At 71.8% G+C, this 114,424-nt stretch carries 102 protein-coding genes, 1 pseudogene and 1 riboswitch (1 of these 104 cut by a window edge); of the genes and pseudogenes, 48 read left to right on the forward strand and 55 right to left on the reverse strand.

Annotation, left to right across the window (positions count from 1 at the left end):
- The 4 genes and pseudogenes from ACVDFE_RS32325 to ACVDFE_RS32340 form a co-directional block, all read left to right on the forward strand.
- A pseudogene (locus tag ACVDFE_RS32325) lies at positions 1–653 on the forward strand (PepSY-associated TM helix domain-containing protein) (its annotated part extends 58 nt beyond the left edge of the window); the annotation flags it as partial.
- Positions 654–678: 25 nt separating this feature from the next.
- Positions 679–1,257, forward strand: coding sequence for a PepSY domain-containing protein (locus ACVDFE_RS32330; RefSeq protein ID WP_458434433.1), 579 nt, complete (start codon positions 679–681; stop codon positions 1,255–1,257).
- A 163-nt stretch (positions 1,258–1,420) separates the two neighbouring features.
- Positions 1,421–2,407 (forward strand): YbaB/EbfC family nucleoid-associated protein, encoded by a 987-nt coding sequence (locus ACVDFE_RS32335; RefSeq protein WP_458433172.1) that lies wholly within the window; start codon positions 1,421–1,423, stop codon positions 2,405–2,407.
- Between the two features lie 78 nt (positions 2,408–2,485).
- Positions 2,486–3,814, forward strand: a complete 1,329-nt coding sequence (locus tag ACVDFE_RS32340) for a M28 family peptidase (protein WP_458433173.1) — start codon at positions 2,486–2,488, stop codon at positions 3,812–3,814.
- A gap of 61 nt (positions 3,815–3,875) precedes the next feature.
- Here ACVDFE_RS32340 and ACVDFE_RS32345 read toward each other — a convergent pair whose 3' ends face one another.
- Positions 3,876–5,840 (reverse strand): putative bifunctional diguanylate cyclase/phosphodiesterase, encoded by a 1,965-nt coding sequence (locus ACVDFE_RS32345; RefSeq protein WP_360388371.1) that lies wholly within the window; start codon positions 5,838–5,840, stop codon positions 3,876–3,878.
- Positions 5,841–6,049: 209 nt separating this feature from the next.
- Here ACVDFE_RS32345 and ACVDFE_RS32350 point away from each other — a divergent pair, with 209 nt between their 5' ends.
- Entirely contained in the window at positions 6,050–7,054 is a 1,005-nt protein-coding gene (locus tag ACVDFE_RS32350; protein WP_458433174.1) for a sugar ABC transporter substrate-binding protein, read from the forward strand.
- A 132-nt stretch (positions 7,055–7,186) separates the two neighbouring features.
- Positions 7,187–8,638, forward strand: coding sequence for an amidohydrolase family protein (locus ACVDFE_RS32355; protein WP_458433175.1), 1,452 nt, complete (start codon positions 7,187–7,189; stop codon positions 8,636–8,638).
- 191 nt (positions 8,639–8,829) lie between these two features.
- Here the strand turns inward: ACVDFE_RS32355 and ACVDFE_RS32360 are convergent, their stop codons facing one another.
- Positions 8,830–10,353: a non-reducing end alpha-L-arabinofuranosidase family hydrolase gene (locus tag ACVDFE_RS32360; RefSeq protein ID WP_458433176.1), complete on the reverse strand. Its 1,524-nt coding sequence runs from the start codon at positions 10,351–10,353 to the stop codon at positions 8,830–8,832.
- Between the two features lie 344 nt (positions 10,354–10,697).
- A complete protein-coding gene (locus ACVDFE_RS32365) occupies positions 10,698–11,477 on the reverse strand; it encodes an SDR family NAD(P)-dependent oxidoreductase (RefSeq protein WP_360387709.1) in 780 nt (259 codons plus the stop codon).
- A gap of 85 nt (positions 11,478–11,562) precedes the next feature.
- On the opposite strand from ACVDFE_RS32365, the gene ACVDFE_RS32370 reads away from it, so the two are divergent.
- Positions 11,563–12,411, forward strand: coding sequence for a helix-turn-helix transcriptional regulator (locus tag ACVDFE_RS32370; RefSeq protein ID WP_458433177.1), 849 nt, complete (start codon positions 11,563–11,565; stop codon positions 12,409–12,411).
- A gap of 4 nt (positions 12,412–12,415) precedes the next feature.
- On the opposite strand, the gene ACVDFE_RS32375 is transcribed toward ACVDFE_RS32370, so the two are convergent.
- Positions 12,416–13,108, reverse strand: a complete 693-nt coding sequence (locus ACVDFE_RS32375; RefSeq protein ID WP_458433178.1) for a class I SAM-dependent methyltransferase — start codon at positions 13,106–13,108, stop codon at positions 12,416–12,418.
- An 85-nt stretch (positions 13,109–13,193) separates the two neighbouring features.
- Positions 13,194–14,798, reverse strand: a complete 1,605-nt coding sequence (locus ACVDFE_RS32380) for an FAD-dependent monooxygenase (RefSeq protein WP_360387702.1) — start codon at positions 14,796–14,798, stop codon at positions 13,194–13,196.
- Between the two features lie 203 nt (positions 14,799–15,001).
- On the opposite strand from ACVDFE_RS32380, the gene ACVDFE_RS32385 reads away from it, so the two are divergent.
- Genes ACVDFE_RS32385 through ACVDFE_RS32415 form a run of 7 tightly spaced genes read left to right on the forward strand, consistent with a single transcriptional unit; the run spans position 15,002 to position 24,276 of the window.
- Positions 15,002–15,694: a class I SAM-dependent methyltransferase gene (locus ACVDFE_RS32385; RefSeq protein ID WP_360387699.1), complete on the forward strand. Its 693-nt coding sequence runs from the start codon at positions 15,002–15,004 to the stop codon at positions 15,692–15,694.
- On the forward strand, positions 15,691–18,738 hold the full coding sequence (locus tag ACVDFE_RS32390; protein ID WP_458433180.1) for a ferritin-like domain-containing protein: 3,048 nt from the start codon (positions 15,691–15,693) through the stop codon (positions 18,736–18,738). Before ACVDFE_RS32385 ends, ACVDFE_RS32390 begins: the two co-directional genes overlap by 4 nt.
- Positions 18,738–19,976, forward strand: coding sequence for an FAD-dependent oxidoreductase (locus ACVDFE_RS32395; protein WP_360387693.1), 1,239 nt, complete (start codon positions 18,738–18,740; stop codon positions 19,974–19,976). Before ACVDFE_RS32390 ends, ACVDFE_RS32395 begins: the two co-directional genes overlap by 1 nt.
- On the forward strand, positions 19,973–20,983 hold the full coding sequence (locus ACVDFE_RS32400; protein ID WP_458433181.1) for a methyltransferase: 1,011 nt from the start codon (positions 19,973–19,975) through the stop codon (positions 20,981–20,983). Before ACVDFE_RS32395 ends, ACVDFE_RS32400 begins: the two co-directional genes overlap by 4 nt.
- Before the next feature lie 25 nt (positions 20,984–21,008).
- Positions 21,009–22,556, forward strand: a complete 1,548-nt coding sequence (locus ACVDFE_RS32405) for a tryptophan halogenase family protein (protein ID WP_360387689.1) — start codon at positions 21,009–21,011, stop codon at positions 22,554–22,556.
- Positions 22,557–22,561: 5 nt separating this feature from the next.
- A complete protein-coding gene (locus tag ACVDFE_RS32410; protein ID WP_458433183.1) occupies positions 22,562–23,797 on the forward strand; it encodes a cation:proton antiporter in 1,236 nt (411 codons plus the stop codon).
- Positions 23,794–24,276 (forward strand): flavin reductase family protein, encoded by a 483-nt coding sequence (locus ACVDFE_RS32415; protein WP_360387684.1) that lies wholly within the window; start codon positions 23,794–23,796, stop codon positions 24,274–24,276. Before ACVDFE_RS32410 ends, ACVDFE_RS32415 begins: the two co-directional genes overlap by 4 nt.
- Before the next feature lie 42 nt (positions 24,277–24,318).
- On the opposite strand, the gene ACVDFE_RS32420 is transcribed toward ACVDFE_RS32415, so the two are convergent.
- Entirely contained in the window at positions 24,319–25,113 is a 795-nt protein-coding gene (locus ACVDFE_RS32420) for an alpha/beta hydrolase (protein ID WP_458433184.1), read from the reverse strand.
- A 166-nt stretch (positions 25,114–25,279) separates the two neighbouring features.
- Between ACVDFE_RS32420 and ACVDFE_RS32425 the strand changes: the two genes are divergently transcribed.
- The 3 genes from ACVDFE_RS32425 to ACVDFE_RS32435 are packed head-to-tail and all read left to right on the forward strand — an operon-like array spanning position 25,280 to position 29,669.
- On the forward strand, positions 25,280–26,776 hold the full coding sequence (locus ACVDFE_RS32425) for a flavin monoamine oxidase family protein (RefSeq protein ID WP_360387679.1): 1,497 nt from the start codon (positions 25,280–25,282) through the stop codon (positions 26,774–26,776).
- Positions 26,773–28,494, forward strand: coding sequence for an FAD-dependent monooxygenase (locus ACVDFE_RS32430; RefSeq protein ID WP_458433185.1), 1,722 nt, complete (start codon positions 26,773–26,775; stop codon positions 28,492–28,494). Before ACVDFE_RS32425 ends, ACVDFE_RS32430 begins: the two co-directional genes overlap by 4 nt.
- The gene (locus tag ACVDFE_RS32435; protein ID WP_458433186.1) at positions 28,491–29,669 is read left to right on the forward strand and encodes a cytochrome P450; all 1,179 of its coding nucleotides are present in this window, start codon (positions 28,491–28,493) and stop codon (positions 29,667–29,669) included. The genes ACVDFE_RS32430 and ACVDFE_RS32435 overlap by 4 nt, the downstream gene beginning before the upstream one ends.
- On the opposite strand, the gene ACVDFE_RS32440 is transcribed toward ACVDFE_RS32435, so the two are convergent.
- The 3 genes from ACVDFE_RS32440 to ACVDFE_RS32450 form a co-directional block, all read right to left on the reverse strand.
- The gene (locus ACVDFE_RS32440; protein ID WP_360387671.1) at positions 29,670–29,849 is read right to left on the reverse strand and encodes a hypothetical protein; all 180 of its coding nucleotides are present in this window, start codon (positions 29,847–29,849) and stop codon (positions 29,670–29,672) included.
- 76 nt (positions 29,850–29,925) lie between these two features.
- Entirely contained in the window at positions 29,926–30,561 is a 636-nt protein-coding gene (locus ACVDFE_RS32445) for a TVP38/TMEM64 family protein (protein WP_458433187.1), read from the reverse strand.
- A gap of 110 nt (positions 30,562–30,671) precedes the next feature.
- A complete protein-coding gene (locus tag ACVDFE_RS32450) occupies positions 30,672–31,532 on the reverse strand; it encodes a DUF5829 family protein (RefSeq protein ID WP_458433188.1) in 861 nt (286 codons plus the stop codon).
- Between the two features lie 82 nt (positions 31,533–31,614).
- Between ACVDFE_RS32450 and ACVDFE_RS32455 the strand changes: the two genes are divergently transcribed.
- On the forward strand, positions 31,615–32,682 hold the full coding sequence (locus tag ACVDFE_RS32455; protein WP_458433189.1) for a class I SAM-dependent methyltransferase: 1,068 nt from the start codon (positions 31,615–31,617) through the stop codon (positions 32,680–32,682).
- Positions 32,683–33,035: 353 nt separating this feature from the next.
- On the opposite strand, the gene ACVDFE_RS32460 is transcribed toward ACVDFE_RS32455, so the two are convergent.
- Both ACVDFE_RS32460 and ACVDFE_RS32465 read right to left on the reverse strand, forming a co-directional pair.
- The gene (locus tag ACVDFE_RS32460) at positions 33,036–34,730 is read right to left on the reverse strand and encodes a glycosyl hydrolase family 8 (protein ID WP_458433190.1); all 1,695 of its coding nucleotides are present in this window, start codon (positions 34,728–34,730) and stop codon (positions 33,036–33,038) included.
- 229 nt (positions 34,731–34,959) lie between these two features.
- Entirely contained in the window at positions 34,960–35,793 is an 834-nt protein-coding gene (locus tag ACVDFE_RS32465; protein ID WP_458433192.1) for a patatin-like phospholipase family protein, read from the reverse strand.
- 62 nt (positions 35,794–35,855) lie between these two features.
- Positions 35,856–35,937: riboswitch (S-adenosyl-L-homocysteine riboswitch) on the forward strand.
- Between the two features lie 13 nt (positions 35,938–35,950).
- On the opposite strand from ACVDFE_RS32465, the gene metH reads away from it, so the two are divergent.
- From metH to ACVDFE_RS32480, 3 genes are all read left to right on the forward strand, one after another.
- On the forward strand, positions 35,951–39,532 hold the full coding sequence (metH, locus tag ACVDFE_RS32470; RefSeq protein ID WP_360387653.1) for a methionine synthase: 3,582 nt from the start codon (positions 35,951–35,953) through the stop codon (positions 39,530–39,532).
- A gap of 133 nt (positions 39,533–39,665) precedes the next feature.
- Complete coding sequence (locus tag ACVDFE_RS32475; RefSeq protein WP_360387651.1) at positions 39,666–40,724, forward strand: sugar ABC transporter substrate-binding protein; 1,059 nt, start codon at positions 39,666–39,668, stop codon at positions 40,722–40,724.
- Positions 40,721–42,646 carry a putative bifunctional diguanylate cyclase/phosphodiesterase gene (locus ACVDFE_RS32480; protein ID WP_458433193.1) on the forward strand — a complete coding sequence of 642 codons (1,926 nt, stop codon included), beginning with the start codon at positions 40,721–40,723 and terminating at the stop codon, positions 42,644–42,646. The genes ACVDFE_RS32475 and ACVDFE_RS32480 overlap by 4 nt, the downstream gene beginning before the upstream one ends.
- Before the next feature lie 78 nt (positions 42,647–42,724).
- On the opposite strand, the gene ACVDFE_RS32485 is transcribed toward ACVDFE_RS32480, so the two are convergent.
- Positions 42,725–43,207 (reverse strand): phosphotransferase, encoded by a 483-nt coding sequence (locus tag ACVDFE_RS32485; RefSeq protein ID WP_458434434.1) that lies wholly within the window; start codon positions 43,205–43,207, stop codon positions 42,725–42,727.
- On the reverse strand, positions 43,107–43,655 hold the full coding sequence (locus ACVDFE_RS32490; protein ID WP_458433194.1) for a hypothetical protein: 549 nt from the start codon (positions 43,653–43,655) through the stop codon (positions 43,107–43,109). Before ACVDFE_RS32490 ends, ACVDFE_RS32485 begins: the two co-directional genes overlap by 101 nt.
- A 64-nt stretch (positions 43,656–43,719) precedes the next feature.
- On the opposite strand from ACVDFE_RS32490, the gene ACVDFE_RS32495 reads away from it, so the two are divergent.
- Positions 43,720–44,160, forward strand: a complete 441-nt coding sequence (locus tag ACVDFE_RS32495; protein WP_458433195.1) for an NUDIX hydrolase — start codon at positions 43,720–43,722, stop codon at positions 44,158–44,160.
- Here the strand turns inward: ACVDFE_RS32495 and ACVDFE_RS32500 are convergent.
- The 7 genes from ACVDFE_RS32500 to ACVDFE_RS32530 all read right to left on the reverse strand — a co-directional run bounded on the left by ACVDFE_RS32500 (position 44,154) and on the right by ACVDFE_RS32530 (position 50,990).
- Positions 44,154–47,153, reverse strand: coding sequence for a DPP IV N-terminal domain-containing protein (locus tag ACVDFE_RS32500; RefSeq protein WP_458433196.1), 3,000 nt, complete (start codon positions 47,151–47,153; stop codon positions 44,154–44,156). The genes ACVDFE_RS32495 and ACVDFE_RS32500 overlap by 7 nt on opposite strands.
- Before the next feature lie 81 nt (positions 47,154–47,234).
- On the reverse strand, positions 47,235–47,399 hold the full coding sequence (locus tag ACVDFE_RS32505; protein ID WP_360387640.1) for a hypothetical protein: 165 nt from the start codon (positions 47,397–47,399) through the stop codon (positions 47,235–47,237).
- Positions 47,400–47,429: 30 nt separating this feature from the next.
- Positions 47,430–47,723, reverse strand: a complete 294-nt coding sequence (locus tag ACVDFE_RS32510) for a hypothetical protein (RefSeq protein WP_458433197.1) — start codon at positions 47,721–47,723, stop codon at positions 47,430–47,432.
- A complete protein-coding gene (locus ACVDFE_RS32515) occupies positions 47,720–48,901 on the reverse strand; it encodes a cation:proton antiporter (protein ID WP_360387635.1) in 1,182 nt (393 codons plus the stop codon). Before ACVDFE_RS32515 ends, ACVDFE_RS32510 begins: the two co-directional genes overlap by 4 nt.
- 5 nt (positions 48,902–48,906) lie before the next feature.
- Entirely contained in the window at positions 48,907–49,380 is a 474-nt protein-coding gene (locus ACVDFE_RS32520; protein ID WP_360387633.1) for a cation:proton antiporter regulatory subunit, read from the reverse strand.
- A 33-nt stretch (positions 49,381–49,413) separates the two neighbouring features.
- Positions 49,414–50,061 (reverse strand): response regulator transcription factor, encoded by a 648-nt coding sequence (locus tag ACVDFE_RS32525; protein WP_360387631.1) that lies wholly within the window; start codon positions 50,059–50,061, stop codon positions 49,414–49,416.
- Positions 50,058–50,990, reverse strand: coding sequence for a HAMP domain-containing sensor histidine kinase (locus tag ACVDFE_RS32530; RefSeq protein WP_458433198.1), 933 nt, complete (start codon positions 50,988–50,990; stop codon positions 50,058–50,060). Before ACVDFE_RS32530 ends, ACVDFE_RS32525 begins: the two co-directional genes overlap by 4 nt.
- A 204-nt stretch (positions 50,991–51,194) precedes the next feature.
- Between ACVDFE_RS32530 and ACVDFE_RS32535 the strand changes: the two genes are divergently transcribed.
- Positions 51,195–51,356: a hypothetical protein gene (locus ACVDFE_RS32535; protein WP_458433199.1), complete on the forward strand. Its 162-nt coding sequence runs from the start codon at positions 51,195–51,197 to the stop codon at positions 51,354–51,356.
- Positions 51,357–51,492: 136 nt separating this feature from the next.
- Here ACVDFE_RS32535 and ACVDFE_RS32540 read toward each other — a convergent pair whose 3' ends face one another.
- The gene (locus ACVDFE_RS32540) at positions 51,493–51,882 is read right to left on the reverse strand and encodes a hypothetical protein (RefSeq protein ID WP_458433200.1); all 390 of its coding nucleotides are present in this window, start codon (positions 51,880–51,882) and stop codon (positions 51,493–51,495) included.
- 208 nt (positions 51,883–52,090) lie between these two features.
- Between ACVDFE_RS32540 and ACVDFE_RS32545 the strand changes: the two genes are divergently transcribed.
- Positions 52,091–53,245, forward strand: coding sequence for a metallophosphoesterase (locus ACVDFE_RS32545; protein ID WP_458433201.1), 1,155 nt, complete (start codon positions 52,091–52,093; stop codon positions 53,243–53,245).
- Here ACVDFE_RS32545 and ACVDFE_RS32550 read toward each other — a convergent pair.
- From ACVDFE_RS32550 to ACVDFE_RS32565, 4 genes are all read right to left on the reverse strand, one after another.
- Positions 53,232–53,762 carry a histidine phosphatase family protein gene (locus ACVDFE_RS32550; RefSeq protein WP_360387618.1) on the reverse strand — a complete coding sequence of 177 codons (531 nt, stop codon included), beginning with the start codon at positions 53,760–53,762 and terminating at the stop codon, positions 53,232–53,234. The two genes, ACVDFE_RS32545 and ACVDFE_RS32550, sit on opposite strands and share 14 nt — an antisense overlap.
- On the reverse strand, positions 53,759–54,649 hold the full coding sequence (locus ACVDFE_RS32555) for a hypothetical protein (RefSeq protein ID WP_458433202.1): 891 nt from the start codon (positions 54,647–54,649) through the stop codon (positions 53,759–53,761). The genes ACVDFE_RS32550 and ACVDFE_RS32555 overlap by 4 nt, the downstream gene beginning before the upstream one ends.
- A gap of 284 nt (positions 54,650–54,933) precedes the next feature.
- Positions 54,934–56,103 carry a sugar efflux transporter gene (locus ACVDFE_RS32560; RefSeq protein WP_458433203.1) on the reverse strand — a complete coding sequence of 390 codons (1,170 nt, stop codon included), beginning with the start codon at positions 56,101–56,103 and terminating at the stop codon, positions 54,934–54,936.
- 64 nt (positions 56,104–56,167) lie between these two features.
- On the reverse strand, positions 56,168–57,520 hold the full coding sequence (locus ACVDFE_RS32565; protein ID WP_458433204.1) for a gamma-glutamyltransferase: 1,353 nt from the start codon (positions 57,518–57,520) through the stop codon (positions 56,168–56,170).
- Positions 57,521–57,655: 135 nt separating this feature from the next.
- Between ACVDFE_RS32565 and ACVDFE_RS32570 the strand changes: the two genes are divergently transcribed.
- Positions 57,656–58,249: a DedA family protein gene (locus tag ACVDFE_RS32570; RefSeq protein ID WP_360387598.1), complete on the forward strand. Its 594-nt coding sequence runs from the start codon at positions 57,656–57,658 to the stop codon at positions 58,247–58,249.
- On the opposite strand, the gene ACVDFE_RS32575 is transcribed toward ACVDFE_RS32570, so the two are convergent.
- From ACVDFE_RS32575 to wecB, 7 genes are all read right to left on the reverse strand, one after another.
- On the reverse strand, positions 58,156–59,382 hold the full coding sequence (locus ACVDFE_RS32575; protein WP_458433205.1) for an MFS transporter: 1,227 nt from the start codon (positions 59,380–59,382) through the stop codon (positions 58,156–58,158). The genes ACVDFE_RS32570 and ACVDFE_RS32575 overlap by 94 nt on opposite strands.
- Before the next feature lie 211 nt (positions 59,383–59,593).
- Complete coding sequence (locus tag ACVDFE_RS32580; protein ID WP_360387592.1) at positions 59,594–60,784, reverse strand: MFS transporter; 1,191 nt, start codon at positions 60,782–60,784, stop codon at positions 59,594–59,596.
- A 144-nt stretch (positions 60,785–60,928) separates the two neighbouring features.
- A complete protein-coding gene (locus ACVDFE_RS32585) occupies positions 60,929–61,663 on the reverse strand; it encodes a carbonic anhydrase family protein (RefSeq protein ID WP_458433207.1) in 735 nt (244 codons plus the stop codon).
- Between the two features lie 443 nt (positions 61,664–62,106).
- Positions 62,107–62,265 carry a hypothetical protein gene (locus ACVDFE_RS32590; protein WP_458433208.1) on the reverse strand — a complete coding sequence of 53 codons (159 nt, stop codon included), beginning with the start codon at positions 62,263–62,265 and terminating at the stop codon, positions 62,107–62,109.
- Positions 62,266–62,479: 214 nt separating this feature from the next.
- A complete protein-coding gene (locus ACVDFE_RS32595) occupies positions 62,480–63,970 on the reverse strand; it encodes a hypothetical protein (protein WP_458433209.1) in 1,491 nt (496 codons plus the stop codon).
- Between the two features lie 100 nt (positions 63,971–64,070).
- Positions 64,071–64,391: a hypothetical protein gene (locus ACVDFE_RS32600; protein WP_360387580.1), complete on the reverse strand. Its 321-nt coding sequence runs from the start codon at positions 64,389–64,391 to the stop codon at positions 64,071–64,073.
- A 158-nt stretch (positions 64,392–64,549) separates the two neighbouring features.
- Positions 64,550–65,680 carry a non-hydrolyzing UDP-N-acetylglucosamine 2-epimerase gene (wecB, locus tag ACVDFE_RS32605; RefSeq protein ID WP_458433210.1) on the reverse strand — a complete coding sequence of 377 codons (1,131 nt, stop codon included), beginning with the start codon at positions 65,678–65,680 and terminating at the stop codon, positions 64,550–64,552.
- Between the two features lie 158 nt (positions 65,681–65,838).
- Here wecB and ACVDFE_RS32610 point away from each other — a divergent pair, with 158 nt between their 5' ends.
- The 10 genes from ACVDFE_RS32610 to ACVDFE_RS32655 are packed head-to-tail and all read left to right on the forward strand — an operon-like array spanning position 65,839 to position 75,618.
- Positions 65,839–66,660: a hypothetical protein gene (locus ACVDFE_RS32610; RefSeq protein WP_458433211.1), complete on the forward strand. Its 822-nt coding sequence runs from the start codon at positions 65,839–65,841 to the stop codon at positions 66,658–66,660.
- Positions 66,657–67,595, forward strand: coding sequence for a polysaccharide deacetylase family protein (locus ACVDFE_RS32615; protein ID WP_458433213.1), 939 nt, complete (start codon positions 66,657–66,659; stop codon positions 67,593–67,595). Before ACVDFE_RS32610 ends, ACVDFE_RS32615 begins: the two co-directional genes overlap by 4 nt.
- Entirely contained in the window at positions 67,589–68,755 is a 1,167-nt protein-coding gene (locus ACVDFE_RS32620) for an O-antigen ligase family protein (RefSeq protein WP_458433214.1), read from the forward strand. Before ACVDFE_RS32615 ends, ACVDFE_RS32620 begins: the two co-directional genes overlap by 7 nt.
- Positions 68,737–69,783, forward strand: coding sequence for a glycosyltransferase (locus ACVDFE_RS32625; RefSeq protein WP_458433216.1), 1,047 nt, complete (start codon positions 68,737–68,739; stop codon positions 69,781–69,783). Before ACVDFE_RS32620 ends, ACVDFE_RS32625 begins: the two co-directional genes overlap by 19 nt.
- Positions 69,784–69,809: 26 nt before the next feature.
- Positions 69,810–70,640 carry a hypothetical protein gene (locus ACVDFE_RS32630; RefSeq protein ID WP_458433218.1) on the forward strand — a complete coding sequence of 277 codons (831 nt, stop codon included), beginning with the start codon at positions 69,810–69,812 and terminating at the stop codon, positions 70,638–70,640.
- Entirely contained in the window at positions 70,640–70,810 is a 171-nt protein-coding gene (locus ACVDFE_RS32635) for a hypothetical protein (RefSeq protein WP_360387559.1), read from the forward strand. Before ACVDFE_RS32630 ends, ACVDFE_RS32635 begins: the two co-directional genes overlap by 1 nt.
- Positions 70,807–72,054: a glycosyltransferase family 87 protein gene (locus tag ACVDFE_RS32640; protein WP_458433219.1), complete on the forward strand. Its 1,248-nt coding sequence runs from the start codon at positions 70,807–70,809 to the stop codon at positions 72,052–72,054. The genes ACVDFE_RS32635 and ACVDFE_RS32640 overlap by 4 nt, the downstream gene beginning before the upstream one ends.
- The gene (locus ACVDFE_RS32645; protein WP_458433220.1) at positions 72,003–73,457 is read left to right on the forward strand and encodes an oligosaccharide flippase family protein; all 1,455 of its coding nucleotides are present in this window, start codon (positions 72,003–72,005) and stop codon (positions 73,455–73,457) included. The genes ACVDFE_RS32640 and ACVDFE_RS32645 overlap by 52 nt, the downstream gene beginning before the upstream one ends.
- The gene (locus ACVDFE_RS32650; protein ID WP_360387550.1) at positions 73,454–74,524 is read left to right on the forward strand and encodes a glycosyltransferase; all 1,071 of its coding nucleotides are present in this window, start codon (positions 73,454–73,456) and stop codon (positions 74,522–74,524) included. The genes ACVDFE_RS32645 and ACVDFE_RS32650 overlap by 4 nt, the downstream gene beginning before the upstream one ends.
- Positions 74,521–75,618, forward strand: coding sequence for a glycosyltransferase family 4 protein (locus tag ACVDFE_RS32655; RefSeq protein WP_360387547.1), 1,098 nt, complete (start codon positions 74,521–74,523; stop codon positions 75,616–75,618). Before ACVDFE_RS32650 ends, ACVDFE_RS32655 begins: the two co-directional genes overlap by 4 nt.
- Here the strand turns inward: ACVDFE_RS32655 and ACVDFE_RS32660 are convergent.
- Positions 75,599–76,813 (reverse strand): putative glycoside hydrolase family 15 protein, encoded by a 1,215-nt coding sequence (locus ACVDFE_RS32660; RefSeq protein WP_360387545.1) that lies wholly within the window; start codon positions 76,811–76,813, stop codon positions 75,599–75,601. The genes ACVDFE_RS32655 and ACVDFE_RS32660 overlap by 20 nt on opposite strands.
- Positions 76,813–78,267 carry a sugar transferase gene (locus tag ACVDFE_RS32665; RefSeq protein WP_360387542.1) on the reverse strand — a complete coding sequence of 485 codons (1,455 nt, stop codon included), beginning with the start codon at positions 78,265–78,267 and terminating at the stop codon, positions 76,813–76,815. Before ACVDFE_RS32665 ends, ACVDFE_RS32660 begins: the two co-directional genes overlap by 1 nt.
- 237 nt (positions 78,268–78,504) lie before the next feature.
- On the opposite strand from ACVDFE_RS32665, the gene ACVDFE_RS32670 reads away from it, so the two are divergent.
- The 5 genes from ACVDFE_RS32670 (at position 78,505) to ACVDFE_RS32690 (ending at position 84,503) form a co-directional block, all read left to right on the forward strand.
- Positions 78,505–79,380, forward strand: a complete 876-nt coding sequence (locus ACVDFE_RS32670) for a glycosyltransferase (RefSeq protein WP_360387539.1) — start codon at positions 78,505–78,507, stop codon at positions 79,378–79,380.
- On the forward strand, positions 79,380–80,723 hold the full coding sequence (locus tag ACVDFE_RS32675; RefSeq protein WP_458433222.1) for an FAD-dependent oxidoreductase: 1,344 nt from the start codon (positions 79,380–79,382) through the stop codon (positions 80,721–80,723). Before ACVDFE_RS32670 ends, ACVDFE_RS32675 begins: the two co-directional genes overlap by 1 nt.
- The gene (locus ACVDFE_RS32680; RefSeq protein ID WP_360387534.1) at positions 80,699–81,652 is read left to right on the forward strand and encodes a lysyl oxidase family protein; all 954 of its coding nucleotides are present in this window, start codon (positions 80,699–80,701) and stop codon (positions 81,650–81,652) included. The genes ACVDFE_RS32675 and ACVDFE_RS32680 overlap by 25 nt, the downstream gene beginning before the upstream one ends.
- Positions 81,653–82,136: 484 nt before the next feature.
- A complete protein-coding gene (locus ACVDFE_RS32685) occupies positions 82,137–83,114 on the forward strand; it encodes a tryptophan dimethylallyltransferase family protein (RefSeq protein WP_458434435.1) in 978 nt (325 codons plus the stop codon).
- A 30-nt stretch (positions 83,115–83,144) separates the two neighbouring features.
- On the forward strand, positions 83,145–84,503 hold the full coding sequence (locus tag ACVDFE_RS32690; protein WP_360387528.1) for a tryptophanase: 1,359 nt from the start codon (positions 83,145–83,147) through the stop codon (positions 84,501–84,503).
- Between the two features lie 54 nt (positions 84,504–84,557).
- Here ACVDFE_RS32690 and ACVDFE_RS32695 read toward each other — a convergent pair whose 3' ends face one another.
- The 5 genes from ACVDFE_RS32695 to ACVDFE_RS32715 all read right to left on the reverse strand — a co-directional run bounded on the left by ACVDFE_RS32695 (position 84,558) and on the right by ACVDFE_RS32715 (position 89,463).
- Positions 84,558–85,151 carry a GTP-binding protein gene (locus ACVDFE_RS32695; protein ID WP_360387526.1) on the reverse strand — a complete coding sequence of 198 codons (594 nt, stop codon included), beginning with the start codon at positions 85,149–85,151 and terminating at the stop codon, positions 84,558–84,560.
- Positions 85,132–85,506, reverse strand: a complete 375-nt coding sequence (locus ACVDFE_RS32700; RefSeq protein WP_360387523.1) for a DUF742 domain-containing protein — start codon at positions 85,504–85,506, stop codon at positions 85,132–85,134. The genes ACVDFE_RS32695 and ACVDFE_RS32700 overlap by 20 nt, the downstream gene beginning before the upstream one ends.
- The gene (locus tag ACVDFE_RS32705) at positions 85,503–85,928 is read right to left on the reverse strand and encodes a roadblock/LC7 domain-containing protein (protein WP_360387520.1); all 426 of its coding nucleotides are present in this window, start codon (positions 85,926–85,928) and stop codon (positions 85,503–85,505) included. The genes ACVDFE_RS32700 and ACVDFE_RS32705 overlap by 4 nt, the downstream gene beginning before the upstream one ends.
- Positions 85,929–85,966: 38 nt before the next feature.
- The gene (locus ACVDFE_RS32710) at positions 85,967–88,276 is read right to left on the reverse strand and encodes a sensor histidine kinase (protein WP_360388365.1); all 2,310 of its coding nucleotides are present in this window, start codon (positions 88,274–88,276) and stop codon (positions 85,967–85,969) included.
- Between the two features lie 650 nt (positions 88,277–88,926).
- On the reverse strand, positions 88,927–89,463 hold the full coding sequence (locus ACVDFE_RS32715) for a class I SAM-dependent DNA methyltransferase (protein WP_458433223.1): 537 nt from the start codon (positions 89,461–89,463) through the stop codon (positions 88,927–88,929).
- A gap of 66 nt (positions 89,464–89,529) precedes the next feature.
- On the opposite strand from ACVDFE_RS32715, the gene ACVDFE_RS32720 reads away from it, so the two are divergent.
- Entirely contained in the window at positions 89,530–90,705 is a 1,176-nt protein-coding gene (locus tag ACVDFE_RS32720) for an SGNH/GDSL hydrolase family protein (protein ID WP_458433224.1), read from the forward strand.
- Positions 90,706–90,769: 64 nt separating this feature from the next.
- The gene (locus ACVDFE_RS32725) at positions 90,770–92,839 is read left to right on the forward strand and encodes a hypothetical protein (protein ID WP_458433225.1); all 2,070 of its coding nucleotides are present in this window, start codon (positions 90,770–90,772) and stop codon (positions 92,837–92,839) included.
- Positions 92,840–92,889: 50 nt separating this feature from the next.
- On the opposite strand, the gene ACVDFE_RS32730 is transcribed toward ACVDFE_RS32725, so the two are convergent.
- The 5 genes from ACVDFE_RS32730 to ACVDFE_RS32750 form a co-directional block, all read right to left on the reverse strand.
- Complete coding sequence (locus tag ACVDFE_RS32730; RefSeq protein WP_458433226.1) at positions 92,890–93,816, reverse strand: LamG-like jellyroll fold domain-containing protein; 927 nt, start codon at positions 93,814–93,816, stop codon at positions 92,890–92,892.
- Positions 93,816–95,870, reverse strand: a complete 2,055-nt coding sequence (locus tag ACVDFE_RS32735; protein ID WP_458433227.1) for a PQQ-dependent sugar dehydrogenase — start codon at positions 95,868–95,870, stop codon at positions 93,816–93,818. The genes ACVDFE_RS32730 and ACVDFE_RS32735 overlap by 1 nt, the downstream gene beginning before the upstream one ends.
- A gap of 119 nt (positions 95,871–95,989) precedes the next feature.
- Positions 95,990–96,781 carry an ABC transporter ATP-binding protein gene (locus ACVDFE_RS32740; protein WP_458433228.1) on the reverse strand — a complete coding sequence of 264 codons (792 nt, stop codon included), beginning with the start codon at positions 96,779–96,781 and terminating at the stop codon, positions 95,990–95,992.
- A complete protein-coding gene (locus ACVDFE_RS32745; protein ID WP_458433229.1) occupies positions 96,778–97,779 on the reverse strand; it encodes an ABC transporter substrate-binding protein in 1,002 nt (333 codons plus the stop codon). The genes ACVDFE_RS32740 and ACVDFE_RS32745 overlap by 4 nt, the downstream gene beginning before the upstream one ends.
- 3 nt (positions 97,780–97,782) lie before the next feature.
- Complete coding sequence (locus ACVDFE_RS32750) at positions 97,783–98,604, reverse strand: ABC transporter permease (RefSeq protein ID WP_458433230.1); 822 nt, start codon at positions 98,602–98,604, stop codon at positions 97,783–97,785.
- 462 nt (positions 98,605–99,066) lie between these two features.
- On the opposite strand from ACVDFE_RS32750, the gene ACVDFE_RS32755 reads away from it, so the two are divergent.
- The 3 genes from ACVDFE_RS32755 to ACVDFE_RS32765 are packed head-to-tail and all read left to right on the forward strand — an operon-like array spanning position 99,067 to position 104,430.
- The gene (locus tag ACVDFE_RS32755) at positions 99,067–100,179 is read left to right on the forward strand and encodes an alpha/beta hydrolase family protein (RefSeq protein WP_360387496.1); all 1,113 of its coding nucleotides are present in this window, start codon (positions 99,067–99,069) and stop codon (positions 100,177–100,179) included.
- 23 nt (positions 100,180–100,202) lie between these two features.
- Positions 100,203–103,715 (forward strand): BTAD domain-containing putative transcriptional regulator, encoded by a 3,513-nt coding sequence (locus ACVDFE_RS32760; RefSeq protein ID WP_458433231.1) that lies wholly within the window; start codon positions 100,203–100,205, stop codon positions 103,713–103,715.
- A gap of 34 nt (positions 103,716–103,749) precedes the next feature.
- Entirely contained in the window at positions 103,750–104,430 is a 681-nt protein-coding gene (locus tag ACVDFE_RS32765; protein WP_458433232.1) for a GntR family transcriptional regulator, read from the forward strand.
- A 6-nt stretch (positions 104,431–104,436) separates the two neighbouring features.
- Here ACVDFE_RS32765 and ACVDFE_RS32770 read toward each other — a convergent pair whose 3' ends face one another.
- Both ACVDFE_RS32770 and ACVDFE_RS32775 read right to left on the reverse strand, forming a co-directional pair.
- Complete coding sequence (locus ACVDFE_RS32770; RefSeq protein WP_360387488.1) at positions 104,437–104,838, reverse strand: ATP-binding protein; 402 nt, start codon at positions 104,836–104,838, stop codon at positions 104,437–104,439.
- A gap of 82 nt (positions 104,839–104,920) precedes the next feature.
- Positions 104,921–105,331, reverse strand: coding sequence for an ATP-binding protein (locus ACVDFE_RS32775; RefSeq protein ID WP_360387485.1), 411 nt, complete (start codon positions 105,329–105,331; stop codon positions 104,921–104,923).
- 116 nt (positions 105,332–105,447) lie between these two features.
- Between ACVDFE_RS32775 and ACVDFE_RS32780 the strand changes: the two genes are divergently transcribed.
- Positions 105,448–105,996 (forward strand): copper resistance CopC family protein, encoded by a 549-nt coding sequence (locus ACVDFE_RS32780; RefSeq protein WP_360387482.1) that lies wholly within the window; start codon positions 105,448–105,450, stop codon positions 105,994–105,996.
- Here the strand turns inward: ACVDFE_RS32780 and ACVDFE_RS32785 are convergent.
- From ACVDFE_RS32785 to ACVDFE_RS32795, 3 genes are all read right to left on the reverse strand, one after another.
- On the reverse strand, positions 105,904–107,121 hold the full coding sequence (locus ACVDFE_RS32785) for an RNA polymerase sigma factor (protein WP_458433233.1): 1,218 nt from the start codon (positions 107,119–107,121) through the stop codon (positions 105,904–105,906). The two genes, ACVDFE_RS32780 and ACVDFE_RS32785, sit on opposite strands and share 93 nt — an antisense overlap.
- Positions 107,118–107,468 (reverse strand): YciI family protein, encoded by a 351-nt coding sequence (locus ACVDFE_RS32790; RefSeq protein ID WP_458433235.1) that lies wholly within the window; start codon positions 107,466–107,468, stop codon positions 107,118–107,120. Before ACVDFE_RS32790 ends, ACVDFE_RS32785 begins: the two co-directional genes overlap by 4 nt.
- 91 nt (positions 107,469–107,559) lie before the next feature.
- Entirely contained in the window at positions 107,560–108,027 is a 468-nt protein-coding gene (locus ACVDFE_RS32795) for a redoxin domain-containing protein (protein WP_360387474.1), read from the reverse strand.
- 162 nt (positions 108,028–108,189) lie between these two features.
- On the opposite strand from ACVDFE_RS32795, the gene ACVDFE_RS32800 reads away from it, so the two are divergent.
- A complete protein-coding gene (locus ACVDFE_RS32800; protein ID WP_458433236.1) occupies positions 108,190–108,825 on the forward strand; it encodes a DedA family protein in 636 nt (211 codons plus the stop codon).
- 18 nt (positions 108,826–108,843) lie between these two features.
- Here the strand turns inward: ACVDFE_RS32800 and ACVDFE_RS32805 are convergent, their stop codons facing one another.
- Positions 108,844–109,593: a hypothetical protein gene (locus tag ACVDFE_RS32805; RefSeq protein WP_360387468.1), complete on the reverse strand. Its 750-nt coding sequence runs from the start codon at positions 109,591–109,593 to the stop codon at positions 108,844–108,846.
- A 286-nt stretch (positions 109,594–109,879) separates the two neighbouring features.
- Here ACVDFE_RS32805 and ACVDFE_RS32810 point away from each other — a divergent pair, with 286 nt between their 5' ends.
- Entirely contained in the window at positions 109,880–110,113 is a 234-nt protein-coding gene (locus ACVDFE_RS32810) for a hypothetical protein (protein ID WP_458433237.1), read from the forward strand.
- Between the two features lie 16 nt (positions 110,114–110,129).
- Here ACVDFE_RS32810 and ACVDFE_RS32815 read toward each other — a convergent pair whose 3' ends face one another.
- The 5 genes from ACVDFE_RS32815 to ACVDFE_RS32835 all read right to left on the reverse strand — a co-directional run bounded on the left by ACVDFE_RS32815 (position 110,130) and on the right by ACVDFE_RS32835 (position 113,999).
- Positions 110,130–110,393 carry a hypothetical protein gene (locus ACVDFE_RS32815; protein WP_458433238.1) on the reverse strand — a complete coding sequence of 88 codons (264 nt, stop codon included), beginning with the start codon at positions 110,391–110,393 and terminating at the stop codon, positions 110,130–110,132.
- A gap of 152 nt (positions 110,394–110,545) precedes the next feature.
- Entirely contained in the window at positions 110,546–112,801 is a 2,256-nt protein-coding gene (locus tag ACVDFE_RS32820) for an ATP-binding protein (RefSeq protein WP_458433240.1), read from the reverse strand.
- 229 nt (positions 112,802–113,030) lie between these two features.
- Positions 113,031–113,375, reverse strand: coding sequence for a hypothetical protein (locus tag ACVDFE_RS32825; RefSeq protein WP_458433242.1), 345 nt, complete (start codon positions 113,373–113,375; stop codon positions 113,031–113,033).
- Positions 113,315–113,680, reverse strand: a complete 366-nt coding sequence (locus tag ACVDFE_RS32830; RefSeq protein WP_458433243.1) for a hypothetical protein — start codon at positions 113,678–113,680, stop codon at positions 113,315–113,317. Before ACVDFE_RS32830 ends, ACVDFE_RS32825 begins: the two co-directional genes overlap by 61 nt.
- A gap of 34 nt (positions 113,681–113,714) precedes the next feature.
- On the reverse strand, positions 113,715–113,999 hold the full coding sequence (locus tag ACVDFE_RS32835; protein ID WP_458433244.1) for a hypothetical protein: 285 nt from the start codon (positions 113,997–113,999) through the stop codon (positions 113,715–113,717).
- Positions 114,000–114,424 lie beyond the last annotated feature (425 nt).

Raw genomic sequence — 114,424 nt, forward strand, 5'->3', positions numbered from 1 at the left:
GGCGCGGACTGTTCCTGCGCCTGCACTTCTACGCCGGCGTGCTCGTCGGCCCGTTCATCCTCGTCGCCGCGCTGACCGGTGTCCTCTACGCGCTGACCCCGCAGCTGGAGTCGTGGGTCTACTCGGACCAGCTGCGCGTTCCCGCGTCCGCGCAACAGCTCCCGTTGTCCGAACAGGTCAGCGCGGCGATGGCGACCGCGCCCGCCGGTGACCTCGTCGCGGTACGCCCGGCCGCTGAACCCGGTGACACGACCCGCGTGCTGTTCGCCGAGGAGGGCCTGGGCGAGTCCGAGCGCCGCGCCGTCTTCGTCGACCCCGGCACCGGGAAGGTGACCGGCGACCTCGTCGTCTACGGGTCCAGCGGCGTGCTGCCGTTGCGCACCACGCTCGACCAGCTGCACCGCAACCTGGCGCTCGGCGAGCCCGGCCGCCTCTACAGCGAGCTGGCCGCCTCCTGGCTGTGGGTGATCGCGCTGGGCGGTCTCGTCCTGTGGCTCACGCGGGCCCGCGGCAGCAAGCGCATCCGCAAGCACGGCCTGCTCGGCGTGTGGGTGCTGGCGGGCGCGCTGTTCCTGTCCGCGACCGGTCTCACCTGGTCGGCCTACGCCGGCGAGAACATCGGCACGCTGCGCGAGGCGTTCGGCTGGTCCACCCCGGCGCTGCAGGTCCCCGGCGGTGGTGAGCACTCCGGTCACGGCGAGCACACCGAGGCGCCGGCCGCCGACCCCGCGGACGTCGACGCCGTCCTGGCCACCGCGCGCGGGTGGGGCATCGACGCGGGCCAGGTCGAGATCGGGCTGCCCGCGGAGGGCGTGTGGAAGGTCACCGAGATCGAGAAGGGCCTCGCGAGCCACGGCGACGCGGTGGCCGTGCGGGACGGCTCGGTCGTGCAGCTCGGTGCGGTTCGCCGACTTCCCGTTCATGGCGAAGATGACGCGGTGGGGCATCGACGCGCACATGGGCGTGCTGTTCGGCTGGCCCAACCAGCTGCTCCTGCTGCTGCTCGGCGGCGGGCTCGTCGCGCTGGTCGTCATGGGCTACCGGATGTGGTGGAAGCGCAGGCCGACCCGCGGGTTCGGCCGCCCGACGCCGCGCGGGCAGTGGCGCAAGGCGCCGCCGGTGGCGCTCGTGGCGCTCGGCGTGGGCGCGGTCGTGGTCGGGTGGTTCGCGCCGTTGCTCGGGATCAGCCTCGTGGCGTTCCTCGTGGTGGACGCGCTGCTCGGGTTGCGGGGCGAGGAGAAGACCGCGGCGAGCTGACCCGCGGGACGGTGTGGTGCGCACCGGACCACACCGTCCACAGTGGACAAAGCTTGCTTGATCTGGACATTTGCGGCATATTTGTCCCCAGGTGCGCCGGGAAGCCTGGTCGGCCCGCACGTCACAGCAGGTGGCGGCGGAGAGCTGACGAGGGGTGCGCACGATGACTCTGATCCCGCACGCCGTCCCCCTGAGCAACGACCCGCAGGTCGTGCGCGCGCTGGCCGGGCGCTGGCGGCGGACCCGGACGTTGCTGCTGTTCTCCGCGGGTGTGCTGCCCGCCGCGATCGGTGTCGTGTGCGTCGTGCTGGCCGGGATGACGTCGGCCGGGCAGCGGATCATGCCGTGGTGGTCGGCGATCCCGGCGGTGGCGGCGGCCGCGTGCGCCTGGGCGTTGCTGTCGTGGTTGCGGCGCAACGGGTTGAGCGACCCGCACTCGTGGTTGCCCGCGACCACGCTGATGACCGGGGCGCAGGTGGTGCTCGGCGTGCTGCCGGGATCGGGGATCGCGTTGCGGCTCAGCCCGGGTGCGGCGGTCGCGGTGAAGGCGCTGTGCGCGGCGGGCGTGCTCGGGGCGGGCTCGGCCGGGTGGCTGGCGCGGCTGGCGAAGCGGTCGTTGCTCGCGACACCGGTCGTGGAGCTCGGTGCGACGGCGTTCCCGCTCGTGCTGACCGGCGGCGGGACGCGGGTCGTGATCGGCACCGACCGGCTCGACTGGCGGGCAGCGGGAGTCGACGCCGGCGTGGCGTTCGCCCGGATCGACGAGGTCACCGCGCGGGACGACGCGCTCGTGCTGCGGACGGCGTCCGGGACGTGGACGGTCCCGGTGCCGGACCCGGTGGGCGCGCGGGACCTGCTGCTGCGGCGGATGGCGTGGTGGCGGGAGCAGACCGAGGCGGCCGCGCAGCAGGAACGCGAGCGGTACCACGAGCTGTTGCGCGACCTCGGCGCGGTCGTCGGACGCGCGTCGACCGGACCCGTCAGCGTCACCGTGGACGCGAACGGTGTCACCACCGGCATCGCGCTCGACCCGGCCGCACGCGACCAGGACCCCGACGTGTTGTCGGCGTTGCTGATGGCGTGCATCGGCAAGGCACGCGCGGATGCCCGCAAACGGGTGCAGGACCTCGTGCTCGACCACGCCGCGTGACCCACCGGAAGTCGGTTGTCCTCCACGCCGGCGTCTCCGTACGTTCACGTCGACAACGGGAGATGGGGGCGACGCACCATGCGCAGACGTGACTTCCTCGCAGCGGCGGCCGGTGTTGCGGTCATGGCGGCCAACCCGGCGAGCGCGTGGGCCGCGACGCGGCAGCGGCCGGGCGCCTCGCACCTGCCCGACCTCCACCTCGGCGACTTCCCCGTGGTGGCACAGGTCAAGGCCCGCAAGGCGCTCGAGCACCTGCGGGTGCTGAGCGACCGGATCGGCCCGCGCATCGGCGGCACCGCCTCCGAGCACCAGGCGCGCGACTACCTCGTGAAGGTGCTCAGGCAGCTGCGGTACCAGGTGACCACGCAGCCGTTCACCGTGCCGGACAAGTACCTCGCCGACGTCGTCGTGGACCGCGCGCGCTGGCAGGCGGGCGCGTCCCGGTTCGGCGCGCTCGGCGTCACGGTCACGGCACCGGTCGCCGACGTCGGCGACGGCAGCGCGTTGCCCGACCTGACCGGCAAGATCGCGCTGTTCGTCAACGCCCCCACCGGTTCCGCGCCGACGCTGGCCGCGATCGAGAAGGGCGCGGTCGCCGTCCTGCTCGGCCGCGTCTCGACGACCGCGAGCAAGCTGAGCGCGTTCTCCCCCACCCTCACCCAGAACGTCGCCGTGCCGGTGGTCGGCCTCGCCCAGGTGCACACCGAACGCCTGCGCGGCAGCACGGCCGAGCTGACGATCACCACGACCCACCACGCGAACCTGACGTCCTACAACGTGATCGCCGAACGCCCGGCCACGTTCCCGTGGCGCGACAACGGGGTCGTGATGGTCACCGCGCACTACGACAGCGTTCCGGGCTCGCCGGGCGCCAACGACGACGGCAGCGGCACGGTGCTATGCCTGGAGCTCGCGCGGGTGCTGCGCCACCTGCCGACGAGCAGGACGCTGCGCTTCGCGTTGTGGGGCTCGGAGGAACAGGGCCTGCTCGGCTCCCGCCACTACGTCTCGCAGCTCACGCCGGAGGAGATCGCCCGCATCTCGGGCGTGTTCCAGAACGACATGGTCGCCACCAGCCACGACCCGGCCACGGCGTACTGGCTGCTGTCCGTCGACGGCGCCGACAACAACACCACGCGCGAGGTCCGCGCCGCCGCTCAGCGACTCGGCTACGACCCGCGCGTGCACGGCCCGGTGGCCCGCGGGTCCAGCGACCACGTGCCGTTCCACGAGAAGGGCATGGCGTCGGCGAACTTCAGCTGGCGCGGCGAGGGCGGTCCGCAGCTGCTGGAGCCGATCTACCACACGCCCGAGGACACGATCGCGGCCAACGTGAGCCTCGAACGCCTCCAGGTGTCGATGGAGCTGATCGGCGCGGCGGCGTACCGGCTCGCCACGCAGCGCTGAACGGTCCCGACGCTGAGGCGGCACGGGGGCGCGCACCTCACGCCGGGGTGCGCGCCCGCGGTCATCCGCTCGGAACGGTCAGCCCGGTGGGCGTCCGCTCGCGCAGCCAGGCCGCGAACTCGTCGGCGGGCAGCGGGCGGCTCAGGCAGTAGCCCTGCACGATGTCGCACCCCAGCGCGGCCAGCGCGGACCAGGTCTCCTCGTCCTCCACGCCCTCGGCCACGACCTCGAGCTCCAGGTTGTGCGCGAGGCCGAGCAGCGAGCGGGTGATCGCCCCGCTGCTGGGGTCGGTGCGCATGTTCGTGGTGAACGACCGGTCGATCTTCATCTCGTGCACCGGCATCGTGCGCAGGTAGGCGATCGACGAGTAGCCGGTGCCGAAGTCGTCGATGGACAGCCGCACGCCGAGCTCGCGCAGCCGGCCGAGCACCTCGGTGGCGCGGTGCGGGTCGGCGATGATGGCGCTCTCGGTGATCTCCAGGGTGAGCGCGCCCGGCCGGCGGTCGTGCCGTGCGAGCAGGTCGAGGACCTGGTCGGGGAACGTGAGGTCGTGCAGGCACTGGGCGCCGACGTTGACCGAGACCGGCACCTCCTGCCCGGCCGCGTGCCACCGCCGGCACTGGTCGAGCGCGTGGTCGAGGACGTAGCGGGTGAGCGGTTCGATCAGGCCGGTCTCCTCGGCCGCGGGGATGAACCGGTCGGGGCCGAGCAGGCCCAGCCGCGGGTGCTGCCAGCGGCACAGCACCTCGGCGCCGCAGATCGTGCCGCTGCGCACGTCGGCCTTCGGCTGGTAGTGCAGCACCAGCTCGCGCTGGTCGATCGCCCGGCGCAGGTCGCTGATCACGGTCAGCTGGGCGGCGCTGTGCTCGTCCAGGCCCGGTTCGTAGGCCGTGGTGCCCAGGCGGTTGCGCTTGGCCGCGTACATGGCGATGTCGGCGTGTTTGAGCAGGTCGTGCGCGTCGGTCGAGTCGCTCGGGTACAGGGCGACGCCGATGCTGCAGCCGACCTCCACCGACAGGCCGTCGAGGTCGACGGCCTCCTCCAGGGCCCGGTGCACCTTGCCCGCCACGGCCAGCGCGTTCGCCGTGCTGCCGACGGCGGGCAGCAGCACCGCGAACTCGTCGCCGCCCAGCCGCGCCACGGTGTCGTCCCCGCGCACGGCGCTCGTCAGCCGGGTCGCGACGTGCTGGAGCAACCGGTCGCCGAACGCGTGGCCGAGGGTGTCGTTGATCGGTTTGAAGCGGTTGAGGTCGATCAGGAACAACCCGAGCGGGTCACCGGAGACCGCTGCCCTGCTGATCGCCTGTTCGGTCCGCTGCGTCAGCAACGTGCGGTTGGCGAGGCCGGTCAGCGCGTCGTGCGAGGCCTCGTGCTCGCTCTTCGCGGCCTGGCGCAGGATCTTGCGGCGGTGGCCGAGCAGCACGACCGCGCAGAGCGCGACCAGCCCCAGGTCGACCACGAACGCGACCAGCGCCGCGATCCGCAGCTGCCCGTTGTGGTGTTCGGCGTGCTTGAGGTACTCGGAGGTCTCCAGGCGCTTGAGCTGCACCACGGTCGAGAGCTGTTTGCGCAGCGAGACGACGGTGAGCTCGGCCTGGTCGGCCTTCAGCGCGGCACCGGTCGCGTCACCGCCGTCACCCAGGGCCACGACGTCGCGCAGCAGCGTCGTGTAGTCGCCGTACAGGTCGCCGACGATCCCGGCGGCGCGCACGTCGGCCGCGCCGCCGTTGTCGCCCAGCCACCGCAGGCTCTCCCCCGCCGCACCGGCCGCGCTGACCAGCGGCTGCCGCATCACCGGCGTGCCGGAACGCAGGTAGTCGGACATGGCGTGGTCGGCCACGTCGACGTTCTGCACGACCTGGCCCCAGCGGTCGCTGGTCTCGTTGAGCTCGTGCAGGTGCGCGGCGGCGCGCTGGGCGCTCAGGCTCATCCACAGCGCGATCCCCGCGAGCGTGGCCAGGCCGATCACCAGGCTCACGACCGTCGTGTGCGCGGTCGTGCGGGCCTCGACCCAGGTGGACAGCATCACCGCGCCTCACGATCGGAACTCGTGCGAAGTGCTCATTGGTACGCAGCCAAAGGATGGCACGCAACCCGCGGACGGTGCTTTCCGGACCACTGGCGGTGATCGGCACCGACCCACTACCGTCTGGCGCTCGGCACACCCGACGATGGGGCTCACCAATGCTTTCGCCTGCCCGTGCCCTGCCGGCAGCGGTTCTCACCCTCGCACTGGTGGTGAGCGGGTGCACGACCGGGCAGACGTCCGATGATCCGCCGACCATCGGTTTCCTGTCGCAGAACACCTCGCGCGACTTCTCCCGCGAGATGAGCGACGGGTTCACCGCGGGCGCGCAGCTGGTCGGTGGCGTGCGGACCGAGACCACCGGCCCGGCCACGCACGACGGCCTGCGCCAGGTCGAGCTGCTCAGGGACCTCGCCACGCGGGCCAGGGGCGGCATCGGGGTGTCCGCGGTGGCACCGGAGCTGCTCGCGGGGCCGATGGCGCGGCTGGTCGAGCAGGACATCCCGGTGATCGCGGTCGCCGGCGGCCAGATCGCGCCGGGCGCCGACGTCGAGCTGCTCATCGAGAACGACAGCTACGACATGGGCCAGCTGCTCGCCGACGCCGCCGTGGAGCGGCTCCCGCCCGACGCCGCGGGCACCGTGGTGATCGGCAGCAACTCCCCCGCGATGCCCGCGCTGGACCAGCGGTCGGCCGGCATGCGGGCCCGGCTCACCGAACGGCTGCCGAAGCTGCGGGTGATGGGCCCGCTCGACACCGGCAGGGACGCGCAGGCGAACCTCGCGACCTGGCAGCGGGTCGTGGACGCGAACCCGGACGCGCTCGCGTTCCTCGGCGCCGGCGACGTCGACGCGGTGAACCTCGCCGCCGTGCACGCCGCGAGGGGCGCGCGGTGGCTGGCCGGTGCGTTCAGCGTGGACCCGAAGGCGCTGCAGGGCGTCAAGGACGGGCACCTGTTCGCGTCGGTGTCGGCGGAGCACTTCGTGAAGGGCGCGGTGGCCGGCTGGCTGCTCGCCGCGCACGCGAAGAACGGCCGCCCGCTGCCGGAGGGCTGGTTCGTGGCGCCGGGGCTGCTGGTGACGCGGGCCAACGTGGACCAGGTCATCGCCCGCCAGTCGAGTCCCGAGGCGCGGCTCGACGCGGCACGGCCCCAGGTGGAGGCGTTGACCGCCCACGCCGAACGGCACATCCGGCCGCTGCACGAGGCTCGGTGAGCGGGGCACGCCGGCTGGACCAGGCGCGGTAAGCGCCTTCCACCGCCTGGTCCAGCGGCCGCGGCAGCACGGTGACAGGGGCGGAAGTCCCAGGTGAGCATGACTCGTCCGAGTCCCAGCCCTGGAGGTCCCATGATCAACCGCAGGACGCTCACCAAGTCCCTGGGTGCCGCACTCGCCGTGTCCGCGGCGGGTTCCGCGACGGCAGCGGCCACCGAGCCGGGGACAACACCCGCCGGTCCCGGCCCGCACCGGGGCCGCCTGCTGATCAGGGGCGGCGCGGTGGTCACCGTCGACCCCGCGCTCGGCGTGCTGCCCCGCGGTGACGTGCTCGTCGAGAACGGCCGGATCGCCGCGGTCGGCCTCGGCCTGAAGGCACCGGACGCGCAGGTCGTCGACGCGACCGGCATGATCGTCGCGCCGGGGTTCGTCAACACCCACCACCACATGTGGAGCGCGCTGGGCCGCAACTTCGTGGCCGACGGCTTCCCGTACTTCGCGGCGAAGCGGGCCACGTCGGCGCTGTACGAACCGGCCGACCACTACCGCAGCGTGCTGCTCGGGCTCGCCGAGCTGGCGAACGCGGGCGTCACCACCGTCCACAACTGGTGCAACAACACGCGTTCCCCCGCGCACGCCGACGCCGAGCTGCGGGCGCACCGCGACGGGCTGCTGCGCGCTCGGTTCTCCTACGGCCACGTGGACCAGATGCCGCGGGACGTGCCGGTGGACCTGACCGACGTGGACCGCGTGCGGCAGCAGTACTTCGCGGGTGGCACCGCGTTCGACGGGCGCGTGCACCTCGGGGTCAGCGTGCGCGGACTGTCGCAGAGCGATGAGAGCGCTTTCTTCGCCGACATGGACGCGGTGCTGGGCCGCGGGCTGCCGGTGTCGGTGCACGCGGGCCAGTCGCCGCCGCGGATCGTGGACGCCGCCGACTACGAGCGGCGCGGGTGGCTGGGGCCGAAGACGTTGCTGTGCCACTACGTCACGGCGCTCGACAGCGACATCGAGGTCCTGGTGCGCACCGCCACGCCGCTGAGCTGGGCGCCGCACTCGGAGTTCCGCCTCGGCGCGGCCGGTGACCCGAGGGCGGCGCTGCTGCGCATGAACGCGGCCGGGCTGCCGGTGTCGCTGTCGTCGGACGCCACGTCCATCGCGCCGCCGGACCCGTTCGAGACGATGCGGGTGGCCTGGACGACGGGAATCCCGTGGCAGGGCACGCCCACCGCGGACCTGCCGGAGATCGGGTTCCGCCGGGTGATCGAGATGGCGACGGTCAACGGCGCCCGCGCGCTGGGCCTGGGCGACGTCACCGGGTCGATCACCGTCGGCAAGCGCGCCGACCTCGTCCTGGTGCGCACCACCGACGTCAACATCGCGCCGGGTGGGCTGCCCGAGACCGCGCTCGTGCAGTCGGCCACACCCGCCAACGTGGACACCGTGCTCGTCGACGGGGAGTTCGTGAAGCGCGGCGGCCGGTTGGCCGGCTACGACGTGGACCGGATCGTGCGCGACGCCACGGCCTCGTCGCTGCGGATCCGCGCGGCGGCGGGCGGGGTGCTCACGCCTCCCGCCGGCTGACGCGGGGGCACAGAGGCGTTCACAGGTCGAGCACGGCGCGGGTGAACGCCTCCGGTGCGGACGTACCGAACCGCGGACCGATTCCGGTATGCGAACGGAATGAGCCATGAATAGCGAGAACGGTTTCCCCGCCGGACTCAGGAAGCCCGGCGGAGAAACCGTTCAGGTGTTCAGATTCGTGAAAAGGTCGGTCAGCGCTGCAGCGTCAGCACACCCGGCCGGTACGGCAGCTTGCCGTAGTCGCCACCCGAGCTCGGGTTGCGGCCCTGGTACAGCAGCTGCAGGTTGCAGGGGTCGATCGTCTTGGTCTGGTCGGGGTTGGTGCGGATCAGGTCACCGTGGCTGATGTCGTTGGTCCAGGTGGCACCGCTGTTCGCCTTGCCGGCGAACGGACGGCTCTCGGTGGCCGCCTGCGGCGTCCAGGAACCGCTGAGGCTGCTGGAGGTGAACGACCGGAAGTAGCGGCCGTTGGCACCAATCGCCTCGACGATCATCAGGTACTGGTTCTGGCCCTGGACCTTGTAGACCTCGGGCGCCTCGAACAGGTTGTTCGTCGTGTCGCTCATGACGGTCGTGTAGGAGGAGCCGAAGCTGCCGGGGAAGTTCCCGATGGGCATGACCTGGCGGTAGATCTTGCCGTTGTCGCCGGCGAAGAACAGGTACATGTTCTGGCCGTCACCGATGAGCGTCTGGTCGATGGGTCCCGTGCCGGAGCCGCTGATGCTCGCCGTGGAGAGCACCTGCGGCGACGACCACCCGTTCGGGTTGGTGGGGTCGCTCGACGTCCGGTAGGTGAACGCGGTGCCGCCCCACTGGTAGGCGAGCACCCAGATGTTCTTCGGGGCGAAGTAGATCAGCGTGGGCGCGACGGTGCCGGAGTTCATCGCGTTCTGGCTCGCCGACCCCATGTCCGACCAGTTGGTGAACGGGGTGAAGTTCATCGAGCCCCAGCTGGTCCCGGTGTCGTGCGTGGTGCTGTAGACCAAGTGCTTGCCGTTGATCATGACGTGGGTGAAGTCCTTGAGGGACACCCAGCCCTGCCGCGGCTGCGCCAGCGCGCCGGTCGAGGACCAGCGGTAGGTCGACGGCAGGGAGCACTGGCCGGGGTTGTTGCTCGTCGTGGTGGTGGGGCCGGTGTCGCCACCGACGCGCACGAGCTGCCACTGCTGGTTGGTGCCGCCCCAGTCGCTGTACTGGACGACGTTGCCGCCGTCGGCGGTGGAGGCGCCCTGGACCTCGACGGCCTTGCCGCTGTTGCGGTTGATCAGCCGCACGTGGCCGCCGTCGGAGTCAGCGAGGCGGAACTGCTGGTTGGTGCCGTTGAGGTCCGACCACTGGACGACGTTGCCGCCGTCCGCGGTCGAGAAGTTGTGGACGTCGAGCACCTTGCTCGACAGGCGGGACTTCACCCGGTAGTAGCCGTCGCCGGAGTCGACGAACTGCCACTGCTGCTGGTTGCCGTCGTTGCGGCTCCACTGGGTGATGCGCGCGCCGTCACCGGTGGCGAGGTTGTAGACGTCCAGCGCCTTGCCGCTGTTGCGGTTGACCAGCACGTACCAGGCGGTGGTGTCGACGGTCGCAGCCGACACGGGCGCCGCGTTGACCGCCACCAGCAACCCGCCGAGCAGCACGCCGATCACGGCGGTGACGCCGGCGGCACGGCGCCTGCGGGTCTGGGGAAGTGCGGTGGGCGGGTGATGGTCTGTCCTGACCACGGGCGTGCTCCTCTTCGTCGAGGTGTGGGCGAACTGCGGCACGGGCAACGTCCGAGCGACCTCTTGCGCCGAGTGGTCATCGCGCGCCCTGTGATGAAAGTGCCTCTATGTGAGCGTTCGACAATTCGACGACGACCCCGGAGACCGGGTTGTCTTCACCGCAGATGTCGAACGCACACAGCAAACTCTGAGGCACGATCTGCGACTGGTCAAGAACCAATGTGAACGCTAACACGATCAAGCCCGCTACATCCTGCTGCTTTTAGCGGAAGCTAAAAGAACCCGCATTCCTTTAGCTTCCGCTAAAAGCGCGGAACCGCGAGGTGCGCGCAATTGCGCGGTGGCTACGCGCCCGCACCGCCGTCGACCGGCACCAGCGCACCGGTCACCATCGCGGCCCGGTCGCTCAGCAGCCACGCCGCCACCTCGGCGACCTCGCGGGGCTGCGCCATCCGGCCCACCGGGATCGTGGCGGTGAGCTGCTCGACGACGCCGGGGGTCGCCGCCTCCCACTCGTCGATCATCGCCGTCTCGGTGCCACCGGGCGTGATGCCGTTGACCCGGATGCCCTCCCGGCCCCACGTCACGGCCGCGCTCTCGGTGAGGCTGTTGAGCGCGCGCTTCATGGCGCCGTAGGCGGGCAGCACGGGGTTCGCGCGGCGGCTGCCGATGCTGGAGGTGTTCACGATCGCGCCGCCGCCGTTCTTGCGCATGAGGGCGGCTTCGGCGGTCATCGCGGTCCAGTGGCCGCGGAAGTTGACCACGAACTGCTCGTCGATCGTCTCGTCGCTGGTCGTGTCGAGCGGGCCGGGCTGCTGCACCACCGCACCGTTGTTGAAGGCGCCGTCGAGCCGTCCGTGCAGCTGCTCGACCCGGTCGACGGCGGCGCGGATGCTGTCGCGGTCGGCGAGGTCCACCACGACCGCGTCGGCGACACCGCCCTCGGCGCGGATGCCGGTGACGACGCGGTCCAGGGCGTCGGCTCCGCGGGCGGCCAGCACGACGGCGGCACCCTCACGGGAGAACAGCCGGGCCGCTGCCTCGCCGATGCCGCGGCTGGCGCCGGTGATGAGCACGACCTTGCCGGTGAGCAGCCCGGCCGGAGTGGTGTCGGAGTTCGTCATGGCTCCAGCGTCGAGCCGCCGGCGCACCGGAGGCAGGCACAGGCTGTACCACCCTGGGCCCGTTCGCGGCGCGGATACTCGGGGCATGGACAAGCAGCAGCTCGGCACGTTCCTGCGCAGCCGGCGCGCCCGGCTCCGGCCGCAGGACGTCGGTCTCCCGTCCGGCCCGCGCCGCAGGACCGCGGGCCTGCGGCGCGAGGAGGTGGCGGTGCTCGCGCACATCTCCACCGAGTACTACGTCCGCCTGGAGCAGGGACGGGCCCCGCGCCCGTCGGCCGAGGTGCTCGCCGGGATCGCGGGCGCGCTGCGGCTGACCGGCGCCGAGTCCGACCACCTGCACGTCCTCGCGGGCACCGCGCCCAGCCGCACGGCGGTGCACCGGCGCGACGTCCGGCCGAGCGTCCTCGCGTTGCTCGACCGGCTGCCGCAGACGGCCGGGATGGTGGTCTCGGCGGCGTTCGAGGTGCTCGCGTGCAACGACCTGATGGCCGCGCTGATGGAGGACTTCCGCGTCCTGGCCCCGCGGGACCGCAACCTCGCGCGCCGCGCGTTCCTCACACCGGGGCCCGCGCTGTACGGGGTCTCCGACGCGACGGAGTTCCGCCACCACGTCGTCATGCAGCTGCGCGCCACCCTCGCCCGGTACCCGGCCGACGTGGTGATCTCCGATCTGGTCGGTGAGCTGTGCGAGGGCAGCGCCGAGTTCGCGCGGCGGTGGGAACGCCACGACGTGCAGTCGCCGACCGTGCTCAGCAAGAGCTTCCGGCACCCGCTGGTCGGGAGGATCACCGTCGACTGCGACTCGCTGGCGCTCACCGACAGCGACCAGCACCTCGTGCTCTACAGCGCACCGGCCGGGTCACCCGACGCCGAGGCGCTGGCGCTGCTGAACGTGGTGGCGGCACAGGGTTTCGACACCAGCGACAGGGCCTGACCGGTCACAGCCTGCGGACCCGGCCGAGCCACGCCGCCAGCTCGACGGGCCCGTGCGCGGGCAGGCCGCGCTGCACGGCCACCGCGGAGATCTGCTCGGTGATGAACCCCTGGTAGCTCGCGGCCTCGACGCTCTCGACCACCCAGCCGTCGGTGAACGCCGCGGGGATCACGCCCTCGCCGATGCTGGAGCTCAGCCCCGGCGCGGCGTTGGAGTGGGCGAGGATGTGCACGAGCGCGCCGGGGTTCGTCAGCGAGTGCAGCACCTGTGCGTACGCCTGTGCGTGGTCCGAGTCGCCGTAGGCGCCGAACCCGTGGAACAGCGCCACGTCCACGACCGTGTCGAACCCGCCCGACAGGAACGGGTGGTCCTGCGGCCGCAGCATGTTCGCGACCTCGAACCGCGCCTCGGGCACGCCGCGTTCGGCCGCGGTGCGGCGGGCGTAGGCGATGGCGCTCGGGGACAGGTCGACGCCGAGGGAGTCGTAGCCGAGCTTCGTGAAGAGGGTGGTGTGCTCACCGGAGCCGCAGCCCGGTTCGAGGACGCGGCCGCGGACCAGGCCCTGCCGCTCCAGCTCGACGATCGCGGGCTGCGGCCCGCCGATGAGCCACGGCGCGGTCCCCTCGTCGTACATGAAGTTCCAGTACTCGGGGTCCGTGAAGCCGCGGGACTCGTCGGTCTTCTCGCTCTGTGTCATGGGCACAGTCTGATGAGCAGGACGGACCGGGAACACCAGGTGGAAACGATCCCACGCGGTTGCGCAGCATGGACCCCGCGCGGGGTCAGACCGCGGACCGCACGCGGGTCAGCACGGTGTCGAGGTGGTCCACCACGCCCTGCACCGACGACGGGTCCGCGACCGCGGCGACGTGCCCGTCCGGCCGGACCAGCACCAGCAGCGGGCCGTTCACCTGGTACCCGCGGTGGGCGGCCTCCTCCTCCGGCGGGATGACGTGGGTGGTGATCGCGGCGGTGTACCGGTCGTCGAGCCGTGCGGCCAGCCCGTCGGTGTCGAGGCCCTGCGCGCCGAACAGCAGCACGTGGTACCCGGCGCCGTGGGTCAGGTCCAGCACGCTGCTCGCCCCGTCCGGGGTGGGCCGGATCTCGGCGTACGGCGCGCGGTCGCCCGGCCGCAGCGGCCCGGTGCCGGGGCCGACCGCGGCCGAGCCCCGGTAGCTGATCCACAGCTGCGAGAACATGTGGAAGAACATCCGGCGGATCGGCGCCAGCCGGGACACCACGCCGACCACGCGGGTCGCCACGTGCGTGCGCATCCACACCGCCACCGCGCTGTTCCCGGTCTCCAGCTTGAACCCGAGGTCGGTGCGCTTGAGGACGGTCCGCGCGATGGGGCGGCGTTCCGACTCGTAGGTGTCGAGCAGCGACTCGGGCGCCTCGCCGTTGACGACCTGCGCGAGCTTCCAGGCGAGGTTGACCGCGTCGCCGACACCGAGGTTGAGGCCCTGGCCACCGGCCGGGTTGTGGATGTGCGCGGCGTCGCCCGCGAGGAACACGTTGCCGACGCGGAACTTCGAGGCGATCCGGCTGTGGAACCGGAACATCGACGCCCACACGACGTCCTTGAGCCGGGCGTCGACCTTGAAGTAGTTCTCGAACCACTGCTGCAGGTCCGCGGGCGGCAGCGGCGCGTAGGCCTCGTGCGTGGGGTTCTTCTGCGCAGGCGCCTGGCTCAGCTCCGGCGGCACCACGCCGAAGAGCCGGCAGCGCCCGGACGCCAGCGGCAGGATGCCGACGAAACCGCCGCGGGTCAGGTTGAGCCGCATCCCCCGCACGCCCAGGTCGACGTCGAGCGTGACGTCGGCGAGCATGCCCGCCTGGGCGTAGGTCTCGCCGTCGAACGACTGGCCGACGAGCCCGCGCACCACGCTGCTCGCCCCGTCCGCGCCGACCAGCCAGCGGGCCGTGATCGTGCGCCCCTGCACGGTGGTCACGGCGACCTCGGTGCCGGAGTCGGCCAGGTCCGCCACGGCGGTGTTCCACTCGACCTCGACGTGGTGCTCCTTCAACGCCTCCACGAGCACCCGCTCGGTCTCGAACTGCTCCAGCGCGAGCGCGTAGGGGAACCGGGTCTGGTCCGCGCTGCCCTCACCGGCGAGCGGCATGTCGCCCACGTGCCGGCCGGCCTCGTGGATCGCGACGTCGGTGATCGGCAGGCCGCGGGCGACGGCCGCCTCCGCGACCCCGAGCCGGTCGAAGTGCTCCAGGGTGCGGGCGTGCACGATCGCGGCACGCGCCTGTTCCACCGGGCCCGACCCGGCGTCGACCACCCGCACCCGCACGCCGTGCTGGGCGAGCATGAGGGCGGCGCAGAGACCGGTCGGTCCCGCGCCCGCCACCAGGACGTCGCAGTCGCGTTCGTCGCGCATCGGCTTCCTCGTTCACGTCGGCGAATGTGCGATCGCAGTATTGCGAGCTGCGCGGACGCACCACATCGCCCGCCGTGGAACGGGATCGGGGGGCCACCCTGCGCGAGCGCGCAGGTTCTCCGGCAGGTCCTTATCAGCGGACCGCCCGACGTCCGATGGTGGAGGCCGTCACGTCGTGGACCGCCGGAAGTCGAGGAACCTCAATGAGCGCCCCGGAAGCGTACTTTGATGACCTGGCCGAGCTCTACGAGCGGTTCACGGTGATCCGTGACGCCGCCACGAGCCCGGTGCGGTCGTGGCTCGTCGAGCAGCTGCCGGGAGGTCGCCGCGCGCTCGACGCCGGGTGCGGCAGCGGCAACAACTGCGGCCTGCTCGCGAGCCGGTACGACGAGGTGGTCGGCGTCGACCTGTCGCAGAAGATGCTCGACATCGCCGCCACCAAGCGGACGCGGGTGCCGGTGCGCTACGAGTGCCGCAACGCCGTCGACCTCACGCCTGAGCGCGACGGGCAGTTCGACCTGGTGATGTCGGTCAACGCGGTGTTCCACATGGGACCCGCCGACGAGGTGCTGCCCGTGCTGCGCGCCCTCGTCGCCCCCGGCGGCCGGCTCGTGGTGGTCGACGTGACCCAGCCGGACGGTGCCGCGGCGCCGAGCGAGCAGAGCGCCTACGCGTTCGAGACCGGCAAGATCATCTACGACGTGTCCGGTGACGTCGACGCCGCGTGCGACTCGGTGCGGATGATGCTGCACCCGCGCTGGCTGGAGATGAGCGCCGCCGCGATGCCGCTCACGGACACGGAGTTCCGCCTGCAGTACGAGAAGGCGCTGCCCGGCGTGCGGATCACGAAGGACCTCATCCCGACGATGAGCGCGGTCGTCTGGGACAACGCATGAGCGTCTTCGACCTGCCCCGCCTGCACTTCGCGGGCTCCGCCGTCACCCGCCTGCCCACCGGGCCGCGCGCGGGGTGGCTGGACCTGGAGAGCAACCGGGCCATCGACGCCGACGGCGTGTTCGACACCGACCGCCCGGTGCAGGACTACTACGACTTCCTGGGCGAGTCGAAGGGCCACAACTTCGAGGGCAACGGCCACTTCTGGGTCGACGCGAAGGTCGTCGGCACGGAGCTGGCCGCCGGTGAGGTGGGCGCGGACGACCTCGTCGTCGGCCGGCAGCTCGACTTCTGGGGCCACTTCTGCGACTACACGGCGGGCACGGCGAACCGCTCGCGGGTCTTCGACGTCGACCCCGCCTCCAACTGGACCACCACGCTGATGGTCGGCCAGCTCGCACTCGGCCGGTCGGGGCGCTCGCACGACGTCCCGTACCTGGTGACCGGTGACGTGAACGGCCTGTGCCCGCCGCGCTGGAATCAGTTCCACACCGTGCTGCACCAGTTCGTGGTGGACAAGACCGAGGGCCTGCACTGGCTCGACGGCGCAGCGGACTCCCCCGCGCTCGCCCGGTTGCGCGCGGTGGCCGAGGACGACGCCGACGGCCTCGTGGTGCAGTTCTCGATCACCGACATGAAGCCCACCGGCGTGGGCCAGCCGGACGTCTGGCGGCTGCGCGGGACGATCGCGCCCTGGCGCCGCCACGAGCTGCGCACCTCCCCCGCCGGGCGGCTGCTCACCGCGCGCACCACCGGGTCCGCGCTGCCCAACGCCTCCGTGCACCTCACCGAGTCCCACGTCACCGCGAACCTGGTCACCGCGTGGTCGCGGACCGGCCTGGAGGTGCGCACGGCGTCGGGCACGCTGCTCGCCACGATTCCCCCCGCCGAGGACGCGCGCACGTCCGGCGTGGTCGTCGTGTCCAGGGTGGACGGTGGCACCGGCGACCCGGCCGAGCCGCTGGTGCTCACCGCGTCCGACGGCACCGTCCTGTCCCGCGAGGAGGAGGTCGTCGTCGAGTCCGACGAGGCCGCGCTGTTCCTGGAGCACGAGAACACCGGGACCGGCGAGGACCACGCGGTCGAGATCCCGGTCCGCTCCTACGTGCGCGGCGCACCGGCCCGCGTCGACCGCATCCACGTCGAGCAGCACGTCAACCCGGCCGCGCTGCCGTTGGCGCAGGACCGCGACACCGCGCAGCTCGTCGCGTTCCTGCCGGCCGGCCAGTCCGAGTACCGGCCCGACCTGGTGCTCTCGACCGACGAGCACGGTCGCGGCACCATCACGCTCAAGGGCGTGCGCGGCGGTGCGACGAGGGTGCTGCTGCGCCCGGAGACCACGCCGGAACCGCGCGGCACCACGGCGGCCGAGCGCTACGACAACGACGACGAGCAGGGCTACTGGTCGGCGGTCGGGTCCGTGGCCGTGCGGGTGCTGCCGGACCACTGGCACCTCGACGACCTGCCCGACGAGGAGATCACCTTCCCCACGCTGTACCGGGAGGCGCTCGCCTACTACGAGCTGCAGTACTCGTTCATGCGCTCGGAGGTGCTGAGCCTCGCCGACGAGTTCAAGGTCGAGCCCTACACCCGGCTGATCTGGCACGTGTCCGCGCCCGAGCACAAGGGCAAGACGTTCTACATGCCGCCGACGCGGGACATGAGCGCGCCGCAGATCCGCCTGATGCTGCGCTACCTGCTCGCCGACGACGACCGGCGGCAGACACCGCCGACCTTCGTCCCCCAGCAGCGCAAGCTCGGCACCATCACGACCAAGGACCAGCTGCTGCACGCGCTCCACCAAGCCGCGGCGATCGAGCTGGCCACCATGGTCCAGTACCTCTACGCGGCCTACAGCGTGCCCACGCACGGTGCCGGCCGGAAGCTGGTCGAACGCGGTGAGTGGACCGAGGAGCACCTGCTCACCGCGTGCGGCGAGGGCACCGAGACGTGGAACAACGGCATCCGCGGCAGCCTGATGTCCGTCGCCCGCGAGGAGATGATGCACTTCCTCGCGATCAACAACATCCTGATGGCGATGGGCCGGCCGTTCCACCTGCCCAAGCTCGACTTCGGCACGTTCAACAGCCAGGTGTGCGTGCCGCTGGAGTTCTCGCTGGAGCCGTTGAACCTCGCGAGCGTGCAGCGGTTCGTGGCACTGGAACAGCCGCACGACCTGATCGACGACATCGAGGGCAACGACTCCGCGGTCCTGCGCGCGGACGGCGAGCCCTACCAGTACGGGTCGCTGAGCGAGCTGTACGCGGCGATCCGCGAGGGCGTCCAGGCCGTTCCCGGCGTGTTCCTGGTGAAGAAGGGCCGCGGCGGCGGTGCGCACCACCTGTTCATGCGCGAGTCGGTCAACGCGGTGCACCCGGACTACCAGCTGGAAGTCGACGACGTCGCGAGCGCCGTGTTCGCCATCGACTTCGTCACCGAGCACGGCGAGGGCGGGCACATCCCCTCGACGCTGCCGGAGGAGGAGTCGCACTTCGACACGTTCCTGCGCATCTCGGAGCTGCTCATCGCGGAACGCGCGAAAGGTCCCAACGGCCGCAAGATCCCGTGGAACCCGGCCTACCCGGTGATGCGCAACCCCACGCTGAAGCCCGGCAACCCGGCGATGGACCACATCACCCACGAGCCGGCCCGCATCGCGGTGAAGGCGTTCAACCGGTCGTACTTCCTCGCGATGCAGCTGATGGTGCAGCACTTCGGCTACAGCCCGGACAAGTCGCTGCGCCGCTCGCGGCTGATGAACTGGTCGCTGGACATCATGACCGGTGTGCTGCGGCCGCTGGGCGAGCTGGTCGTCACGCTGCCGTCCGGGCGGCCCGGCCGCACCGCGGGACCGTCGTTCGAGCTCGACTCCACCCCGGAGTACATCTCCCGGCCCGACGTCGCTGTCGAGTGGATGGCCCGCGAGTTCCACGAGGTGGCCGACCTCGCCCGCAAGTGCGTCGGCTTCGGCCTCACCCCGACCGTCGCCGACCTGCTCGCCTTCATCGGCGACTCGTTGCGCACCATGGACCTGAAGGACCTGTGATGGCCGAGACGACGACCGTGTGCATCGCGGGCGGAGGCCCGGCCGGTGCCGTGCTCGGGCTGCTGCTCGCCCGGTCCGGTGTGGACGTCGTGGTGCTGGAGAAGCACGCCGACTTCCACCGCGACTTCCGCGGTGACACCGTGCACCCCGCCACGTTGCAGATCCTCGACGAGCTCGGCTTGATCGAGAGGTTCCACGAGCTGCCGCACCAGAAGGTCAGCACGATCGGCGTGGTGCAGGACGGCAAGCGGATCGACATCGCCGACTTCCGCCGGCTCCGGGTCCCCTACCCGTACATGGCCTTCGTGCCGCAGTGGGACTTCCTCGACCTCATCACCGCCGAGGCCAAGCGGTACCCGGGGTTCCGGTTGCTGATGAAGACCGAGGCGCTGGGCGTGGTGCGGTGCGACGGCCGGGTGGCGGGCCTGCGCGTGCGCGGCCCCGAGGGCGAGCGGGAGATCCGTTCGACGCTCGTGGTCGCGGCCGACGGGCGGCACTCGGTGATCAGGCGGGACGCGGGGTTCGAGCCCACGCTGATCGGCCGCTCGCTCGACGTCATCTTCTTCCGAATCTCCCGCAGGGACACCGATCCGGACGAGGGCATCTGCGTGCGGATCGGCAACGGCAAGATCTTCGGCGCCACCGACCGCCGCACCTACTGGCAGATGTCCTACGAGACGTCCACCGGCGGCATGGACAAGGTGCGCCGCGAAGGCCTCGACAAGTTCCGCGCGGACCTCGCCGAGCTGGTGCCGTTCCTCGCCGACCGGGCGCACGAGGTGTCCTCCCTGGACCAGCTGAGCCCGCTGGAGGCGCGGATCGACCGGCTGGAGCGCTGGCACGAGCCCGGTCTGCTGTTCATCGGCGACGCCGCGCACGCCATGTCCCCGGTCGCGGGCTTCGGCGTGAACCTCGCCGTGCAGGACGCGGTCGCCACCGCCAACATCCTCACGGAGGCGTTGCTGCGCAAGCAGAACGGAGAGCCCTTCGACGACGGGCTGCTCGCGCGGGTGCGCAAACGACGCAAACGCGCCGTCGCGTTGTCGCAGGGACTGCAACGCGCCACCCAGAAGTTCGGCATCGACGAGGCGCTCGACGGGTCGGGCCAGCCGCCCGCCCCGAAGGTCTTCGAGAAGCTCGGCGTCGCCCAATGGCTGATGAGCCGCGTCATCGGGCTCGGATTCCGGCCAGAACACGTTCGCACCCAAGCCGCAGCGCCGGAGGAGACCGCCCGATGACCGCACCGGGAATGCCACCGCAGGCACGGATGATGCAGATGATCACCGGGTACTGGGTCACCCAGATCGTGCACGCCGTCGCCGACCTCAAGCTCGCCGACCACCTCGCCGACGGTCCGCTGACCGGCGCGGAGATCGCGGAGCTGATCGGCGTCGACGCGGGCACGACCACCAGGTTGCTGCGCGCCTGCGCAGCGCAGGGGCTCGTGACCTACGACAACGGCAAGTTCCTCAGCACCCCGTTGCTGGAGACGCTGCGCGAAGGGGCGCCGGGGTCGTTCCGCGACATCGCGATCGTGCACGGCTCACCGGGGCACTGGCTGTCCTGGGGCCGGTTCCCGGACGCCGTGCGCGCCGGCGAGCCGCAGACCGGTGCCGCGCTGGGCAGTGACATCTGGACCTACTTCCAGGCGAACCCGCGGGAGTGGGAACGGTTCTCCAGCTCCATGTCCGAGCTGACCGATGGGCTGTCGCGGGAGATCGGCGACCTGCTCGACACCACCGGTCTCACTACTGCGGTCGACGTCGGCGGCGCGAACGGCGCGTTGCTGCACCCGCTGCTGAGGGCGAACCCGGAGCTGCGGGGCGTCGTCTTCGACCTGCCGACGGTGGAGCCGACCGCGGTGGCCGAGGCGGAGAAGGCCGGTCTCGCCGACCGCTGCACGTTCGCCGGCGGCTCGTTCTTCGACGCCGTCCCGGAGGGCGACCTGTTCCTGCTCAAGGCCGTCCTGCACAACTGGGACGACGACGCGTGCGTCGAGATCCTCACCAACTGCCGCAGGGCGTTGCGCCCCGGCGGCCGGGTGGTCGTCGTCGAGATGCCGCTCGGGCCGATGGGCGAACCGGGCTTCGCCCCGCTGCTCGACCTCGGGATGCTCGCCGTCAACTCCGGCCGCGAGCGCGACCTCGACCACTACGACGCGTTGCTGCGGCGGTCGGGCCTGCGCCGGGTCGAGGTCACGCCGACCTCGTCACCGCAGAGCCTGATCCACGCCGTCGCCGAGTAACCACGAACCGGAGGACTGACCGAAGATGTTGAAGAACGTAGTTGTCGTCGGTGGCGGCACGGCCGGCTGGATGACCGCCTCCTACCTCACGGCCGCCTTCGGCGACCGGGTCGACGTCACGCTCGTCGAGTCCGCCCGCGTCGGCTCGATCGGCGTGGGCGAGGCGACGTTCAGCACGGTCCGGCACTTCTTCGAGTACCTCGGCCTGGAAGAGAAGGAGTGGATGCCCGCGTGCAACGCGACCTACAAGCTCGCCATCCGGTTCGAGAACTGGCGTGAGCCCGGACACCACTTCTACCACCCGTTCGAGCGGCAGCGCGTCGTCGACGGCTTCCCGCTGACGGACTGGTGGCTGCGCGAGCGGAAGTCGGACCGCTTCGACAAGGACTGCTTCCTGGTCGGCACGCTGTGCGACGACCTGAAGTCGCCGCGGCACCTCGACGGCGAGCTGTTCGAGGGCGGCCTGGGCGAGCGCAGCACGTACCGCACGACCCTTGCCGAGCAGACCACGCAGTTCCCGTACGCCTACCACTTCGACGCCACGCTGGTCGCGAACTACCTGCGCGACTACGCGGTCGCGCGGGGTGTGAAGCACGTGCTGGACGACGTGCAGGACGTGGCGCTGGACGACCGCGGCTGGATCAGCCACGTCGTCACCAGGGACAACGGGAACCTCACCGGCGACCTGTTCATCGACTGCACCGGTTTCCGCAGCCTGTTGCTGGGCAAGGCGTTGCAGGAGCCGTTCGAGTCCTACCAGTCCTCGCTGCCCAACGACAGCGCGGTCGCGTTGCGCGTGCCGCAGGACATGGAGAACCGCGGGCTGCGGCCGTGCACGACGGCCACCGCGCAGGAGGCGGGCTGGATCTGGACGATCCCGCTGTTCGACCGCATCGGCACGGGTTACGTCTACGCCAGCGACTACACCACGCCCGAGGAGGCCGAGCGGACGCTGCGCGCGTTCGTCGGCCCGGCCGCGCAGGACGCCGAGGCCAACCACATCAGGATGCGCATCGGCCGCAGCCGCCGCCACTGGGTGAACAACTGCGTCGCGATCGGGCTGTCCAGCGGGTTCGTCGAGCCGCTGGAGTCCACCGGCATCTTCTTCATCCAGCACGGCATCGAGCAGCTGGTGAAGCACTTCCCGGACGCGCGCTGGGACGACGGCCTGCGCACCGCCTACAACAGGCTGGTCAACAACGTGATGGACGGCGTGCGCGAGTTCCTCGTCGTGCACTACTACGCCGCCAAGCGCCAGGACAACCAGTACTGGAAGGACACCAAGACCCGGCCGCTGCCCGACGGGCTGGCCGAGCGGCTGGAGCGCTGGCAGACCCGGTTGCCGGACAACGAGTCCGTGTTCCCGCACTACCACGGGTTCGAGTCCTACTCCTACGTGTGCATGCTGCTCGGCCTGGGCGGGCTTCCGCTGAAGTCCTCCCCCGCGCTGGGCCTGATGGACCCGTCGTCGGCCCAGCACGAGCTCAAGCTCGTCGCGGAACAGGCCGCGGAGCTCGCACGGACGTTGCCCACGCAGTACGAGTACTTCGCGCAGCTGCACCAGGCGAGGTGACGGCGGTGGTGCAGAACGGGATCCACCTGCTCGTGCTGCTGGCCGCGGTGTTCGCGGTCGCGTGGCTGGGCCGGCGCCTCGCGCGGCTGCTGCGGATGCCCACCGTGGTCGGGGAGATCGCGCTGAGCATCCTGCTCGGACCGGTGCTGCTGGCCGCGTTCGGCAGGGGCGTGTTCACCGCCGTGCTGCCCGCGGCCGTCACCGGTCCGCTGAAGCAGGTCGGTGAGGCGGGGCTGGTGCTGTTCCTCGTCGGCGTCGTGCACCACCTCGACCGGGGTGCGGGCGGGTGGCGCGGCCGGGCGCTGGGCCGGATCAGCCTCGGTGCGTTCGCGGTGCCGCTGCTGACCGGTCTCGTCTTCGCCGCCTGGGCGGTCTGGCTGGCACCAGCGGACGTGCGCGGCACCGCACCGGCCACCGCGCTGGTGATCATGCTCGCGGTCGCCATGTCCGTGACCGCGGTGCCGGTGCTGGCGCGCATCCTGGAGGAGCGCTCGGACCTGGGGCGTGCCTCGGCGCTGTCGATGATGGCGTCGGTGCTGATCGACACGCCGGCGTGGTTGCTGCTGACCGTCGCGCTCGGGCTCGCCGCCGGTGGTCTCGGCGGCGTGTGGCTCGCGTTCGCGACCATCGCCGCCGGCGGGCTCGTCGCGTGGGCCGGGCACCGGGCGCTCGGCTCGGCACCGGCCGAGGCGTTCGCCGCCGCACGGCCGCGCACGACCGCGCTCGTCCTCGCCGTCGTGGCGCTCGGTGCGGGAACGGCGGTGCACTCGCTCGGTCTCACGGCCATCTTCGGCGCGTTCCTCGTCGGTCTCACGGTGCCGGGGACCGAGGCGTGGTCGCGGGTCGTCACGCTGGTCAGCGGCGTGGGCCGGGCGTTCGTGCCGGTGTTCTTCGTGGTGGCCGGCGCGACGCTGTCCACCAGCGGGGTCTCCGCGTTCCCGTGGGTCGGCGTGGTGCTGGCGGTCGTGCTCGGCGTCGCGGGCAAGGTCGGCGGCGGGTACGCCGGTGCGCGCTGGGGCGGCGAGGACCGGGTCACCGCTCTGCGGGTGGGCGTGCTGGTGAACACCCGCGGGCTGACCGAGATCGTGGTGCTGCAGGTCGGTTTCACCGCCGGCCTGCTCACGCCCGGCCTGTTCGTCGCCCTGCTGGTGATGGCGCTGGTGACCACCGCGCTCACCGGCCCGCTGCTCGACCTCGTCACCCGGCGGGTCGGCGCGGCCCGAGAGGAGGTCCCGTTGTGAGCACCCAGTTCCGCTCGCTGATGGCGGCGTTCCCGACCGGTGTCGCGGTGGTGACCGCCTTCGACCGGGACGGCACGCCGTGGGGCATGACGGTGTCGTCGTTGTCGAGCGTGTCGCTGGACCCGCCGACGTTGCTGGTGTGTCTGCGGTACCTCAGCCCGACGCTGGACGCGTTGGTGCACAACGGTTCCTTCAGCGTGAACCTGCTGCACGACGGTGCCAGGCCGGCCGCGGAGCTGTTCTCGTCGGGCGACCCGTCGCGGTTCGAGCGGATCTCCTGGGAACGCCCGGAGTCCGTCGGCGGGCCGCACCTGGTCGACGACGCGCACGCCGCGGCGGACTGCGAGGTCGACCACATGCACCGCACCGGCACGCACGTGGTGGTGTTCGGCAGGGTGGCGCGGGTCGTGCACCGGTCGGCCGCGCAGCCGCTGCTCTACGGTCTGCGGCAGTACGCCTCCTGGCCGCAGATGGCGTGAGGAAGGGCCCCTGCCGCGGCAGGGGCCCTTCCTCGTCGTGCGTCAGTGCTGGCCGAGCAGCCACTCCGCGGTCACCCGGATCGCCGGGGCCTGCCAGTGCGCGTCGACCGGCGGGCTGATCTCGACCAGCCGGCTCGGGCAGGTGAGCGCCTCCACCGCGGTGCGCGAGGACGACACCGGCACCGCGGTCGGGCCGGTGCCGTGCACGACGAGGGTCGGGGCGGTGACCACCGGCAGCACGCCGCGCGGCTGCAACCAGAAGACCTCGTTCAGCATCGCCCTGCCGACGACGAACGTGTCGGAGACCCGCAGGTGCCCGTCGGCGAGCAGCGCGCGTGCCGCCTCCTCGCCCAGGAAACCGCGCGACCACGCGGGGTGGGCGTCGGCGAAGTGCTCCTGGTAGTCGATGAGCGGGTTGTACAGCACGACCTTCGCGACCTCGTCACCGCGCCGTGCGGCGTACCCGGCGGCGACACCGCCGGTCAGGCCGGTCGCGACGAGCGCGGCCGGACCCGCACCCACGTGGTCGCGCAGGTGTGCCAGCGCGGCGCTGATGACGTTGAGCAGACCGGACAGGCTGAGCTCCTGCTGGGTGCCCTCGCTGGCGCCGTGGCCGGGCAGGTCGACGCGCAGGGTGGCGACGCCGAGCTGGGCCAGTTCGGTGGCGAGCCGCAGGTAGAACCCGCCCTGGTCGCGGTCGGAGCCCTCGCCGTGCAGCAGCAGGGCCGTGCACCGCAGCTCTCCGGCGGGCAGGACGGTGGTCGCGGCCAACCGCAGGCCGTCGTGTCCGCGCACAGTGGTCGTGCGCTGGTCGAGATCAGCGGTGCGCACTGGCATGCCAGGCCTCCTCACGAGAGTTTGCCCCAGTGTCGGCGGTGGACGGAGCACCGCGCGCCCGTGACCGCGGAAACCGTTGTGTCGTGCGGTATGAACGGGTGAGGCCGGGGTGCGCTGGGGGATGTGGGGCCGTCCGCGGGAGCGCGACGATTCAGCCATGAGTCCGGTGCACACGAACGTACTGTCGGGCGTACCCCACTGGCAGCAGCGGCCCAAGCGCGTCACCGTGCTCGGCGCGGGGGTCGCCGGCCTGGTCGCGGCGCACGAGCTGGAGCGGCTGGGCCACAGCGTCCAGGTCCTGGAGGCGCGGCTCGCGGTCGGCGGCCGGGTGCGCACGCACGGTTTCGTCGGCAGGGGCCCGCTCGCCGAGCTGGGTGCCATGCGCATCCCCGCCTCGCACCACCGGACCATGCAGTGGATCGACCTGCTCGGGCTGAGCGACCGGGTGCGGCAGTTCCGCACGCTGTTCTCCGACGACGCCAGCTACCTGGAGACCCGCTCCGGGCACTTCCGGGTGCGCGAGGCCACGAAGGTGCTGGTCGAGGAGTTCCGCGAGGGCCTGCCGCCCGGCGAGTACCGGGAGGAGTCCGTGCTCGCGGCGGCCTGGCTGACCGCCAGCGTCAACGCCGTCGCGCCCGGCGCGTTCCGCACCACCGTGCACAGCGACCTGAACCTCGAGCTGCTGGACCTGCTCGACGGCATCGACGTGCGGCCGTTCCTCGCGAGCACCGGCGGGGTGGAGCGGGTCGACGTCAACCGGTTCTTCGCGGGCAACCCGAAGTTCGCCGCGCGCAGCCGGCTCGCGCACTTCTTCGACGACATCACCGTCGAGACGTCCTCCGCGCTGTTCCGGCTGGAGGGCGGCATGGACCAGATCCCCGTGCGGCTGGCCGAACGCCTGCGCGGCCCGGTGCACCGCGGCCGCGAGGTGGTCGGCCTGCACGTGCGCCCGGACGGCGTGGTCGTGGAGACCCGGCGCGGCCTCGACGTCGTCGCGAGCCAGTGCGACTACGTGCTGTGCACCGTGCCGTTCTCGGTGGTGCGGCGGATGCGGCTGAGCGGGCTCGACGACGACAAGCTCGCGACCGTGCACGACATGCAGTACTGGCCGGCCACCAAGGTCGCGGTGCACTGCCGGGAACCGTTCTGGGAGAGCGACGGCATCAGCGGCGGCGGCTCGTTCACCGGCGGCCTGGTCCGCCAGACCTACTACCCGCCGGTCGAGAGCGACCCGCGGCTCGGCGCGGCCCTGCTCGCCAGCTACACCATCGGCCCTGACGCGGACGCGCTGGGGCAACTGCCCGCACAGCAACGCGAACGCGTGGTGCTGGACGAGCTGAGCCGCATCCACCCCGAGCTCAAGGCGCCGGGGATGGTGCTCGACGTGGTGACCCAGGCGTGGGGCGAGGACTTCTCCAGCATGGGCGCCGCGTCGGTGCGGTGGAGCAAGGACGTCGCGACCTCCGAGGAGGAACGGGCGCTGGCGGCCGCACCGCAGGGCACGCTGTTCTTCGCCGGTGAGCACTGCTCCACCTACCCGGCCTGGATCGAGGGCGCGATCGAGTCCGGTCTGGCCGCGGCGCAGGAGATCCACGCGGCCACCCCGCTCGAACGCCCGCTGGCGGCGTCCGGCTACCGCCGCATGCGCGGTGGTGCGGCATGAACGACGGCACGAGCCACGACGCGAACCGCGGCATGAACGACGGAACGGACCACGGCGTGAGCCGCGGCATGAACGACGGCACGAACCGCGGCGCGCACCACGGCACGAGTCACAGCACGAACATCGAGGAGAACACCGTGCTCGACACCGAGGTCGTCATCGTCGGCGGCGGTCCGACCGGCATGGCCACCGCGCTGGAGCTGCGGTCCCGCGGCGTGGACTTCGTCCTCGTGGAAGCCGGTGACGGCAGCGTCAGCCACCCCAAGGTCTCCAGCATCGGGCCGCGGTCCATGGAGTTCTTCCGCCGCTGGGGCATCGCCGACGACATCCGCCACTCGGGCTGGCCGGAGGACCACCCGCTGGACTGCGTGTGGACCACCCGCATCGGCGGCCACGAGCTGTTCCGGCTGGACCGCCACACGATGGGCACCCGCCCCGACTTCCGGCACACCCCGGAACCGGACGCGATCTGCCCGCAGCACTGGCTCGGTCCGTTGCTGCGCAAGGCGGTCGGCGTGCACCCGGACGGACCGGTGCGGATGAGCACGCGGCTGGAGTCGTTCACCCAGGACCCGGCCGGTGTGCTCGCGGTGCTGAGCGACGGCACCTCGGTGCGGTCGCGGTACCTGATCGCGTGCGACGGCGCGAGCTCGCCGATCCGCAAGCAGCTCGGGATCGCCGCCCCGCCGGTGCACGACACGCTCGTGTTCCGCAACATCCTGTTCCAGGCGCCGGAACTGCGTGAGCGGCTGGGGTCCGCGGTCGCGAACTTCTACTACCTGATGATCTCCTCGGCGCTGCGGTTCCCGGTCCGCGCGCTGGACGGGCGCGGGCTGTACCGGCTGACCGTCGGCCTGCAGGGGTCGCCGGAGTCGACGCAGGACGCCGAGACGCTGGTGCGCACGGCGATCGCGTTCGACACGCCGGTGGAGGTGTTGTCCGACAACGAATGGCACCTCGTGCACCGGGTTGCGGAGAACTTCCGCTCCGGGCGCGTCTTCCTCGTCGGCGACTCGGCGCACACGCTGTCGCCGTCGGGCGGTTTCGGCATGAACACCGGCATCTGCGGTGCCGCAGACCTCGGCTGGAAGCTCGCAGCGGAACTGCGCGGCTGGGCCGGACCGGGCCTGCTCGACAGCTACGCACTGGAACGTCAGCCCGTGGCGTTCGAGGGCTTGGAGGAGGCCAACCGCAACCTGGAACGGGCGATGCGGCGCGAGGTCCCGCCCTTCCTGAACGACGACACCCCGCAGGGCGCGGCGATGCGGGCGAAGATCAGCGAGGGCCTTCAGCGCGGCGGCGTGGCCCGCGAGTTCGACGCGCCGGAGATCCACCTCGGCTTCACCTACGCCGGGTCACCGCTCGTGATCGACGACCCCACGGCCGAGAACGTCGAGGACCGCAGGCCCAACACCCGGCCGGGTTCCCGCGCGCCGCACGCGTGGGTGAAGGAGTCGATGTCCACATTGGACCTGTTCGGGGACGGGTTCGTGCTCGTGCACTTCGCGGACTCCGACCGGCTCGGCGAGTTCACGGCGGCGTTCGAGTCGCGCGGAATCCCGTTCAGCGCGGTGCGGCTGGACCAGCCGGAGATCGCGCAGGCCTACGAGCGGCCGTTCGTCCTGGTGCGGCCGGACGGGCACGTGGCGTGGCGCGGCACCGAGCTGCCCGCGGACGCCGGTTCCGTGGCGGACGTCGTGCGCGGAGGTGCGCGGTGAAGCCGTTCTCGTTGCGGGACTGGTCGGACGCCGACCTGCGCGACCCGTTCCCGGTGTTCGCGCGGTACCTGGCCGCCGGACCCGTGCACTTCGCGGACGGCACCTGCTACGTGTTCGGCCACGACGCCGCCGTGCAGGTGCTGACCTCCCCCGCGTTCGGCCGCCGGTCCCCCTCGGGCGGTGGCAGTCCGGTGACGCGGTCGTCGGCGTTGCGCACGATGGTCGAGAACTGGCTGGTGTTCCTCGACCCGCCGCGGCACACCGAGCTGAGGTCGGTGCTGACCAAGGAGTTCTCGCCCTCGGTCGTCACGAACCTCCGGCCGCGGATCGCCGCCATCGCCGAAGAGCTCCTGGCCGGCCTGCCGATGACGTTCGACCTGGTGGAGCGGTTCGCAGCCCCGCTGCCGATCCTGGTGATCTCCGAGCTGCTCGGCGTACCGCGCGCGGACTGGGGGTGGCTGCGCGCGATGGCCGTCGACCTCCAGCAGGCCAGCAGCGTCCGCGCGGCGGCCAACCCGGACGCGCACGCCGTCGCCGACCGCGCCGCCCAGGAGCTGCGCGACTACTTCCTGACACTGGTGGAGAAACGCCGGTCCGACCCCGGCGACGACCTGGTGTCGTTGATGGTGTCGGCCCAGACGCGCGGCGAACCGCTGTCCTCGGACGAGATCGTCGGCACCTGCGTGCACCTGATGACCGCCGGGCACGAGACCACGACCAACGTCCTGGCCAAGTCCGTGCTGGCACTGGCCGCCCGCCCGGCCGCGCTGGCCGAGCTGCGCCGCGGCGTGACCCCGGCGGCCGTCGAGGAGCTGGTCCGGTTCGACCCGCCCGTGCAGGCGGTCGGCCGCTGGGCCCACGAGGACGCCGTCGTCGCGGGCTACCCCATCCCCGCCGGCGCCAAGGTGATGGTGGTGCTCGGTGCGGCCAACCGCGACCCCGCACGGTTCACCGCACCCGACTCGCTGCTGTTCGACCGCCCCGGCGGCCGCAACACCGGCTTCGGCCTCGGCATCCACTACTGCCTCGGCGCCACCCTCGCCCGCGCCGAGCTGGAGATCGGCCTCGGCCTGCTCCTGCCCGCGCTGGGCGGCTTCAGCACGGGCGAGGTGGAGTTCCCGCACGACATCGTGTTCCACGGCCCGCACCGCGTGGTCGTGACGCGGCGCGGCTGATCACCTCCTGCGGCCGGCGACCAGGGCGGCGCCGGCCAGCAGGGTCAGCACGCCGAAGGCGATGGTGACGGCGATGCCGAGGCCGAGGACCTGCGAGCCCACGTTGCCGATCAGGAAGAAGACGAGTGCGGTCCAGAGCAGGGCACGGGTCGCGCTGTTGTTCGTTCGGGTGTTCGTCATGCCGGAAACGCTAGTGACCAGGGGGTTCCGCGAGGATCCCGCCAGCTGCCGGGTTCGGGGTGGAGCAGGCTCCACCTCACCCCGGCTGCCGGAGCAACCTGCGCCCCCACACCACCCCGGCCGCCGCCAGCACCAGCCAGGCCGCCCCGGCAGCGACCGACCGCGGTGAGCCGAGGTCGAGCACGGCGTCACCGAGGAACGCGGCCACCAGCGTCGTGGGCACCAGCCCGATCGCGGTGCCCAGCCCGAACGACACCGGCCGCACCGCCGTGACGCCGGCGCCGTAGTTCGACGCGGCGAACGGCACGACGGGCAGCAGCCGCAGCACGACCGTGGCCGCGAGCCCGTTCGTGGCGAACACCTCGTCCAGCACCCGCAACCGCCCGCTGCCCAGCCTGCGCGCCACCGCCTCGCGTCCCAGCAGGCGACCGGCCCAGAAGGAGATCAGGGCACCCGCGGTGAACGCGACGACCGCCAGCGCCGCACCGGTGACGACCCCGAACAGCAGCCCGGACACCGTGGCCAGGACGGGTTTGGGGAAGAACAGCGGCGTGCCGAGTGCCCCGAACGCCAGGAACGCGAGCGGTGCCCACGGGCCCAGTGCCCGCATCGACGTGCGCAGCTCGGCCACGTCGGGCAGGTCGGCCAGCGCGGCGGTGACGACGAGGGCGACGACCAGCGCCGCCAGCACCAGGGCACGCACGTCACGCATGGAGGCTCTTCTCACCCAGTGCTGATCTCCTCGTCGGTCAACCCGGCCACCACGGCCTCGGCCGGCGCGACCAGCTGCTCCTGCCCGACCGGCGACATGGCCCAACTGTGTCAGAACGTCCAGACCGCGTGCCTGCCCGGGCCCACGACCAGCGTGGAGTTGCCGATGCGCTCCTCGTGCCGGGCGACGCCGCGGTTCAGCGCGAACTCGATCCGCTTGAGCCCGGTCTGGCCCATCCGCACCTTGTCGAACCGCATGGTGGTGCCGCCGCGCGACGCCGTGACGCCACCGGCGTCGGCCTTGAGCTTGAACCCCCCTGCCCGCAGCAGCGGCACGGTGCTCGCGAAGTCCCGTTCGGTGACGGCGAGCCGGACGAACGTGATGTCGCGCATCAGGCGGTCGCGGTAGTTGTCCGGCAGGTAGCGCTCGCGGCCGACGTCACCGGGGTAGCGGGCGGGCTGGGTCTGGCCGCGCGGGTCGGCGAAGTACTCGTCGCGGTACTCCATCGCCCACGCGCCGAAGCGGTCGTACTGCTCGAAGCCGAGCACCGCGTCGAACCACGGCACCGGCACGTGGTCGCCGAAGTCGCGGGTCTGCACGAACTCGAACGGCGGCACACCGGAGGCGGCCAGGCGGGAGCGCACGGCCGTGATGTCGCCGTCGTGCTCGGTCGACAGGCCCAGGCCCGCCGAGCCGAGCAGGCCGTCCTGGCCGGGGACGTCGCCGACGCCGAAGATCTCCAGGTAGGTCTCGCGGCCGCGCAGGTAGCGGCCGGTCCACACCTCACCGCCCGCGCCGGTCGTGGTCCGGACCTCGAAGTCGGCGAACGCCCTCAGGTAGGCGGAGTGCTCGACCGCGTCGGCCGTGACGCGGTCGTAGGTGCCCCACGCGTGGTTGTAGAAGAGCAGCTGCCGCTCCCCCGCCTGTGCGGTCCCGCCGGACACCACCGCGAGCAGTGCGGCCAAGATCATGGATACCGTGCGCCGAATCCCCATGGTGGGATCGTAGGAAGACCCGCTCGACCCGGACTCAAGTCAAACCAAGGGGGAACAGTTGCCGGACGCCAGCTGGCCGGTCCTCGCTCCGCTGCTCCAGGCCGCGACCGCGGGACGTGACCTGCTCGACGACACCCTCCGCCGCCTCGGACCGGACGCGGTCACCGCGGCGCTGCTGGCCGAGATCGGCGAGGTGGAGCACGACGTCCGCCTGGACCTGCACTTCGACGGCGTCACGACGAGCCACCTGCGCACCGGCGCCGACCTCGTCGTCTCCCTGGACCTCGCCGACGCCGTCCGCACCCTCTACGGCACCGAGCGGCGGTGGCCGAGCCTCGCGGTCAGCACCCCCTCCGCCGGGCTCGACGAGGGCGGCGTGGGCGCGTGGTTCCGCGGCCGCCGCGACTACCCGGCGGCCGTCGAGGCGGTGCTCACCGCGCTGCGCCCGCCGCAGGAGGACCTCGGCGCGCTGGCCGTGCGGTTCGGCTCGGACAAGTGGGGCGACCTGCACTGGTACACCCAGCACTACGAACGCCACTTCGCCCGCCTGCGCACCGAACCGGTGCGGGTGCTGGAGATCGGCATCGGCGGCTACGACGACCCGGACAGCGGCGGTGCCTCGCTGCGGATGTGGCAGCGCTACTTCCGGCGCGGCCTGGTCCACGGCCTCGACATCACGGCGAAACCCGGTGTGACCGGCCCGCGGATCACGACCGTGCAGGGCGACCAGTCCGACGCGGCGTTCCTCGACGCGCTGGGCACGCGGCTCGGCCCGTTCGACGTGGTGATCGACGACGGCAGCCACCTCAACGACCACGTGCGGACGTCGTTCCACGCCCTGTTCCCGCACGTGCGCGCTGGCGGGCTGTACGTGGTCGAGGACCTGCAGACCGCGTACTGGCCGAGCTGGGGCGGCGCTCCCGACGGCGGCGCCGGCACGTCGATCGGGATGCTGAAGTCCTTCGTGGACGGCCTGAACCTGGCCGAGGTGGCCGACCCGCGGGTGAACGGCGGGTACGTGCAGCGCAACATCAGCGGGATCTCGTTCCACCACAACATCGCGTTCGTCGAGAAAGGACTCAACGCGGAAGAGGGCGGTCCGGAGTTCCTGCGGACGCTCTGCTGACCGACGGCGGGTGCCACGCGCTTCGGCGTGCTCACCGGCGGGTCCCAGCGCCGGTCGGCCCGCAGCACCTCGTGCACCAGCACCGCGTCCGGGAACTGCCGCACCCGCGCGGGCACGGGTGCGGCCCACCGGTGCTCCGGTTGCAGCGCCTCCACCACCCGGAGCACCCGCCAGGACAGGTCCTGGCGGGTGAGGTCCACCCCGGTACCGGGTACGGCGTGCAACCACACCGCCTGCCGGGCCACTCCAGCCGGTCGACGAACAGCCCGCCGCCGTCCGTCAGCTGTCCCCGATGTGCCCTCAGCGCGATCCGGCGCGCCTTAGCGATCCCCACCGGGACAGTGAACCCCGGATCACGGGATCCAGTGGTTGCCGCTCACCGTGATCATCACCTGCAGCTGGATGCTCGCGCCGAAGTAGGTGTCGGTGTTGATCGGCGTGGCGAGCATCTTGGCCCACAGCGCGTCCAGCCACGCCTGGCTGCCGGGGTCCGTGGTGGCAGCGACCGCGAACGGCGCCACGAACGCCGCGTCGCTGCCGCTGTTGATCTGCGTGCCGTTGAGCTGGTAGCCGATCGCGATCCTGCCGGGGTCGCCACCGGTCTTGCTCTTGATCCACGAGTTGAGCTTGCGGGCCGCGGCCAGCGACTTCGCGTCACCGGTCAGCGCCGCGTCCGCGCCGATGCGCCACGGGTCGCGGCACGCGTTGTACCAGTACTTGCCGTCGGTCGCCGCCTCCTCCAGCATCTCGCCGACGGCGGGCTTGGCCGTGGAGTTCGTGTCCTGCACGAAGTCCGGCAGCAGACCGGTGCCCGCCGCGTAGTTGGCCTGCAGGTTCGCGATCAGGTCCTGGTGCTTCGCGCGGATCGTGTCCCACGCCGCGTCACCGGTCGCCTTGCGGAACGCCCGGAAGTGGTCGCTCATCCAGTCCGACGACCGGGAGCCGTAGTACTGCCTGCTGTTGCCCGAGGTGGACCAGTCGCCCATGAGCAGCAGGTTCGTGTTCGGGTTGACCAGGCTCTTCTTGATGGCGCCGATGTTCTTCAGCGCGATCTGCCGGTAGTTGTAGGTGCCCGCGCTGCCCCACTGCCGGTCGGCGAGCAGCAGGCCGTAGGCGGTGTCCATGTCGCCGTCGGTCGCGCTGTCGCTGCCGTTGACGCTGCGGCAGGCGGTGTCCTGTTCGGACGCGAGCAGGTCGGGGTTGTTGGCCGACGGGTGCGCGAGCTTGTACTTCAACAGGCCGTCGAAGATCTTCTTCGCGTCCGGGTCGGCGCCGGCCATGGTCGCGGTGATGACCATGCCGTAGCCCTGGGCCTCGGCCACGTACGGGAACGCCGCGTCCGGCGAGATGACCTGGTACCAGCCGTTGCCGCAGTTCTGCTTCACGAACGCCGACTTCCAGCGCTGGTAGTAGTCGACGATCTTCGCGTCCAGCGTCGACGTGCTGCCGGAGGGCCGCAGCACCCCGGCCGCGTACGGGGTCTGCCTGCTGCCGAACGGGTAGCCGAGCCCGGACGACGGCGGTGACGTCGTGGTGGTGGTCGGCGGGGTCGTCGGCGGGGTGGTGCCGTCCGCGCTGCCGTAGACCTCCAGCTCCCACAACGAGTAGCCGTACGCCGTGCCGCGGGCCGTGCCGTAGACCCGCACGTACCGGCCGGAGCCGGACACGGTCAGGTCGTCGGTGCCGCCGTCACCGGAGCTCGTCGAGTAGACGTCGCTCCACGCCGAGCCGTCCGGTGAGGTCTGCACGCGGTACGCCCTGGCGTACGCGGCCTCCCAGCTCAGCCTGACCCGGCTGATGGCGTGGGTGGAGCCGAGGTCGACCCGCAACCACTCCGGGTCGTGCCCCTCCACCGACGCCCAGCGGGTCGACGTGCTGCCGTCGACCGCCTTCGCCGCCTCGAACCCGGTCCCCTCGGTCGAGGAGGCCAGCACCGCCTTGCCGCGGGAGACCAGCGGGTCCGCCGCCGACGCACTGGTCACCCCCGCGATGAGGAGACCGAGCACGAGCCCGACCGCCCCGACTGCCGTCGTCGTCCTGCCGCCCACGACCGCCTCCAGCAAATGGTTAACAAAGCTGACAATGCGAGTGGTTGGCGACGCTAGGCAGGTCAGCGGCCTCGGACAAGGGTCAGGACCGGTTGTTGCGCGTTCGGACAGTGCTCAGCCTCTGGCGCTCAGCCTCTGGCGCCCAAGTCCCAGACCCGCCACCCTTCGACGCCCGGCCCCAGACGCCCGACCGCCGAGCAGCCGACTCCGAACGTCCGGCCCCGGACGCTCAGCCCGCCCAGACCGCCCGCACGGCTTCGGCGACCGACTCCGCCTGGGCGTACCCCGCCTCGGCCGCGGGTCGCCGCCGGGCCGGGTCCAGCAGGTTCTTCCCGATCGCCGCGAGCGCCGCGGCGTCGGGGCTGAGCACGATCGACGGCATGCCCAGCCGCTCGGCCTGCGCCTGCGGGGTCGCCGCCTTCGACATGGCCCGCGTCAGCGGCGCCACCACGACCACCCGCTCGCACCCGGCGGCGAGGTCCACGTTGGCCACCGACCGCATCCCGCCGTCCATGTACCGGCGGCCACCGATCGTGACCGGCGGCCACACCAGCGGCACCGCGCAGGAGGAGGCCACCGCGTCCACCAGCGGCACCCCGCTGTCCCGGTCGAAGGCGACGAACCGGCCGTCGGCGGTGTCCACGGCGGTCACCTTCAACGCGCGCTCCGGCCACTCCCTGGTGGACAGCCGGCTCTCGAACACCGCGCGCCGCGACTCCTCCGACGGCGTCGACGCGCGCAGCGCCGCCCTGCCCAGCCGGGCGCGTTTGACGGCGCCGGAACCGGGTAGCGCGTGGGAAAGCGCGTACCGCGCGATCATCCAGCCGGTCAGCCTCGCCGGCAGCTCCCCGTCCGGCGGCAGCAGCTGGCTCGCGTACAGCTCGTCCGGCGCGACCCCTCCGGCCAGCTGGGTGGCGACGACCGAACCGGCCGACGTCCCCACGAGCAGGTCCGCCGCCGCCAGGTCGATCCCCCGCTCGGCGAGGCCGTGCAGAAGGCCTGTCTCCCAAGCGATCCCGGTGACACCGCCACCGCCGAGCACCAACGCGCGTCCGCCAGTCATCCGACCATCTTATTTGGTGGGACGGTTTCCTGACCCGTGGTCGGCCACGGTAGACTTCCGGCGATGTCGAGAAGCGCTGCAACGGGCCTCGCGGCCTGCCACGCTCGGCGTCGAGTCACCACGCAACAAGGGCGCTTCCGACTATTCGGGAGCGCGCGTGAGTGATCTCAGGGCCCTGCTGAACCAGCGGATCGCAGTCCTCGACGGGGCCTGGGGCACGATGTTCCAGCAGGCGGGTCTCACGCCGGCGGACTACCGCGGCACCGAGTTCGGCGACCACCACATGGACGTCACCGGCGACCCGGACCTGCTCAACCTCACCCGCCCCGACCTGGTGCTCGACGTGCACCGGCAGTACCTCGCGGCGGGCGCGGACATCACGACGACGAACACGTTCACCGCCACCTCGATCGGCCAGGCCGACTACGGGCTGCAGGACCGGGTGCGCGACATGAACCTCGCCGGCGCCCGGCTCGCGCGGCAGGCGGCGGAGGAGTTCGGCGGGAGGTTCGTGGCCGGCTCGGTCGGCCCGCTCAACGTCACGCTCAGCCTGTCGCCCAAGGTCGAGGACCCCGCCTACCGGGCCGTCAGCTACCAGCAGGTCGAGGACTCCTACGCCGAGCAGATCGCGGCGCTGCGCGACGGCGGCGTCGACCTGCTGCTCATCGAGACGATCTTCGACACGCTCAACTGCAAGGCCGCGATCACCGCCGCCCGCAAGGTCGCCCCCGAGCTGCCGCTGTGGATCTCGGTGACGATCGTCGACCTGAGCGGCCGGACCCTGTCCGGGCAGACCGTCGAGGCGTTCTGGAGCTCGGTCGAGCACGCGGAGCCGCTGGTCGTGGGCGTGAACTGCTCGCTGGGCGCCGCCGAGATGCGCCCGCACGTGGCCGAGCTCGCGCAGAAGGCCGGCACGTTCGTGGCCTCGCACCCCAACGCCGGCCTGCCCAACGCGTTCGGCGGCTACGACGAGACGCCTGAGCAGACCGCGGCCCTGCTCGGCGAGTTCGCGCGGGCGGGCATCGTCAACGTCGTCGGCGGCTGCTGCGGCACCTCCCCCGACCACATCAGGGCCATCGCCGGCGCCGTGCGGGACCAGGCGCCGCGCGCGGTGCCCGAGGCGCGGCACACCACCCGCTTCAGCGGCCTGGAGACGTTCGAGATCGGCGCCGACACCGGGTTCGTCATGATCGGTGAGCGCACGAACGTCACCGGCTCGGCGAAGTTCCGCAGGCTGATCGAGGCCGACGACCACCAGTCGGCCCTCGCGGTGGCGCTGGACCAGGTCCGCGGCGGCGCGAACCTCCTCGACGTGAACATGGACGCCGACCTGCTCGACGGTGAGCAGGCGATGACGACGTTCCTGAACCTCATCGCCACCGAGCCGGAGATCGCGCGGATCCCGGTCATGATCGACAGCTCCCGCTGGGACGTGCTGCAGGCCGGTCTGCGGTGCGTGCAGGGCAAGGGCGTGGTCAACTCGATCAGCCTCAAGGAGGGCGAGGAGCCGTTCCTGGCGCAGGCCCGCGTCATCCGCGACTTCGGCGCCGGCGTCGTGGTCATGGCGTTCGACGAGCAGGGCCAGGCCGACACGACCGAGCGCAAGGTCGAGATCTGCGCCCGCGCCTACGACCTGCTCACCCGCGAGGCCGGTTTCCCGGCGCAGGACATCATCTTCGACCCGAACGTGCTCGCGGTCGCGACCGGCATCGAGGAGCACAACGGCTACGCCAGGGCGTTCATCGACGCCCTGCCGCTGATCAAGGAGCGCTGTCCGGGCGCGCGCACCAGCGGTGGCATCTCGAACCTGTCGTTCTCCTTCCGCGGCAACGACGTCGTCCGCGAGGCGATGCACTCCGCGTTCCTGTTCCACGCCGTCAAGGCGGGCCTGGACATGGGCATCGTCAACGCGGGCCAGCTCGTCGTCTACGAGGACATCCCCGCCGACCTGCTGGAGCTGGTCGAGGACGTCATCTTCAACCGCCGCGAGGACGCCACCGACCGGCTCGTCACGCACGCGGAGACGGTCAAGGGCCCCGGTCAGAAGCGCGTCGTCGACCTGTCGTGGCGCGAGGCACCGGTCGCCAAGCGGCTGGAGCACGCGATCCTGCACGGCGTCGTCGACTTCGTCGAGGAGGACACCGAGGAGGCCCGCCAGGCCCTGCCCCGGCCGCTCGACGTGATCGAGGGCCCGCTGATGGACGGCATGAAGGTCGTCGGCGACCTGTTCGGCGCGGGCAAGATGTTCCTGCCGCAGGTGGTGAAGAGCGCGCGGGTGATGAAGCGCGCGGTCGCCTACCTGGAGCCGTTCATGGAGAACGAGCCGTCGTCGTCCGCGGGTGGCAACGGCAAGGTCGTGCTCGCCACCGTCAAGGGCGACGTGCACGACATCGGCAAGAACATCGTCGGCGTCGTGCTGGGCTGCAACAACTACGACGTCATCGACCTCGGCGTGATGGTGCCGGCCGCCAAGATCCTCGACACCGCGATCAAGGAGCACGCCGACGTCATCGGCCTGTCCGGGCTGATCACGCCGTCGCTGGACGAGATGGTCGCCGTGGCCGAGGAGATGCAGCGGCGCGGCATGAAGCTGCCGCTGCTGATCGGCGGCGCCACGACCTCCCGGCAGCACACCGCCGTGAAGATCGCCCCGGTCTACGACGAGCCGGTCGTGCACGTGCTGGACGCCTCGCGGGTCGTCGGCGTGGTGTCCGACCTGCGCGACGACCGCCGCGGGCACGAGCTGAACCTCGCCAACCGCGCCGAGCAGGCCCGGTTGCGCGAGCAGCACGAGAACCGCAGGCAGGTGCCGCTGCTCGCCATCGCCGACGCGCGCGCCAACGCCGAGCGGGTCGACTTCTCCGAGCTGCCCGCGCCCGCGTTCACCGGCACCCGCGTGCTGACGCCGTCGGTGGCGGAGCTGCGCGAGTACGTCGACTGGACGTTCCTGTTCCTGGCCTGGGAGCTCAAGGGCAAGTTCCCGGCGATCCTGGAGCAGCCGGTCGCCCGCGAGCTCTACGACGACGCCACGGCGCTGCTCGACGAGATCATCGCGAACGACTCGTTCCAGCCGCGCGGTGTGCACGGCTTCTGGCCGGCGCACTCCGAGGGCGACGACATCGTCGTGGAGGCCGGCGCGGAGACCGTGACGTGGCCGATGCTGCGCCAGCAGACGCAGAAGCCGCTCTCCCGCCCGAACCGCTGCCTGGCCGACTACGTGGCGCCTCAGGGCGACCACGTCGGCGGGTTCGCGGTGACCGTGCTCGGCGCGGACGAGCTGGCCGCAACGTACGAGGCGAAGAACGACGACTACCGGGCGATCATGGTCAAGGCGCTGGCCGACCGGCTCGCCGAGGCGTTCGCCGAGTGGATCCACCTGCGGGCGCGCCGCGACTGGTTCGAGCCGGACGCGGCGCCCGAGCTCGCCGACCTGCACGCCGAGCGCTTCCGCGGCATCCGGCCCGCGCTGGGCTACCCGGCCTGCCCTGACCACACCGTCAAGCGCGAGCTGTTCGACCTGCTCGACGCCGGGCGGATCGGCGTGAGCCTCACCGAGTCGTTCGCCATGAACCCCGCCGCCAGCGTGAGCGGGATGATCTTCCAGCACCCGGAGGCGAAGTACTTCACCGTCGGGCGGCTGGGCCGCGACCAGATCGAGGACTACGCGCTGCGGCGCGGCCGGCCGGTGGCCGAGGTGGAGCAGTGGCTGCGCCCGAACCTGGGTTATGACCCGTCCTGACGGAAAGGCGCACCGGTAATGTGAAAGCGCTTCCCGTCCAGGAGTGCGCTGTCCCCATTTCACATCGGTCGAGGTAGCATCGGCCGCTCTGGAGATCAACCGTTCCGTCGGTCGAGCGAGCCCGAGGTCTGCGATGCGTACTGCGGGGCTGGTGGCGGGCCTGCTGGGCCTGGTGGCCGCCGGCACCGTCGCCACCACCGGCTGCGGTGCCGCCGCGAGCTCGTCGGCGTTGCCGCACGTCGGGTTCGTGGTCAAGCGCACGGGCGGGTCGTTCGCACAGGAGATGACCAGCGGGTTCCACGAGGGCGTCGGCCGGGTCGGCGGGGTGAGCGCGACCGTCACGGGACCCTCCGGCCACGACGGGCACAGGGAAGTCGAGTTGTTCCGGGATCTGTCACGGACGGCGAAAGGCGGTGTCGCCGTCGCCACGTCCGAACCCGCGCTGATGGCGCCGTCCATCACCGCGGCCTTGCGCGAACACCTCTCCGTCGTCGGTGTGGACATGCGACTCGGGTCGAGCTCCGGGGTGAGGCTCCACATCGGTAACGACAACTACGAGCTCGGCGAAAAGCTGGCTGACGAGTTGATGCGCCGATTGCCCTCGGACGCGACCGGTTCGGTGGTGCTGGGAAACGCCACTCCGGGACTGGCCGGGTTCGACGACCGGGCCGACGGAATCCGTGGGCGGTTCGCCGAGAAACTACCGGGAGTGCGGGTGCTGGGGCCGTTCGACACGCAGCGCGACGACGAGGCGAACCTCGACGCGTGGCGACGGCTCGCGGCGGCCAACCCCGGCGCACTGGCTTTCGTGGGGACCGGAGACTGCGACGGGTTCAACCTCGCCGCGATCAAGACCGAGAAGTCGGCGAGGTGGCTGGTGGGCGGGTTCGGGGTCGACCCTCGGACGTTGCAGGCGGTGCGGGACGGCGTCGTGGTGGCGTCAGTCTCGCCGGAGCACTACCTCAAGGGCGCGGTCGCCGGGTGGCTGCTCGCCCGGCAGGCCAGAGGCGGCGCGGAGTTACCCGAGGGGTGGGTGTTCACCCCGGGACTGGCGGTCACGACGGCGAACCTCGACGAGGTCCTGCACCGGCAGGAGTCGGAGCAGGCGCGCGAGCAGTGGTTCCGGCCCCAGCTCGACGCCTTCGTCGAGGACCCCGCGAGCTGGTTGCGACCGTTGGAGCAGGCACGGTGAGGCTTTGGGAGAGCCGCGCCACCGCACGGGTGGCGACGGTGGGGCTGACGGCCGGGCTGCTGGCACTGGCCGGGCTGGCGTTGTGGAGCAGCATCAGCGCGCAGATCACGACCGCGCAGGTGCGCCAGTTCAACGAGACCAGCGAGCGCTGGAGCCGGGTGCTCGAACACATCAACATCACCGACAACGCGCTGCGCGACCTGCAGCTCAAGCGCACCGAGCTGACCGTCGAGCCGTTGCGGAACTCGGTCGGCGCCGCCCGTGGCGAGCTGGAGTGGCTGCAGGCCAACGGCACCCCGTCGGACGTCGCGGTGGCCACGCGCCTGCTGCCGCTGTACGACACGACGACGGAGACGCTGCGCAAGGTGCTCGCCGGTGACGACCCCGCGCAGGTCGACCAGGCCGGGTTCGCGCACTCCTCGCTGCGCCGCCAGGTCTCCACGACGATCGGTGCCAAGCAGCTCGACACCACCGACTACCTGCGCGCGGCGGACGAGAAGAACACCCGGCTGCGGGTCGCGCAGATCGCGGCGTTCGCGCTGGACGCGTTCCTGGTGGGCCTGTTCGGCATGGTGCTGCTCGGCCACCGCCGCAAGATCCTGCGCCAGGCCGCGAAGAACGAGCACGAGGCGCACCACGACGCGTTGACCGGTCTCGCGAACCGGACGCTGCTCGCCCGCCGGATGGAGCAGGTCGTCGCCAAGGCGCACAAGAAGAACGAGCCGCTGGCGTTGCTGATCGTGGACCTCGACCGGTTCAAGGAGGTCAACGACTCGCTCGGGCACCACGTCGGTGACCTGCTGCTGCGCCAGGTGGCCAACCGGCTGTCGTGGGCGGTGCGCGACACCGACCTCGTGGCCCGCCTGGGCGGCGACGAGTTCGCGGTGCTGCTGCCCGGCGTCGGCTCGGCGGACAACGCGCGGATGGTCGCGGACAAGATCCTCACGGCGCTGGCGATGCCGGTGATCCTGGAGGGCCTGGAGCTGGAGGTCGCGGGCAGCGTCGGCGTGGCGCTGTGCCCGGACGACTCCCTCGACGGCCACGAGCTGCTGCGGCACGCGGACATCGCGATGTACGCGGCCAAGCGCGACAAGTCCGGTGTGGCCGTGTACGACGCCCGCCTGCACGAACGCGGTGCCTCGCAGCTCACGGCCGTGACGGAGCTGCGGCACGCGATCGACCGCGGCGAGCTGTTCCTGCACTACCAGCCCAAGGCGCTGGCCGACACGGGCGCGGTGTGCGGCGTCGAGGCGCTGGCGCGCTGGCAGCACCCGACCCGCGGCCTGGTGCGCCCGGACGAGTTCATCCCGGTCGCCGAGGAGAACGGCCTGATCGAGCCGCTGACCCGGTACGTGATCGACGCGGCGCTGCGCCAGTGCCGCACCTGGTCGGACGCGGGCTGGGAGGTGCCGGTGTCGGTGAACGTGGGCGCCGCCTGCCTGCTGCACACCGAGTTCCCCGGCGACGTGGCCGACCTGATCAAGCGCCACGGCCTGCCCGCACGGCTGCTGACGCTGGAGATCACCGAGTCCGCGATCATCTCCGACCCGGACCGCGCCGTGGACGTGCTGCGCGGCCTGACCGAGCTGGGCGTGCGGCTGTCGATCGACGACTTCGGCACCGGCTACTCGTCGATCTCCTACCTGCGCAGCATGCGGGTGCACGAGATGAAGCTCGACCGTTCGTTCGTCACGCACATGTGCACCGACGCCGGTGACTCGGCGATCGTGCACGCCCTGGTCGCCCTGGCCCGCAACTTCGGCCTGCAGGCCGTGGCGGAGGGCGTGGAGGACCAGGACACCTGGACGGCGCTGGCCGAGGCCGGCTGCGACGTGGTGCAGGGCTACTTCCTCAGCGAGCCGTTGCCCGCCGAGGACGTGGTGGCCTGGCTGGGCGACCGAGCCGCAGCCGCCCACGCTTAGCCCGCATCTGCGAGTACCACCAACTCAAGATCATCCAGCACGGTTTGCGGGGTGGTTGGCGGTACTTGCAGATGCCGGTCAGGCGCGGGAGCGCCAGGTGTCGACCAACGGCTTCATGAAGTCGACGATCTGCGGCAGCTGTGGCGCGACCACGAGGTAGGCGACGGCGCGCAGAGCGGCGACGGCGTTGACGAACGCCAGCACGTCGGCGTCCAGCTCGCGGAGGCCGTGGGTGCGGGCGCCGCGGTTGTAGGCGGCTTCGAGGTCGGGGCCGAGGGAGGCGAGGTCCCACTCGACCGGCCCGTACGTGACGAGCTCGAAGTCGGAGAACAACGGGCCGGTCGTGCTCGCGAAGATGTTCGCGGGCGGGCAGTCGCCGTGGACCGGCTGCAGGTCGACGCCGGGAAAGCGCTTCTCGAACTCGGCCTGGGAACGCACCACCGGTTCGAGCTCCGCCCATTCACGCCGGGCGCGGTCGAGATCGGCCGCGTCGAGCAGGTCCGGGTGCTTTTCCAGGAGGCGGAGCGCATCGGTGATGAATGCGGGGTCCGTTGTTCCCAGGAATGGGAAGCTCGCCCGGATATCCTTTCAGCGCCGCGTGCAGTTCGGCCGCCTTTTCCGAGTTCGCGACGTAATCCGGTTCGCCGCTCTTGTCCTCCGGGACGAACGGCCAGAACGTGATGGAGAACCCGTCGCGCTGCACGGGTTCGGCCGGCACGTCGGGGCTCGGCGGGATCACCGGGACGTCCTGGTCCGCGAGCCACCGCGCCACGTCCAGCTCGCGCCGCTGGCGGGCGCCGGTGGCGGCGAGGTCCTCGGTGTGCGGCAGGACGACCGGCACGCGGGCCACGACCGGGCTCGGTGCCAGGTGGACGACCACCGAGAACAGCTCGTAGAGCACCGCGGGCTCGGTCACGGTGAGGCCGAGGTCGCGCCCCGCCGCCACGGCCGCGTCCCTGGCCGCGGTGGTGCGCCGGGCGATGTCGTCGGGGGTCGCGAAGGCTGTCATGGCACGATCGTGTCACGACAGCCCGCGCGGCCGCAGATCATTTTCGCGTCCCTGGGAGGACCCGGTGCCCGACCGCCACCTGATCGACGTCCACGTCCTGCTGCTGCGCGCCGGGCAGGTCCTGCTCTCGCTGCGCAGGGACACCGACCCGCGCTTCGACGGGGTGTGGCACCTGCCGTCGGGCAAGCTCGACCGCGGCGAGTCGGTGCCGGCCGCCGCGGTCAGGGAGGCCCGCGAGGAGGTCGGTGTCGAGATCGACCCGGCCGACCTGCGGCACGTGCACACCGCGCACGTCACCGCGGCCGGTGTGGAACCGCGGCTAGGTCTGTTCTTCACGACCACGCGGTGGGCCGGGGAGCCGGTCAACCGCGAGCCCGGCAAGTGCTCGGCGCTGCGCTGGTTCGAACTGGACGCGCTGCCGGAGGAGCTGATCGCCTACTCCGCCGCCGGAATCCGCGGTCACCTCGCCGGCACGCCGTTCAGCGTGCTCGGCTGGGATCAGTGACCGCAGCAGGCGTGGTCGGCCCACTCCGGTTCGTGCCACCAGTGCCTGTTCCGCGCTGACGGCAACGGCGGCAGCGCGTCGTCCGTCGCCGTCCGCTGCTGCGCCCGGTAGGGCTTGAGCAGGTCGGCGACGGTGTGCAGGCGCCCGCCCACCATCACCTGGCGCACGTCGGCCGCCGCCCTGATGTCCGCGAGCGGGTTGCCGGAGACGAACGCGATGTCGGCCGGGGCACCGGGCCGCAGCGACCCGATCGGCAGGCCCAGCCACGTCGCCGGGTTGCGGGTGGCGGTGATCAGCGCCTCCCGCGGTGTGAAGCCGAACTTGACCATGGCGCGCAGGTTCATGTGCGTGGCGGTGGCGGGCGCGTCGAGTGGCGCGTCGGTGCCGCAGATCACGAGGCCACCGCCGCGGTGCACGGCCAGCGCGAACTCGACCCAGCCGCGCAAGATGTGCAACGACGAGGAGGCACCACCGGTGTTCGCCTCGGCGAGGTAGCGCTCGTACTCCCACGGCGGGAACAGCACGCGGGTGCGTTCGTCCAGCACCAGCGACCTGTCCTCGGCGAACAGGGCGCGGTTGTGGAACAGGGTCGGGGTCATGGACATGCCGGTGCGGGTGAACAGCGCGACCACGTCCTGGTAGGCGCGGCCCTGGCGGGAGATCGTGTGCGAGTAGCCCAGGCGGTTGGTGGCGCCGACGTGCTCCATGCCGTTCATGCCGATGTTCGCGGCCGGGTAGAGGTAGTGCGACGACAACGGGACGCGGGACCGCTGCACGGCAGCGCGTTGCAGCTCGACGGGCAGCCGGACGTAGGTCTTGAGCATGTCGTAGTCGAGCTCGTGGGCGCGGCGCAGTTCGAGGTCGAGCTGGGCGCGCGACAGGGTCGGGCGCATGAAGTTGTAGTAGACGCGGGAACCGTCGACGGCCTCGCCGGTCGCGTAGAACCGGGGCCCGGTCAGGGTTCCTGCGGCGAGCGCCTCGCGGGTCTCGACCATCTGGTAGACCGGGTCACCGGGTGAGCGGACGGTGGTGATGCCGTAGGCGAGCCACACGTTGCCCTGGCGCGCTCCCCACGCCCGTCCGCGCAGGTGCCAGTGGTTGTGGGCGTCGATGAGGCCGGGGATGGCGGTCAGCGTGCTCGCGTCCACGTCGGCACGACCGCGGTGCGGGCGGACGTCCGCGATCCGGCCGTGGTCGACCACGAGGTCGACGTTCTCGCGCAGCTCGTGCGCCTCGCCGTCCCAGTAAGCCTTGACGTGCACGACTTCGCGCTCGGGTGAACGCTGCCTGCGCCAGGTGAGGCCGACCCGGACGGTGCTGGCCTTGCCGTCCAATGTGGACTTCCGCAGGCGGCCGTTGTTGAGGTACACCAACGCGTCGTCGCCGTGCCATGCCAGCGAGTCGGTGACCTCGCGGGTGACCTGTCGCGGCGTGCCGAGGAACCGTCCCTTGCCGTCGACGGCCACGACGAAGGCGAGGCTCTCGACGACGAACGCGAGGTGCCGGCCGTCGGGTGACCACACCGGGCCGTCGTCGCCGCGGGTCGCGATCGACCGGAACGGCATCGGCTCGGTGTACCGCAGCTCGCCGCTGACGAGGTCGACGGTGAGGACCTGGCTGGTGCCCTCGCGGAACCGCCGGGAGAACGGCTTCACCGCGGCCAGCGCGACCACCGTGCCGTCGGCGGACCAGGTGGGACGGCCGGGCTGGAACAGCGTCGGGGTGACCTGGCGGCGGCCGGCCGCGTCGACCACCCACACCTGGCCGTCCTGGTCGACGTAGGCGACCTTGGTGCCGTCCGGGGAGAACCGGGGCGTGGTCTGCGCGTGCGGCGCGGGCGCGTGGGCCTCGTCGGCGCCGGTCCGCAGGTCCCGCACGCGCAGCTGGGCGATGCCGGTGCGGTCGCTCGCGTACAGCAGCCGGGTGCCGTCGGGCGAGAAGTCCGGGTCGGAGTCGAAGTACGCGCCGTCGGTCAGCTTCGTGGTGCGGCCGTCGGCCAGCAGGTGCAGCGCGTTCAGCGCCCGGAAGGCGATCTTCGTGCCGTCGCGCGACACGACCGGGCTCGCGATGCCCCTGACCTGACCGCCAGTGGGGGTGCGCGCGCGGTGCTGCCGCGGGGTGCGCACGGGAACCGTTGCGCTGAAGGGGATGTCCTTCGTGGACCTGCCGTCGAACAGCCGGATCTTGCCGTCGGCGGTGTAGAGCACGCTGCCGCCGTCCCACAGCGGCGCGAACCCGAAGACGTCCTGCCCGGTGACGACGGCCCGGTCACCGAGCATCAGGTCGGCCTGGCCCGGTCGCATCAGCGTGTAGCTCGGCTGACCGCCCGGCCCGCAGCTCGCGCCGAACAGCTGCGCGCCCGCCGGTGCGGTGACCAGGCGTTCGCGGGTGCCGTCGAGCGCCACGGCGTCCACGGCCGCGTTGCCGACGGTGAAGACCAGCCGGCGGCCGTCGGGTGACCACTGCGGTGCGGCGGCCTCGTCCGGCAGGCCGGTGAGCTGGGTGACGGCACCGGAGGCGACGTCCAGCACGTGCACGCCGTAGCTGCCGCCCCTGTCGCTGGTGAACGCGATCTTCGTGCCGTCGGGCGAGAACGCGGGCTCGCGGTGGTCGTACTGGCCGCTGGTGAGCTGCCGGGGCGTGCTCCCGGCGAGGTCGGTGACGTAGAGGTGGTAGTTGCCGTCCCGGTAGGACTGGAACGCGATCCGGCCGCCCGGACCGAACGACGGCAGCGACGCGTCCTGCAGCTCGTCGGTCAGCCTGCGGGCGGTGCCACCGGTCGCGGGCAGCACCCAGATGGCGGTGACGAGGTCGATCGCGAGCCACCTGCCGTCCCGTGACCGGGTGACGGAGATGTTGGTGCCCTGGGTGAGCGTGACGACGGTGCCCGGTCCGGCCTGCGCCGCACCGGTGGTGGTGAGCGCGGAGGCGGCCGTGGCCAGGGCGGCGGCCTGGCCGGTGCGGGTCAGCAGCTCACGACGAGACAGGTCCATGCGTGGCACTCCCCCAGCGTTGACGCCCTGGAAGAACCACACTGCCACCGCACCGGGCCGGCACCATCCACCGATCGGCGGTCAGGCCACCGCCGTGTACACCAACGCGAGGATCGCGCTGGGGCAGCAGATCGTGACGAGACCGACCACCCCGTAGAACGGCTCCTTCTTGGTGATCATCGCCGCCAGCGCGGCGACCCCCACCCCGACAGTGATCAACAACAACGCCAGCACCAGGTACGACACGGTCTTCTTCCTTCGCAACGGGAGTTCGGGTCACAGGCACGCGGACGCGCGTGGCGGTGCCCGGCACGAAGGTGTGGCCGGTGTCGTGGACGTCGTGGTGCCGCAGTCGACGTCGTCGCGCTGCGTCGGCGGTTCACCCGTCCCGCTGACGGCGGCGGGCCGCCACGCCCACCCGGTGTCCGGTGCGGCGGGCGTGGCGGCGGCACCGTGCGAGACCGACACCCTGCTGGGCAGGTGCCGGTCCCCCAGGTCCTGGTGCTCCCGCTGGGCGGGCAGCAGCGCCAGCAGCAGGGCGAGCAGCAGCGCCGGCGCGGCGCGGTTCACGGTGCGGTGGCCCCCGCCCGCCTGCGCGCGAAGAACTCCGCGACCGGCTCGACGTAGCGGGCCGCGATCGGGCCGATGACCGCCATCAGCAGCACGTACGCCGTGGACAGCGCCGCGAGCTGTGCGCTGACCATGCCGGAGGCCACCGCGAGACCGGCGATGACGATGGAGAACTCACCGCGGGCCACCAGTGCGGCACCCGCGCGGGCCCGGCCCATCGGTCCGACGCCCTGCCTGCGCGCCGCCCACCAGCCGGTCGCGAGCTTGGTCAGCGTCGTCACCACGGCCAGCGCCACGGCGACGCCGAGCACCGGCGGGATGGAGCGCGGGTCGGTGTTGAGGCCGAACACCACGAAGAACATGGCGGCGAAGAGGTCGCGCAACGGTTCCAGCAGGCGGGTGGCGTTCTCCGCGGTGGAGCCGGAGATCGCGATGCCGAGCAGGAACGCGCCGACCGCGGCCGAGACCTGCAGCTGCGAGGCGACACCGGCGACGAGCAGCGCGGAGCCGAGCAGCTTGAGCAGGAACACCTCGTGGTCGGGGCTGTCGACGACGGCGGAGATGTAGCGCCCGTACTTCAGCGCCACGACGAGCACGACGGTGATGGCGAGCAGCGAGATTCCGACGGAGGTGAGGCCGCCGAGGAAGCTGACACCGGCCAGCAGCGCCGTGAGCACCGGCAGGTAGACCGCCATGGCCAGGTCCTCGAACACCAGCACCGACAGGACCACCGGTGTCTCGCGGTTGCCGAGCCGGCCGAGGTCGCCGAGGACCTTCGCGACGATGCCGGACGAGGAGATGTAGGTGACGCCGGCCATCGCGAGCGCACCGACCGGTCCCCAGCCCAGCAGCAGCGCGACGACGGCGCCGGGGGTCGCGTTGAGGACGATGTCGAGCAGTCCGGCGGTCCAGGACTTCTTCAGCCCGGTCGTGAGCTCGGAGGCCGAGTACTCCAGCCCCAGGAACAACAACAGCAGCACCACGCCGATCTCACTGGCGAGGTGTGCGAACTCCTCGATGCCGTGCAGCGGGACGATGCCGCCCGCGCCGAACGCGAGGCCGCCGATCAGGTAGAGCGGGATGGGCGAGATGCCGAATCTCCAGGCCAGTCGCCCGAGCAGGCCCAGCCCGAAGAAGACCGCACCCAGTTCGATCAGCGCGATCGTGGTGTCGTGCACTGCGCTCAGCCGCCCGTCAGGATCTCGGCGGCGGTGTCGAGGCCGTCCGCGGTGCCCACGACGACAGCGAGGTCGCCGTTGGAGAACAGGAACTCCGGGCCCGGCGAGGGGTGCGCGGTGCCCTCCCGCACGACGGCGACGACCGACGCGCCGGTGCGGGTGCGCAGCGCGGTGTCGCCGAGCGTGCGGTGCGCGAACGCCGTGACCAGCAGCTGGCGCGTGGTGATGCCGGTGATGTCGCGGTGCTGCTTGCTCAGCTGCGTCACCAGCTGCGGCGCGCCGAGCAGCCCGGCGAGCGTGCCCGCCTCCTCCGGCGCGAGCGGGATCGAGGCGGCCGTCGCGTCCGGGTCGTCCTGTTTGGACAATATCAGCTCGAACTTGCCGTCGCGGTAGGAGATCACGCCGATCCGGCGGCCGGAGCGGATGCTGAAGTCCTGCCTGACCCCGATGCCGGGCAGGGGCGTCACTTCGACGTTCACTGGCGTGCTTCCTGACTTGGGTTCTTGGGTTTTCTAGGGTTCGATCAGCCCGGCGCGGATCGCGTACCGGGTGAGTTCGAGGCGGTCCTTGAGACCGAGCTTCTGCAGCAGGTTGGCGCGGTGGCGCTCGACCGTCTTGACGCTGATGAAGAGCAGGTCGCCGATCTCCTTCGACGAGTGGCCCTCCGCGACCAGCTTGAGGATCTCCTCCTCGCGGTCGGTGATCGCCCGTGACGGGATGCCGCCGCCGTCCTTGGCGCGGTCGAGGTAGTTGCGGATCAACGAGTTCACCGCGCCGGGGTAGAGGAACGGCTCGCCGCGCATCGCCGCCCGGCACGCTTCCACGAGGTCGCGGTCGGCCACCGACTTGAGCACGTACCCGGAGGCACCGGACTTGAGCGCCTCGAAGAAGTACTGCTCGTTGTCGTACATGGTGAGGATCAAGATCCGCAGGTCCGGCAGCAGCCGCGACAGCTCACGCGCGGCCTGCAACCCGGTGAGCCGCGGCATGGCGATGTCGAGGATCGCGAGGTCGGGCTTCTCGGCACGGGCCTTGGTGACGGCCTCCGCGCCGTCGCCGGCCTCGGCCACGACGGTCAGGTCGGGTTCGTTGTCCAGGATCAGCCGGACGCCGCGGCGCACCAGCGCGTGGTCGTCGGCCAGCAGGATGCGCGTCTTCACCTGGCCGGCACCACCAGACGCACCTCGGTGCCCCTGGCCAGGGCGGTGATCTCGACCTCGGCGTGCACGAGCAGCGCCCGCTCCCGCATGCCGCGGATGCCGGCGCCCTCCTCGGCGTCGCCGATGCCCCGTCCGTCGTCGCGGATGCGCAGCTCGACCCCGGCGGGGTGGTTCTGCAGCGCGAGCTCGACCGAGGTCGCGCCGGCGTGCCGGACGGTGTTGGTCAGCCCCTCCTGCGCCACCCGGTAGACCACCAGCTCGGTCTCGGCGTCGAGCTCGGGCAGGTCCTTCGCGAACCGCTTGGTGACCGTGAGCCCGGTGGTGATCTCCGCGGTCAACGCCTTGAGCGCGCTGACCAGCCCCAGCTCCTCCAGCACCCCCGGCCGCAGCCGCCGTGCGATGCGCCGGATCTCGTCGAGCGTGCTGCGGGTGGTCTCCTGCACCTGCCGCAGCTCCTCGCGCATGTGCGCGGGCGCCTGGTCGGCCACCCGCTTCAGCTCCAGCAGCACCACGGTCAACGACTGCCCCACCTCGTCGTGCAGCTCCTGCGCCACCCTCCTGCGTTCCGCTTCCTGCGCGCTGAGCGCCCGCGCCGAGCTGAACCCGCGTTCGGCCTCCAGCCGGTCGATCATCGCGTTGAACGTGGTGATCAGCTCCGCGATCTCCCCGTGCCCCTTGGCGGTCAGCCGCGGCCCCGGTTTGAGCAGGTCGATCGTGGTCATGGCCTTGGTGAGCCGGTCCAGCGGCGCGAGCCCGACCCTGATCAGCACCGCGTTGGCGACCAGCATGGCCACGAGCCCGGCCCCGAGCACGACCATCTCCCCGGACACCGCCCGCGTCGACACCGTCACCGGGCTGAACGCCAGCACGGCCGTGGCGATGATCAGGACCAGGGCGTTGAGCAGGAAGATCCGCCCGAACAACGACACGCGCGCCGCCTTTCCGCGATCACTTCCCGCCACGCCTTGCGAGGCTGACGGGCGCACCCACCACGTGTCCATCCGTGGCAACACCCATGTTCGGTCTGCATGGGGGTCAGCGCTGGCCGGATCTGCGTGCCCGCCCGGATCGTTTTCCCCGGCAGCGCGGGAGAAGGTGGAGATGTCTCGACCGCACGGCGACGGGAGGCGGAGATGGAGACCACACGACGACCGCGCAGACCCGCACTGAAACGGGCCCCGAGGTGGACGCTGCTGGCCGTGGCGTTCTCGTCGGTGGCGGCGGGGCTGGTGCTGCCGCACACGCTGCTGATCGCGGCCGGCCTGCTGCTGGCCGGGTGCGTGGCACTGCCCTAGCGGGCGCGCCGACACGAGGACCACGCCGGCGGAGGCCGCCGCTGTCAGGCAGAAGCTGACGGCGGCGGCCTGGTCTTCCCGGTCTTACCGGTTTTCCTGGTCTTGCTGGTCCGGGTCTACCCGGACGTGGGCTTGCTCAGAGCGCCAGCGCGCCTTCGATGCGCGCGAGCATCGCGTCCTCGGCGTCGACGACCACGCCGTCGGCCTCGGCCACCTCGCGCGCGATCGTCAGCACCGCGGCGGGAAACGACCTCGCGTCCTCCGGCGAGCGCGTGGTGAGGATCTTCATCGAGCCGCGCAACGCCTCGAGGACGACCGGCTCGACCTCCTCGTCGGTGCCGGCGGGCACGGACGGGCGGGCGGCGCCCATGACGAGGCGCAGGTCGGGCGACAGGTGCGACAGGGCGCGCAGGCCGGCGAACCGCTCCTCCAGGACGGGGCCGGGGTCGGCGTGGGAGACCAGCAGCATCGCGCCGTACACGGCGGTGCGCAGCGTGCGGCTCTCCTCGTCGGTGAAGAAGATCATGGCGTCCACTCTATGTCTTGTGATCAGGCGGTTTCGGCGGTACTGGTACGAAGACTCGCCACCGCGCCGGTGGTTGCTCCCCGCGGCGAAACTGCGACGTGGCTCATCGGGCAGTTCTGCTCAGCGCGAAACCTTCCGTCGCGCGGCGTACAAATGACACCTCCGGGCGTTGACATGAGTTGTCAGCCCAACCCCTGGAGGATCAGCGATGACGACCACCGTGGCCCGCCCCCGCATCACGGTACGGCGGGTGGTGTTCACGCTCGTCCTCCTCAGCGTCACGACGCTGCTGTTCTGGGTGCCGTTCGAGGGCCTGTTCGCGGCGTCGGCGCAGTGGCCGGGGCCGGTGCGGCCGATCGCGGCCGTCGTGTTCGCCGCGGCGGCGATCAGCATGATCGTGCTGTTCACCCGCAGGAACTCCGACCGCGCCGCGCGGATCTCGCACTTCCTGCTGGGGTTCGTGTGGATCGCGTTCGTCTGGACGCTGCTCACCGACGTGGTGCGGCTGGTGCTGGCGTTGGCCGGTGTGGAGAACCCGTTCCGCGCGCGGTTCATCGCCGTGCTGCTGGCGGTGCTCATCGTCGCCGTGACGGCGTACGGCGTGCACGAGGCCATGCGGGTGCCGCGGGTCAAGCGCCAGGACGTGACGATCCCCCGCCTCGACCCGGCGTTCGACGGGCTGACCGTCGCCGTCGTCACCGACACCCACTACGGCGCGATCGACCGCGCGAAGTGGTCGCGGGGCATGGTCGACGCGGTCAACGAGCTGAACGCCGACGTGGCCGTGCACGTCGGTGACATCGCCGACGGCACCGCCGAGCAGCGCCTGGAGCAGGCGACGCCGCTGGGTGACGTCACGGCGGCGCACCGGTTCTACATCACCGGCAACCACGAGTACTACTCCAACGCCCAGGGCTGGATCGACCTCATGACCCGGCTGGGCTGGAAGGCGCTGCACAACGAGCACGTGGTGCTCGAACGCGGCGGTGCCCGCCTGGTGTTCGCGGGCATCGACGACATCACCGCCGACCACTCCGGCGAGCCAGGCCACGCCGCCGACCTCGCGCTCGCGTTGCGCGGCACCGAGGCCGGCGACCCGGTGGTGCTGCTCGCCCACCAGCCCTCCGAGATCCGCAAGGCCGTCGAGGCCGGCGTGGACCTGCAGCTGTCCGGTCACACCCACGGCGGGCAGATCTGGCCGTTCCACCACCTGGTGCGGTTGCAGCAGCCGGTGGTGGCGGGCCTGAGCCGGCACAGCGACCGCACGCAGCTCTACACCAGCCGCGGTGCCGGTTTCTGGGGCCCGCCGATGCGGGTGTTCGCACCGAGCGAGATCACCCTGCTGACGCTCAGGGCCGCATGAGGTGCCCGGTGTCGTTGAACCTGACCAGCCGCGGTGACCGGCCGGCCGTGTAGCGGATGACGGTGAGGGCGGCGTTGTCGTTGTCCAGCGTCAGCCACTGCTCGGGTGCGGCGTCGAGCGCGTCGCGGACGAGCCAGCTGATCAGGAACGCGTGCGTCACCACCAGCACCGGGCCGTCACCCGGCCGGGCGAAGCGGGTCTCGGCCTCGTGCGCGAGCGCGGGCCCGCGGGTGCGCTCGGACTCGGGGAACCGGTCGAAGAACTCGTCGTGGTCGGGGACGAAGTGCGGCACGAAGTCGTCGGCGGCCGCCTCGGCCCGGCAGGGCACCCCCAGCACCTCGGCGATGATCGACGCGGTTTCGGCTGCCCGCGGCAGTGGACCGTGGTGCACGGCGGCGAACCCGGTGCCCCGCAACCGTTCCGCGAGCAGCTCGGACTGCCTGCGCCCGTGCGCGGTGAGCCGCGTCTCGTCCTTCGTCGCCTCGCCGTGCCGGACCAGGTGGAGATCTCTCGTCACGACGTGCAGTGTGCCTTGACGGCACCGGCGGCGTGATGGGCGTATGTCGGTCCGCGGCGGTTCCAGTCCTGACCTCGGTTGAGGAGCTGCACCGTCAGGGTTCCGCTGCTCCGGAACCTGCCGGCGGTGACCCACTGCCCGCGCCGGTCGACCTGCTTGATCGCGAACGACGCGACCGGCGCGCCCCCGACCCCGTTGCGGTCGTACACGAAGTACACGGTCGGGTTACCGCCGACGGCGGTCAGGTCCCCGTCGGGCACGTGCACCGACACCTCGCACGTGCCGGCGGCGGCGAACGTCCACATCGCGTAGGACGACGAGTCGTCCCGCCGCGCGTCACCCGACATCGGCACCGACATGAACGCCGACCCGCACCTGCCGTCGCCGTGTTCGACCCAGCCCCGCCGCCCGTCCCGGTAGGACCCGACGCTGCGGTAGCCCCCGCACCCCGGCCCCGACGTCACCGTCTTGGCACCGCTGGGCGCGCGCTCGACGGGAGGCGGTGGCGGAGCGGGCGGCGGCGTGGTCGTGGTCGGCACCAGCCCGAGCGCCGAGGAAGCGGACATCGGGTCCGTGCTCGCCGAGGACTCCACCGGCAGGTCCTCCGCGGGCGTGATCGCGCCGGGCAGGTAGCTGTGCGTGGGCATCGCCTCGGTCGGCGCACCGGGCTCGCTCAGCCCCACGACCGCGATGCCGGCCACGACCAGCCCGGCGGCGGCGACGGCGATCACGACGAGCCGCCGCTTCACCGGCGGCGGCTTCTCCTCCGGCGCGGGCGCGGTCTCCTCCGCGAGGGCCCGACGTCCCTGTCCCCTTGCGCGGACAGCGGCGATCAACGCGGGATCGAGCATCACGTCGGTCGGGTCGTCGGGGTAGTCGGTCGGCACGCAGCGCAGTGTGCCAGCCGCACAACACCACCCGAACGCGTGGTTGTTTCACGAACGGGTCATTCGCGTTCAATCCACCGCACGCAGTAGCAGCCGCTCGCCGGTTCGGTCGACACGGTGTGCCGGGAGCGTTCCCGGCCGGTGTGCCGGGATCTCGGTGCGCGGGCCGTCCCACGTGCGGTCATCGGGTCGGCGAATCGCCGGGAAACGGTGATGGGACGGGAGTCCGGTCACGGTCTGGACACACCTGTGGAACTCGCAGATCCCACGGCGTTTCCGGGTGGTTACTTCCTCATCCGCCCGGCCACCAACAACAACACCAGCCCGAGCACGCACATCCCGAGCGTGAACGCGTACACCGACCGGAACCCGATCCCCTGCGCCACCCCGAGCAGCGGCCCCGCGATCATGGTGCCCACGATCTGCGTGTTGCTGAACATCGTCGTGGTGTGACCGGGCCGGCCGGGGTCGAGGCTCTGGAAGTACGTGATCCCCACGCCCATGATCAGCGAGATGACCGTGGCGTGCAGCAGCTGCGCGGCCATCACCTGCCAGACGGAGTCGGCGACGAGCATGACTCCGTGGTAGCCCAACGAGATCGCGGCGCCGATGACGACCATCATGTGCAGCGACTTGCGGTTGGCCAGTGCGCCGAACCAGAGCATCATCGGGATCTCCAGCGCCGCGCACAGGCCCATCACCAGGCCCGCGTCGCCCGCGGTGCCCTCCAGGTTCGTGGTGACGAACAACGGCAGGCCGCTCACCGCCAGCGCGACGGAGCCCTGCAGGAACGTGAACGCCACCGAGACCACCGAGATGCGGCCGCGCGACGGGCCGGCGGGTGCCTCGTCCTCGACCACCTCCTGCGAGGCCTCGGCGGGCACGGGCAGGAACCAGGCGATCACGGCCACGCCGAGCTGCAGCGCGGCGGTCGAGGCGAACAGGCCGAACCAGCCGACCTTCGACACGAGCAGCGCCGCCACCGGCGGGCCGGCCACCCAGGCGACCGACAGCAGGGTGCGCAGGACGCTGACGACCATCGACGGGCCCTGCGAGACCGCGCGGCCGTAGGCGAACAGCTGTGGCAGCAGGGAGGAGGTGATCGCGATGAACAGCACCGAGGTGCCGAGCAGGAACCAGTAGTCGCGCGACACGGCGAACAGGCCGTAGCCGACCGCGCCCGCGACACCGCCCGCCACGAGCATGAACCGGCGCTGCACGCGGCCGTCGGACAGCCTGCCCATGACCGTGCTGGCGACCACCGACGCGATCGGTGAGGCCAGCAGGAAGAAGCCGAGCTGGAAGGGCGTGACCCCGATCTCGGAGGTCAGGAACAGCGAGCCGAACGGCAGCGCGAACGCCATCGACACACCGGTGACGACGCTGATCACCGCGAGCTGGAAGAAGGAACGGGACAGGAGCGGCGAGGGGGTTTTCTCGCTGATTGCCGTCACGAACGGATACTGCCTCCTGGCCGGTGAATCAGGAAACCAAATATCCCATTGTGCGGGCAACATCTCACACGACGACGACCGCGCCGTCGCGACGGTGATCTCCACCACCCCTGAGCAGGCCGGATCCGGTGCGCTGCACGACCTGGCAGCCGCCGAAGAACATGTTCGGCGCGCGGAAGAACGTCACCGGCAGTTCACTTTCCGGTCGAATTCCCGGTTCCACGTGGAGGTGGTCGCCGCTCAGGTGCAGGCGGGGTGCGTCGACCGCTTCCTGCGCGGGCATCCCGCGGTCCAGGACGTTCACGAGCACCTGCAGGATCGCGCCGCTGATGCGGCTGGACCCGGCGCTGCCGAGCACCAGTTCCACACCGTCGCGGCCGGTCACGACGGTCGGCGACATCATCGACGGCAGCCGGTCGCCGGGTGCGTGGCTGAAGAAGCCGTCGGGCGAGAGCTCCTCCTCGCCCATCATGTTGTTGAGGTGCACGCCGGCGATCGCGATGCCGGAGCCGGCGCCGTTCGTGGTCGTGACCGAGCACGCGGTGCCGTCGGCGTCCAGCACCGAGATGTGCGTGGTCGAGCCGAGCCGGTTGAGGGGCACCTTCGGCGTGGCCATCGCGCGGATCAGGTCGGCCTGCGACGGGTTGTCCGGCACCGTCTCCAGCATCTGCGCAAGCAACGCACCACCCGCCGCGGGCGGTGGGTTCGTGTGGACGTCACGGCCGCGGTGCCGCGCGTGCAACGGCTCACGCTCGATGACCTCGTACGCCGCGAGGTCCGCCCTCGTGAGGTCACCGCCCGAGGAGCCGATGCGGTCGGCGATCGTGGCCGCGATGTCGCCGGTGTAGAACGGCTCGGCACCGTCCTGTCCCAGGCGCAGCAGGGACTCGCCGAGCTCGGGCTGCACGAGCAGCTCGCCTTCGGACAGCGCGGTGAGCCCCGCGCTGCGGGCCAGCGGCAACAGGATCGAGGTGACGTAGGCCTGGTAGCGGTTCACGCGGTGGCCCTCCCGCGCGTGCTTCGCCGCCGTGGCCACGAGTTCGCTCAACGACGCCGTGCCGTACCGGGCGGCGGCGGCCGCACCGGCGGGCATCCCGAACGCGGCGACCGACGACGGTCCGACGTGGAACTCCTGCTGGGCGTCGCCGAACCGGACGACGATCGGGTCGAGCGGCGCCCGCTCCGCCGTGGCGCCGCGACCGGGTGCCTGGGCGGAGAAGTCCAGCAGCACAGGGGGTTTCCCGGCCGGCGCGATCATCATGTACCCGGCCGCACCCAGACCCGTGAGCAGCGGCTCGGTCACGCACGACGTGAGCATCGCCGCGACGGCCGCGTCCACGGCGTTCCCACCGGCGCGCAGCAGTGCCGCGCCCGCCTCTGCGGTGAGCGGGTGACCCGCCGCGATCGCTCCACGCACCGTTGTCGACCTCCACTGAAGAGACCGTCAACGGTAGCCCCGGTGGCGATCGCCGAGCCACCCGGCCCGGCAGGGCGGCTCACCGGATCGGTCGACGGGGTTGAAAGGCGGAGCAAAACGGGTAAATCGACAACCATGGACTGGATCACGAAGCTGATGGAGGCACTGGGCTCTCCCGGCGCGGGCCTCGCGGTCGCGCTGGAGAACGTCTTCCCGCCCGTGCCCAGTGAGGTGATCCTGCCGCTGGCCGGGTTCACCGCGGGGCAGGGCAAGATCTCGCTGGTCGCCGCGATCCTGTGGACCACGGCCGGCTCGGTCGTCGGTGCGCTCGTCCTCTACGGCCTGGGCGCGTGGCTCGGGCTGGAGCGGCTGCGCAAGGCGGCCGACAAGATCCCGTTCGTCACGGCGTCCGATGTGGACAAGTCCGACGCGTGGTTCGACAAGCACGGCAACAAGGCCGTGTTCCTCGGGCGCATGGTGCCGGTGGTGCGGAGCCTGGTCTCCATCCCGGCCGGGGTGTCCGGGATGCCGATCGTGAAGTTCACGGTCTACACGGCGGCGGGCAGCCTGCTGTGGAACACCGCCCTGATCCTCGCCGGGTACGCGCTGGGCGAGAACTACCAGCTCGTCGACCGCTACCTGGGGTGGGTGTCCACGGTGGTCATCGCGGCACTGGTCATCGCCATCGTGTGGTTCGTGGTCTCGCGGTCCAAGGCCCGCCGCTCGTAGAGCACCGACGCGACCGCGACCGCGAGGCCCGCCAGCGACAGCCCGACGCCGACCCACGCGGTGGACACGTAGCCCCAGCCCGCCGCGATGGCCAGGCCTCCGAGCCACGCGCCCGCGCCGTTCGCGACGTTGAGCGACGAGTGGTTGGACGACGAGGCCAGCACCGGCGCGTCCGGTGAGGCGTCCATCAGGCGGATCTGCAGGGCAGCGGCCAGGACCTGGATCACGAACCCGAGCAGGAACAGCAGCCCGAACAGGAACACCGGCATCGTCGCGGTGAAGCCGAACAGCACGAGGATCACGCAGACCGCGACCAGACCGCCGAACACCGACCCCATCGCCGAGCGGTCCACGAACCGGCCGCCGAAGGTCGCGCCCAGGGTCATGCCCAGCCCGAACACCGCGAGCATCCACGGCACCACGCCCGCGGGCAGACCCGCGACCTCGGTGGTCAGCGGCGCGACGTAGGAGTAGACGGCGAACATGCCGCCGAAGCCGATCATGCCGGTGAAGATCGCGAACCACACCGTCGGCCGGCGGAACGCCCTGACCTCGCCCTTCATCGACGCGTCCGCGTCCAGCGGCACCCGCGGCACCCACGCGGCGATCGCGAGCGCCGTCACCACGCCGATCACCGAGACCGACAGGTATGCGGTGCGCCAGCCGATCTGCTGGCCCGCCGCGGTGGCGAGCGGGACACCGACCAGGTTCGCCACGGTCAGCCCGACCATCACCCGTGCCACCGCCGTGCCGCGGCGTTCCGGTGCCACGAGCGTCGCGGCGACGACCGCCGCGATGCCGAAGAACGCGCCGTGCGGCAGTCCCGCGACGAAGCGGGAGAGCAGCAGCATGGTCTTGTCCTGCGCGACGACGGACAGGCCGTTGCCCAGCGCCACGGCGAGCATCAGGCCGATCAGCATGCCCTTGCGCGGCAGCTTGGCGCCGAGCACCGCGATCAGCGGTGCGCCGACCACGACACCGGCCGCGTACAGGCTGATGGCGTGCCCGGCCTCGTAGTCGGGGATGTCGAAAGTGGCAGCGATCTGGGGCAGCAGCCCCATGGTCGCGAACTCGGTGGTGCCGATGCCGAACCCGCCGAGCGCGAGCGCGGTCATGGCGCGGGTGGTGTTCACATTCGCTCCTGATCAGGTGTCCGGTCGGCGCTGACGCAGGACGAATTAGTTAGCAGCAGGAACCATCCTACGGTTCTTCTGACGCGCTTCAGAAGCCTCGGGCCGGTGCCTCTGCTCACACGCGGCCCGCCTGCGGCGCGCAACCGAACGCGTCTGCCCGGTGTCCCTGTCCGCAGGGGAGATCACACCCGGGGGAAGACGAGATGAAGGCTCATTCGTGGCTGGACGCCGCGCCGGCGCCGACCAGCGACCGCCCGTTCACGGTGCGGCGCTCCAGCGCCATCGAGGTGACGGCGACCGCGAGACCGGCGACGGCGAGCAGCGCGCCGATCCAGTTCGGGGCGGTGTAGCCGAGCCCGCGTTCGATCGCGAGACCGCCGAGCCACGCACCACCGGCGTTGCCCAGGTTGAAGGCGGCGATGTTGGCCGCCGACGCGAGCGCGGGCGCGCCCCCGGCGGTCTGCATCACCCGCATCTGCAGCGGCGGCACGGTGGCGAACCCGGCGGCACCGAACAGCACGATGGTGACCGCGGCGGCCCACTGCGAGTGCGCGGTGAACACGAACGCCGTCAGCACAGCGGCCAGCGCGACCAGGATGACCACCAGGCTCTTCAGCACCGACCGGTCCGCAGCCCGGCCGCCCAGCAGGTTGCCCGCGAACAGGCCGACGCCGAACAGCACCAGCAGCCACGTCACGGCACCGGAGGAGAACCCGGCCACCGACGTCATCATCGGTGCGATGTAGGTGAACGACGCGAACACGCCCGCGAACCCGAGCGCGGTCATCAGCAGCGCCAGCCAGACCTGCGGGTTGCGGAACACGGCCAGCTCACCGCGCAGGTCACCCGCCCGCGCCTGCTGCCGGGGCACCAGGAACGCGATGCCGAGCAGCCCGACCACGCCCAGCGCGGTGACCGCCCAGAACGTCGAGCGCCAGCCCAGCTCCTGCCCCAGCGCGGTGCCCAGCGGCACCCCCAGCACGTTCGCGACGGTCAGACCGGTGAACATCAACGCGATGGCGCTCGCCCTGCGGTGCGGTGCGACGAGGTCGGCGGCCACCACCGAGCCGACGCCGAAGAACGCGCCGTGCGCCAGCGCCGCCACCACCCGGCCGCTCATCAGCGCGCCGTAGCTCCCGGCCACCGCGGACAGCAGGTTGCCCGCGATGAACAGGACCATCAGCCCCAGCAGCATCTTCTTGCGCGGCAACCGGCCGCCCAGCACGGTCAGCAGCGGGGCGCCGACCACCACGCCGAGCGCGTAGCCGGAGATCAGCAGGCCCGCGGAGGGGATGGAGACGCCCAGGTCACCCGCCACCTCGGGCAGCAGCCCCATGATGACGAACTCGGTGGTGCCGATGGCGAAGGCGCTGATCGCGAGCGCGAGCAGAGCGACAGGCATGTCACACAGTCCTTGAAGTCGTAGGTTGTCCGCGTCAGCAATAGTTGCATACGCGGGCAATTGCAAGCGACTTCTGAACCGGTGAAGCCCATCACGCGACAAGGCCGGCCCTTGCGCGGGGGGCCGGCCTCGTCAGCGATGAGTTCAGATGCGCGGCACCTCGTTGAGCGTCCGGCCGTTCAGCGGCTGCACGGGACGGGCGTCACCCGCCGGGAACAGCGCCTGGAACCGGGCGATCGACGCGGCCGACACGGTCTGCTCGGCCGTGAGGTACCACTCGACACCCTCGGTGAACGGCGCCGTGGTGAGCGAACCGGTGTAGTGCAGCGTGTGGTGGCTCGCGGGGAGCAACCGGTTGAGGTCGATCGGTGCGATGTCCACCGGCTCACCGCACTCCGGCGACAACGCCGACAGGACGGTGTCGACGGCCGAGCGTCCACCGGCCCGCAGCGGGACGCCGACGACGAGCAGCCTGCCCTCGGCGCTGCGGTGCACCAGGTGCATCTCCAGCGGGTAGCGCCGGCCGGAGAACTGGTGCTCCGACGGCGTGTGGAAGTGGAACTGCACGAGGTCGTACCTCGTACCGGCGACGGTGACGTGACCGGCACCCGGCTCGACCCCCGCCTCCTCGGTCTCCTCGTGGTCGCGGACCGCACAGCCGTCCGCCTTGTCCGCGTCCTTGCGGACGTACTTCAACTCCAGCGCGGAGTGCCCGTAGGTCACGTCGAGCTTGAGCGCGTGCGGGTCGAGCCGGATCGCGCCGGGCGTGACGTTGACGGGACTCTGCCTCGGTGTCCCCGACTCGGCCGGGCCCGCCGCGAAGAACGACGTGGCGAGCACCAGCGGCAGGAGAGCCGGAAGGGACCGTTTCAGGTTCATCGCGCCACAATTCACCCGATCGAGTGAAATGAGGAAGTGGAGTGTGTTCGCGCTCTCATTGAGAAGTCTTTCGTTTTGGCACAAAAATCGGACTTAACCCCCAATACGGGAGCATAACCGCAGGTGAACCGCTTCAGAAAGGCGCGGCAAACAATACAAAAGTCGGAATTCAAGAACTTCGGAGTTCCCGTTTACGAACGCCCGTTTCGTTCCGATCGGGAGCAATTACCCAATGATCACTATCGCCTACGACCGAACCAACGTCGACCGACTTTCTTTCAGTCAGCACTGAATCACTGAGCACATCGCTGTGGAGCGAGGCGACCGGCTGGTCCCACCAGTACGCGCGCCGGGTCAGGGTGCGCTCTCGCGGGTGGCCGAGGCGTGCAGCGCGGGCACCACGTGCCGCAGCCGGTGCGGCGTGGCCGCACGCCATCAGTCCATCACCGGAACTCGTGCACCACTTCGATCTCGCCGACGATGTGCTCGTTGAACTCGGCCAGCTCCTCCGCGGGCACCCACAGCTCCAGGATCGTGCGCCCACCGGCCTGCTGCACCGGGTACCGCCGCAGGAAGCCGGTCTCGACGTGAAACCGGGTCACGTACCCGCACGGGGTAGAAGATCGGCTGGTCGGGCAGGCGCGGCGGCCAGGCGCGCCAGCCGGACTCCCGGACGAGCTCCAGCTCCTCGGGTCCGGTCGGCCGCCACAGCGCAGTCGTGTTCTCACCGGTGGACACCACCCACGGCGGCACCGCGCCTCATCGGGTTCTCGGCAGGCGGACAGGTGTCCGCATCGTGCTCACCCCCACCGGGCACTACCCGCCGGCGCGGCAGTCGCCTGCCGGCCCCACCCGCAACCACCACGCGGCCAAGGCGCGCGCCTGTGCGGGAACACGGGTGTCGGCGTGCATCTCGCGGAGCAGGCACCGGTGCGCGTCCGTGCCGATGCTGTACACGAGACCGCGCAGGATGTCGTCGTCGAGCGGGGACGGCCGGTTCCGGAACAGCGCCGTCTGCGTCGCGACGATCGCCCGCCACACACCCTCGTCGAGCCGGCCGGGGCTGTGCGTGGAAGCCCATGCGGCGGCATGCCTGTTGCGGGCCGAGAGCGCGGGGTCGAGCAGCAGGGCGCGCACCAGGACGCGGTGGGTCGGCGCGCCCAGCTTGTTGAGCAGTCCCAAGCCCCGTTCGACCAGCAGCTCGTCGCGCAGGTCCCCTGCGGCGAGCCAGTCGGTGACCGCGGTGGCGAGCGGTTCCCGATAGGGCGTCGCGGTGATCAACGCGGTGGCGTAGAGCCGTGCGTCGGGGTTCTGGCGGAACATGGCCTCACCGACGAGCTCGGCCAGCACCTCGTCCACGCCGGGCTCCGCGGCCGCCGATCGGGCCTGGGCGGTGAGCGCGAGGTGGGCGCTGACCCGGTTGTCCACCACGGGCTCGGGGGTGCCGCGCAGTCGCAGCACGTGGCCGAGCTCCACGGCCATCGGGGTGACCAGCGGGTGGTCGTGCCCCTCGGCCAGCAGTGCGGTGGCCAGGTGCCGGAGCTCTGCGGTCTCGGTCACCGTGAAGTGCCCGCGCCGCACTTTGGCCACGGCCGCGAGCAACGCGCCGTGCAACGCCCGGACGCCGTCCGGGTCGCGCAGCTGGGCGAGCACGTACCGGCTCGCGCTCGGAAGAACGCTGTTGTCCAGCAACGAGATCGGCTCGATGCACACCGGCGTCGCCCGGTCGTCCGCCATGCCGGTGCAGATGTCGAGGGCGTGCGGTGCGCTCGCCCGGTGTTCGAGCAGTCGGCTCATGGCCTCCTGGCGGACGAGCCACTCCGTCTGCTCCGCGATCACCAGTTCTCCCAGCAGGTTCTCGGCGATCGCGGCCCACAGGCGTGGCGGGTGCAGCAGCAGGTCCGGCCGGGCGGCGACCGCGCGGGTCAGGTCCCGCCAGTCCGTTCCCTCCATCGCGCCGGGGACGCACGCCCGGTCGAGGAGCTCGTGCAGTGCCGCGTCCGGCAGGTCACCACCTTCGGTGGTCGGCTGCTCGTCGTTCAGGAACCAGCGCGCTGCCTCGTTCGCCACGGTGAGCATCCGACCGGGAACCTGCAGAAGAGCTTCGTACCGGTGCAGGACCGTGCCGGCGGCGAAGGACTCGCCCTTCTCCCACCGGGTGATCTGCGACGGCGACAGCGCGCTTTTCCCGTCGGCGCGGAAAGCCCTGGCGAAGCTCCTCGCGGATCGGAACTCGTCCCGGCGGCCGAGAATTCTGTTCGTCCGCAGGAGCCACGCCTGTCTTCGTCGCGTGCGCCTACCGATCATTTCCGCAGTGTTGCACGGAAAATGCGTTCCACTCGGGGGAATCCGCCGGAAGACGCCGTGCCACCGGCCGGATCGCACCGGTGGCACGGCAGCGGCGAGATCAGCAGTGGCCCACCGACGGCTGGTGTGACACCACGCCCGAGCTCAGGTAGCCGACGTTCGCGCAGTAGGTCGCCTTGAACCACCGGTTGGACCCGAAACCGTTGGGACCACCGTCGATCCAGCAGTTGATGTCCACCCACTGGTCGTGGATCGTGACGATGAGTGCCGCGCCCAGGTTGGGGTCTTTGCGCAGGTTGCCCTCGTCGACGTACCCGCGCGCGGCGAGCGCCCCCGCGTCCGGGGTCGCCGACGCGACGCCCGCCGTGCCGCCGAGCAGTGCCGTCACCAGCAACGCCGAACCCAGCAGTTTTCCGATCATGTGTCCTCCCTCGTCCGGGCTTTGTCCGCCCGAGAACAAGTTATGAGGACCGCACGCCGGGAATGCCGACCGTTGCACGACAATTTCACCGTGCAACAGCAGCACTGGACAAAATCAAGTCACAAAAGGCAAACAGAGGACAGGTTCAGGACGTCACCTCAGCCGCGCATGCCCGCCGCCACCGGCTCGCCGAGCTCGTGTCCCAGCATCTCCTGCACCGCCACCGCGATCCGCTCCGACGGCGACCCGGTCCCGTACGGTGACGGGATCTCCCGCAGCGCCGCGCGGTGGGCCGGCACGTCGTCGAGCCACCGCAGCACCGACGTGCCGATGCGCGGGCCCGGCGGCACGAGCGTGCCGAACGTGCCCTCGATCTCCGGGCGCTCGGTGCTGCGCCGCACCACGACCACGGGTCGCTTGAGGACGCTGACCTCCTCCTGGATGCCGCCGGAGTCCGACACGACGACCGCGGCGCCCTGGGCGAGGGCGAGGAACGCGCGGTACGGCTGCGGTTCCACGACGCGCAGCGCGGGCAGCAGGCCGTCGAGGCCGAACGCGCCGATGCGCTGCGCGGTGCGCGGGTGCAGGGGCAGGACGACCGGCAGCGGCAGGCGGCCCAGCTCGCGCAGGACGGTCTCCAGGTTCGCGGCGTCGTCGACGTTCTCCGGGCGGTGGACCGTGGCCAGGACGTACCGGTCGCGCGTCACGCCGGCGGTGGCCAGCGCGGTGCGTTCCTCCTCCGGCGACGGGAGTGCGTGGGCGAGGGCCTCGACGACGGTGTTGCCGGTGACGACGACCCGGCTGTCGGCCACGCCCTCGGCCAGCAGGTTGTGGCGGTTCAACGGGGTCGGGGCGCAGCACAGGTCGGAGAGGTGGTCGATGAGCACCCGGTTGTGCTCCTCGGGCATCGCGCGGTCGTAGCTGCGCAGGCCCGCCTCGACGTGCACGAGCGGCACGTCGCAGGCGTTGGCCGCCAACGCACCCGCCAGCGCGGAGGTCGTGTCGCCCTGCACCACCACGGCCGCGGGGCGCTGGCCGGCGAGCACCTCGTCGACGGCGGAGACCGCGCGGCCCAGCTGGTCACCGCGGCGCAGGCCGCCGAGGCACAGCTCGTGGAAGGCGCCCGGCTCCGGCACGTCCCGCCGGATCTGGGAGTACATCGAGCGGTCGTAGTGCTGACCGGTGTAGATCATGGTGCACGCGCTGCCGAGGTGGTCGACCAGTGGTGCCAGTTTGATCAGCTCTGGCCTGGTGCCGCACACGATCGTCACGGTGTTCGTTTCCCGCACGGCGGCAAAGTACTTCATCGATCTTGAAGAACTCGCCTCGTTCACCCGAAAGCGTTGCTTGGCGTATCGCTCGAAAGTGTTGCGGCACAGGGGTGTCTATTGTCGGCCCCCGTTCAGTGGCGTAACGCGTCTTCGCCGAAACCAACGGAGAGTCCTTCGTGTCCGGTCATCTGGCCCTTGCGGTGTCGACTGTGCTGTACGGGCTGGGGATAGTCGCCCAGACCGTCGCGGCGCGCAGGGCGGACCAGCGCGAGGGCACCGGCGTCGGGCTGCTCGCGCGGCTCGCCTCCGACCGCCTGTACCTGCTGGGGTTCACCGGTCAGGTGGGCGGGTTCCTGTTCGCGTTCCTGGCCCGTGCGGAGCTGCCGCTGTACCTGGTGCAGGCCGGGTCGTCGTGCGCGGTGGGGCTCGCGACGGTGATCGGCGTGCTGGCGCTGCGGTGGCGCATCCGGGCCGTGGAGGTCGCGGTGCTGGTGGTCATGGCGTGCGGCCTGCTCCTGCTCACGGGTGCGGCGGCGCCGTCGACGGCCCGCGAGCTCCCCCTGCTGCCCAGCGTCGTCGTGCTCGGCCTGCTCACGGTGGTGGTGCTGCCGCTGGCCCGCACGTGGAAGGCCGCGACGCCGGTGCTGGCCGGGCTCGCGTTCGCCGTGGTGGCGGTGGCGGCGCGGACCGTGGCCGGCAAGCCGGTGCTCGACGTGGTGCTGCACCCGTTGACGTGGGTGATGGTGCTGGCGGCGTTCGTGGGGCAGGCGTGCCTGGCGACGGCGTTGCAACGCGGTTCGGCCACGTCCGCGGTGGCCTCGATGGACGCCACGACCGTGGTGCTCGGCTCCGTCGCCGGGCTCGCGCTCATGGGCGACCGGATCGCGCCGGGCCGGGAGTGGTGGGTCGGGTTCGGCGTGCTGCTGGTCGTCAGCGGTGTGCTGGTGCTCGGGTCCGCGGCCCGTCCGGCGCCCGCGCTGGTCGGGGCCGAGCGGTGAAGCCCGTCGCCAGCGTGTCGCTGGACCTCGACAACCTCTGGGCGTACCTCAAGACCCACGGCGACCCGCGCTGGGAGCAGCGGCCCAGCTTCCTGCCCTCCGCGGTGCCGCGCCTGCTCGACGTCTTCGGTGAGCAACGCCTGACCACCACCGTGTTCGTGGTCGGCGCGGACGCGGAACGCGAGGACGGCGCCGCGGCGGTCGCGGCGATCACGGCGGCGGGACACGAGGTCGCGAACCACTCCTTCCGGCACGAACCCTGGCTGCACCGCTACTCCCCCTCCGAGCTGGAGGCCGAGGTCGTGCGCGCGGAGGACGCGATCACGGCCGCCGGGGCACCGCGCCCGGTCGGCTTCCGCGGCCCCGGCTACAGCGTCACGCCGCAGCTGCTCGACCTGCTCGCCCGCCGCGGCTACCACTACGACGCGAGCGTGCTGCCCACGTGGATCGGGCCGCTGGCGCGGGCGTACCACAACCGCACGGCGGGCTCGACCGACGGCGGCGCCGACCTGTTCGGCGGCTTCGGCCGGGTCAGGGCGCCGAACAAGGCCTACCGGTGGCGCGACGGGCTCGTCGAGCTGCCGGTGACGACGATGCCGTTGCTGCGCGTGCCGATCCACGGCGCGTACCTGTTGCAGCTGCACCAGCTCTCGCCACGGCTGACGCGCGGCTACTTCCGCACCGCGCTGCGGTTGTGCCGTGCCCGCGGTGTGTCCCCGTCGTTGCTGCTGCACCCGACCGACGTGCTGACCGCCGCCGAGGCGCCGGGCATGGAGTTCTTCCCCGGCATGGCGGTGCCCGGCAGCGAGAAGGTCGCCCTGCTCGACTGGGTGCTGGCGTTGCTGCGCGAGCACTTCGACGTGGTGGGCACGGGTGAGCACGTCGCGCGCGTCGCGGCGACCGGGCTGCGGGAACGTGACCCGGTCGCATGCTGACCGTGCTGCTGCGGGTCCTGGCGTGCGGGACGGTGGCGCTCGCGCCGGTGGAGGGCTACCTGCTGCGGGTGCACGACCAGTCGGCCAAGGTGGTGCCCGCCGCGCTGATCGGCGTCTGGCTGGTCTCGCTGGTGCGCGACCGGCGGCTGCCCGCACCGCACCCGCTGCACCTGCTGCTCGCGTTGCTGGCGGTGGTGCTGCTGGCGACGTCGGCGGTGCACGCGGCGGAGCCGTTCACGTTCGAGTACCTGGTGCGGTGGGCGCCTTTCCTGGTGGTCGCGGTGGTGCTCGCGGACGTCGCGGCGCGCGCGGTGCCGGTCAGGGAGCTGCTCGCCGCGGTCGTGGCCGGTGCGGTGGTGGCGGCGGCCGGCGGGCTGCTCAGCGTCGTGGGCGGCGAACTGCGGGCGACCGGGCCGCTGGAGGACCCCAACGACCTCGCGTTCTTCCTCGTGGCGGCGCTGCCGTTGCTGGTGGCGCTGCCGGCGGGGGGCCGGTTCCGGTTCGTGCCGCTCGTGCTGGGCGCGGTGCTCGCGGCCGGTGCGCTGGCGACGTTCTCCCGCGGTGGCGGCATCGCACTGGCCTGCGCGCTGGCGTGGCTGGTGCTGCGGCGGGTGCTGCCGGTGCGCGCGGTCGTGGTCACCGCTGCCGTGACCGGCCTGGCGGCGCTGGTGTTCGCGCAGGTGGCGCACGCCGAGCTGGACCGGGCGTTGCAGGAGAAGAGCCACATCGCGGGCACGAACGCCGACACGCGGGTGCTGCGCTGGCAGGCGGCGGCGCGGATGCTCGCCGACGAGCCGGTGCTCGGCGTCGGACCCGGCGGGTTCCGCCAGCACTACGCGGCCGCGTCGCACAACGCGGAGATCGACGAGCAGACACCGGTGGCGCACAACCTCTTCCTCGAAGTGGCGGCCGAGCTGGGCCTGCCCGGGTTCGCGTTGCTCATCGCGGTGATCGCCGCCGGGTTCGTCGCGGCGGAACGCGCGGTGCGGCTCGGCGCGGACCGGCGGCAGGTCGTGGCGGTGCAGGCGGCGCTGATCGCGGTGCTGGTCGCGTCGGTCTTCCTGTCCGAGCAGTACTACCTGCCGCTGTGGTCGCTGGTGGCGATCGCGGTGGCGCTGCAACAACGGGCTCGGGAGGGTCGATGCGCGTTCTCCACGTGATCAGCGAGATGGGCGCGGGCGGCGCGGAGGCGCTCGTGGCCGGGATGGCGGCGGCCGGACCGGACGTCGGCTGGGAGTCGGCGGTCGCGACCGCGGGCGGGTTCCGGGTGGCGGCGCTGCGCGACGCCGGTGTGCCGGTGTTCGACGTGCCACTGGCACGCCGGTCGGCCCTGGGCGTGGTGCGGGCGGCGTGGGCGGTCTCGGCGGCGGTGCGGCGGTTCCGGCCGGAGGTCGTGCTGGCGCACAACGTGTCCGCGAGCCTGGTGGCCCGGCTCGGTGCGCCGCGGACGCCGGTGGTGACGGTGTTCCACGGCGTGGCCGAGGCGGACGTCGCCGGTGCCGTGCGGGTGCTGCGGCGGGTGTCGGACCGGGTCGTCGCGGTGGCGGCGGCGTCGGCGGACCGGTTGCGCGCGGCCGGACTCGCCTCCGAGGTGGTCCCGAACGCGGTGTTCCCGTCGGCACCGGTCCACGACCGCGCCACCGTGCGTGCCGCGCTGGGCACCGCGCCGGACGTGCCGGTCGCCCTGTGCCCGGCCCGGCTGGAGCCGCAGAAGCGCCACGACGTGCTGCTCGACGCGTGGGCGTCGGTGGGCGGCGCGGCGGAGCTGTGGCTGGCCGGTGACGGCAGCCTGCGCGCCGAGCTGGAGGAGCACGCAGAGCGCGTCGGCGGCCGGGTGCGGTTCCTCGGCACCCGCACCGACGTGCGCGACCTGCTCGAAGCCGCCGACGTCACCGTGCTGACCAGCGACTGGGAGGGCATGCCGATCGCGCTGCTCGAGTCGCTGGCCGCGGGCCGCCCGGTGGTGGCGTCCGATGTGGACGGTGTGCGGGAGGTGCTGTCCGGCGGTGGCGGGGTCCTGGTGCCACGCCGCAGCCCGGCCGCGACCGCGAAGGCGCTGCGCGACCTGCTGCACTCCCCCCTCGCCCGCGAGGTCGCCACCGCGCGCGACGGGTCCGGTGACGCGCACGCGTTGATGAAGTCCTACGACGAGCTGCTTCGCACCGTGCTGGAGGCACGAAGAAGATGAGGGTTCCCCGAGCTGTTGTTGAAGGCGTGCTGGCCGCAGTCGTGGTCGGCGCACTCGTGTTCCTCGCCGTCGCCCTGCGCGACGGCGAGAGCGAGGGCAGGCTCGCCCTGCTCGCCACACCGTCCACTCCGGACAGCGCGCAGTTCGGCGAGGTCACCTCCCTGGCCACCCCCGCCGTCGTCCAGCTGGTCCGCAGCCCCTCCGTGCTGGACGCCGCGGCGCGCACGGCCGGTCTGCCCGCCGACCGCCTGGCCGGCGCGATCGCCGTCGAGCTGGTGCCCGCCTCCGGCGTCGTTCGCGTCTCGGTGCGCGCGGCGTCCCCGGAGCAGGCGGCGAAGGCGGTGTCGGCGGTCGCGCAGGCCGTGGTCGACGCGGACCTGCTGGCCCCCGCCGCCCGCTTCCGGCTGGTGGACCCGCGCCCGGAGACGACGGCGGTCACCCCGGACCTGCGGCTGGCCACGGGCCTGGCGCTGGTCGCCGCGGTGGTCGCGGGTGCCGCCGCGGCCGCGGTGCGGCGGTTGCGCGGAACCGGGAGCGTGGTGCGGCAGGTGCTCAGCACCGCCGGCGTGCGGCACCCGGTGGTGGTCGCGCACGACGGCGAGCCTGGTTTGACCGAACGTCTGACGGCGCTGTGCGTGGCGGCCGCACGGCCGGTGCGGGTGGTGCCGGTGGGCCCTGACCTGACCGCGCGCGCCGAGGAGCTGGCGCGCGCGTTGCCGGACAAGGCCTCCGAGCCCGCCGACGGCACGGCGGTGATCGCGGTGGCGGCGAACGACCGGATGCGCCGCGACGACCTCGCGACGGCGCTGGCGGTGCTGCCGGCGTCGGCCGTGGTGGTGGCGGTGGTGCTGGCGTGATGACGGTTCTGCGTCCGGGCCGCGCACCGGCCGTTCCGGCAGCCGGTGGTCGCGGCGCGGACCCGACGAAGCTGCCCGTGCACGCACCGGAGAACCCGGACGAGCCTCCCGGTCCCGGTGCGCGAGCGGGCCGGTTCGACACCCCTTCCACCACGGCGGTGCCCCAGTGATCACCACCACCAACCGGTCCGGCCTCGCCAGGACCGTCCTCGTCGCCCTGGTCGCACTGGCCGGCACAGCGAGCGCCGTCCGCGCACTCAGGCCCGCCTGGGAGGTCCCGCTCCCCACCGAGGCGAACCTGCCCGAAGAGCGCATGCAGGACTTCCGCGACGCGCTCTACTTCCCGATCCGGGAGTTCCTCGCCGGCGGCAACCCGTACGACCCGGCGGTGATGTTCGCGCACTGGCCGGTGCGGCAGAACTTCAACCTCTACCAGCCGTACCACCTGGTGCTGCACCTGCCGTTCGCGTTGCCGGACTACCGGGTCGGCGCGGTGGCGTTCGCGCTGGCGTGCCTGGTGCTGCTGGTCGGCCTCGCCGTCATGGCCGCCGGTCACGCCAGGCTCCCGCTGGTCGCGGGCACCGCGGTGGTCGCCACGCTGCTGGTCACGAGCCAGGTCGGCAAGGCGCAGATGTACGTCGGGCAGGTCAACCCGCTGATCGCCGTCGGCGCGGCCGGGGTGTTGCTGCTGCGCCGCTCCCACCCGTGCTGGGCCGCGGCGGCGCTCGCGCTGGCCTGGTTGAAGCCGCAGTTCGGGTTGCCGCTGGCACTGCTGGTGTTCGTGCGCGGGGACAGGAGGGTCGCGCTCACCGGTACCGCGGTCGCCGCCGCCGCCAGCCTTCCGGTCGCCACGCTCCTCGTGCTGCGGGACGGGCTCGGCGGGTTCCTCGACATCATCCAGCGCAACCTCGCGTGGGCCGGCAGCACCGGGTACGGCGCCGTCGACTCCGTGACGGCGCAACGGATCGACCTGCCGGCGGTGTTCTTCCGCACCACGGGCTGGCTGCCGCCGGCGGCGGAGCTGGTCGCGCTCTGCGGGGTCCTCGCCGTCACGGCGGTGCTGGCGCGCAGGCTCGACCGGCGCGCGGACGGGGGTGCGGCAGCGGACGTGCTGACGTGCCTGGGGACCGTCGTCGCACTGGTGCACCAGCCCGGTGACGTGCTCATCGCGGTTCCCGCGCTCGTCGCGCTCGCGGTCGTGTGCTGGCGGCGCAGGCAGGAGGCGCACTGGCGGTGGGCAGGGGCGGCGGCGCTGCTGCTCGCCGTGCCGTTCGCGCACCTGCACTTCGTCGACACCGCGGTCAGGGCCGCGCTCGGGGCACGGGCCGCCGTCACGCTCGACGGGGTCGCGGTGGTGGCCGCGTGGCTGGTGCTCGCGGTGTTCGCGGTCAGGCACACCCGGCGCGCGGCATGACCGACGTGGCGGTGCGGGGCTCGCTGTGGCTCTTCGCGGTCAACCTGGTGAGCAAGAGCAGCCAGGTCGTCGTCACGCTGGCGCTGGCACTGTTCTTCAGCGAGGCGGAGCTGGGTGCGGTCGCGCTGGTCGTGTCGGTCGTCAACGTCGGTCAGGTGGTCCAGTCGATGGGCGTCTACGACATCATCAGCCGCACCGGACGCGACCCGCTCCTGACCGCGGGCACGGTGCTGACGATGAGCGTCGCGGCCGGGGCCGTCCTCGCCGTCACCGTCGTCGCCGCGGCCGACCCGATCGCCCGTGCGCTCGGCGCTCCGGAGGCGATCGGGATGCTGCGGCTCGCGGCGCTCACGCTGCCGTTCACGGCTGCGGGCGGTGTGCAGATGGCGTTGATGCACCGCGACCTCGACTTCCGCCGCCGCATGCTGCCGGACGCGGGGAGCATGCTGCTGGGCGCCGCGGTGACGGTCGCGCTGGCGGCACGGGGCACCGGGCCGAGCGCGTTCGTCCTCGGCCTGCTGTGCACCGCCGTCGCGCAACCCGTCCTCGCGGCCGTCGCCGGTGCCCGCATCCGGCCGGTCTGGGACGGCGCGGCGGCACGGGAGGCCGCGGGCTGGCTGGCGGTCGTGGGGCCCGGCGCGCTGATCGCCGTGCTGCTGGTCAACGTCGACTACCTCGCGATCGGGCACGTGCTCGGTCAGGAGGCGGTCGGCGGGTACTCGCTCGCGTTCCGGATCGCCTGGGTGCCCTACATCGTGGTCGCGGTCGTGCTCGGCGGGGTGCTGTTCCCGATCTGCGCCGCGAAGGTCCGGAGTGGACGGTCCGGTGAGCTGCCGGAGGAGCTGCACCGGTTCACGACGGCGACGCTGGTGGTCACCGGTGGCCTCTACGTCGTGGTCGCCCTGAGCGCCGACGCGATCACGCTGCTCGGTGCGCAGTGGGCGGACGCCGCCGCGATCCTCGTCCTGCTCTGCGGCTACGGCCTCGGCCTCGGCCTGCTGCACGTCTGGTACCAGGTGGTCAGGGCCGCCGGGCACGCCCACCAGTACCTCGCCCTCGAAGCCGCCCACCTCGTCACGCTGGTGACCGCGCTGGCCTTCACCACCCCGCACGGCCCGCAGGCCGTCGCCGTCACCCAGGTCGCCACGGTGTGGCTGCTGGTCCCCGCGACGTGGCTGGTGCTGCACCGCAACGGCCTCGCGGCCCCGCTCCCCCGGCTGGCCCGCACGGCCGCCGCGGCCGTCGCCGGCGCGCTCGTGAGCTTCGCGCTCAGCACCGTCCTGCCGGCCCCGGCGAGCGTCGCGGGCCTCGCCGCCACCGCCACCGCGCTGCTCGCCGGCTACTGCGCGGTGGTGCTGCCGTTGACCCGCACCGTCCTCATCGGACTCAAGGAGCGCACGTGAAGGTCGTCCACGTGACGCAGCCGGTCGAGGCCGGGGTCGCCGCCGTGGTGCTGGAGCTCGCCCGCGCCCAGCGCGACCGCGGCTGGGACGTCGGGATCGCCTGTCCCCCAGCCGGTTGGCTGGCCGACCAAGCCCACGCACACGGCATCCCGGTCCACTCGTGGCAGGCGACGCGACTGCCGGGTCCCGGTACCGCGCGGGAGCTGGTGTCCCTGCGCCGCACGCTCGACCGGCTCCGGCCGGACGCCGTCCACCTGCACAGCTCCAAGGCCGGGCTGGCCAGGCTGGTGCTGCGCGGCCGCGTCCCCACGCTGTTCCAGCCGCACCTGTGGTCCTTCCAGGTCGCCGGCGGGCTGCTGCGCACCGCGTGCCGCCGCTGGGAGGGGCTGGCGTCGCGCTGGACGGACCTCCTCGTCTGCGTCAGCGACGACGAGCTCGCCGCCGGTCGTGCCGCCGGGGTCACCGCACCGGCCGAGGTCGTGTGCAACGGCGTCGACACGCGGCGGCTGCACCCGCGCCACCACGACCACGACGTCCCGACCGCCGTGTGCGTCGGGCGCATCGCCCACCAGAAGGGGCAGGACCTGCTGCTGCGGGCCTGGCCGGAGGTGCTGCGGTCCGTTCCGGACGCCCGGTTGCTGCTCGTCGGCGACGGCCCGATGGCCGCCGGTCTGCGGGCCGCGCACCACCACCCGTCGGTGCACTGGCACGGCCACCGCGCCGTGGTCGCCGACTTCTACACCGAGGCCGACGTCGTCGTACTGCCCTCCCGTGCCGAGGGCATGGCCCTGGTGCCGCTGGAGGCCATGGCCTGCGGGCGTTCCGTCGTCGCGTTCGACGTCGAGGGTGTGCGGCAGAGCCTCGGTGACGCCGGGGAGGTCGTGCCCGCCGGGGACGTGGACGCACTGGCGCACGCGATCGCCCTGCGCCTCACCGACCGCGAGCTCGCCGCCGCGGAGGGGAAACGCGGCCGGGTCCGCGCCGAGAACCTGTTCGACCGCGAGCGCATGACCGACCGGATCGTGACGCTCACCGAGAAGCTGCTGTCCGGGAGAGGACGAGGATGACACGGATCGCCTACCTGCTCACACAGGACAGCGGTGGCCCGGTGGACGTGACGGTCCGGCTGGCCGCCGCGCTCGCCGGGTCCGGTGACGCGGAGGTCAGGGTGTTCGGCCCCCGGCCGCGGCGCGGCGCCGAGCTGGTCGACCCGCACTTCGAGGAGATCCTGGTCCCCAGCAAGGGGGACGTGCGCGCCGCACGGCAGGCGCGCGCCGCGATCAAGGCGTGGCGGCCGGACGTGGTGCACGCGCAGGACCGGCGGTCCGGGCTGGTGAGCGCGGGCCTCGCGACGGCGGGCACCAAGATCGTGCACACCTACCACGGGGTGCCCGACGACGTGGACGAGTCGTGGTTCCGGTGCGTGCGGGGCTCGACGCCGCCGTCGCACTACACCCGCGCCGTGCTCGCCGGTGACGCCGCGGTCGCGCGGGTCGTGCACCGGACGGTGGTGCCGGCCAGGGAGATGGGCCGGTTCCTGCGCGAACGCCTGTACGTGCCCCCGCACCGCATGACCCACATCGACAACTGCGTCGACGTCGGTGAGGCGCACCCGCCGACGGCACCGGTGCGCAGGCTGATCTTCGTGGGGCTGCTGGTGGAGCGCAAGGGGCTGCTGACCCTGCTCGACGCGCTGGAGACCACCATGCCCGCCGACGCCACGCTCACGGTCGTCGGCGACGGTCCACAACGGACCCAGGCGGAGGGCCGGGTGACCCGGCGGGGGTTGCAGGACCGGGTGCGGTTCCTCGGTTTCCGCACGGACGTCCCCGACCTGCTGCGCGAGCACGACGCGCTGGTGCTGCCGTCCACGATGGAGCAGCAGCCGCTCGTCGTCGCCGAGGCGATGGCCGCGGGCAAGCCGGTGGTGGCCACGGACACCGGTGGTGTGGCGGACATGCTGGGCATCCCCGCCGTCGAGTGCCCGCGTCCCGGTGACGTGACCGCGTTGCAGCAGCGGCTCACCGAGCTGTTCGCCGACCCGGAGCCCGGCCGCACCGGCCAGGCCCTGGCCGCCAGGGCGCGCGAGCGGTTCACCGCCGAGGTGTGCGCCCGCCGCCACCTGGAGCTCTACCGCGGGCTCACCGCTTCTGCGCGTTGACGTAGACCGCCGCGTCCGCCGGAGGCAGGTCGATCTCCGGCGGCACCGGCTCGCCCCGCAGCGTCGCGAGGCCTTGCGGCGGGGTCATCCGCACCGCGGCCTTGGTCGGGTTCACCGCCACCCAGCCGTTGCTGAACCGGCGGGTCCACGCCCCGCTGGGCAACCGGTTCGCCGCCTCGACCGCCTCCCCCAGCCGCGCGTCCTGGTAGATCGACCAGTACGGGCTCTTGTAGCTGGGATCGGCCTGCGTCCAGCACGTGTGCGGGCTCGCGAGCAACGCGGCCGAGGCGTACCCGACGCGTTCCTCCTGGTCCGACTTCGTGTGCGTGATCAGCAGCAGCCACGACTCGCCGAGCGCGGCCTGGGCGCGCTGTTCCTTGAACTGGTTGCCCTTGAACGTGATCAGCTCGCCGGCGCCGTTGTCGCCGCGCAGGCCGAAGTTCTCCTCCATCGCACCGGCGTACCGGGAGTGCGCCGACCAGCGGCCGGGTGTCAGCTGCGACTCCGAGACGTTGGGCACCAGCATCTTCCCCGACTTCTCCAGCGCGGTGCCGGCGAGGTCGAGCAGACCGTCCAGGCCCTCGCGCAGCAACCGGTCAGTGGCCGCGGTGTCGGCCGTGCCCGCGATCACCGCGGGCGAGTAGTACCGCAGCGAGCTGAAGTCGTTGTCGGCCAGCACGCCGTCCCAGCCTTCGCGGGTCACCTCGGCGACGACCGCGTTCACCCAGGCCTGCTGGTACTCCCTGTTCCACACCGCCATCTGCCAGTGCTTGGGGTACCCGGCCCACTCGATGCGCTTGCCCGCCGTGTCGACCGCGAACCACGCGGGGTGCTGCTGCTGGGCGGCGTAGTACCCGATGCCGGTGGGCAGGTACTTGGAGTCGCGGTCGCCCTCCACCGCGCCGGGGTAGTTGCGGGTGCTGGCGAAGTCCTTGTAGACCAGCACCTTGATCTTCGGGTTGAGGTCGTGGAGGCGGCGCATGGCCGAGGTCTCCCACGCGTTGAGCACCACGACGTCGTAGTGCTTGGCCGCCTCGCGGATCTCCCAGGCGGCCGGCGAGTCGCCGATGCCGTACCACCAGGCGCACGGCGCGACCGGTTTCGGCGGCGGGCCGGTCGTGATCGGGTCGCTCGCCGCGGTCACCGAACAGGCCGTCGAGAACAGCACCAGCACAAGTGCGGTGAATCGGCGCATCAGCGATTTTTCCGGCAACACAACTCACCCGCCGTCATCAGTAGAATCCTCAGGTCGAGCCACAGCGACCAATTCGCGATGTAGTAGTTGTCGTATCGAGACCTGTCGGCGATCGAGGTGTCACCCCTCAACCCGTGAACCTGGGCAAGACCGGTGAGACCGGTCGGGACGCGGTGGCGCGCCCAATATAGCTCGTGAATGGCGGAGAACTCGCGAACGAAACCGGGACGCTCCGGGCGCGGCCCCACGACGCACATGTCGCCGCGCAGGACGTTCCACAGCTGGGGCAGCTCGTCGAGCGAGGTGCGGCGCAGGAACCGGCCGACCGGCCCGACCCGGGAGTCGCCCTCGACGGACCAGCGGACCTGGGAGTCGTCCTCACCGGACTGGCGGACGCTGCGGATCTTGTAGAGGACGAACGTCCGGTCGTCCATCCCCACCCTGACCTGCCGGAAGAACAGCGGGCGACCGCTTTCGACCAGCACGGCGAGCGCGCACAGGCCGATCACCGGGGACAGCACGACGAGCGCCACCGCGGCCAGCACGAGGTCGAGGACGCGCTTGACCCACCAGGTCGGGCGCCTGGTCGGGGACGTGCCCAGCCGCATCAGCGGGTAGCTGCGCAGCCGCTCGATGCCGGGGCCGTCGGGGTGCAGCTCGTACATCCGCGGCACCACGAGCGTGGAGCAGCCCAGCCGGTGGGCGGTGATGGCGGCCTCGACCAGGCGGGACTCGCGGGTGTGCGAGAACGCGAGGACGACCGTGCCCGCCCGCAGCCGCACGACGGCCTCCGCGAGGTCGCCGTCGATCACCTCCAGCGGCGGTCGCTGCTGGTCGGGGTCGGGACCCGCGTCGGCGAACGCGACCGGGCGCAGGCCGAACTGGGGGTGCTCCAGCATGGTCCTGGCGAGGTTCACGCCGACCGAGCCCGCGCCGACGATGATCGTGCGGTCGCAGCGGTCGAACCGCCGCCGGCACCACCGGCCGAACGCGAACACGCACCACCGCACCGGCTCGATGACCAGCGCGTACGTCATCATCGCCCACTGCGCGGCGCTGATGTCGGCCGCCGGTGCGGCACCGAGCAGACCGGCGCAGGTGAGCAGCGCGAAGGCCAGCGCCGTGCTCGCGGCGGAGCGGGGCAGGTCCTGCAGCCACGACAGCCACAGCCGCCTGCGGTAGAGCCGCCAGCCCGCCCTGATGCCCAGCACGGTCGCCGCGATGGCGGCGGTCCAGCGCCAGTCGACGCCGCGGTGCACGCACACCGCCGCCAGTGCCGTGCTGTCGGCCAGCACGAGCAGCACGGCCACCGCGTTCACCCGGCTGAGCAGGTCCCGCGAGCGGCGGCGGGGCGTTGCGGCCCGCCCCAGGGGCGGCCTTCCGCGGTCAGCCGGCCGGACCTCGTCCGCCTGCGGTGGTGCGGCGGGAACGGCCACCGCCGAGAGTCGCCTCATGGAAGATCATCCGATCGATGGAGAGTGGACGGCACAGCGACACGAAAGAGTTAACGAGGGGCTTAAGTTCAGCTCTTCGGGTATCAAATTTCCCTCTTCGGTGTGCTGAGCGAATGCAATTGGTGAGCTTTCGGCGTACTACTGCCCTGGTCTACGCCAGGGGCGTCTCAAAAGCTTTAGCACGTCGTGTCAATAATTCATGGCACCAACCGCGAGCCACCGAAGTGGGGGCATTGAGTGAAAGTCGGCGAAAACGGCGTCCGGCAATCGGCCGGGCACGCGACGACGACCGTGCAGGTCGTGCAGCAGCCCGTCCGGCAGTCCGTGCAGACGGCCCAAGCCGCGCAGAACGACGCCCGGCCGTGCGGCGACGTGCACGTCGTGCTCCCCGCCTACAACGAGGCGGTCGCACTCCCGGCGCTGCTGCGGCGTATCGCCGGCGTCGAGCTGTCCGACCGGATCACGGTGTGGGTGGTCGACGACGGTTCCTCCGACGGCACCGGCGACTGCGTGGCGGGCGTCCGCGGCCTCGACGTCCGGCTGGTGCGCCACCCGGTGAACCTCGGCCTCGGCCAGGCCGTCCAGTCCGGGCTGCGTGCGGTGCTCGACGCGGCCGCGGCGGACGACGTCCTGGTCGTGATGGACGCCGACGACACGCACGACCCGCGACTGATCTCCCCGCTGCTCGGGGAGATCGCGGCCGGCGCGGACGTGGTGATCTGCTCGCGCTTCGTCGACGGCGGCGACGACTCGACCGCACCGCGCTTCCGCCGGTTCCTGTCCCGCGGCGCGCGCGTCGTGTTCGGCCGGGTGCTGCACTTCGACGGCATCCAGGACTTCACCAGCGGCTTCCGCGCCTACCGGGTGAGCCTGCTGCGCCGGGCCGCCGCGCATTGGGGCGAGCGGCTGGTCGAGGAACGCGGGTTCGCCTGCATGGTCGAGCTGCTGCTGAAGCTGCGCCACTGCGGGCCGGTGGTCAGCGAGATCCCGTTCCGGCTGCGCTACGACCGCAAGCCCGGCGCCAGCAAGCTCCGGCTCGGCCGGACGCTGACCCAGTACCTGCTGCTGCTCACGCGTGACCGCCTCGCGCCCGTGCCGTACCGGAAGCTCTGATGGCGACGCCAGTGCGCAACGTCGTCGTGATCGGCGGGGGCATCTGCGGCCTCGCCACCGCACACCGGCTCGTGCGGGCCGGCCTGCCGGTGACGGTGCTCGAGAGCAGCGACCAGCTCGGCGGGCTCGGCACGTTCTTCCCGTCGCGGGGCCGGTGGGTGGAACGCTTCTACCACTGCGTGATGCCGACCGACGACGCGTTGCTCGGCCTGCTGGACGACGTGGGCCTGCGCGAGAGCATCGGCTGGCGGCGCACCACCATGGGCATGGTCGTCGAGGGCGCGCACCACCCGTTCAACTCCGCGCTGGACCTGCTGCGGTTCCGGGCGCTGAGCCTGCCGGACCGGGTGCGCTTCGGCGTGGTCTCGCTGCTGCTGCGGCGGTTGGGCAAGGGCAAGGACCTCGACCGCCTGCGCACCGAGGACTGGCTGCGGGGGTTGTACGGCGACGCCGTGTGGAGCACGCTGCTCGCCCCGCTGTTCGGCGCCAAGTTCGGTTCGGCGTTCGGCGACGTGCCCGCGCTGTACCTGTGGCAGCGCCTGGGCCGGGAGAGCAACGACTCGGTGCGCGGCTACCCGGCCGGTGGCTACAAGAACGTGGTCGACGCGCTGCGCGGGTCCATTGAGGACGGTGGCGGTGTCGTGCGCACCTCGGCTCCCGTGGCCCGCGTGGAGACCAGGGGCGAGCGGGTGGTCGTGACGCTGGCCGACGGCGAGTCGCTGGTGGCGGACCACGCGGTCTCCACGGTCCCGCTGCCCGCGTTGCGCGGCATCGCCGACGAGGAGCTGGCCCGGCGGCTGCCCGACGTGCGGTTGCGCTACCAGGGCGTCGTGAACACGTTGTTCTTCCTGCGCAAGCCGTTGTCGGGGCACTACTGGGCGCCGGTGCTGCGCTCGGGCACCGACTTCGACGGCGTGATCGAGATGTCCGCGCTGGCGGGCACCGAACCCTACGACGGCCGCCACCTCGTGTACGTCATGCGCTACACCGACCGCGACTCCGCGCTGTACCGCGAGGACGAGACCTCGATCGCACGGCGGTGGACGGAGCAGCTGCTGGCCCTGCACCCCGGCCTGTCGCCGGCGGACGTCGACGAGGTGCGCACGTTCAAGGCGCCGTTCGTGGAACCGGTGTACCCGCTGGGCTACCTGACCGACCGGCCGGCCGTCGAGGTGCCCGGCACCCGGCTGCTGCTCGCCACGACCGCCCACGTCTACCCGAACGTCACCAGCTGGAACTCGAGCGTCGAGCTCGCGAACTCGGTGACCGACCGCCTCCTGCGCGCCGCCAGGAGGCCCACGCCCCAGGAGATCGACGCATGGTCAGCAGAATCGGCGCGGTGATCACCGCTCTCACGGTCACCGCAGCCACCCTCGTTTCCTCCCAGCAGGTCCACGCCGACTCCGCGCCGCTGCTGCCCGACCTGCGGCAGGCGCCGATCGGGTGCCCCGGCGGGTTCGCCGGCAACCCGGACACGTGCCGCGACTGGGACGTGTGCCTGGTCGAGGACGCCTCGAAGCCGCGCGGCAAGTGCGCTCGCGAGGGCGGCCGGATCGAGGCGGTGCGCCTGCGGTTCACCACGTCCATCGACAACGTCGGCGACGGTCCCCTGCTGCTGCACGCGCACCGCGACAGCACCGACGTGCCGACGATGAAGGTGCGCCAGTCGATCCAGTCCGGTGTGGACGGTTCGATCGCGCGCACGTACGCCGAGGCGCGGCGCGAGACCACCTCGAGCGCCTACTACGAACCGGCCGAGTCGCACCAGCACTGGCACCTGCTCAACTTCGAGTACTTCCAGCTGCGCAGGCCCGACGGCGGCGTGGTCGTGACCGACCGCAAGAACGGCTTTTGCATCGGCGACCGCTACGACGTCGTGGACGACCTGCCGCGGCGCCCGCTCGACCCGGCCACGCCGGAGGGCCAGCTGGCGGCCCGGCTCAACGGGCACATGTGCGAGCACCACAACCCGGCCGCGCAGGACGTCCTGTTCGGGATCTCCGTCGGCTCCGGCGACGACTACAAGCACCGGGTCGACTTCCAGTGGCTCGACCTCACGCACGTGCCGTCGGGTGTCTACGACGTGGTCAACGCCGCGAACTCCGACCGGGCGTTGCTGGAGAAGGACTACAGCAACAACGCGTCGTCGATCGCGATCTCGCTGCAGTGGCCGCGCGGCGCGGTGCAGCCGCCCGCGACGATCACGTTCGCGCCGTCGGTGAAGCTGCTGCGCAGCTGTCCCGGCCGGGAGCGGTGCGCCGAGTCGAGGTAGTACCGGTTCGAATACCGAAACGGGGTGTCCGCGGTCGCGGGCACCCCGTTTCGCGTTTCTCGCGCGCTTTACCACACAACCAGTTAGCAGCACAAACTACTCACTCTGCGAAACCGCGTTCACCACTAGCACATCGGCACTCCGAACACAATTCGCCAGTTCGCGCAACCGAACACTGTTCGAGAACTGCATTCGCGCTCACGTCAATAGTCCGAGCAGTGCAATTTTGATCACAGTGGAGAGTGCCACACGCAACCCCGTTGGACCTTGACCTGGGCATGTGGTGAGTTGAGAGAATTCACTTCGCATTCCACCCCGACCGGACTGTGCCCTGACCTGATTCCCCAGCCGATCAGGAGACCCTGTCTTGAGCACGGCAGACTTCACCCTGCGCGATTTCGCCGTTGGGCAACTGCAGAGCCTGTTGCGCGCTGTCGGATTAGCGGATTCGGCGCGCAGTTCGACGGCGTTGCTGGGTGACGCATTGGGACCCGGCGCACTGCGCCCGTTGTCCGCTGTTCCGTCGTGGCCGTCATCGGTCGCCGACGACCACACACCTGTTGAATTCTCGGTCGCTTTGGCCAGGAACGAACCGCCCGCGGTGCGGATGATCGTGGAGTCGCTCGCCGAACAGCCGGACAGCCGGGCCAACCTGACCGCGGCGCTGGCCGTGCTTGACCAGCTCGCCGCCCGGTACGACCTCGACCTGCGCCAGCTCGACCAGGTCCGCGACCTCTTCCTGCCGGAGGACCCGCAGGGCGCCTTCTCGTTCTGGTACTCGCTGATCGTCGGGGCCCACGCGGCACCGGCCATCAAGGTCTACCTCAACCCCGACGTGCGCGGCCCCGGACGCGGCACCGAGCTCGTCAGCGCGGCGCTGGACCGGCTCGGCCTCGGCCCCGCCTTCCCCGCCGTCGCCCGGCACGCCCTGCGCCGTGAGGGCCTGGACCGGTTCTCGTTCTTCGCCCTCGACCTGATGGACGACCACCGCGCGCGGGTGAAGACCTACGTCTCGCACGACTCCGCCGAGATCGCCGACGTCACGCACGCGGCGGCCGCGGTGCCCGGGGTGGACCTGGAGCTGCTGGCGGACGTCTGCGCGATCGCCGGTGCCGGCACCGGCCCGTTCACCCGGCGCCCGCTGATGTCGGCCTACAACTTCCTCGCCGGCGACACCGAACGGCCGGGCGGCTACTCGGTCTACATCCCGGTGCGCGACTACGTGCAGGACGACCTGGAGGCGTGCGAGCGGGTCCTCGCGATCATGACCAGGTGCGGCCTCGACCCGACGCCGTTCGTGCTGGCGCTGACGAGCATCGTGCGCAGGCCGTTGGGCGACGGTGTCGGTCTCATCGCCCACGTCTCGCTGCGCCTGGGCCGGCCGCGCCCCGGCGTCACGGTCTACCTGTCCTCCGAGGCGTACGACGTGACCCCTCCCCGAACCACAGCCATGTCGTCGTAGTGCCGCAGTACGAGGAAAGAAGGCAGTGTCGTGGAGCCGTACCGCATCAAGGTCGTCGAGCCCATCCCCATCACCACCCGCGACTACCGCGAGCGCCGCTACGCCGAGGCGGGGTACAACCAGTTCAACCTCACCGCCGACGACGTCACGATCGACCTGCTGAGCGACTCCGGCACCGGTGCGCTCTCGGCCGAGCAGCAGGCCGCGGGCATGCGCGGTGACGAGACCTACGCGGGCGCCCGGTCGTTCTTCCGGTTCCGCGAGGTGGCCGAGGAGCTGACCGGCTTCCCGCACATCTACCCGGTGCACCAGGGCCGTGCCGCCGAGCGGATCCTGTTCTCCGCGCTGCTCAAGCCCGGCCAGCTCTCCGTGGGCAACACCCACTTCGACACCACCCGCGCGAACGTGGAGCTCGTCGGCGGCGTGGTGCGCGACCTGCCCTGCCCGGCGGCGGCCGACCTCGACAGCGACGCGCCGTTCAAGGGCGACATCGACCTCGTCGCGCTGGAGGCGGTGCTGTCCGGGCCGGAGGACGTCGGCCTGGTGCTGATGACGATCACCAACAACGGCGGCGGCGGGCAGCCGGTGTCGATGGCGAACCTGGAGGCCGTCAGCGCGCTGTGCCGCCGGTTCGGGGTGCCGTTCTTCCTCGACGCGGCCCGGTTCGCCGAGAACGCGTGGCTGGTGACGCAGCGGGAGGAGAAGTACCGCGACCACAGCCCGCGCGACGTCGCGAAGCTCGCGTTCCGGCTCGCCGACGGGTGCGTGGTGAGCCTGAAGAAGGACGGCATCGTCCACATCGGAGGGATGCTCGCCCTCACCGACCCCGACCTGGCCGAGCAGTGCGAGCTGCTGCTGATCGCCACCGAGGGTTTCCGCACCTACGGCGGGCTTTCCGGTCGTGACCTGGACATGTGCGCGCAGGGCCTGATGGAGGTCACGCACCCGGCATACCTCAAGGAGCGGGCCGAGGCCACCGCGTACCTGGCCGAGTGCGCGCGCCAGGCCGGTGTGGAGAGCGTGCGTCCCGCCGGTGTGCACGCGGTGTACCTCAACGCGGGCCGGTTGCTGCCGCACATCCCATCGCACCGGTTCACCGGTCACGCGCTGGCCTCGGAGCTGTACCTGGCGGGCGGTGTGCGGTGCGCCGAGCTGGGGTCGCTGTACCTCGGTGAGATCGACGAGTCCGGTGAGCTGCTGACGCCGGCGCCGTTCGAGCTGGTGCGCCTCGCGATCCCGCGCCGCGTCTACACCCGCAGCCACCTGGAGTACGTCGCCGAGACGCTCGCCGGCATCGCCAAGGACCCCGAGTCGGTGCCCGGCTACCGCCTCACCGAGGCACCCGCCGTCCTGCGCCCGTTCCGCGCCCGCCTCGCCCAGGTCCGCTGACGCGAGAAGGCCCCTCGGGTCACCACCGAGGGGCCTTCCGGTCCTGCGCGAAGATCAGGCGGGCACGCCGATGCGGCTCATCGCGTGCTCGATCACCCGCACCAGCACCGCCTTCGACGACTCGCGGTCACGGGCGTCGCACAGCACCAACGGCACCGCGTCACCGACGTCGAGGGCGTGGCGCACCTCGGCCTCGGTGTAGGAGTAGCTGCCGTCGAAGCAGTTCACCGCGACCACGAACGGGATCTGGCGGCGTTCGAAGAAGTCGATCGCCGCGAACCCGGTCTCCAGCCTGCGGGTGTCGACCAGCACCACGGCACCGATCGCGCCGGAGGCCAGCTCGTCCCACATGAACCAGAACCGGTCCTGGCCCGGTGTGCCGAACAGGTACAGCACCAGCTCGGTGTTGATCGTGATGCGGCCGAAGTCCAGCGCGACCGTCGTCGTGTTCTTGCCCTCGACGCCGACGATGTCGTCGATCTCCTCACCCGCGGCGGTGAGGAGCTCCTCGGTGCGCAGCGGGGTGATCTCGCTGACCGACCCGACCAGCGTGGTCTTGCCCGCGCCGAACCCGCCGGCGACGACGATCTTGACGGCGACGGGGACGGCGAGGTCGTCGTCGCGCTGGTCAGATTGCACGGACACCATCCAGCACCTTCTGCAGTAGGTTCATGTCCATCGCGGTCGCCATCCGCGACGGGTCGCGGGTGATGACGTCTCCGCGCTGGATCAGGTCGCTCAGCAGCACCTTCACCACGACCAGCGGTGCGTGCAGGTACGCGGCGACCTCCGCGACGGACAACGGCTTGCGGCACAGCTTCATGATCTCGGTGTGCTCCACCGAGAGCGAGGCGGGGTCGTTCGAGGTGCGGATCGACCGCACCTGGGTCGTGAGGTGCAGATCGCCCCACACCGGCCGGGTGCGGCCGCTGACCAGTGCGTAGGGCCGGACGAGCGGGCCGGCCGCCTCGTCGTACCACCAGTCTCCCGAGTGGACGGTCATGACAACCCGAGTGCGCTGGGCAACGGGGTGCGCGGCGCGGTGGACAGGTAGCCGCCCACGCGCTTCACGAGCATGTTCATCTCGTAGGCGATCATGCCCATGTCCGCGTCCTCGTCACCGACGACGGCGAGGCAGGCGCCCTGCCCGGCCGCGGTGACGAACAGGTACGCGCGCTCCATCTCCACGATGGTCTGGCGCACCTGGCCGCCGCCGAAGTGCCGGCCGGTGCCGCGGGCGAGCGACTGGAACGCCGACGCCATGGCGGAGAGGTGGTCTGAGTCGTCCTTCGACAGCTCGGGCGAACGGGCCAGCAGCAGACCGTCAGCGGAGAGCACCACCGCGTGCCGAGCACCGACCACTCTGCTCACGAGGTCGTCCAGCAGCCAGTTGAGCTTGGCCTGCCCGCCGGTCATCTCTTCCATGGGAAATCGCCTTTCGCTTTCCGGAGTCCCAGTGCGCATCACGGTTCGAGGTCGTGGGGGTCCGCGGTCCTGGCGTCACGAGCGCCGCGCTGGAACGCGGACAGGCCGTCACGGGCGCGTTCGGCCCGTTCCTCGGCGTCGAACTCGGTGAAGTCGGGATCGGGACGCAGGTCGTCGGTCGCCAGCTGGGGCACGAGGTGCTGCTGCCGCTGCCGGCGCGGCAGCTGCGGCCGTTCGTCCTGGCGCACTTCGCCACCTCCCGCGGCGGTGTCGGTGTCGGTGGGCCAGCTCTCCGGCCGGGTGTGCGCGCGGGACAGCTCGGTGCCGTCGGTGCCGGTGACCGGCACGTGGCCCTTGGTCGAGGCGCCCGCCCAGAACTGGTCCAGCTCGGACCCCGACTCCGCCGGCGGGCGTGCCTGCGACGGCACGTGGGTCTCGGGGCGCACCTGCTGCACCTGCTGGCGGTAGGAGGGCCGGGGAAGCTGCGGCACGTCCGTGGTGTCGGCCGCGCCCGCGTCGCCCGCGAGCAGCTCGGCCGGGATGAGCACCAGCGCGATCGTGCCGCCGGAGGAGCACTCGCGCAGCTCGACCCGGATGCCGCGGCGCGCGGCGAGGCGTGCGACGACGAACAGGCCCAGGCGCGACTCGCCGCGCAGGCGCATCGCCTCGAAGTCGGGCGGCGCGGCCAGCATCTGGTTGTGCAGCTCGCGGTCCTCGGCCTTGATGCCCAGGCCCTGGTCCTCGATCTCCACGACGATGCCCTGCGGCACCTCGCTGGTGTGCACCTCGACCTGCGAGCGCGGCGGGGAGAACGAGGTGGCGTTGTCGACGAGCTCGGCGATCAGGTGGATCGTGTCGGCGACGGCGGCACCGGTGAGCGCCACCTCGGGCACCGGGTTCACCTTGACCCGCGCGTACTGCTCGGTCTCCGCGACGGCCGCGCGCACCACGTCGAGCATGCGCACGGGCTTGCGCCACTGCCGGCCCGGCTGCTCGCCGGTGAGGATGATCAGGTTCTCCGCGTTGCGGCGCGCGCGGGTGGCGAGGTGGTCGAGCTGGAAGAACGCGTCGAGCTGCTCGGGGTTCTCCTCCTCGTGCTGCAGCCGGTCCAGGATCTTCAGCTGGCGGTGCACCAGGCCCTGGTTGCGGCGCGCGATGTCGAGGAAGACCCGGTTGACGCCCTCACGGGTCTGGCTCTCCTTGACCGCCGCGGCGACGGCGGTGTACTGCGCGGCGTTGAACGCGTCGGCCACCTGGCCGATCTCGTCGTTGCCGTAGTCGAGCGAGGGGACCTCGGCGGCGACGTCGACGTGCTTGCCCTCGCGCAGCCGCTCGACGATGTCGGGCAGGCGCTCGTGGGCGAGCTTGAGCGAGTCGCTCTTCAGGCTGGTCAGGCGCACGATCAACGCCTTGTTGACCAGCCGGTTGGAGATGCGGACGGCGACGAAGATGCCGGCGATGACCGCGAGCAGGGCGACGAGGCTGCCGATGAGGACGGTGTTGAACTTGTTCTCGCCGTTCTCCAGCGCGACGTTCACGGCGCCGTTGGACTGCTCCTGCACCATCGTGGTGAGCTCGGTGGACACGGCGCGGCTGGCGGTCTCCCAGTCGGAGGCCCCGACGGAGTTGCCGATGGGCCGTTCCGCGTTCTGCAGCAGGCGGTTCTCCAGCGCGCCCAGCTGCTGCCAGGACGGGCTGGTGATCACGCGCTGGTAGTGGTCGCGCACCTCCTTCAGCGCGTTGGGCTCGATCGCGTTGAGCGACGAGCGGTACGCGCCGACGAGGTAGACGAACTCGCGGTGGTCCTCGGGCGTGAACCGGCCGGCGGTGAGCGCACCGGCGGCGACGGACCCGGCGCGCGACATCGAGTCGGCGGCCTGGAAGTACTGCACGGCGGCCAGGGCGCTCTGCACCGTGGGCGCGTCGGGGACGATGCGGGCCTGCGTGTTGTAGAGCGAGGCGCCCGCGTCGAGCACGCTGTTGTAGAAGCGGTAGACCTCGGCCTTGGACGCGGTGCCCGCCTCGATCACGGCCCGCTGCTGCGGCAGCTGGTCCAGCAGCCCGTTGAGCCTGCCGATGCTGTCCACGACCTCCTGCGGCGCCTGGGCGGCGAGATCGGTGAACGCGGTCTTCATCGTGCTGAGGTCGGAGTCGGTTTCCAGCCACTGCTTCTGCAGTGCGGAACTACCCGAACCCGGCCGGCTCAGGTTCGTCATGCTGAGCTCGCGTTCCTTCTGCAGGGACGCGAACGACTGCACCGCCGGAATCGACGCGTCCCGCACACCCGAGGCGACCAGCCGCAGGTAGAGACCGTCGAACACGGTGTACGACGAGAACAGCACCCACATCACCAGAAGCACGATGCTGGGAACAACGACAACACCGGTGAGCCGGGACCGAATTGTCTTGTAATTTGTGTCAGGCACGTTCTTCAGCTTCACAACGCTCCACGACCACCTGAATTGGCGACGGAAAGATAGCACCGCGAGAACAGCACGACCAACCGTAGATGATCATGCATTGCGGTTGCCGAGCAGGGTACTCAGTCAACCGGCCACGGCGACACCCAGGTCCACGTGCGCATCTCAGCATACGGAGCAGCGCAAGGCTGGTCCGTCAGGAGCACGCCAAACACCGTTCGAGCAGAGAGAACGACACGAATTGCCGCGCCGCTTGACAGCGGGTTGACCGATTTGGATTCGCTGACAATGTGAACCGAATCACATGAACGAGCCTTCGGTTGTTTCGGAAATTCACAGCGCACATCTCGACGGCCGCACCGGTTTGTGCTAACCGAAGAACGCACCGCGGCCCGTTCGGGCAGCCCGCTGTCCGGTTGCACCGGGAAACCCGCGCGCACCAGCATCGGGACGCGCGCACACCGAGCAGGCACCGCTCGGCCTCGTCCCCAGGCAGCCGCGCGAGCACCGCGTCGTACAGCTCGGGCAGCACCGGCTCGGCGGCCGCGACCACTTCGCGCCCGAAGTCCCTCCGGCCCTCACCCGGCCCGGCGGTGGACCGAGACCGCGTAGTCGCCGCCGCGGAACTCGGCGCGGTCCCACGTCGCGTAGCGCTCGGCCAACTCCAGGCCCGCGTCCGCGCAGTGCCGGTCGTACTCGTCGGCCGAGTACCCGCGGTCGAGGCCGAACCCCGCGACGAGGACGGTGCCGACGTGCCGCGCGACCCCCGCGACCAGAGCGCCCTGCGTGCCGGGCGGGGTGAACAGCGGCACGTTGCCCGCCATCACCACCACGTCGAAGACCCGGCCGAGGTCCAGTGCGGCCAGATCGGACTCGACCCAGTCGATCTCCGGGGCCTTGGCGCGCGCCGTGGCCAGCATGGACGCGTCCACATCGGCACCGACGACCTCGATGCCGTGCCGGGCCAGCTCTATCCCGACCCGCCCGGTGCCGCACCCGGCGTCCAGCACGGACGTGGGCCCGTACGCCCGCACGAAGGTCGCTTCGCCGTGCACGTCCACTCCCGACGCGGCGAGCTCGTCGAACCTGGCCTGGTACTCCGCTCCGTTCCACACGGACCCGAGCCTAACCCTCGGATCGGCGGATACCGCGCGTGTGGGAGCGCTGCCAAGGTCGAGTGCATGACGCGCTTTCTGCTGGCAGTGGCGTTGGTCGTGGCCGCGGCCTCTCCCGCGCAGGCTGCTCCCGCCCGGTGGTTCGGGACCTGGGCCGCCGCACCGTCCTCCGCGGTCCCCGGCACGGAGAACGGCTACGCGAACCACTCGTTCCGCAACATCGTCCACGTGAGCGCGGGCGGTCGTGAGATCCGCGTGCGGCTGTCCAACGCCTACGGGCGCACACCGGTGCTGTTCGGGCAGGTCACCGTGGCGCTGGCGGCCGGACCGGACACCCCGTCCGCGCTGCCCGGCACCATGCGCACCCTCACGTGGGGCGGCGCGGCGTCCATCACCGCCCCGCCCGGTGCCGACGTGATGAGCGACGGCGTGGCGCTGACCGTGCCCGCCGACTCCGACCTGCTGGTCTCGGTCTTCACGCCGGCGGCGGGCGGCCCGGTCACCCACCACCAGCTCACGATGCAGAACTCGTACCTGACCCGCGAGGGCAACCACACCGCCGCCGAGTCGGGCGCCGCCTACCGCGAGCGCACGACCGCCTGGCACTACGTCTCGGGCGTCGACGTGCGCTCGTCCACGTTGCGCGGCAGCGTGGTCGCACTGGGCGACTCCATCACCGACGGCGCGAACTCCACCTGGGGCGCCAACCTGCGCTGGCCCGACCAGCTCGCCGACCGCGTCAACACCCGCTACGGCATCGTGAACGCGGGCATCAGCGGCAACCGCCTGCTCCTCGACGGCGGCTCGGCCGGACCGAACGCCCTGGCCCGGCTGAACCGCGACGTGCTGACCCAGTCCGGCGTGCGCACGGTGATCGTGTTCGAGGGCATCAACGACATCCAGCAGACCCCGCACGAGACGAACCCGGAGAAGATCATCGCGGCCCTGCGGCAGATCGCCGCCCGCGCCCACGACCGCGGTCTGCGCGTGGTGGGCGCGACGATCACGCCGTTCAAGGGCTGGTACAGCTACACCCCCGAGCTCGAACAGGTGCGGCAGGCGGTCAACGCCCACATCCGCGGCAGCGCCGAGTTCGACGCGGTGGTGGACTTCGACGCGGTGGTCCGCGACCCGGCCGACCCGCAGCGGATCAGGCCGGAGTACGACGAGGGCGACCACCTGCACCCCGGTGACAAGGGGTTCGCGGCGATGGCACGGGCGGTACGGGTGGCGGCGCTCTGAGCCACACGGCCCAGGGCGTGCTGATCTTCGACTGCTCGCGCACGGGGGTGGCTAAGCTCGCGGTGTGATCACTCCAGGGGGCCGTGAGCTGTGGGTGGACCTGAACGAGGTCGTCGCCCGTGACCACGGCGACGAGCGCACGGCGGCGTTGGAGGAGGTCGTGCGGCGCGCGGACGCCGCGGACGCACCGCGCGTGACCTTCCTGGCGCGCAGGGAGTTGGCGGCCGCGCACCAGACGGACGGGCGCTGGGACCTCGTGTACCCGTTGCTGGAGGAGTGCCTGCAGGAGCACGAGCACCGGCCGTGGCGGTTCGAGCGCGACGACGAGGCCGAGCTGCTGGAGTGGTACGCGTGGCTGGTCGAGGCCATGGTGGACTTCCCGGAGCGGGCGCTGTCGGAGATCCACGCGAGCGCGGCGGACCTGGAGCACCGGTTCCGGCAGCGGGACCTGCCGCTGGGCGACGTCTACCGGGCGCACCACGGGATCGCGGTGCACGTCGGCGACCTGGCGTGGGCGCGGGAGGCGTTCGCGCGGCAGGTCGCGGCGACCGCACCGGAGGACCCGTGGCTCGACGCCCACCGGATCGACCACCTGCTGGCGCTGGGTGACGAGGAGCAGGCGCTGCGGCTGGCTGAGCCGTTCCTGCGCGAGCCAGGGGTGTCCGACGAGCTGACGACGCGGGTGCGGCACCTGGTGCTGTTACCGCTGGCCCGTGCGGGCCGGTGGGAGGACGCGGCGCTCACGTTCCGGCGGCTCACGCGCGGGATGTCCGGCGAGTACTCGCGGTTGGAGGACCACGGCGGGATGGCGCAGTTCTGCGCGCTCACCGGCAACCTGAGCGAGGGCACGATCTGGCTCGGACCGGTGGAGGAGCTGGGCGAGCGCAAACGCCCACTGGCCACAATGGAGTACGCCGCCTCCGCCACCCTGCTCACCCGCCAGCTCGGCTGGATGGACACCGAACGCCGGCTGCGCGCGCTCGCGCAGGACCTGGCCGCGCGGTTCGACCGCCGCAACGCCACCACGGCGTGCGGCGACCGCGTCCGGCGCAAGCTCGAAGCAGAGCAGCTCGTCGACTTCCTGCCGCTGTACCCCACCAGCCGCCCGCCGCTCCCCGCGCCACCGCCGCGGCTGAGCGACGCCGAGCTGCTGCGCCGCTCCGAGCTGCACGACCTGCGCTGCGAACCCGACGAGGCGCGCGTGTGCCTGTCCCTGGTGGGCGACGACCTGCCGGAACCGCTGCGCGCCCAGCGCGACGAGCTCACCGCGAAGTTCTTCCAGAGCCCCGAGACCGGCACGGTCCTGCGCCGGGCCGCCCGCACGTACGAGGAGCACGGCGACCACCGGCGCGCGGAGCTCACCCGCTGCTGGATCGGCCTGTGGGTCGTGCACGAGGGCGACGTCGAGGGCGGGGTCGCCGCGGTGAGGGACGCCGTCGGGCGGCTCCACGAGGTGGGCGACGGCCAGGCGTGGGGCGAGTACTGGCTCGCGTACGTGCTGGCGGGCCAGAACGAGCACGAACAGGCGCTGGCCGCCGTCGAGCGGGGCAAGCGCCACGCCCACGACCCGCTCGCCCTGGGCACGCTGCAGGCCCTCGAAGCACAGCTCACCGGCCAGCCGCCGGTGGAGGCCTACGAGACGTTCGTGCGCAACGACGTGCCGGAGAAGGCCCTGGAGGCGCTGTACCTGCTGCCGGAGGACATCACGCGCACAGCACCGGAGCACCCCCGCGTCGCCGGGCACCTGAGCTACCTGCGGGCGCTGCGCACGATCAACGCCGGCATGCCGGAGCTCGCCGTCGACGACCTCAACGAGGCCGTGGGACAGGCCCAGCGCCGCAACAACGCCACCGTCGAGCAGTGGTTCCACCTGACGCACGCGAACTACGCCGCACGCCGCTACGAGGACGCCGTCGACGCCGGGCTCAAGGCCGTGGCGTGGCTCGACCACCTCAAGACCGAGGACGCGAGCTGGGAGCAGGCCGCCGACGAGACCCGGTTCCTGGTCGCGCAGTGCTACCAGCTGCTCGGCGACCAGCCGGCCGCGGTCCGGGAGTACCGCGTGCTCGCGGCCGGTGACGGGCCGATGGCGGCGGCCGCGTTCGTGGCGGCCACCGCCCTGCTGGAGGCTTAAGGCCTGTGTCGAGGTCCGTGTTCGCGACAGCCGGGCGCTCGACACAGGCCCTAGCGCGCCATCCGGCGGTGCTGCAGGGCCACCTCCCCCGGTCGCGCGGCCCGGTCCAGGAACATCAGGCCGTCCATCCGGCAGGTGCAGGCGTTGCCCTCCCGGTCGTTCTGCGGGTAGCTGCCGCCGACCTTGAGGCCGCGCGGGTCGGTGGCCGACGCGACGTCCGGTTCGGGTTCGCCCTCCAGCCGCCACGGGTCGCCGGCCGTCACGTACCGGCCGGCCAGCGGCTTCCCGTTGCGGTACAACGCCATCTCGCCGGTGTCGAAGTCGAACGTCGCCGCCAGGAACACCCATTCGCCCACGGGCAGCAGCTCCCGCCAGTCCGCCGACGCCGCGAACGTCTGCGAGGCACCGCCGTCGAGCCGGCGGGCCAGTGCGACCAGCTTCAGGGAGCCGTCCACGCTGATCAGCTCCAGCAACGCGCGCACCGCGTGGCCGTTCGAGTCACCGGACAGCACACCGGCGAGACCGATGGCGTCGTAGAGGTCGTTCGGGTCGGGGGTGTTCGAGTTCGGGGCCGGGTTCTGGCCCGTCATCTTCACCCAGCCCAGGATCGACGCTTCACGAGCGCCGTTGAACGCCCGCAGCGACGGCACGCCGGACGCGCTGTAGAGGCCTGCCTTCCAGTCGTCGTTGCCGGCGGTCGCGGGGTTGACCTGCTTGAGCTGCACCGAGGTGCGCGAGCCGCGGTACGCCCCGTCGCGCACCCGCATGTCCGCGCCGCCGTTGACCAGCGACAGCGCGGTGCCCGAACGGCCGCGGTCCTGTTCCAGGGCCGCGTTCCCGGGCACCGGGTGCTCGAAGTCGTAGTGCGCCACCAGGTTCGGCGCCAGCGCGGGCAGCACGGACGGCGCAGCGGACGAGGCGGGTGCGGCGAGACCGGCCGCGAACACCGCCACCAGCACCAGGGTGAGCAGCCGCATCACCGCACCCCCTGACCGCGCACCAGGAGGTCGCGCAGCCGGCCGACGTTGTCGAAGGAGCCGAACCCGACCCGGCCGGACGTGAACGTCCGGTCCACAGCGGTCATCAGCGGGTACCGCGACCCGTCCAGGTACACCGCGATCTCCCCCGAGCCGGCGCAGTGCCGGACGCGGACGCGGTGCCACGCCGTGTCGGTGACCGCCGGGGCCGCGCCGACCGAACGCACGGCGTCCCACTGGTGGTCCAGGCGCACCCGGTCGGCGTTGTTCACCACGAAGATCCCGTTGTGCGGGTAGGTCCTGTTGTCCGACGACAGGTGTGCGTAGTAGAACTCCGTGTCCGAGCGGTACCCGAACACGATGATCACGTCCCGGTTCGGCTCCGCCACCGGCGTGTCCAGCCGCACGGAGGCGTCGACCTGCACCGAGCCGAACTCCGGTCCCCTGCTCAGCACCGCGTACTCGAACGGCCGCCGCGGACCGGGTCGCGCCGTGCCGGCCTGCGCCAGCACGACCTCGCGGCCGGGGAACTGCCACAGCGACGACGTCACCGGTGCCCACGAGTGCTCCGAGGTGGCGCCGGCGACGAGGTCGTGGCCGGTGGAGCAGGCGGCGAACGTGCGCGCGCCGGTCACCTTCCAGACCTTGCCGTTCGCCTTGGCCAGCACGTACAGCTCACCGGCCGCGTCCTGCCCGAACCGCAGGTCGACGCGGGGGTCACCGGCCAGCGCCTGCAACGTGGTCCGCTGCCCGCCGGAGTACACCGCCAGTTCGCGCGACTCGGCGAACGGCCGCCCTGCGCTCAACGCGCGTTCGTCGGCGGTGAACAGCAGGCCCTTCACGCCTTCGCCGTAGACGTACTTGCCGCGCAACGAGGGGATCTTCGCGCCGCGGTAGACGAACCCGCCCATCAACGCGTTGCCGCTGTCCGCGCACGGGCGCGTGGTGGAGGACCGGTTGTGGTCGAACCCGGTGACCGGGTAGGTGTAGCCGAACCGCGCGTCGTCGGCGGGCAGCGGGAACACGCCGCACGACGGGTCGCCGCGGCGGAACACCCACTGCGCCTCGCGTTCGCTCCAGCCGAGGTTCGCGCCCTTGCGGACCTCGTAGACGGCGTCGACGGCTTTTTCGCCGATGTGGCCCATGAACATCTTGTGCGTGCCGCCCGCGTCCCAGCTGAAGCGGTACGGGTCGCGCATGCCGTAGGCGTAGATCTCGCCCAGCGCGCCCGCCTTGCCCACGAACGGGTTCGAGCGCGGGATGCCGTAACGGCCGTTCGCGCCGTCGGTGCCGGCGGGGTCGATGCGCAGGATCTTGCCCTGCGGCAGCGAGAGGTCCTGCGGCCCCGTCGTGGTGAAACCGATCCCGCCGTCACCGGAGGCCAGGTAGAGCAACCCGAAGTCCTCGTCCCGCGGGCGGGCGGTCGGGTTGAAGCCGATCTCCTGGAAGCCGTGGATGAACGAGGCGTAGCCGACCCGCAGGACCTCGCGGCGGGTGCCGGAGAAGACGTCGGCGCTCGGGTCCACCGCGGTCCACTCGGTGACCACGCCGTGGACCTGCGTCTCGCCGGAGGACGGCAGGTCGGGCTTCTTGCCGGTGAGCGCGGACCCGGTCTCGGTGTGCACGGTGAAGAACCTGCCGGTGCGCCGGAAGTCCGGGTGGAACGCGGCGAACCCGAACCCGCTGCCCAGGCCGCGGTGGTTGTGGAAGTCGGGTCCGACCGCGGCGGCCAGGTCCAGGTAGGCGTGCCGGGTGCCGCCGTCGAGCAGGTACAGCGTGCCGTTCATGTCCGGCACGAACAACCGGCCGGACCCGTCCGGCACCTCGCCGAGGTAGTTGATCCGGTTGTAGCGCTGCAACCGCGAGTCCGTCGGCGGCGGCACCGGTTGCGACGCGGGCAGCCGCGCGACCTCGGTGAGCTCCAGGCCGATCCCGGACTGGCCGGGCGTCGGCAGCGGGTCGGCGATCGGGGCGTCCTGGGCGGACGCGGTCGGGACGAGGAGCGATGACAGCAGGATCATCGGTGCGGCCAGCCGGAACAAGCGTCGGTACATCCCCACCACCCTGTGGGCCAGGCCGTGCCAGCACGGCGCGGAAAGCGCTTTCCAAGCAGTGCCTCCGGAATGTACCCAGCTAATAATGCCGGTACAACCCTCCTTCGGACCGGCTCGGTTCAGTCGTGTCCCGTCACAGCTCCCAGCAGCTCCCGGATGTGCGCGGTCGCCGACGCGAACTCCGGCCGGGCCATCGTGGCCGCGTAGTCCCGTTCGGCGGGCAGGCCGACCTCGACCACCTCCCGCACCAGCGCGGGCCGCCGCGTCAGCACGACCACCCGGTTCGCCAGGTACACCGCCTCGGCGATCGAGTGCGTCACCAGCAGCACCGTCGTGCCGGTCTCGCGCCACACCCGGTGCAGCTCCACGTTCATCTGCTCGCGGGTCAACGCGTCCAGCGCACCGAACGGTTCGTCCATCAGCAGCACGCGCGGCTGGTGCAGCAGAGCGCGGCACAACGCCACGCGCTGCTGCATGCCGCCGGACAGCTCGTGCGGGAGGGCGTTCTCGAAGCCGGTGAGACCGGTCATCTCGATCAGCTCGTCGGCCCGGCGACCGGCCTCCGCCGAACCCATGCCGCGCATCTCGGCCTGCAGCAGGATGTTCCTGCGCGCGGACCGCCACTCCAGCAGCGCGGCCCGCTGGAACACGAACCCGATGTCGTGCCGGGGCCCGCGCACCTCCTCCCCCAGCAGCCGCACCGAGCCGGACGACGGCCGCAGCAGCCCCGAGACGAGCTTCAGCAGCGTCGACTTGCCGCAGCCGGACGGGCCGGCGATGGACACGAACTCGCCCGGTGCCACGTCGAGCGAGACCTGGTCGACCGCGGTGGTCTCCGCGCGCTTCGAGCGGAAGCGCACGGACACGGCGTTGATCGCGACGGCGCTCGTGGCGTTCAAGGTGGTGCTCATCCCTTCGGTGCCACGCTTTCCTCCCAGTACGCCGAGGGTTCCGACGCCTTGCCGATGATGCCGGTCTGCTGGAAGGTGTCGATGGTCTTCTTCCAGTCCTCCGCGGTGTTGACGCCCGGAGCCTTGCCCTTCGTGGCGTCGGTGTGCAGCAACGTCAGCGTGGTCTTGAACTGCTCCAGCACGACCGTCGGCGACGGCAGCTGCTCGGCGGCGCCCTTCATCGAGTCGGCGGCGGCCTGCGGGTCCTTCTCCGCGGCGGTCCACGCCTCCTGGGTGGCCTGGACCATCCTGCGCACCAGGTCGGAGTCCTTGGCCAGCACCGACTTCGACGTGATCAGGCCATTGCTGAAGTAGTTCAGGCCGAAGTCGGAGAACCGCAGGTAGGACACGTCCTTGCCGGCCTTCTCCCTGATCGTCGGACCCTGGTCGGAGGCGAACCCGAGCAGCACGTCGGTGCGGCCGGAGATGACCGCGGCCATCTTGCCAGCGGGGTCGATGTTCTGGATGGAGACGTCGGACTCCTGCAGGCCGTTCCGCTGGAGGAACGCGGGGAACGTCTTGGTCAGCGCGTCACCGGCGGTCGTCGCGACGGACCTGCCCCTGAGGTCGGCCGGCCCGCTGATGTTCTTCTCCGTGAAGAACTGCACCGAGGCGGGCGTGGTCTGCAGGTACACGCCGATGCTCCTGGCCGGCACGCCGTTCTCGACGGCGGTGGCGAGCGCCGAGGTGTCCGCCCAGCCGAAGTCGGTCTGCCCGGCGCCGGTGGCCTGCACGGTCTTGCCGGATCCCTGGCCCGCCTGGATCTTCAGCTTGATGCCGTGCTTCTCGAAGATCCCCTGCTGGAGCCCGTAGTAGAACGGCGCGTGCTCGCCGTAGGGGTACCAGTTGAGGGTCAGCGTGACCTCCTCCGCGCCACCACCGGCGGCGGAGTCGCCGCCACCGCCGCAGCCGGCCACCAGCAGCACCGCGGGAAGTAGGCCTGCGAGCACTTTCCTCATCGGTCAGCCTTTCGCGAGAAGGGTTGTGGTGACGGTGGAACCGCGCCGGCTGGCGTGCCACGGCAGCACCAGCCTCTCGGCGAGGTCGAGCAGGGCGAACAGCAGCACGCCGACGACCGACATCACGATCAGCCCCGCGAAGAGCATCGAGGTGTCCATGTTGCCGTTGGCCTGCAGGATCACGTATCCGAGACCCTCGTTGGCGCCGACGAACTCGCCGACCACCGCGCCGGTGACGGCGAGCGTGATCGCGACCTTCAGCCCGGCGAACAGGTGCGGCAGCGCCGCCGGGAAGCGGATCTTCGCGAACGTCTTGAGCGGCCCGCCGCCCATGGTCGCGGCGAGCTCCAGCATCTCGGTGTCGACGGACTTCAGGCCGGTGACCATCGAGATCACCACCGGGAAGAACGCCATCAGCACGGCCACGACCACCTTGGGCCCGAAGCCGAAACCGAGCCACACCACGAACAGCGGCGCGATCGCGATCTTCGGGATGACCTGCGCGAACAGCAGCACCGGGTAGACCGTGTTCTCGACGGTCCGCGAGTACACCATCGCCACGGCGACCAGCACGCCGACGACCGCGGCGATGACGAAGCCGGCGAGCGTCTCCCAGGTCGTGGTCAGCGTGTGCGGCCACAGGTAGGACCACCTGTCGACCAGCACCTCGGCCGTTCTGCCCGGTGAGGGCACGAGGTAGGGCTCGACCAGCTCCGCGGCGGTGACGAGCTGCCAGAGGAGCACGAAGGCCGCGATGAGCGCGACCGGGCGCCAGGCCCGCTCGACCACCCCACCCCGCCTGCGGTCCGCCGAAACCGTGTCCACGAGGCCTCCTAGGTCGGAAAGCGCTTTCCAGTACGCTATGGCCGGTTCGCGGACCGGTCAAGGTGGAGGTTCGACGAAGCTGAGCGACCCGCTGGCCGGACACGGCAGCCGGTCTGGGCGCCGAACGAGCCGGTGGTGCGCGCATCGGCGGCCGGCGTCCTGGCGCAGCAGGCCGGTCTCCCTGTCGTAGCGCGGACACCACACCGGAGACGGTCCATCACGGCGATCCGTTCGCGGTGCAGCTTCTTGAGGAACGTCCTGGCTTCCAGCCGCAGTCGTGCGTCCAAGTTGGACAACGGTTCGTCCGTCAGCAGCACCTCGGCCGACGCCGCCACCGCCCGTGCCGGTGCGGCCCGTTGCCGCCGGCCGCCGGAGCACGGCGGCCACGAGGTCCCGACAGATGTCTCAGCGCCCTCTCAGCGGGCGGCTGCAAGGCTGCCGCTCGAAGGGGGTAGATCAACTGTGCAACTGCTGCTCGCGGCCGTCCTGGCCGCATCGACCCTGGTGACACCGCAGGTCACCGGCCCGTTCCCGGTGGGCGTGTTCGACGCCCACCTCACCGACACCCGCGCTGATCCGTGGCACCCGGACCAGCGCAGGGAGCTCATGGTCACGGTCACCTACCCGGCCCGCGCGAAGGGCGAGCGGGCGCCGTTCCTGTCCCCCGCCGTCGCCGCGGCGGCCGACCCGGTGCTCTCCAGCCCCGGCTACCTCGACGTCCCGGCGGGCACGGTCGACTGGGCCGGCACGCTGCGGCAGGCCAGGACGCGGGCGCCCGCGCTCCCCGGCCGGTTCCCGGTGGTGCTGTTCTCGCCGGGACTGCAGTCGCCGCGCGAGTTCTACGCGGGTGCCGCGGAGGACCTGGCCAGCCGCGGGTACGTCGTCGTCACGGTCTCGCACACGCACGAGTCGCTGGTCGTCGAGTTCCCGGACGGCCGCCTGGTGCCGAGCGAGGTCGGCGACGCCCGGCCGGAGACCATGAGGAAGGCGATCGACGCACGGGTCGCGGACATGCGGTTCGTGCTCAGCCGGCTGCCCGGCCTGCACCGGGGCGCGGACCTCGGCCGGGTCGGGATCGCCGGGCACTCCTACGGCGGCTACACGGCCGGCGAGACGATGGTGCGCGACCGCAGGTTCGACGCGGGCATCAACATCGACGGCGCCATGGAGCACAGCGGGTCGGGCCCGTACGCGCCGGGCGAGATCGTCACGAGGGGCGTCGACCGGCCGTTCCTGCTCTTCGGCGGTGACCTGCGCGAGCGCGAGCTCTCGCACGTCGACACGAGCCTGACCCGGTCGTGGGCGGACTTCTGGCCGAACCAGCGCGGCTGGAAGCGGGACGTGCACCTCGACGACGGCGCGCACCTCGGGTTCAGCGACCTGCAGTGGGCGGTTCCGCAGGTCGGGGCGGTCACGGCGGAGCGCAGGGCCGACCTGATCGGCACGATCGATCCCCGGGACTCGCTGAAGGCGCAGCGCGACCACGTGGCCGCGTTCTTCGACCTGCACCTGAAACACCGCGCCACCACGCTGTTCGACCGCGTGCGCCACCCGGGAGTCCGCCTCGTGGGCTGACGGCGGCGGTATGGTCTGGTCCAATGGCTGTCGAGTTCGCCGTCCTCGGACCACTGCTGGTCCGCGTCGACGGCAGGGAGCTTCCGCTGGGCGGGTTCACCCGCCGGGCGGTGCTCGGCTTCCTGCTGCTCAACGTCGGCCGGGTCGTGTCGGTCAGCGAGCTGACCGGGGCGCTGTGGCCGGACGACCCCCCGCCGACGGCGCGCGGGATCGTGCTGAACGCCGTGTCGGCGTTGCGCAAGGCGGGCCTGGACCTCGTCACCCGCAAGCCCGGCTACCTGCTGCGCGCGGAACCGGACCGCGTCGACCTGCACCGGTTCCGCGCCCTGCTGGGCGGCGCCGCCACCGCCGCGACACCGGAACGCGCTGCGACGCTGCTGCGCGACGCGCTGGCGTTGTGGCGCGGGCCGGTGCTCGCCGACCTGGTGGCGGACGGCGTCACCTGGCCCGCGCTGGTGGAGATCGCCCAGCTGCGCGAGGTCGCGGTGGAGGACCGGATCGACGCGGAGATCGCGTGCGGGCGGCACCGCGAGGTGGTCGCGGAGCTGGAGGCGCTGGTGCGCGACCACCCGCTGCGGGAACGGGTGCACGGCCTGCTGATGCTGGCCCTCTACCGCTCCGGCCGCCAGGCCGACGCGCTCGCCGTGTTCCGCCGGGCCCGCGACCGGTTCGCCGCGGAGCTCGGCATCGACCCGGGACCCGACCTGGTGGCGCTGGAGCAGGCGGTCCTCACGCAGGACCCGGCGCTCGCGCTGATCCCGGCCCCGGCGCCGGTCGTGCTGGAGCGCAAGAAGGTCAGCGTCCTGGTGACCCGGTTGGAGCTCGGCACCGACGAGGCGGCCGACGAACAGCTGGAGGTCCGCGGCGCCGACGTCCGCGACCTGGTCGAGGCCCTCGGCGGGGTCGTGGTGACGACGCTCGGGTCGACCCTCTGCGCCACCTTCGGCGCACCCGCCGGGAGTGAGGACGACGCGGCACGGGCGGTGCGCGCGGCGTTCGAGGTCGTCGGACGCCACCCCGCGGCCGCTGCCGTGTGCACCGGTCCCGCGCTGGTGACGTCGGGCGACCGGCTGGAGGTCAGCGGCACGTTGCTCGACGCGGGGCTCCGGCTGGTCGCCCTGGCCGCGGCGGGCGAGGTGCGGACCTGTCCCGCCACCGACCGGGCGCTCACCCCCGCGGGCGACGACGCGCCGTTCGTCGGGCGGTCGGCCGAGCTCGCGCGGTTGTGCGAGGCGTTCGACGAGGTGACGCGGACCCGGCGGCCCCGGCTCGTGACGCTGGTCGGCGAACCCGGTGCGGGCAAGTCGCGGCTGGTGCGCGAGTTCACGGCGGGGCGCCCCGCGCTGACCGGCCGCACGCCGCCGGTCAGCCACAACGACCCGCTGGCACCGCTCGCGGAGGTTCTGCGCGCCCACGCCGGCGTCTACGACACCGACTCGGGGGCGGCGGTCACCGCGAAGATCAGGGCGATCAGCTCCGAACCGTGGCTCGTCGCGCAACTGTCGGCGTTGCTCGGTGTCGGCCCGCAGGGCAGCGATGTGCTGATGGCGTGGCGCAGGCTGGTCGAACAGCTCGCGGCCGACCCGCTCGTGGTGGTCGTGGAGGACGCGCACCGGGCCGACGACCTGCTGCTGGACTTCCTGCACGGCCTGGCCGACACCGCCGACGACGTGCCGCTGCTGGTGCTCGTGACGGCCCGGCCGGAGCTGCTGGCCCGTCGCCCGTCCTGGGGCGGCGTCACGACGCTGGCCCCACTGTCCGAAGAGGACACCACGCTGCTGCTGAAGGTGCTGATGACCCGGCACGACGTGACGGCGGACCTGGACGAGCTGCTGCACCGGTCGGCGGGCAACCCGCTGTTCGCCGGGGAGTACGTGCGGATGCTGCGCGACGGCGCCGGGGACGCGTTGCCGGACACGGTGCAGACGGTGATCGGCGCGCGGCTGGACTCGTTGCCGCCGTTGGAGAAGGTCGTGCTGCAGGACGCGGCGGTGCTCGGTGCGACGGTGTGGCCGGGCGCTGTCGCCGCGGTCGCCGAACGCGCTGTAGAGGAGGTCACGCGGTCGCTGGAGGTGTTGCGGCAGCGGAATTTCCTGCACCGGCTGCCGGTCAGCAACGTCGTGGGCGAGGCCGAGTACGCGTTCAGCCACGTGCTGGTGCGCGACGTCGCCTACGACCGGGTGCCGCGCGGGCCCAAGGCGATGAAGCACTACCGCGCCGCGGAGTGGGTGCGCGCACTGCCGCTGGAGCACGTTCCGCTGCTGGCGCACCACTTCCAGGAGGCGGTGTGGCTGGCCGAGGCCTCCGGGCGGCCGTGCGACATCCTCGGCCGGCACGCGCGGGAGGCGTTGACCGAGACCGGTCGCAAGGCGGCGGCGCTCGCGGCCCGCGCCACGGCGACGCGGTGCTTCGAGGCCGCGCTCGCCGTCTGCCCGCCGGGCCACGGTGATCGCGCGGAACTGCTGACGTTGCTGGGAACCAGCCTGTCCGGGGACGGCGCCGGCACGGCGGAGCTCGCCGAGGCGGTCGAGCTGCACGTGGCCGCCGGCGACCTCGCCGGTGCCGCGGACGCGTCCAGGGCGGCGTGGCAGGCGTGCTGGAACCGCGGCGAGCACCGCGAGGCCGTGCGGCACCTGGACCGGGCGCTGGAGCTCCTGGCCGCGGCTGAGCCCGGTGAACGGGTGTGCGCCGTGCTGGCCCAGGCCGCGCACGCGCTCACGCTGGTGGGCCGCACCGACGAGGCGATCACCGCGGCACGGACGGCGTTGACCGGGGCCACCGGCACCGAGCGCGCCATCGCGTGGGAGACGCTGGGGTTGTCGCGGGTGAAGAAGGGGGACGCGGCGGGGATCGACGACATGCGCCAGGCCGTGGCCGAACGGCAGGCGGCCGGTGTCTCCGCGAGCCTGTGCCTGTTCACCATGGGCACCGCGTACGCGATGCTCGGCGATGCGCGCGCACGACGTGCCGTGCGCGCGGAGGCACGGGCGGCGGCGTTGCGCCACGGCGACCGGCACACCCTGGCCTGGCTGGAGTCGTCGCGGTACGTCGAGCTGTTCTGGGGCGGCGACCACGAGGCGGCGCTCGCGAACCTCGGCGAGTCGATCGCGGCCGGGCCGACCGAGCCGTTCTACCACGCGATCCGCGCGCGAATCCGGTTGCTGACCGGCGACCTGCCCGGTGCCCGCGCCGACGCCGCCCACGCGCTCGACCTGGCCCGCCGCAAGAACCACCCCGGCGAGCTGCAGCACCCGCTCGTGCTGGCCGCACGGCTCGCGCTGCTCGACGGCCGGCCCGCCGGAAAGTGGGTGGACGAGCTGCTCACCGTGCTGCCCGGCCACCAGATCACCGGGCCCATCGGCGCCGGTCTGCCGCTCGTGCTCGCCGCCACCGGGCACGGGCCGGAAAGCCTCGCCGGAGTCTCGTGGTCGCGGTGGCGCGACGCGGCGGAGGCGTTCCTGCGCGGCGACCGGGCCGCGGCGGTGCGCGAGTACGAGCGGATCGGCTCGGTGCCCGACGTCCGCGAACTGCGATGAGCCGCTGGTTATCGCACGGAAATAGCGTCCGGGTGTGCCCTTCACGCCGCGCTACTACCAGGCCAAGACCCAGCTGGTCGACCTGCTCGCCGAGCTGCCGGACGGCACACCGTTCCCGCCGGAGCGCGAGCTGGCGGAGCTCTACGGCATGTCGCGCACCACGATCCGCAAGGCGCTGGACGAACTGGTGCTGGAGGGCCGGCTCATCCGCAGGGCCGGCCGGCAGGGCACGGAGGTGGCGCCGCGCAGGCCGTTGCACCGGGTGAGCCTCGACGCGCTGGTCAACGACCTGGCGGCGCGCGAGTCGGTGGCGGTGCGCACGATCGGCGCGCAGGACGTGGTCAACGTCGAGGCGGTGCTGGTGCGCGGGGACGAGCCGATCGGGGTGCGATCGACGTTCCTGCGCGCCTCCCAGTACCCCGGTCTCGCCGAGCGCTACGACCACGAGGTGCCGCTGCGGCGGTTCCTCGCCGACCACTACCGCGTTCGGTTCGGCGACCTGCACCCGTGGTGCACGACCGCTCTCGCGACCCCGCGCGTCGCCGGTCTGCTCGGCGTGCGGTCGGCGACACCGCTGCTGTCGGTCGCATGGATGGCGCACGACGTCCACGGCCGCGCCGTCGAACGGTCCTGGGTGGTGCTGCGCAGCGACCGGGCGCACCTGACGATGCACCTGCCGCGCACCGGCCACGTGGTGCGCAGGTCGACGGCGTGACCCTCGTCAGCGCACGGTCGTGATGTCCGCCCACACCGTCTTGAACTCGGGGAACCGGTTGTGCCCCCACACCTGCGCCAGCCCGTTGACCAGCAACAAACCGCGTTGCCGCCGCCCGAGGAACCCCATCCGCCCCAGCTGCGGGAAGCGGCCGGGCGTGCCGTCCTCGACCTCCACCCGCACGACCTCGCGCTCGGGCAGGGACATGACCCGGACCCGGCGCGGTGGCGCTGCGTGGTGGTAGGCGTTGCTGACGAGCTCGGTGGCCACGACCATCACGTCGACCACCACGTTCTCATGCATCCCCAGAAGGAGGCGACGGACCTGCGCGCGCACGTCGGCGAGCGGCATCATCCCCTCCGGCAGGACGAGGTCCACGTGCTCGCTGGACCGTCCGATGACACCCATCAGCCTCTCCCCGCGCCCTGTTGCTTCAAGGCAGCGGGATCCGTACCCAAAGGCGCGACGATCGAAACCCACCGAACCGAACTCACTTCTCTTCCCTCGGGAGGTCGGCCCACACGACGGTGCCGCCGTGCGCCCTGTCCACACCCCACCGGTCGGACAACCGGGCCACCAGCACCAGGCCGTAGCCCCGCTGCGGCCGGCTGACCTTCCGCAACGGCGGCCGGGCCTGCGCGTCGTGGGTGATCTCGACCCGGATCTTGCCCGGTGAGAGGACGACCCGCAGGAACGACGGCTCGGAGGTGTACCGGTAGGCGTTGCTCACCAGCTCGTTCACGACCAGCAGCACGTCACCGACGCAGTTCTGGTCCTCGCCCATGAGCTCCAGCCGCACCCAGCGCCGAACGGTCGCGAGCGAGGGCCGCTGCCTGCCCAGCGGCAGGTGCGACACGTCGTCCGCTCGTGCTGCCTGGTCGTGCGCCAAACCGCTCCCCAAGGGTCACGTTGATCAGTTCTGCGCGGGTTACCCAAGTGCATCGGCGACCAAACCAGTGACTTGCACCCGATCTTCGAGGGTGCCGCCGGGACCGTTCCCACCACTACTCTGCGCACGTGATCCGTTACCTCATCGCGTTCGTGCTGGTCCTGCTCGCCGCGACGGGCACCGCCGGACCCGCGTCGGCCCACGCCGAGCTCAAGAGCAGCACCCCGGCGGCGGGCGCCACGCTCGACGCCGCGCCCAAGCAGGTGGAGCTCGTCTTCAGCGACACCGTGAGCCTGCCGGAGGGCGACGCGGTCGTCATCACCGGACCGGACGGCGCAACGTGGCCGGTCACGCGGGCGGCCGCGGTCGGCAGCACCATCACCGCGACGGTCGACCCGGCCGCGGCGAAGTCCGGGGCGCACACCCTCACGTGGGCGGCGCAGGCCGACGACGGCGACGTCGTCCGGGGCACGGTCGCGTTCACGTTGAACGTCGTCGCGGTCACGACCTCGGCACCGGTCACGACCACCACGTCGGCCGCGGCGGCGTCGACCGCTCCCCCGGCGGCCTCGGCCGAGCAGGGCTCAGACGGGCTGCCCGCCTGGGTGTGGGTCGTGCTCGGGCTGGTCGTGGTGGTCGGCGCGCTCCTGCTGGTCCGCCGCCGCAAGCAGGCGTGAGCGCAGGAGGTCGCGTTCGGCCGGGTGCACGGCCAGGTCGAGCGCGGCCTCCAGCGCGGGACGCGGGTCGGCGCCCAGGCGGCCGAGCAGGTCCGCGCGCACCGCGTGGAACAGGTGGTACCGCTCCAGCCCCAGCTCGTCGACCAGCCGCAGCCCTTCCGCCGGGCCGGCGACCTCGGCGACCGCCACCGCGCGGTTCAGCGCCACCACCGGGCTCGGTGCGAGTGCCATCAGCTGGTCGTAGAGGGCCACGACCTGGGTCCAGTCGGTCGGCGGGTCGCTGTGCACGGCGTTGATGGCGGCCTGGACCTGGTACGGGCCCGGCCGGTTCCGGCGCAGGCACCGGCGCACGAGGTCCTGCCCCTCGTTGACCATGTCCGCGTCCCAGCGGGACCGGTCCTGGTCGGCCAGCAGCACCAGCCTGCCGTCCGCCAGCCTGGCCGCGCGCCGTGACCGGACCAGCAGCATCAACGCGAGCAGGCCCTGCGCCTCCGGCTCGTCCGGCATCAGCGAAGCCAGCACCCGGCAGAGCCGGACCGCCTCGTCGGCCAGCGCTCCTTCGCCGAGGTACCCCTCGGTGAAGACGAGGTAGAGGACGGCGAGCACGGCCGCGAGCCGTTCGGGCAGGTCGGCGTCGCGCGGCACCCGGTAGGGGATGCGGGCGGCGCGGATCTTGCCCTTCGCGCGCACGATCCGCTGCGCCATCGTGGTTTCCGGCACCAGGAACGCCCTGGCGATCTCACCGGTCGACAACCCGCCGAGCAGCTTCAGCGTCAGCGCCACCCGCGCCGGCAGGGCGAGCGACGGGTGGCAGCAGGTGAAGATCAGCCGCAACCGGTCGTCGGGCACGGCACCCACGTCCTCCACCTCCGGTTCGCGCGGCACCAGCGCCGACTGCTTCTCCCGGCCCTTGGCCTCGCGGCGCAGCCGGTCGACGGCGCGGTTGCGGGCCGTGGTGATGATCCAGCCAGCCGGTGCGGGCGGCACGCCGTCGACCGGCCAGCGCGCGGCGGCCGTCGCGAAGGCGTCCTGCACCGCCTCCTCAGCGAGGTCGAGGTCGCCGAGGAACCGGGTCAGGACGGACACGGCGCGGCCGTACTCCGCGCGGAAGACCTCCTCGATCATCCGGACGCGACGGGCCGCACCTCGACCGCCAGCGGGCTCAGCACGGTGGCGAGCCGGCGCCCCCACTCCAGCGCCTCGTCCAGGTCGGCGGCCCTGATGACGGTGAACCCGCCGATGTGCTCCCTGCCCTCGGCGAACGGCCCGTCGGTCAGCAGCACGTCACCGTCCTTCGCCCGCAGCACGGTCGCGGTCGTCGGCGGGTGCAGGCTGGCGGCGAACACCCACGCCCCGCGCGCCCGCATCTCCTCGTTGAGCGCGCCGAGGTCCCGCATGATCGGCTGGAGCACCTCGGGCGGCGGGACCTCACCGTCGGGCTGGTAGATGCTGAGCAGGTACTGCTGCGTCATGGTGGACTCCTCTCGCCCTCCACACCAACGCGGGCGGCCCGATTCGACAGGGTGAGCCCATGATCCCCGCTCGACGCCCCGGACGGGGTGGTCACGGCGTGAGGGCCGCGACGCGCTCGTCGAGCTGCTCCTCGGTGGGCGCGCCGATGAGGAGCTCGACGGACCCGTCACCGCGGACGAACGCGAAGGTGGGCTGCGCGGTCACCCCGAACCGCTTCCACACCGCCCCGTCGAGGTCGGCGAGGTGCGGGAACCCGTCGAGCCGGTGGCCGGACACGAACTCCTTCATCGCGTCGAGCCGGTCCTCGGCCGCGACACCGACGAACTGCACCTCGTGGTGCTTGCCCGCGACCTTCGCGACGGTCGGCGCCTCGGCGTTGCAGGACGGGCACCACGGCGTCCAGAACCACAGCACCGCGGGGTTCCCGACGAGCTTGTCGCCGCGGAACTCGGCGCCCTCCAGCGTCGTGGCCGTGAACTGGAACTTCTCCGGCGCGGGCGGCGGCTGCGCGCAGCCCGCGAGCACCAGCACCGCGAGCAGGACCCCAAGGACGCGCACGGTCCTCACCTCCTGCCTGGGCCTACGGCCTCGCACCTCCTGCGGTTCAGCGGCAGGCCGCACGGAAAGCGGCGAATGTTGAAACGGACGAACAGCTCAGATGCCGATTGCGGCGATGTCGCGGAGGCAGCCCCGTTCCGGCACCGGGGATAGAGTTGCGAGGTGCCGGTCGAACAGTGGCTCGAAGCCATCCCTCCTCTGCTCGTGTACGCCATCGTGGGCCTCGTGATCGGCTTCGAGTCGCTCGGCATCCCGCTCCCCGGCGAGATCGTGCTGGTCACCGCGTCCCTGCTGGCCTCGCAGCACGACGAGCTGAGCCCCCTGTGGATCGGCGTGTGGGCGAGCGCGGGCGCCATCATCGGCGACAACTTCGGCTACCTCATCGGCCGTCGCGGCGGTCCGCGCCTGTTCGCGTGGATGGGCCGCAAGTTCCCCAAGCACTTCGGCGAGGCACAGCTCACCCACGCCCGCCGCGTGTTCCACAAACGCGGTGCCTGGGCGGTGTTCTTCGGTCGTTTCGTGGCACTGCTGCGCATTCTCGCCGGCCCGCTGGCCGGTTCCATGCACATGCCCTACGGGAAGTTCCTCGTCGCCAACGCCCTCGGCGGCGTCGTCTGGGCCGGCGGCACCACGGCGGCCGTGTACTACCTCGGCGTGGTGGCCGAGAAGTGGCTGAAGGGCTTCTCGTACGCGGGCCTGGCCATTGCCGTGGTGGCCGGCGTGGTGGGCACCGTCGTGATCAAGCGCCGCCTGGCCCGTGCCGCGGAGGAGCCCGCGAAAGAGGTCACCTCCGCCTGAGCCGTCCCCGGACGGCGCTCACCCGGTCTCCGCGTCCGGTTCGACCACGGTGCCCTCCAGGACCTCCGTTCCGTCCTCCCCCTCCGGCCACGCCTCGGGCGCCGGTCCGAAGGCCCGCCGCGCGGCTCGCACGGCCAGTGCGGCGACGGCGGCGTTGGCACCGCCGCCGATCACCGCGCCGATGCCGAACGGTGCCGCCCGGCCGAGCACGATGATCCCCTGCTTCGTGCCGTACTTGGTGACGAAGTTCTTGCCCAGCACCTTGTTGATCCGCAGCAGCGTCGCCGCCGGCACCTTGCCGACGAGCTGGCGCGCCCAGTGCTGACCGGTGCGCTCGGCGACCTTGCCGATCGTCTTCGACCCGGACTCGCCGAGCAGGACCCCCAGCACGAGCGTCCGGCGCCGTTCGACCTCCTCGACGCGCACCCCGTGCACCTCCGCGACGGAGAGCACGAACAGGGCGCTCAGCTCCAGCGACGAGAACGCCTCCCCCGCCGACAGCGCGATCGCGACCCCGGTCCCCACGGCGGGAGCGGCGGCGGCACCCCCGACCGCGGCACCGGTTCCGGCGAGGGCGCTGACGTACATCCGTTCCAGGGTGCGGACCACCTCCGCCGGGGTGGCCTCCGGGTTTCGCTGGCGGGCCCTGGCGATGTTCTTGCGCACCAGCGGTGCCTGCAGGCCGATGGCCTTGTCGAGCAGGCCGAGCACCGGGTTGCCCCGCTCGCCGGGGTCGGGAACCGGTCCTTCCGGGACGTCAGCGGACACGCCGAACTCCTTCACCTCGTCACGTTCGCGGGCAGTCTCGCACCGGCGCGGCCGGAACCGGTGCGGCACCGGAGGGCGACCTGCGGGTTCCCGGGAAACTGTCCAGAACCGGCGTCGAACAGGACACGGGCCGGGGTCTCGGCCGGGTTCGCCGGCCGATCCGCACGAACCTGGCGGAGCATCAGCTCGCCGACCTGCAGCCCGCCAGGTGGACCTGGACATCCATCCCTGCCGTTGTCCGGACCTGGTTGGCGGTTTCGGCGCTCTGGGACGGCGGAGCGGCATCGTGGGTGTCGAGGTCGTCGAGCTGTTGTCGGACGCGGTCGGCGTCGGCGTGACGGCCTTGGTCCCGGTACAGCTCCAGTGCCTCCCGCCACACCGTGCGGGCCTGCCCCTACCGGCCGAGGACGGTGTGGGGCTGGCCCACGTGGTCGAGGGTGTTCGCGACCTCGCAGGCGTCGCCGAGGCGGCGGCGCAGGGTGAGGGCGTGGTGGATCTTGGTCGACGGGCCGCCGCGTGACCGGCCGATAGCATGATCATCTGGTTCGGTCTGCCCGCCACACGACCCGCTCGCCCCCTGTGCGCGCAGGCGTGCGGCGGCGGGCACCGGCCGTGTGCTGATGGGCGCGCACGATGCTGGAGCCGACCGAGACCTCCCGGTCCAGCTCGTCGACCGCCTCCGCGATCACCCGCACCTTCGACACCGGCATCGTCAGGATGCCGTTGCGCGAGCACCGCCAGAACCGGTTGCACACCGTCTTCCACGGCCCGTACCGCTCCGGCAGATCACGCCACGACACAAGGTCAAAGCACGTCAGAGCAACCAGCTTTGAGGACGGGCCCCGGCACCCGTCCTCCCAGGGACTCCGTTTCGAGGGACCAGGATGTGCGCGCCAGGTGACGAACCGATCGGCGGCCTCCGCCGCGCCGCGGTGTGAGCCGCGCGTCGAGGTCACTCGGGCAGGAGCGCCAACTCCGCTTCGACGCGTTCTCGCATCGACTGGTTGACCGGTCCGTCCAACCGGGCGTGGGCGAACGTCAAGCACCTGCGTGCGCGGTCGACGTCGCCCACGTTGCGCCACGCGACGCCCTCGCTGAGCGCCAGTTCTGCCTCACTCCGGTAGCGGGCCTGGTCGATGCCCGGCTGTGACCGCGCCGCGCGGTAGGACTCCGCCGCCTCTTCCCAGCGGTTCAGCCCGGCGAAGGAGTCACCCGTCAGCGCGAGCAGGTGCGCTTCCATCTTCGACACGAGGCCGTGGTTCGTCTGATCACTGCGATCCCTCGTTTCGACGAGCAACGCGCTGTGCAGCTCCAGAGCCTCCTGGAACTCACCCGCCGCCAGAAGCGACGTGCCGAACGACAGCGTCGCCCACAGGCGCTCCTCGAAGAAACCGAGGTCCTTCGACACGAGGTAGGCCTGTCTGCTGTGTTCGACGGCTTCGGCCGGCCGCCCCAGCGCTGCCGAGGTGAGCCCCAGTGCTGAATGCGACGCCAGGACCATCCTCCGGTGGTCGATCTCCCGGGAGAGAGCCAGTGCTTCGTGGAGCACGTTGAGCGCGCGGTCGCTTTCACCGGCGGACGCGTGCAGCGTCCAGCCCATCAGTGCGAGCATCTCGGCTTCTTTGACGCGGTCCCGGAGCGCTTGCGCCGCCTGGAGTCCGCACTCGAAGATCTTGTTCCAGCCGTACCCGTACTCCCGGCCGGGCATGTAGGTGTGCAACGACCAGACGAAGTCGTACACCTGTTCGTGCCAGCCCAGCTGCACGGCTTCCCTGCACACTTCGGACCACGTCGTGACGTTCTCCTCCAGCCAGTCCTCCGCTTCCCGCTGCGACCGGAACGGACAGTCTTCCGAGATCTCCCGCACGGTCGGGAGGAAGAGCCGGCCGGCGGCGGTGCCCAGGCTGAAGACATGGGCGTACAGCTCGTCGCGGAGCCGGTCTCGCTCCTCCTCCGGTTCCTCGTCGAGCCAGCACTCGTACGCGAACAGCCGGACCAGGTCGTGGAACTGAAGTCGAACGGGATCGCCGATGACGTTGATCAGCGACATCTCGACCAGCGAGTCCAGCACCGCGCCGATCTCGTCCGCCGGTGTGCCGGTCGCGACCGCGGCGAGGTCGTCGTCGAAGTGAGCGCCGGGAATGATGGCGAGACGCCGGAAAGCGGAGCGCTCACCTTCTCCCAGCCACTGGAGCGACGTCGCGAAAGCCGCCCGCACGTGCAGATCGCCCACCGACAACGAGTTCAGCCTCTTCCGCTGGTCCCGCATCTGTCCGACCAGGTAGGCGATCGACGAGAACCGCCGGGTGGCCAGTCGGTTGCCCACGATCCGCACGGCCAGCGGCAGGTTCCCGCAGAGGGAGACGAGCTCATCCGCTGCCTCCGGTTCGGATCGGACCACGTCATCGCCCACGATCGACGCGAGCAGGTCCACCGCGTTCGCCGTGGTCAGCATGTCGATCGGCAGCCGGTGCGCCGACTCCAGGCCCGCCAGGGCACGACGGCAGGTCACGATGGTCAAACTGTGCTCGCCGCTGGCCAGCAACGGCTTGACCTGAGCTTCGTCCATCGCGTTGTCCAGGATCAGCAGCACGCTTCGATCCCGCAACAAGGTGTGGAAGAGCGAGCTGCGTTCGCCTTGCGTCGGGGGTATGCGGCCCGGCGGCACCCCCAGCGACGTCAGCACGCGTTCAAGAGCGACGCTGGAGCTCATCGGCTGGTTGCCGACGCCACGCAGGTCCAGGGCAAGGGTGCCGTCCGAGAACCGGGACATCAGGTAGTCCGCGGCCGCGACCGCCAACGTGGTCTTGCCCACGCCCGGCGGGCCGGCGATCACCACGACGCCGCCCGCATCGGCCATCGTGGACAGGCTGCGGAGCTCGTCCTCTCTGCCCACCACGTTCGGCGTGACGGGCAACGCGTACAGCATCGCCCTGTTCTCCCCGTGCGCGGAGCGACGGCGCTTCTGCGTCGCCAGCACCACGAAGGACACCCGCTCGTCACCGGTCAGTCCGAGGGCGTCCGCCAGCAGTTCGGTCGAACGCTCCTGCGCGGCGGCCGCCCTTCCGTGCTCCAGGTCCCTCAGTGCCCGAACGCTCATGCCCGAAGCCAGGGCCAGCGCCGCTTGCGACAGTCCGGCTGCCGTCCGGTGGCGCAGGAGCGTCTGACCGAAGGTGGATTTCGACTGCGGACCGTGCGGTTCGCTCATGCGTGACAGTGCACCTCCCGACCTCCGCCGGTGGCAAGCGCGCTCGCCGTGGAGCGACCACTTCGTTGCCGAGGCGGCGGGTGGGCGTTGAATCGATCAACGCCCACCCGTCGGATCACGCCGTGTTCCACCGGCCCACCCGGATCCGGGCTCCACGCGGCTTCTGGAGCCGCTTCCCGCACGTGCTCGGGCAGGGTGGTGTGGGCGGTGTCCCTGGCGTAGCGGCGGATCAGGTCGTGCATGGCGTAGCGGCCGCCCGGCCGCCGTTGCAGCAGCGAGGCGTTCTCCAGCCCGTTCGGTGAGCCAGCGCAGGGACCAGGACAGCACGGTGGGCCCGGCGGTGCGCGCGGTGATCGACAACGCCAGCGGGGGCCCCGCACAGCCCGATCAGCTCGTCCACCGCCTCGGGTTCGGCGACGACGCGGTCGGCGCCCAGGCGGGCGGCCAGCAGGACGCGGGCCTCCTCGTGGGTCAGGGCACCGAGGGGCAGGTGGCGGGCACCGTGCCGGTCGATCAGCGAGGCCAGCTTCTGGCGGCCGGTGACCAGCACGGTGCAGGTCGGCGAGCCGGGCAACAGGGGGTGACCTGGTCGCTGGTGGCGGCGTTGTCCAGCACGATGAGCATCCGCCGCCCGGCCACCAGACTGCGGTAGAGCGCGGCCTGGGCGTCGAGGTCGGTGAGGATGCGGTTCGCCTCGACGTCCAGGGCGTCGAGGAACCCGCGCACCGCCACCGCCGGCTGCATCGGCTCGCCGGCGGAGCTGAAGCCGTGCAGGTCGACGAACAGCTGCCCGTCGGGAAACCGCTCCAGGTGCCGATATGCCCACGCCAGCGCGAGCCAGGTCTTGCCGATGCCCCCGGCCCCGCCGATCGCCGACACCACCAACACCTCTGCTGAGGGGCCAGGGCGGCGGTCAGTTGGTCAAGCTCGGCGGCGCGTCCGACGAACCCCGAGGGAACGGCGGGCAACTGCCGCGGCATCGGCTGCCCCGGAACAGCAGGGTGAGGTGGTGGACGCCGCCGGTAACCGTGTGGGCCTGCCCTGCGCTCGAAACCGAGGTCGCGACCACCGTGTTCCGCACCTCGACGACGGGTGGCTGCTCACCCGGCGGGCCTGCCTCGCCGATGTCGTCTTCGTGTTGGTCCCGGACCGTCATGCCCCACCCCGGCACCACCACCTGGAAGACCCACGACGCCATTGGACGATCATCCCGTCCGGTCTGGGATACCGGGACGGCACCACCCCTCGAACGCACCCGGCATGTACTTCCCAACTCCGCCACCACCTCCGCTGACCAGGTCCGAACACCGCCGTCTTCGCCCGGACAGGACAGTTCTGTCCTGTCCGCTTGAACTTGACAGTGGATCAGGCCTCAGAGGTGCGGCTCGCCAAGTAGGTGCGGACGGTCGGGCAGTGCGTTGTCCAGACTTAGTTGCCGGAATCGGCGGTCGCGTCAGCGAGTCGGCAGCTGCCACTGATGGCATACCGGGTAGCGGAATCCGTTGGTGTCCGGTCAAGGGCGCGTCTTCGCGGACGTCGTCAGGTCTGGGCCGACTTAGAGGGTCACGGCGAGCGCGAGGGCTAGGAGCAAGATCTGGATGCCAGGAAGGGTCATGCGGCGGC

The sequence above is a fragment of the Lentzea chajnantorensis genome (genome assembly GCF_054300775.1).

What these genes read in the sequence shown, in the direction of transcription:
- ACVDFE_RS32720 (WP_458433224.1), top strand. Translation starts at nt 89,530, where the DNA reads ATGACGCGCTTTCTGCTGGCAGTGGCGTTGGTCGTGGCCGCGGCCTCT.
- ACVDFE_RS32335 (WP_458433172.1), top strand. Translation starts at nt 1,421, where the DNA reads ATGACTCTGATCCCGCACGCCGTCCCCCTGAGCAACGACCCGCAGGTC.
- ACVDFE_RS32420 (WP_458433184.1), bottom strand. Translation starts at nt 25,113, where the DNA reads ATGCCAGTGCGCACCGCTGATCTCGACCAGCGCACGACCACTGTGCGC.
- ACVDFE_RS32680 (WP_360387534.1), top strand. Translation starts at nt 80,699, where the DNA reads ATGGTCAGCAGAATCGGCGCGGTGATCACCGCTCTCACGGTCACCGCA.
- ACVDFE_RS32820 (WP_458433240.1), bottom strand. Translation starts at nt 112,801, where the DNA reads ATGAGCGAACCGCACGGTCCGCAGTCGAAATCCACCTTCGGTCAGACG.
- ACVDFE_RS32730 (WP_458433226.1), bottom strand. Translation starts at nt 93,816, where the DNA reads ATGCGGCTGCTCACCCTGGTGCTGGTGGCGGTGTTCGCGGCCGGTCTC.
- ACVDFE_RS32545 (WP_458433201.1), top strand. Translation starts at nt 52,091, where the DNA reads ATGACGACCACCGTGGCCCGCCCCCGCATCACGGTACGGCGGGTGGTG.
- ACVDFE_RS32585 (WP_458433207.1), bottom strand. Translation starts at nt 61,663, where the DNA reads ATGAACCTGAAACGGTCCCTTCCGGCTCTCCTGCCGCTGGTGCTCGCC.
- ACVDFE_RS32490 (WP_458433194.1), bottom strand. Translation starts at nt 43,655, where the DNA reads ATGACAGCCTTCGCGACCCCCGACGACATCGCCCGGCGCACCACCGCG.
- ACVDFE_RS32700 (WP_360387523.1), bottom strand. Translation starts at nt 85,506, where the DNA reads ATGACCGTCCACTCGGGAGACTGGTGGTACGACGAGGCGGCCGGCCCG.
- ACVDFE_RS32675 (WP_458433222.1), top strand. Translation starts at nt 79,380, where the DNA reads ATGGCGACGCCAGTGCGCAACGTCGTCGTGATCGGCGGGGGCATCTGC.
- ACVDFE_RS32500 (WP_458433196.1), bottom strand. Translation starts at nt 47,153, where the DNA reads ATGGACCTGTCTCGTCGTGAGCTGCTGACCCGCACCGGCCAGGCCGCC.
- ACVDFE_RS32705 (WP_360387520.1), bottom strand. Translation starts at nt 85,928, where the DNA reads ATGGAAGAGATGACCGGCGGGCAGGCCAAGCTCAACTGGCTGCTGGAC.
- ACVDFE_RS32600 (WP_360387580.1), bottom strand. Translation starts at nt 64,391, where the DNA reads ATGATCGGAAAACTGCTGGGTTCGGCGTTGCTGGTGACGGCACTGCTC.
- ACVDFE_RS32450 (WP_458433188.1), bottom strand. Translation starts at nt 31,532, where the DNA reads ATGATCTTGGCCGCACTGCTCGCGGTGGTGTCCGGCGGGACCGCACAG.
- ACVDFE_RS32695 (WP_360387526.1), bottom strand. Translation starts at nt 85,151, where the DNA reads ATGGTGTCCGTGCAATCTGACCAGCGCGACGACGACCTCGCCGTCCCC.
- ACVDFE_RS32370 (WP_458433177.1), top strand. Translation starts at nt 11,563, where the DNA reads ATGGACAAGCAGCAGCTCGGCACGTTCCTGCGCAGCCGGCGCGCCCGG.
- ACVDFE_RS32405 (WP_360387689.1), top strand. Translation starts at nt 21,009, where the DNA reads ATGTTGAAGAACGTAGTTGTCGTCGGTGGCGGCACGGCCGGCTGGATG.
- ACVDFE_RS32655 (WP_360387547.1), top strand. Translation starts at nt 74,521, where the DNA reads ATGACACGGATCGCCTACCTGCTCACACAGGACAGCGGTGGCCCGGTG.
- ACVDFE_RS32665 (WP_360387542.1), bottom strand. Translation starts at nt 78,267, where the DNA reads ATGAGGCGACTCTCGGCGGTGGCCGTTCCCGCCGCACCACCGCAGGCG.
- ACVDFE_RS32625 (WP_458433216.1), top strand. Translation starts at nt 68,737, where the DNA reads ATGCGCGTTCTCCACGTGATCAGCGAGATGGGCGCGGGCGGCGCGGAG.
- ACVDFE_RS32465 (WP_458433192.1), bottom strand. Translation starts at nt 35,793, where the DNA reads ATGACTGGCGGACGCGCGTTGGTGCTCGGCGGTGGCGGTGTCACCGGG.
- ACVDFE_RS32580 (WP_360387592.1), bottom strand. Translation starts at nt 60,784, where the DNA reads ATGCCTGTCGCTCTGCTCGCGCTCGCGATCAGCGCCTTCGCCATCGGC.
- ACVDFE_RS32385 (WP_360387699.1), top strand. Translation starts at nt 15,002, where the DNA reads ATGAGCGCCCCGGAAGCGTACTTTGATGACCTGGCCGAGCTCTACGAG.
- ACVDFE_RS32790 (WP_458433235.1), bottom strand. Translation starts at nt 107,468, where the DNA reads ATGACGCAGCAGTACCTGCTCAGCATCTACCAGCCCGACGGTGAGGTC.
- ACVDFE_RS32735 (WP_458433227.1), bottom strand. Translation starts at nt 95,870, where the DNA reads ATGTACCGACGCTTGTTCCGGCTGGCCGCACCGATGATCCTGCTGTCA.
- ACVDFE_RS32440 (WP_360387671.1), bottom strand. Translation starts at nt 29,849, where the DNA reads ATGACGAACACCCGAACGAACAACAGCGCGACCCGTGCCCTGCTCTGG.
- ACVDFE_RS32785 (WP_458433233.1), bottom strand. Translation starts at nt 107,121, where the DNA reads ATGATCGAGGAGGTCTTCCGCGCGGAGTACGGCCGCGCCGTGTCCGTC.
- ACVDFE_RS32570 (WP_360387598.1), top strand. Translation starts at nt 57,656, where the DNA reads ATGGACTGGATCACGAAGCTGATGGAGGCACTGGGCTCTCCCGGCGCG.
- ACVDFE_RS32835 (WP_458433244.1), bottom strand. Translation starts at nt 113,999, where the DNA reads ATGGCGTCGTGGGTCTTCCAGGTGGTGGTGCCGGGGTGGGGCATGACG.
- ACVDFE_RS32620 (WP_458433214.1), top strand. Translation starts at nt 67,589, where the DNA reads ATGCTGACCGTGCTGCTGCGGGTCCTGGCGTGCGGGACGGTGGCGCTC.
- ACVDFE_RS32760 (WP_458433231.1), top strand. Translation starts at nt 100,203, where the DNA reads ATGGCTGTCGAGTTCGCCGTCCTCGGACCACTGCTGGTCCGCGTCGAC.
- ACVDFE_RS32710 (WP_360388365.1), bottom strand. Translation starts at nt 88,276, where the DNA reads ATGTGGGTGCTGTTCTCGTCGTACACCGTGTTCGACGGTCTCTACCTG.
- ACVDFE_RS32445 (WP_458433187.1), bottom strand. Translation starts at nt 30,561, where the DNA reads ATGCGTGACGTGCGTGCCCTGGTGCTGGCGGCGCTGGTCGTCGCCCTC.
- ACVDFE_RS32770 (WP_360387488.1), bottom strand. Translation starts at nt 104,838, where the DNA reads ATGGGTGTCATCGGACGGTCCAGCGAGCACGTGGACCTCGTCCTGCCG.
- ACVDFE_RS32660 (WP_360387545.1), bottom strand. Translation starts at nt 76,813, where the DNA reads ATGCGCCGATTCACCGCACTTGTGCTGGTGCTGTTCTCGACGGCCTGT.
- ACVDFE_RS32740 (WP_458433228.1), bottom strand. Translation starts at nt 96,781, where the DNA reads ATGAGCACCACCTTGAACGCCACGAGCGCCGTCGCGATCAACGCCGTG.
- ACVDFE_RS32380 (WP_360387702.1), bottom strand. Translation starts at nt 14,798, where the DNA reads ATGCGCGACGAACGCGACTGCGACGTCCTGGTGGCGGGCGCGGGACCG.
- ACVDFE_RS32745 (WP_458433229.1), bottom strand. Translation starts at nt 97,779, where the DNA reads ATGAGGAAAGTGCTCGCAGGCCTACTTCCCGCGGTGCTGCTGGTGGCC.
- ACVDFE_RS32395 (WP_360387693.1), top strand. Translation starts at nt 18,738, where the DNA reads ATGGCCGAGACGACGACCGTGTGCATCGCGGGCGGAGGCCCGGCCGGT.
- ACVDFE_RS32540 (WP_458433200.1), bottom strand. Translation starts at nt 51,882, where the DNA reads ATGATCTTCTTCACCGACGAGGAGAGCCGCACGCTGCGCACCGCCGTG.
- ACVDFE_RS32365 (WP_360387709.1), bottom strand. Translation starts at nt 11,477, where the DNA reads ATGACGAACTCCGACACCACTCCGGCCGGGCTGCTCACCGGCAAGGTC.
- ACVDFE_RS32635 (WP_360387559.1), top strand. Translation starts at nt 70,640, where the DNA reads ATGACGGTTCTGCGTCCGGGCCGCGCACCGGCCGTTCCGGCAGCCGGT.
- ACVDFE_RS32430 (WP_458433185.1), top strand. Translation starts at nt 26,773, where the DNA reads ATGAACGACGGCACGAGCCACGACGCGAACCGCGGCATGAACGACGGA.
- ACVDFE_RS32345 (WP_360388371.1), bottom strand. Translation starts at nt 5,840, where the DNA reads ATGCTGTCCACCTGGGTCGAGGCCCGCACGACCGCGCACACGACGGTC.
- ACVDFE_RS32340 (WP_458433173.1), top strand. Translation starts at nt 2,486, where the DNA reads ATGCGCAGACGTGACTTCCTCGCAGCGGCGGCCGGTGTTGCGGTCATG.
- ACVDFE_RS32355 (WP_458433175.1), top strand. Translation starts at nt 7,187, where the DNA reads ATGATCAACCGCAGGACGCTCACCAAGTCCCTGGGTGCCGCACTCGCC.
- ACVDFE_RS32535 (WP_458433199.1), top strand. Translation starts at nt 51,195, where the DNA reads ATGGAGACCACACGACGACCGCGCAGACCCGCACTGAAACGGGCCCCG.
- ACVDFE_RS32475 (WP_360387651.1), top strand. Translation starts at nt 39,666, where the DNA reads ATGCGTACTGCGGGGCTGGTGGCGGGCCTGCTGGGCCTGGTGGCCGCC.
- ACVDFE_RS32375 (WP_458433178.1), bottom strand. Translation starts at nt 13,108, where the DNA reads ATGACACAGAGCGAGAAGACCGACGAGTCCCGCGGCTTCACGGACCCC.
- ACVDFE_RS32595 (WP_458433209.1), bottom strand. Translation starts at nt 63,970, where the DNA reads ATGATCGGTAGGCGCACGCGACGAAGACAGGCGTGGCTCCTGCGGACG.
- ACVDFE_RS32390 (WP_458433180.1), top strand. Translation starts at nt 15,691, where the DNA reads ATGAGCGTCTTCGACCTGCCCCGCCTGCACTTCGCGGGCTCCGCCGTC.
- ACVDFE_RS32400 (WP_458433181.1), top strand. Translation starts at nt 19,973, where the DNA reads ATGACCGCACCGGGAATGCCACCGCAGGCACGGATGATGCAGATGATC.